At 71.9% G+C, this 114102-nt stretch carries 99 protein-coding genes (1 of these 99 only partly in view); 48 read left to right on the top strand and 51 right to left on the bottom strand.

Annotated features, from left to right (window positions below; all coding sequences use genetic code 11):
- Both MQN93_RS08735 and MQN93_RS08730 read left to right on the top strand, forming a co-directional pair.
- Positions 1 to 228, top strand: the 3' portion of a protein-coding gene (locus MQN93_RS08735; protein ID WP_242709005.1) for an oligopeptide/dipeptide ABC transporter ATP-binding protein. 792 nt of this gene lie to the left of the window's left edge; only the last 228 of its 1020 coding nucleotides appear in the window; its start codon lies off the left edge, out of view; the stop codon is at positions 226 to 228.
- The gene (locus MQN93_RS08730) at positions 225 to 1151 is read left to right on the top strand and encodes a dihydrodipicolinate synthase family protein (RefSeq protein ID WP_242709004.1); all 927 of its coding nucleotides are present in this window, start codon (positions 225 to 227) and stop codon (positions 1149 to 1151) included. The genes MQN93_RS08735 and MQN93_RS08730 overlap by 4 nt, the downstream gene beginning before the upstream one ends.
- A 29-nt stretch (positions 1152 to 1180) precedes the next feature.
- On the opposite strand, the gene MQN93_RS08725 is transcribed toward MQN93_RS08730, so the two are convergent.
- From MQN93_RS08725 to leuA, 6 genes are all read right to left on the bottom strand, one after another.
- Positions 1181 to 2365, bottom strand: a complete 1185-nt coding sequence (locus tag MQN93_RS08725; protein ID WP_242709003.1) for a sialidase family protein — start codon at positions 2363 to 2365, stop codon at positions 1181 to 1183.
- Positions 2366 to 2367: 2 nt separating this feature from the next.
- Complete coding sequence (locus MQN93_RS08720; RefSeq protein WP_016435343.1) at positions 2368 to 3030, bottom strand: response regulator; 663 nt, start codon at positions 3028 to 3030, stop codon at positions 2368 to 2370.
- Positions 3027 to 4262 (bottom strand): sensor histidine kinase, encoded by a 1236-nt coding sequence (locus tag MQN93_RS08715; RefSeq protein ID WP_242709002.1) that lies wholly within the window; start codon positions 4260 to 4262, stop codon positions 3027 to 3029. Before MQN93_RS08715 ends, MQN93_RS08720 begins: the two co-directional genes overlap by 4 nt.
- A gap of 10 nt (positions 4263 to 4272) precedes the next feature.
- On the bottom strand, positions 4273 to 6354 hold the full coding sequence (locus MQN93_RS08710) for an MMPL family transporter (RefSeq protein ID WP_242709001.1): 2082 nt from the start codon (positions 6352 to 6354) through the stop codon (positions 4273 to 4275).
- 955 nt (positions 6355 to 7309) lie between these two features.
- The gene (locus MQN93_RS08705; protein WP_016435340.1) at positions 7310 to 8008 is read right to left on the bottom strand and encodes a TerB family tellurite resistance protein; all 699 of its coding nucleotides are present in this window, start codon (positions 8006 to 8008) and stop codon (positions 7310 to 7312) included.
- 182 nt (positions 8009 to 8190) lie between these two features.
- Positions 8191 to 9912 (bottom strand): 2-isopropylmalate synthase, encoded by a 1722-nt coding sequence (gene leuA / locus MQN93_RS08700; protein ID WP_242709000.1) that lies wholly within the window; start codon positions 9910 to 9912, stop codon positions 8191 to 8193.
- Positions 9913 to 10234: 322 nt separating this feature from the next.
- Between leuA and MQN93_RS08695 the strand changes: the two genes are divergently transcribed.
- From MQN93_RS08695 to MQN93_RS08680, 4 genes are all read left to right on the top strand, one after another.
- Positions 10235 to 11305: a M4 family metallopeptidase gene (locus tag MQN93_RS08695; protein ID WP_242709396.1), complete on the top strand. Its 1071-nt coding sequence runs from the start codon at positions 10235 to 10237 to the stop codon at positions 11303 to 11305.
- Positions 11306 to 11326: 21 nt separating this feature from the next.
- Positions 11327 to 11593 carry a protealysin inhibitor emfourin gene (locus MQN93_RS08690; RefSeq protein ID WP_016435337.1) on the top strand — a complete coding sequence of 89 codons (267 nt, stop codon included), beginning with the start codon at positions 11327 to 11329 and terminating at the stop codon, positions 11591 to 11593.
- 74 nt (positions 11594 to 11667) lie between these two features.
- A complete protein-coding gene (locus MQN93_RS08685; RefSeq protein WP_242708999.1) occupies positions 11668 to 12990 on the top strand; it encodes a GH1 family beta-glucosidase in 1323 nt (440 codons plus the stop codon).
- Entirely contained in the window at positions 12987 to 14225 is a 1239-nt protein-coding gene (locus tag MQN93_RS08680) for an MFS transporter (RefSeq protein ID WP_242708998.1), read from the top strand. Before MQN93_RS08685 ends, MQN93_RS08680 begins: the two co-directional genes overlap by 4 nt.
- Before the next feature lie 27 nt (positions 14226 to 14252).
- Here the strand turns inward: MQN93_RS08680 and MQN93_RS08675 are convergent, their stop codons facing one another.
- Positions 14253 to 15107 carry an NAD-dependent epimerase/dehydratase family protein gene (locus tag MQN93_RS08675; protein ID WP_016435334.1) on the bottom strand — a complete coding sequence of 285 codons (855 nt, stop codon included), beginning with the start codon at positions 15105 to 15107 and terminating at the stop codon, positions 14253 to 14255.
- Positions 15108 to 15258: 151 nt separating this feature from the next.
- Here MQN93_RS08675 and MQN93_RS08670 point away from each other — a divergent pair, with 151 nt between their 5' ends.
- Positions 15259 to 16131 carry a helix-turn-helix transcriptional regulator gene (locus MQN93_RS08670; protein WP_242708997.1) on the top strand — a complete coding sequence of 291 codons (873 nt, stop codon included), beginning with the start codon at positions 15259 to 15261 and terminating at the stop codon, positions 16129 to 16131.
- On the opposite strand, the gene era is transcribed toward MQN93_RS08670, so the two are convergent.
- Positions 16111 to 17070 carry a GTPase Era gene (gene era, locus MQN93_RS08665; protein WP_242708996.1) on the bottom strand — a complete coding sequence of 320 codons (960 nt, stop codon included), beginning with the start codon at positions 17068 to 17070 and terminating at the stop codon, positions 16111 to 16113. The two genes, MQN93_RS08670 and era, sit on opposite strands and share 21 nt — an antisense overlap.
- 177 nt (positions 17071 to 17247) lie before the next feature.
- Here era and MQN93_RS08660 point away from each other — a divergent pair, with 177 nt between their 5' ends.
- Positions 17248 to 18570 (top strand): ammonium transporter, encoded by a 1323-nt coding sequence (locus MQN93_RS08660; RefSeq protein ID WP_242708995.1) that lies wholly within the window; start codon positions 17248 to 17250, stop codon positions 18568 to 18570.
- Positions 18567 to 18905 (top strand): P-II family nitrogen regulator, encoded by a 339-nt coding sequence (locus MQN93_RS08655; protein WP_016435330.1) that lies wholly within the window; start codon positions 18567 to 18569, stop codon positions 18903 to 18905. The genes MQN93_RS08660 and MQN93_RS08655 overlap by 4 nt, the downstream gene beginning before the upstream one ends.
- Here MQN93_RS08655 and MQN93_RS08650 read toward each other — a convergent pair.
- The 5 genes from MQN93_RS08650 to MQN93_RS08630 form a co-directional block, all read right to left on the bottom strand.
- Positions 18799 to 19809, bottom strand: a complete 1011-nt coding sequence (locus MQN93_RS08650; protein WP_242708994.1) for a WxL protein peptidoglycan domain-containing protein — start codon at positions 19807 to 19809, stop codon at positions 18799 to 18801. The two genes, MQN93_RS08655 and MQN93_RS08650, sit on opposite strands and share 107 nt — an antisense overlap.
- Positions 19810 to 19865: 56 nt before the next feature.
- Positions 19866 to 21182: a WxL domain-containing protein gene (locus tag MQN93_RS08645; protein ID WP_242708993.1), complete on the bottom strand. Its 1317-nt coding sequence runs from the start codon at positions 21180 to 21182 to the stop codon at positions 19866 to 19868.
- A gap of 160 nt (positions 21183 to 21342) precedes the next feature.
- Positions 21343 to 21819: a hypothetical protein gene (locus MQN93_RS08640; RefSeq protein ID WP_016435327.1), complete on the bottom strand. Its 477-nt coding sequence runs from the start codon at positions 21817 to 21819 to the stop codon at positions 21343 to 21345.
- 214 nt (positions 21820 to 22033) lie between these two features.
- A complete protein-coding gene (locus MQN93_RS08635) occupies positions 22034 to 22387 on the bottom strand; it encodes a cytidine deaminase-like protein (RefSeq protein ID WP_016435326.1) in 354 nt (117 codons plus the stop codon).
- A gap of 28 nt (positions 22388 to 22415) precedes the next feature.
- Positions 22416 to 23237 carry a helix-turn-helix transcriptional regulator gene (locus MQN93_RS08630; protein ID WP_078516685.1) on the bottom strand — a complete coding sequence of 274 codons (822 nt, stop codon included), beginning with the start codon at positions 23235 to 23237 and terminating at the stop codon, positions 22416 to 22418.
- A gap of 160 nt (positions 23238 to 23397) precedes the next feature.
- Here MQN93_RS08630 and MQN93_RS08625 point away from each other — a divergent pair, with 160 nt between their 5' ends.
- Positions 23398 to 24834: an MFS transporter gene (locus tag MQN93_RS08625; RefSeq protein ID WP_242708992.1), complete on the top strand. Its 1437-nt coding sequence runs from the start codon at positions 23398 to 23400 to the stop codon at positions 24832 to 24834.
- Here MQN93_RS08625 and MQN93_RS08620 read toward each other — a convergent pair.
- From MQN93_RS08620 to MQN93_RS08585, 8 genes are all read right to left on the bottom strand, one after another.
- Complete coding sequence (locus tag MQN93_RS08620; RefSeq protein ID WP_242708991.1) at positions 24796 to 25155, bottom strand: MmcQ/YjbR family DNA-binding protein; 360 nt, start codon at positions 25153 to 25155, stop codon at positions 24796 to 24798. The genes MQN93_RS08625 and MQN93_RS08620 overlap by 39 nt on opposite strands.
- Complete coding sequence (locus MQN93_RS08615) at positions 25152 to 26459, bottom strand: hemolysin family protein (RefSeq protein WP_242708990.1); 1308 nt, start codon at positions 26457 to 26459, stop codon at positions 25152 to 25154. The genes MQN93_RS08620 and MQN93_RS08615 overlap by 4 nt, the downstream gene beginning before the upstream one ends.
- Positions 26456 to 26953 (bottom strand): rRNA maturation RNase YbeY, encoded by a 498-nt coding sequence (gene ybeY, locus MQN93_RS08610; protein WP_016435321.1) that lies wholly within the window; start codon positions 26951 to 26953, stop codon positions 26456 to 26458. The genes MQN93_RS08615 and ybeY overlap by 4 nt, the downstream gene beginning before the upstream one ends.
- Before the next feature lie 13 nt (positions 26954 to 26966).
- Positions 26967 to 29096, bottom strand: a complete 2130-nt coding sequence (locus MQN93_RS08605; RefSeq protein ID WP_242708989.1) for a PhoH family protein — start codon at positions 29094 to 29096, stop codon at positions 26967 to 26969.
- A 151-nt stretch (positions 29097 to 29247) separates the two neighbouring features.
- Positions 29248 to 30393: a carbohydrate kinase family protein gene (locus tag MQN93_RS08600; RefSeq protein ID WP_242708988.1), complete on the bottom strand. Its 1146-nt coding sequence runs from the start codon at positions 30391 to 30393 to the stop codon at positions 29248 to 29250.
- Between the two features lie 62 nt (positions 30394 to 30455).
- On the bottom strand, positions 30456 to 31877 hold the full coding sequence (locus tag MQN93_RS08595; RefSeq protein WP_242708987.1) for an MFS transporter: 1422 nt from the start codon (positions 31875 to 31877) through the stop codon (positions 30456 to 30458).
- Between the two features lie 97 nt (positions 31878 to 31974).
- A complete protein-coding gene (locus MQN93_RS08590) occupies positions 31975 to 33264 on the bottom strand; it encodes a glucarate dehydratase family protein (RefSeq protein WP_016435317.1) in 1290 nt (429 codons plus the stop codon).
- A complete protein-coding gene (locus MQN93_RS08585) occupies positions 33261 to 34208 on the bottom strand; it encodes a 5-dehydro-4-deoxyglucarate dehydratase (RefSeq protein ID WP_242708986.1) in 948 nt (315 codons plus the stop codon). The genes MQN93_RS08590 and MQN93_RS08585 overlap by 4 nt, the downstream gene beginning before the upstream one ends.
- A 95-nt stretch (positions 34209 to 34303) precedes the next feature.
- On the opposite strand from MQN93_RS08585, the gene MQN93_RS08580 reads away from it, so the two are divergent.
- Positions 34304 to 35089, top strand: coding sequence for an IclR family transcriptional regulator (locus MQN93_RS08580; protein ID WP_242708985.1), 786 nt, complete (start codon positions 34304 to 34306; stop codon positions 35087 to 35089).
- A 219-nt stretch (positions 35090 to 35308) separates the two neighbouring features.
- Positions 35309 to 36499 (top strand): MFS transporter, encoded by a 1191-nt coding sequence (locus MQN93_RS08575; RefSeq protein ID WP_016435314.1) that lies wholly within the window; start codon positions 35309 to 35311, stop codon positions 36497 to 36499.
- A gap of 30 nt (positions 36500 to 36529) precedes the next feature.
- Here the strand turns inward: MQN93_RS08575 and MQN93_RS08570 are convergent, their stop codons facing one another.
- The 10 genes from MQN93_RS08570 to hrcA all read right to left on the bottom strand — a co-directional run bounded on the left by MQN93_RS08570 (position 36530) and on the right by hrcA (position 47356).
- Complete coding sequence (locus MQN93_RS08570) at positions 36530 to 37519, bottom strand: adenosine deaminase (protein WP_016435313.1); 990 nt, start codon at positions 37517 to 37519, stop codon at positions 36530 to 36532.
- 20 nt (positions 37520 to 37539) lie between these two features.
- A complete protein-coding gene (locus MQN93_RS08565; protein ID WP_037782440.1) occupies positions 37540 to 38445 on the bottom strand; it encodes a ribonuclease Z in 906 nt (301 codons plus the stop codon).
- A 6-nt stretch (positions 38446 to 38451) separates the two neighbouring features.
- A complete protein-coding gene (locus MQN93_RS08560; RefSeq protein ID WP_016435311.1) occupies positions 38452 to 38805 on the bottom strand; it encodes a histidine triad nucleotide-binding protein in 354 nt (117 codons plus the stop codon).
- A 64-nt stretch (positions 38806 to 38869) separates the two neighbouring features.
- Positions 38870 to 42085: a S41 family peptidase gene (locus tag MQN93_RS08555; protein ID WP_242708984.1), complete on the bottom strand. Its 3216-nt coding sequence runs from the start codon at positions 42083 to 42085 to the stop codon at positions 38870 to 38872.
- A 58-nt stretch (positions 42086 to 42143) separates the two neighbouring features.
- On the bottom strand, positions 42144 to 42695 hold the full coding sequence (locus MQN93_RS08550; RefSeq protein WP_242708983.1) for a hypothetical protein: 552 nt from the start codon (positions 42693 to 42695) through the stop codon (positions 42144 to 42146).
- Between the two features lie 65 nt (positions 42696 to 42760).
- Positions 42761 to 43153 carry a VOC family protein gene (locus MQN93_RS08545; RefSeq protein ID WP_016435308.1) on the bottom strand — a complete coding sequence of 131 codons (393 nt, stop codon included), beginning with the start codon at positions 43151 to 43153 and terminating at the stop codon, positions 42761 to 42763.
- A gap of 20 nt (positions 43154 to 43173) precedes the next feature.
- A complete protein-coding gene (locus MQN93_RS08540) occupies positions 43174 to 43926 on the bottom strand; it encodes a 16S rRNA (uracil(1498)-N(3))-methyltransferase (protein WP_242708982.1) in 753 nt (250 codons plus the stop codon).
- On the bottom strand, positions 43923 to 44999 hold the full coding sequence (locus MQN93_RS08535; protein WP_016435306.1) for a nitronate monooxygenase: 1077 nt from the start codon (positions 44997 to 44999) through the stop codon (positions 43923 to 43925). Before MQN93_RS08535 ends, MQN93_RS08540 begins: the two co-directional genes overlap by 4 nt.
- Positions 45000 to 45202: 203 nt before the next feature.
- The gene (gene dnaJ / locus MQN93_RS08530) at positions 45203 to 46339 is read right to left on the bottom strand and encodes a molecular chaperone DnaJ (protein WP_016435305.1); all 1137 of its coding nucleotides are present in this window, start codon (positions 46337 to 46339) and stop codon (positions 45203 to 45205) included.
- Positions 46340 to 47356, bottom strand: a complete 1017-nt coding sequence (gene hrcA / locus MQN93_RS08525; RefSeq protein WP_242708981.1) for a heat-inducible transcriptional repressor HrcA — start codon at positions 47354 to 47356, stop codon at positions 46340 to 46342.
- 154 nt (positions 47357 to 47510) lie between these two features.
- Between hrcA and MQN93_RS08520 the strand changes: the two genes are divergently transcribed.
- Positions 47511 to 48239, top strand: coding sequence for an MBL fold metallo-hydrolase (locus MQN93_RS08520; RefSeq protein WP_242708980.1), 729 nt, complete (start codon positions 47511 to 47513; stop codon positions 48237 to 48239).
- Positions 48240 to 48273: 34 nt separating this feature from the next.
- Positions 48274 to 49089 (top strand): DUF3097 domain-containing protein, encoded by an 816-nt coding sequence (locus MQN93_RS08515; RefSeq protein WP_242708979.1) that lies wholly within the window; start codon positions 48274 to 48276, stop codon positions 49087 to 49089.
- On the opposite strand, the gene MQN93_RS08510 is transcribed toward MQN93_RS08515, so the two are convergent.
- The 3 genes from MQN93_RS08510 to MQN93_RS08500 all read right to left on the bottom strand — a co-directional run bounded on the left by MQN93_RS08510 (position 49067) and on the right by MQN93_RS08500 (position 52928).
- A complete protein-coding gene (locus MQN93_RS08510) occupies positions 49067 to 49645 on the bottom strand; it encodes a Uma2 family endonuclease (protein ID WP_016435301.1) in 579 nt (192 codons plus the stop codon). The genes MQN93_RS08515 and MQN93_RS08510 overlap by 23 nt on opposite strands.
- A 99-nt stretch (positions 49646 to 49744) precedes the next feature.
- Complete coding sequence (hemW, locus tag MQN93_RS08505; RefSeq protein WP_242708978.1) at positions 49745 to 50977, bottom strand: radical SAM family heme chaperone HemW; 1233 nt, start codon at positions 50975 to 50977, stop codon at positions 49745 to 49747.
- 31 nt (positions 50978 to 51008) lie between these two features.
- Positions 51009 to 52928, bottom strand: coding sequence for an ATP-binding SpoIIE family protein phosphatase (locus MQN93_RS08500; RefSeq protein WP_242708977.1), 1920 nt, complete (start codon positions 52926 to 52928; stop codon positions 51009 to 51011).
- Between the two features lie 102 nt (positions 52929 to 53030).
- Between MQN93_RS08500 and MQN93_RS08495 the strand changes: the two genes are divergently transcribed.
- Both MQN93_RS08495 and MQN93_RS08490 read left to right on the top strand, forming a co-directional pair.
- The gene (locus MQN93_RS08495; protein WP_372504318.1) at positions 53031 to 57182 is read left to right on the top strand and encodes a HAMP domain-containing protein; all 4152 of its coding nucleotides are present in this window, start codon (positions 53031 to 53033) and stop codon (positions 57180 to 57182) included.
- A gap of 15 nt (positions 57183 to 57197) precedes the next feature.
- Positions 57198 to 57776, top strand: a complete 579-nt coding sequence (locus tag MQN93_RS08490) for a response regulator (protein ID WP_016435296.1) — start codon at positions 57198 to 57200, stop codon at positions 57774 to 57776.
- Between the two features lie 13 nt (positions 57777 to 57789).
- Here MQN93_RS08490 and MQN93_RS08485 read toward each other — a convergent pair whose 3' ends face one another.
- Together MQN93_RS08485 and lepA are read right to left on the bottom strand one after the other, a co-directional pair.
- Positions 57790 to 59664, bottom strand: coding sequence for an AMP-dependent synthetase/ligase (locus tag MQN93_RS08485; RefSeq protein WP_016435295.1), 1875 nt, complete (start codon positions 59662 to 59664; stop codon positions 57790 to 57792).
- Between the two features lie 251 nt (positions 59665 to 59915).
- Positions 59916 to 61790 (bottom strand): translation elongation factor 4, encoded by a 1875-nt coding sequence (lepA, locus tag MQN93_RS08480; protein WP_016435294.1) that lies wholly within the window; start codon positions 61788 to 61790, stop codon positions 59916 to 59918.
- Positions 61791 to 62012: 222 nt separating this feature from the next.
- On the opposite strand from lepA, the gene rpsT reads away from it, so the two are divergent.
- Positions 62013 to 62279, top strand: coding sequence for a 30S ribosomal protein S20 (rpsT, locus tag MQN93_RS08475; RefSeq protein ID WP_016435293.1), 267 nt, complete (start codon positions 62013 to 62015; stop codon positions 62277 to 62279).
- A 204-nt stretch (positions 62280 to 62483) separates the two neighbouring features.
- Here the strand turns inward: rpsT and MQN93_RS08470 are convergent, their stop codons facing one another.
- The 4 genes from MQN93_RS08470 to MQN93_RS08455 all read right to left on the bottom strand — a co-directional run bounded on the left by MQN93_RS08470 (position 62484) and on the right by MQN93_RS08455 (position 67432).
- A complete protein-coding gene (locus MQN93_RS08470; RefSeq protein ID WP_242708976.1) occupies positions 62484 to 63311 on the bottom strand; it encodes a 4'-phosphopantetheinyl transferase family protein in 828 nt (275 codons plus the stop codon).
- Positions 63308 to 65329, bottom strand: coding sequence for an acyl-CoA dehydrogenase family protein (locus tag MQN93_RS08465; RefSeq protein ID WP_242708975.1), 2022 nt, complete (start codon positions 65327 to 65329; stop codon positions 63308 to 63310). Before MQN93_RS08465 ends, MQN93_RS08470 begins: the two co-directional genes overlap by 4 nt.
- Positions 65326 to 67050 carry a fatty acyl-AMP ligase gene (locus MQN93_RS08460; RefSeq protein WP_242708974.1) on the bottom strand — a complete coding sequence of 575 codons (1725 nt, stop codon included), beginning with the start codon at positions 67048 to 67050 and terminating at the stop codon, positions 65326 to 65328. Before MQN93_RS08460 ends, MQN93_RS08465 begins: the two co-directional genes overlap by 4 nt.
- 88 nt (positions 67051 to 67138) lie before the next feature.
- A complete protein-coding gene (locus tag MQN93_RS08455) occupies positions 67139 to 67432 on the bottom strand; it encodes a DUF6059 family protein (RefSeq protein WP_037782436.1) in 294 nt (97 codons plus the stop codon).
- A gap of 242 nt (positions 67433 to 67674) precedes the next feature.
- Between MQN93_RS08455 and MQN93_RS08450 the strand changes: the two genes are divergently transcribed.
- The gene (locus MQN93_RS08450; protein WP_016435288.1) at positions 67675 to 68286 is read left to right on the top strand and encodes a response regulator transcription factor; all 612 of its coding nucleotides are present in this window, start codon (positions 67675 to 67677) and stop codon (positions 68284 to 68286) included.
- A 68-nt stretch (positions 68287 to 68354) separates the two neighbouring features.
- On the opposite strand, the gene MQN93_RS08445 is transcribed toward MQN93_RS08450, so the two are convergent.
- The 4 genes from MQN93_RS08445 to MQN93_RS08430 are packed head-to-tail and all read right to left on the bottom strand — an operon-like array spanning position 68355 to position 73967.
- The gene (locus tag MQN93_RS08445) at positions 68355 to 70727 is read right to left on the bottom strand and encodes a sensor histidine kinase (protein WP_242708973.1); all 2373 of its coding nucleotides are present in this window, start codon (positions 70725 to 70727) and stop codon (positions 68355 to 68357) included.
- 52 nt (positions 70728 to 70779) lie between these two features.
- Complete coding sequence (locus MQN93_RS08440; protein WP_242708972.1) at positions 70780 to 71457, bottom strand: hypothetical protein; 678 nt, start codon at positions 71455 to 71457, stop codon at positions 70780 to 70782.
- A 42-nt stretch (positions 71458 to 71499) separates the two neighbouring features.
- Positions 71500 to 73800 (bottom strand): TOMM precursor leader peptide-binding protein, encoded by a 2301-nt coding sequence (locus MQN93_RS08435; RefSeq protein WP_242708971.1) that lies wholly within the window; start codon positions 73798 to 73800, stop codon positions 71500 to 71502.
- On the bottom strand, positions 73800 to 73967 hold the full coding sequence (locus MQN93_RS08430) for a hypothetical protein (protein ID WP_242708970.1): 168 nt from the start codon (positions 73965 to 73967) through the stop codon (positions 73800 to 73802). The genes MQN93_RS08435 and MQN93_RS08430 overlap by 1 nt, the downstream gene beginning before the upstream one ends.
- Positions 73968 to 74236: 269 nt before the next feature.
- Between MQN93_RS08430 and MQN93_RS08425 the strand changes: the two genes are divergently transcribed.
- The 6 genes from MQN93_RS08425 to MQN93_RS08400 all read left to right on the top strand — a co-directional run bounded on the left by MQN93_RS08425 (position 74237) and on the right by MQN93_RS08400 (position 79801).
- Complete coding sequence (locus tag MQN93_RS08425; RefSeq protein ID WP_016435283.1) at positions 74237 to 75055, top strand: AfsR/SARP family transcriptional regulator; 819 nt, start codon at positions 74237 to 74239, stop codon at positions 75053 to 75055.
- 200 nt (positions 75056 to 75255) lie between these two features.
- On the top strand, positions 75256 to 76026 hold the full coding sequence (locus tag MQN93_RS08420; protein WP_242708969.1) for a cyclase family protein: 771 nt from the start codon (positions 75256 to 75258) through the stop codon (positions 76024 to 76026).
- Positions 76023 to 76850 carry a thioesterase II family protein gene (locus MQN93_RS08415; protein ID WP_016435281.1) on the top strand — a complete coding sequence of 276 codons (828 nt, stop codon included), beginning with the start codon at positions 76023 to 76025 and terminating at the stop codon, positions 76848 to 76850. Before MQN93_RS08420 ends, MQN93_RS08415 begins: the two co-directional genes overlap by 4 nt.
- 60 nt (positions 76851 to 76910) lie before the next feature.
- Complete coding sequence (locus tag MQN93_RS08410) at positions 76911 to 78185, top strand: beta-ketoacyl-[acyl-carrier-protein] synthase family protein (protein WP_016435280.1); 1275 nt, start codon at positions 76911 to 76913, stop codon at positions 78183 to 78185.
- Positions 78182 to 79417, top strand: coding sequence for a ketosynthase chain-length factor (locus tag MQN93_RS08405; protein WP_242708968.1), 1236 nt, complete (start codon positions 78182 to 78184; stop codon positions 79415 to 79417). Before MQN93_RS08410 ends, MQN93_RS08405 begins: the two co-directional genes overlap by 4 nt.
- 120 nt (positions 79418 to 79537) lie before the next feature.
- On the top strand, positions 79538 to 79801 hold the full coding sequence (locus tag MQN93_RS08400; RefSeq protein WP_016435278.1) for an acyl carrier protein: 264 nt from the start codon (positions 79538 to 79540) through the stop codon (positions 79799 to 79801).
- Between the two features lie 190 nt (positions 79802 to 79991).
- Here MQN93_RS08400 and MQN93_RS08395 read toward each other — a convergent pair whose 3' ends face one another.
- Entirely contained in the window at positions 79992 to 80432 is a 441-nt protein-coding gene (locus tag MQN93_RS08395) for a nuclear transport factor 2 family protein (protein WP_016435277.1), read from the bottom strand.
- A 203-nt stretch (positions 80433 to 80635) separates the two neighbouring features.
- Here MQN93_RS08395 and fabG point away from each other — a divergent pair, with 203 nt between their 5' ends.
- From fabG to MQN93_RS08360, 7 genes are all read left to right on the top strand, one after another.
- Positions 80636 to 81427, top strand: coding sequence for a 3-oxoacyl-ACP reductase FabG (gene fabG / locus MQN93_RS08390; protein WP_016435276.1), 792 nt, complete (start codon positions 80636 to 80638; stop codon positions 81425 to 81427).
- Positions 81428 to 81493: 66 nt separating this feature from the next.
- Entirely contained in the window at positions 81494 to 82441 is a 948-nt protein-coding gene (locus MQN93_RS08385) for an aromatase/cyclase (protein WP_242708967.1), read from the top strand.
- Positions 82434 to 83948: a class I adenylate-forming enzyme family protein gene (locus tag MQN93_RS08380; RefSeq protein WP_242708966.1), complete on the top strand. Its 1515-nt coding sequence runs from the start codon at positions 82434 to 82436 to the stop codon at positions 83946 to 83948. The genes MQN93_RS08385 and MQN93_RS08380 overlap by 8 nt, the downstream gene beginning before the upstream one ends.
- A gap of 33 nt (positions 83949 to 83981) precedes the next feature.
- Positions 83982 to 84542, top strand: a complete 561-nt coding sequence (locus MQN93_RS08375) for an antibiotic biosynthesis monooxygenase family protein (protein ID WP_242708965.1) — start codon at positions 83982 to 83984, stop codon at positions 84540 to 84542.
- Between the two features lie 13 nt (positions 84543 to 84555).
- Entirely contained in the window at positions 84556 to 85578 is a 1023-nt protein-coding gene (locus tag MQN93_RS08370) for an aldo/keto reductase (RefSeq protein ID WP_242708964.1), read from the top strand.
- A 123-nt stretch (positions 85579 to 85701) separates the two neighbouring features.
- Positions 85702 to 86529, top strand: coding sequence for an SRPBCC family protein (locus MQN93_RS08365; protein ID WP_242708963.1), 828 nt, complete (start codon positions 85702 to 85704; stop codon positions 86527 to 86529).
- Positions 86526 to 87770, top strand: a complete 1245-nt coding sequence (locus MQN93_RS08360) for an FAD-dependent oxidoreductase (RefSeq protein WP_242708962.1) — start codon at positions 86526 to 86528, stop codon at positions 87768 to 87770. The genes MQN93_RS08365 and MQN93_RS08360 overlap by 4 nt, the downstream gene beginning before the upstream one ends.
- A 61-nt stretch (positions 87771 to 87831) precedes the next feature.
- Here the strand turns inward: MQN93_RS08360 and MQN93_RS08355 are convergent, their stop codons facing one another.
- The 3 genes from MQN93_RS08355 to MQN93_RS08345 are packed head-to-tail and all read right to left on the bottom strand — an operon-like array spanning position 87832 to position 90412.
- Positions 87832 to 88503 (bottom strand): antibiotic biosynthesis monooxygenase family protein, encoded by a 672-nt coding sequence (locus tag MQN93_RS08355; RefSeq protein WP_242708961.1) that lies wholly within the window; start codon positions 88501 to 88503, stop codon positions 87832 to 87834.
- Between the two features lie 54 nt (positions 88504 to 88557).
- On the bottom strand, positions 88558 to 89313 hold the full coding sequence (locus MQN93_RS08350; RefSeq protein ID WP_242708960.1) for an NAD-dependent epimerase/dehydratase family protein: 756 nt from the start codon (positions 89311 to 89313) through the stop codon (positions 88558 to 88560).
- A 34-nt stretch (positions 89314 to 89347) separates the two neighbouring features.
- Positions 89348 to 90412, bottom strand: coding sequence for a ketoacyl-ACP synthase III family protein (locus tag MQN93_RS08345; RefSeq protein WP_016435267.1), 1065 nt, complete (start codon positions 90410 to 90412; stop codon positions 89348 to 89350).
- 357 nt (positions 90413 to 90769) lie between these two features.
- Here MQN93_RS08345 and MQN93_RS08340 point away from each other — a divergent pair, with 357 nt between their 5' ends.
- The 8 genes from MQN93_RS08340 (at position 90770) to MQN93_RS08300 (ending at position 100255) form a co-directional block, all read left to right on the top strand.
- A complete protein-coding gene (locus MQN93_RS08340) occupies positions 90770 to 91942 on the top strand; it encodes a nucleotide disphospho-sugar-binding domain-containing protein (RefSeq protein WP_242708959.1) in 1173 nt (390 codons plus the stop codon).
- 43 nt (positions 91943 to 91985) lie between these two features.
- A complete protein-coding gene (locus MQN93_RS08335) occupies positions 91986 to 92918 on the top strand; it encodes an ABC transporter ATP-binding protein (RefSeq protein WP_037782433.1) in 933 nt (310 codons plus the stop codon).
- Positions 92915 to 93628, top strand: coding sequence for an ABC transporter permease (locus MQN93_RS08330; RefSeq protein ID WP_242708958.1), 714 nt, complete (start codon positions 92915 to 92917; stop codon positions 93626 to 93628). The genes MQN93_RS08335 and MQN93_RS08330 overlap by 4 nt, the downstream gene beginning before the upstream one ends.
- Before the next feature lie 259 nt (positions 93629 to 93887).
- Positions 93888 to 95126, top strand: a complete 1239-nt coding sequence (locus tag MQN93_RS43865; RefSeq protein WP_278190550.1) for a nucleotide disphospho-sugar-binding domain-containing protein — start codon at positions 93888 to 93890, stop codon at positions 95124 to 95126.
- On the top strand, positions 95126 to 96292 hold the full coding sequence (locus tag MQN93_RS08315) for a nucleotide disphospho-sugar-binding domain-containing protein (protein ID WP_242708957.1): 1167 nt from the start codon (positions 95126 to 95128) through the stop codon (positions 96290 to 96292). Before MQN93_RS43865 ends, MQN93_RS08315 begins: the two co-directional genes overlap by 1 nt.
- Positions 96280 to 97449 carry a nucleotide disphospho-sugar-binding domain-containing protein gene (locus MQN93_RS08310; protein WP_242708956.1) on the top strand — a complete coding sequence of 390 codons (1170 nt, stop codon included), beginning with the start codon at positions 96280 to 96282 and terminating at the stop codon, positions 97447 to 97449. Before MQN93_RS08315 ends, MQN93_RS08310 begins: the two co-directional genes overlap by 13 nt.
- A complete protein-coding gene (locus tag MQN93_RS08305) occupies positions 97446 to 99095 on the top strand; it encodes an MFS transporter (RefSeq protein WP_242708955.1) in 1650 nt (549 codons plus the stop codon). The genes MQN93_RS08310 and MQN93_RS08305 overlap by 4 nt, the downstream gene beginning before the upstream one ends.
- Positions 99092 to 100255, top strand: coding sequence for a nucleotide disphospho-sugar-binding domain-containing protein (locus MQN93_RS08300; protein ID WP_242708954.1), 1164 nt, complete (start codon positions 99092 to 99094; stop codon positions 100253 to 100255). The genes MQN93_RS08305 and MQN93_RS08300 overlap by 4 nt, the downstream gene beginning before the upstream one ends.
- A 281-nt stretch (positions 100256 to 100536) precedes the next feature.
- Here the strand turns inward: MQN93_RS08300 and MQN93_RS08295 are convergent, their stop codons facing one another.
- Together MQN93_RS08295 and MQN93_RS08290 are read right to left on the bottom strand one after the other, a co-directional pair.
- On the bottom strand, positions 100537 to 100803 hold the full coding sequence (locus tag MQN93_RS08295; protein WP_242708953.1) for a phosphopantetheine-binding protein: 267 nt from the start codon (positions 100801 to 100803) through the stop codon (positions 100537 to 100539).
- 12 nt (positions 100804 to 100815) lie between these two features.
- Positions 100816 to 102342 (bottom strand): class I adenylate-forming enzyme family protein, encoded by a 1527-nt coding sequence (locus MQN93_RS08290; protein WP_242708952.1) that lies wholly within the window; start codon positions 102340 to 102342, stop codon positions 100816 to 100818.
- A 422-nt stretch (positions 102343 to 102764) separates the two neighbouring features.
- Between MQN93_RS08290 and MQN93_RS08285 the strand changes: the two genes are divergently transcribed.
- The 5 genes from MQN93_RS08285 to MQN93_RS08265 all read left to right on the top strand — a co-directional run bounded on the left by MQN93_RS08285 (position 102765) and on the right by MQN93_RS08265 (position 108122).
- Positions 102765 to 103901, top strand: a complete 1137-nt coding sequence (locus MQN93_RS08285; RefSeq protein WP_242708951.1) for a MupA/Atu3671 family FMN-dependent luciferase-like monooxygenase — start codon at positions 102765 to 102767, stop codon at positions 103899 to 103901.
- Between the two features lie 16 nt (positions 103902 to 103917).
- Positions 103918 to 104463, top strand: a complete 546-nt coding sequence (gene ssuE, locus MQN93_RS08280) for an NADPH-dependent FMN reductase (protein ID WP_242708950.1) — start codon at positions 103918 to 103920, stop codon at positions 104461 to 104463.
- Between the two features lie 64 nt (positions 104464 to 104527).
- A complete protein-coding gene (locus MQN93_RS08275) occupies positions 104528 to 105595 on the top strand; it encodes a glucose-1-phosphate thymidylyltransferase (RefSeq protein WP_242709394.1) in 1068 nt (355 codons plus the stop codon).
- The gene (rfbB, locus tag MQN93_RS08270; RefSeq protein WP_242708949.1) at positions 105592 to 106584 is read left to right on the top strand and encodes a dTDP-glucose 4,6-dehydratase; all 993 of its coding nucleotides are present in this window, start codon (positions 105592 to 105594) and stop codon (positions 106582 to 106584) included. The genes MQN93_RS08275 and rfbB overlap by 4 nt, the downstream gene beginning before the upstream one ends.
- The gene (locus MQN93_RS08265) at positions 106581 to 108122 is read left to right on the top strand and encodes an FAD-dependent oxidoreductase (RefSeq protein ID WP_242708948.1); all 1542 of its coding nucleotides are present in this window, start codon (positions 106581 to 106583) and stop codon (positions 108120 to 108122) included. The genes rfbB and MQN93_RS08265 overlap by 4 nt, the downstream gene beginning before the upstream one ends.
- Positions 108123 to 108199: 77 nt before the next feature.
- Here the strand turns inward: MQN93_RS08265 and MQN93_RS08260 are convergent, their stop codons facing one another.
- The gene (locus tag MQN93_RS08260; protein WP_016435250.1) at positions 108200 to 108814 is read right to left on the bottom strand and encodes a dTDP-4-dehydrorhamnose 3,5-epimerase family protein; all 615 of its coding nucleotides are present in this window, start codon (positions 108812 to 108814) and stop codon (positions 108200 to 108202) included.
- 144 nt (positions 108815 to 108958) lie between these two features.
- Between MQN93_RS08260 and MQN93_RS08255 the strand changes: the two genes are divergently transcribed.
- The 4 genes from MQN93_RS08255 to MQN93_RS08240 all read left to right on the top strand — a co-directional run bounded on the left by MQN93_RS08255 (position 108959) and on the right by MQN93_RS08240 (position 113960).
- The gene (locus tag MQN93_RS08255) at positions 108959 to 109987 is read left to right on the top strand and encodes an NAD-dependent epimerase/dehydratase family protein (RefSeq protein ID WP_242708947.1); all 1029 of its coding nucleotides are present in this window, start codon (positions 108959 to 108961) and stop codon (positions 109985 to 109987) included.
- Positions 109980 to 111281, top strand: a complete 1302-nt coding sequence (gene rfbH / locus MQN93_RS08250) for a lipopolysaccharide biosynthesis protein RfbH (RefSeq protein ID WP_242708946.1) — start codon at positions 109980 to 109982, stop codon at positions 111279 to 111281. Before MQN93_RS08255 ends, rfbH begins: the two co-directional genes overlap by 8 nt.
- A 227-nt stretch (positions 111282 to 111508) precedes the next feature.
- Entirely contained in the window at positions 111509 to 112990 is a 1482-nt protein-coding gene (locus MQN93_RS08245; protein WP_016435247.1) for an NDP-hexose 2,3-dehydratase family protein, read from the top strand.
- The gene (locus MQN93_RS08240) at positions 112983 to 113960 is read left to right on the top strand and encodes a Gfo/Idh/MocA family protein (protein WP_242708945.1); all 978 of its coding nucleotides are present in this window, start codon (positions 112983 to 112985) and stop codon (positions 113958 to 113960) included. The genes MQN93_RS08245 and MQN93_RS08240 overlap by 8 nt, the downstream gene beginning before the upstream one ends.
- The last annotated feature ends 142 nt before the right edge of the window (positions 113961 to 114102 follow it).

Here is a 114102-nt window from a genome sequence, read left to right as displayed (position 1 = left end):
ATCGACCCGATCCCGCTGACCGGCCCGGTGCCGTCGGCGACCCGTCCGCCCAGCGGCTGCCCGTTCCGCACCCGCTGCTGGAAGGCGGACGAGCGGTGCGCGGCGGACATGCCGGACTTCTCGGTCGCGTCGAGCGCCGACCACCGTTTCCGCTGTCACCATCCTGTGCAGGAGGACGAGTCGACCCGCGACCTCGTGCGCCAGAGCCATCCCACGGAGCCCTCATGACCTTTCCCGCCCCGCTGACCGGTGTCGTCCCGCCCGTCTGCACACCCCTGACACCGGACCGCGAGGTGGACGTCCCCTCCCTGCTCAGGCTGGTCGACCATCTGCTGGACGGCGGGGTGGACGCACTGTTCGTGCTGGGGTCCTCGTCCGAGGCGGCGTATCTGCGCGACGTGCAGCGGCGGCTCGTGGTGGAGGCGGTGACCGGCCATGTGGGCGGTCAGGTGCCGGTGCTGGCCGGGGCGATCGACATGGCGACGCCGAGGGTGCTGGACCATGTGGCGGCGGTGACGGCGGCGGGGGCGGACGCGGTGGTGGTCACGGCGCCCTTCTACGCCCGCACCCACCCCGCCGAGATCGCCCGCCACTTCCAACTGGTCGCGGCCGCCTCGACGGTGCCGGTGATCGCGTACGACATCCCGGTCGCCGTGCACACCAAGCTCCCGGTGGACGTCGTGCTCGACCTGGCGGCCGACGAAGTGCTGGCCGGTCTGAAGGACTCCAGCGGCGACCTGGCCGCCTTCCGCGCGGTCGTCACCGGTGCGCGCGGAATCCCCGGCTTCAGCGTCCTGACCGGCTCGGAGCTGCTCGTCGACGCGGCGCTCGCGCTGGGCGCCGACGGCTCGGTGCCCGGCCTCGCCAACGTCGACCCGCACGGCTACGTCCGCCTGGACCGGCTGTGCCGCGCCGGTGACTGGGAGCGGGCCCGCGACGAACAGGACCGGCTGTGCGCCCTGTTCGGACTGGTCGGTGTCGGCGACCCGGCCCGCATGGGCGGCGGCTCCTCGGCCCTCGGCGCCTTCAAGGCGGCCCTGCACCTGCGTGGCGTCATCGACTGCCCGGCGACAGCGGAGCCCCAGGTGCCGCTGTCGCCGGAGGAGGTGGAGCAGGTCGGCAAGTTCCTCGCCGGGGCGGGGCTGCTCTAGCGGTCGTCCAGAGGTTGCCCAGAGGCCGCCTAGAGGTCGTCGACCGCGAGTCGGCGGAACTCGATCGTGTCGTACGTCCCGGTCGTGCCCGTCTCGTACAGGATCCCGGCCGTGCGGTGGTCGACCTGCACCAGGTCCGAGTAGGCGGCGGGCTGCTCGGAGAGCGTCAGGGCCTTGGTGAAGGTCCGGCCGCCGTCCGTGCTGTGCCAGATCGCCATCGCCCGGCGGGCGGTCGGCACGGACGGGCCGGAGAACAGCAACGGCGCGTCCATGCCCCGCAGTTGGAGGACGCTGCCCTCGACCACCGGGACGTCGTCGAGCGTGGGCTGCACCGCGTAGGGGCGGTCGAGGCTCCCGCCGCCGTCACCGGAGTAGGAGTCGAGACGGTTGCCGACGCTGCTGCCGTTCTGGTCGCGGGAGCTGAAGTAGAGGCGCCCGTCGGGCAGTTGGGCCGCCGTGGACTCGTTGGAGTTGTTCACCCCGTCGTAGGAGTCGTCGACGAAGCCCAGCTGCCAGGTGCGGCCGCCGTCGTCGCTGTACAGGGCGTGCGCGCCGTAGTACTTGGCCTCCTGGCCGGTGTCGGAGGAACCGGCCGGCGGGGCCGCGGAGTGGTTGGCGGGAACGACCAGCCGACCCGCGTGCCGTCCGCGGGTCAGCGCGACCGCGTGGCCAGGACCCGTCGCGTACCACCGCCAATCGGTCGGCTTCACCTGGTCCGTGATGTCCCGCACGGGCGTGAAGTGCCGCCCGTCGTCCGTGCTGCGCTGCACGAAGACCCGTCTGCTCTCCTCGCGCGTGACCTCGCCGCGCATGATCTGCGCCTCGGTGACGGCACCGCTGTTGTAGGAGGTGACGAGGACCACGGCGCCGGTGCGCGGGTCGACGAGGGGCGCCGGGTTGCCCCGTGTGTTCCCGTCGCCCGCGGCCACCACCTGCAGCGGGTCCCAGGTGCAGCCGCCGTCGTGGGAGCGGCGCAGCACGACGTCGATGTCGCCGGTGTCACCGGCGCTGTTGTGACGGCCCTCGGCGAAGGCGAGGACCGTGCCCCGGCCGGTGGTGACCGCCGCGGGGATGCGGAAGGTGTCGTAGCCGTCCTGTCCCGCCGTGTACGGCAGTGACGAGGAGCAGCCGGTGGCGGCGGAGGCCGGCGTGAGGGCTGTGAGCGGTGTGAGGAGCACGATGGCGGCGAGGAAGGTGCGGCTCAGAAAGGTCACCGTCAGATCGTTCCCGGAGTCACCAGTCCCGACTCGTAGGCGAGGATGACGAGCTGGGCCCGGTCCCGGGCGCCCACCTTCCCCATGATCCGGCTGACATGGGTCTTCGCGGTCAGCGGGCTCAGCCCCAACGCCTCGCCGATCTCGGTGTTGTTGAGCCCGCGCGCCAGCAGGGTCAGCACCTCGCGCTCACGGTCGGACAGGCATTCGGGGCCGCCGGTCGCGGGCGCCGACGGGGTGCGCAGGAACCGCTCGATCAGCCGTCCCGTGGGCCCCGGCGAGAGCAGCGCCTCCCCGGCGGCCACCGTGCGGATGGCGTCGAGGAGTTCGGCCGGACGGGTGTCCTTGACCAGGAACCCGGAGGCGCCCGCGCGCAGCGCCTCCACGATGTTCTCGTCGGTGTCGTAGGTGGTCAGGACCAGAACGCGGACGCCCGCGAGATCCTCGTCGGCGGCGATCAGCCGGGTCGCCTCGATGCCGTCCAGGTCGGGCATGCGGATGTCCATCACCACCAGGTCGGCGCGCTCGCTGCGGGCCAGCGCGACGGCCTCGCGGCCGGAGGCCGCCTGCCCCACGACCTCCATGTCCCGCGCCGACTCGACGAGCATGGCGAACGCGGCCCGCACCAGGGTCTGGTCGTCGGCGAGCAGTACGCGGATCGTCATCGCGTCCCTTCCCCAGCGGTCGTCAGCGGCAGTACGGCGCTCACCGCGAACCCGCCGTCGGGGCGCGGCCCGGCGTCGAGTGTGCCACCCACACTGCGGGCCCTCTCCCTCATCCCCACGAGCCCGAAGCCGGGGGTGCCGCCCGGGGTGGGTCCGGTGCCGTCGTCGGTGACGGACAGGCGCAGCAGGCCCTTGTCCTCGTACAGCTCGATCCGTACGCACGGCTCGGGCCCCGCGTGCCGTACCGCATTGGTCAGCGCCTCCTGCACGATCCGGTAGGCGGCGGCACCGACGGCGGGCGGCGCCTGCTCCACCCGGACCACCGGCTCGACCCGTGCGCCCGCCAGCCGGGCCGCCTCCACCAGGTCGGGCAGCCCGTCGAGGCCGGGCAGGGGGCCGCGGCCCTCGCCGGGGGCGGCGGCGCGCAGCACCTCCAGGGTGGTGCGCAGTTCGCCGCGTGCGGTGCGGCAGGTCTCCGCGATCTCGTCCAGCGCCTTGGCGATCGTCTCCCGGTCCAGGCGCTCGGGGTCGGCGGCCAGGACGTGCGCGGCGACGGACGTGCGGACACCGACGAGGGTGATGGTGTGGGCGAGCAGGTCGTGCAGGTCCCGGACGATACGCAGCCGCTCCTCGGCGACCCTGCGGCGGGCCTCCTCCTCGCGGGTGCGCTCGGCGCGTTCCGCGCGCTCGACGATCGAGGTGACGTACTCGCGGTAGTAGCGGACGTCGACGCCGAGGAAGAGCACGGCGATGATCCAGCCGGAGATCCGCAGGAGCTCCACGGCCTGATGGGTGTTCACCGTCAGCATCACACTCATGGCGACGGTGAGGACGGTGAGGCCGGTCAGGATGGTGCGCAGCGGGCGGCCGGTGACGGCGACCGTGTAGAGCGCGACCATGGTGGCCGGGGTCGACGCACCGTGGTTGTTGTCCATCGCGTGGTACGGCATCAGACAGGCCACGCCGGCGGCGAGCACCAGCAGCGGACGGCGCCGCCGCCACACCAGGGGGACGTGGGCCGCGAGCAGCAGCGTCCAGCCGAGTGCGTCGGGGCGGCGGTCCCCGTCGGTGAACAGCGCCACGCACACGGCCGCCGCGGCGAGGACCGCCGCGAGGACCGCGTCGTTGCGAGTGCCGTGGGGGGCGGTCCGCGGATCGCGGTTGAGCACCGCCATGACGCGTTCGCCGCGCCGGGGCCGCCCCACTGTCGTCGTCTGCTGCACAGGGTTCATCTTCGCTGTCTCACACCGGCTCCGGCTGCCGCTCGGACCGTACCGGCTGCGGTTCACGTGCGAGGCGTCCGGGCCACCACACCCTGCGCCGCAGCAGCACGCTCGCCGTCGTCACCAGGTAGGTGCGCACCAGGAAGGTGTCGAGCAGCACGCCCACCGCGATCACGAAGCCGAGTTCGACCAGGCCCACCAGCGGCAGCGTGGTCAGCACGGCGAACGTCGCGGCCAGGACGACGCCCGCGGAGGCGATGACCCCGCCGGTGGTGCGCAGCGCGGTGAGTGCGGCCGTCTGCGGTGCGGCGCCCGCGAGAGACTCCTCGCGCATGCGGTGCATGAGGAAGATGCCGTAGTCGACGCCGAGTGCCACCAGGAAGACGAAGGACAGCAGGCCGAGGCCCGGGTCGGTGCCCTCGAAGCCGAGCACCGGACCGAAGACCAGCCCGCCGATCCCGAGCGCGGCTCCCCACACCGCGACCACGGCGACGAGCAGCATCAGCGGGGCCACGAGGCTGCGCAGCAGTCCTACGAGGATCACGAACACGGCGGCGAGGACGAGCGGCACGACGACGGTGCGGTCCCGGGACTGGCTGTCGGCCAGATCGAGCTGCTGGGCGCTGGGGCCGCCGACGTAGGTGCCGTAGGTGTCGTCGAGCCCGGCGCGCAGGGCCTCGATGGTGCGGGTCTCGCCCTTCGACTCGGGTGCGGAGGTGGCGTAGACGGAGATCTCCGTCCAGCCGGAGCCGCTGCGGCCGGTGGTGGCCTGTGCGACGCCGTCGGTGCTACGGGCCCTGGTCAGCACCGCGTCGGCCCTGTCCACGGGGGCGATGACGGTGATGGGCTGGCTGCTGCGGCCGGGGAAGGCGTGGGCCAGGGTCTGGCTCGCGGAGATCGACTCGGGTTTCTCGGTGAAGGAGTCCTCCTGCTTGAGCGTGCCGGGCAGATTGAGCGCGCCCAGCGCGAGCGCGCCGAGCAGGACGGCGCCGCCGACGAGCACGGCGACCGGCCTGCGCGTGGCCGAGCTGCCCATCGCTGCGAACAGGGAGCGCCGCGTTTTCGGTTCGCTGCCGAACGCCGGGATCAGCGGCCAGAAGACGCGGCGGCCGAGCAGGACCAGCAGGGCGGGCAGCAGGGTGAGCATCGCGAGGAGTGCGGCGAGCACGCCCACCATGCCGACCGGGCCCATGCCGCTGCTGCTGTTGAGGTCGGCGGCGAGCAGGCACAGCAGGCCGGCGGCGACCGTGCCGGAGGAGGCGAGGACCGCCGGGCCGCAGCCCCTGAGGGCGGCGCGCATGGCGTCGTACGGGCGCTCGTGGCGGCGTAGCTCCTCGCGGTAGCGGGAGACGATCAGCAGGGCGTAGTCGGTGCCCGCGCCGAGCACGAGGACCGTCATCACGCCGCCGCTCTGGCCGGTGATCGTGACGTCGAACAGCTCGTGCAGGCCGTATCCGGCGGCCATCGCCATGCCCGCGGCGACGCCGGCGACGGCGAGTGGTACCAGCCAGAGGAAGGGGCTGCGGTAGATGAGGATCAGCAGGGCGGTGACGACGCCGAGGGTGGCGTAGAGCAGGGTGCCGTCGATGCTGCCGAAGACCTTGCTCATGTCGGTCTGCAGGCCGCCGGGGCCGCCGACCTCGGCGCTGAGCCCCGCGCCGCCGTCCGCGATGTCGCGGACCCCGTCGACGAAGGCGTCGCGGGCCTCGTCGTCCTGGCCGGGCTGGTTGCTGGAGACCGGGTACATGAGGGTGGTGCCGTCGCGTGAGGGGACGGCCTTCGGGGTGCCGGTCAGCCGGTACCGCTCCCCGATCTCGGCGACCTGCGCACCCGCCTTCTGCCTGTCGGCCGCGGTGAGGCCGCCGTCGCGGTGGTAGACGAGCACCAGATCGGTGGCCTCGCCGCCCGGCAACTCGTCCTGGACGCGGGCCACTTGGGTGGAGTCGGCACTGTCGGGCAGATAGTCCACGGACCGGTTCTGCTGAATGTCGCCGAACTTCCCGGCGAACGGCCCCACCAGCACGAGCGCGGCCACCCACAGCCCGAGCACCACCCACGGCACGGCCCGCCGCCCCCCTGCACGCATCCTTACGGCCCCCATGAACGGGCCTCCCCTCCGGTCGCAATGTCTGGTCGCTTCCAGACTCCCGGGGTGAAGGGGTTCGTTCGTCGGGCATGGGGGCGAGTTGCGGCTTACTGCCCCGGGAGGCCTCGCACCGGGCTTACTCCCACGGGAGTACGCGCCCGCTCAGAACGGCGTACGGGACACGTCATCCGCAGCGCCACACCCCCGGCCACCCACGAGGGAAACGGCCCGCCCTGCAGCCGGACGCCGGGCCACGGCGGCGTACGGCGAGATCGCCGACGGCGGGCGGCAGGGCGCGGGCGCAGCTGCGCCGCCGCGGACGTCCGCGGGAGCAACCCGTCGGCCGGCACCGCCGGCACCGCACAGCCGGGGCCACCGCGCGGCGGAACAACGTCCGTACGGATCGCCGTCCTCGGCGTGCCCGTGCTGCCGCACGGCAAGCGTCCGCGGACCGGCGGATCAACCTCCGGCCGCAGCCAGGCGCCCGCTCAGGACGGAGCCCGTATCGCCGCGGACGTCCGGGGGAGCAACCCGTCGGCCGGCATCGTTGGCGCCGCCCGCTGGGGCTGCCGCGCAGCGAGCGTCCGCGGATCGGCCGATCAACCTCCGGCCGCAGCCAAGCGCCCGCTCAGGACGAAGTCCGCACCGCCGCGGATGCCCGCGGGAGCAACCCGTCGGCCGGCATCGCCGGCACCGCACAGCCGGGGCCGCCGCGCGGCGGAACAGCGTCTGTGCGGATCGCCGTCCTCGGCGTGCCCCTGCCGCCCCGCGGCGAGCGTCCGCGCGATCGGCGGATCACCCTCCGGCCGCAGCCAGCTGCCCGCTCAGGACGGCGTCCGCGCCGCTGCGTATGTCCGCGGGATCAACTCCCCGGCGGCATCGTTGGCGCCGCCAGCTGGGGCCGCTGCGCGACGGATGCCCGCGCGATCGGCGGATCAACCTCCGATCCCGATCGCAGTCAGCTGCCCGCTCAGGACGGAGTCCGCGCCGCCGCCGCCAGCAACCTGCTCACATCGTCCGAGCAGATCGTCAGAGCTGCCCCCACGGTGCTCAGGACGTCGCGTTCTGCGGGGGTGTAGGGGCCGTCGGCGAGGGCGATGCGGGCGCCCTGGAGGAGGATGGACTCGCGGCCGACGGGGGCCAAGTGGGCGGCGAGGGGGTCCAGGGCCTCGTGCAGTTCTATGGCGAGCCCGGGCCCGCAGGACTGGTCGTAGGAGCGGCCGGTGTCGGAGGCGAGGGCCTCGACGAGGGCGCCCAGCTGCTCCTCGGTGCAGTCGTCGAAGCCGGCCGCGCGGACCGTGCCGGCGGCGGACTCCAGGGCGCTGCGCGAACAGCTGCCGCCCGCGGTGAGCACCGCCAGGGCGACGGTGTGCACGGCGTCGCGGAGCATCGCCGAGAAGCGGGTGGTGGTCGGATGGTCGAGGGCCTCGGTGCCGAAGTGGCGGCTGCAGGCGGCGCATTCGACGACCGGTGCGGTCTCGCCGCGCGGCAGCACGGGCACGCCGAGGACGACGAACCGCCGGTGCCCGGTCAGCCGCTGGTAGTTGCGGTCCCCTCCGCAGCCGGGGCAGAAGAACTCACCGTCTCCGACGGGTGTCCACGCGGTTCGGGTGCCCAGGATGCGCGCAGGCCTGCCGGCTCGGCCGTTTCGTCCCCGTACTGGCAGCACGTCGCACCTCCTCACCCTGCGGCCCCATCGCCGCTGGCGTGATGTTAGCCACATCCCTCTGGCAGAGTCAGTACCCCGGACGAGACCTTTCCGTGACCTCCACGAACCAATGGCCGATAAACGACGGCGCCCCGACCGCCGTACACAGGCGGTCGGGGCGCGAAAAGGCCCGGTCGGAGCCGTCAGCGGGCGGCTCGGTTGACGGCGGAGACGACCGCCTTGAGCGACGCACGCGTCGTGTTCGCGTCGATCCCGATCCCCCACAGAACCTTGCCGTCGATCGCGCACTCGATATAGGAGGCGGCCTGCGCGGAGGCGCCCTCGCTCATCGTGTGCTCCTGGTAGTCCAGCAGCCGTACGTCGATGCCGATGGACTCCAGGGCGTTGAAGAAGGCCGAGATCGGACCGTTGCCGGAGCCGGTCAGGACGGTGTCGGCGCCGTCGACGGTGGCCTCCACCGTCAGGGTGTCCACGCCGTCCGTGTCGGTGGTCGACTGCCCGTTTTTGACCTGGATCCGACCCCACGGGTTGCCGGGGTTCGGCAGGTACTCGTCCTGGAAGACCGCCCAGATGTCGGAGCCGGTGACCTCGCCGCCCTCGGCGTCCGTCTTGGCCTGGATGAGCTTGGAGAACTCGATCTGCATCCGGCGCGGCAGGTCCAGCTTGTGGTCGTTCTTCAGGACGTAGGCGATACCGCCCTTGCCGGACTGCGAGTTGACGCGGATGACTGCCTCGTAGGAGCGGCCGACGTCCTTGGGGTCGATGGGCAGGTACGGGACCGCCCACTCGATGTCGTCGACGGTGACGCCCTTGGCGGCCGCGTCGGCCTTCATGGCGTCGAAGCCCTTCTTGATGGCGTCCTGGTGGGAGCCGGAGAAGGACGTGTAGACCAGGTCGCCCACGTACGGGTGGCGCGGGTGGACCTCCATCTGGTTGCAGTACTCCCACACGCGGCGGATCTCGTCGATGTCGGAGAAGTCGATCTGCGGGTCGACGCCCTGCGAGAACAGGTTCATGCCGAGGGTGACCAGGTCGACGTTGCCGGTGCGCTCGCCCTGTCCGAACAGGCAGCCCTCGATGCGGTCGGCGCCGGCCATGAGGGCCAGCTCGGCGGCGGCGACGGCCGTGCCGCGGTCGTTGTGCGGGTGGACGGACAGGCAGACGTACTCGCGGCGGGAGAGGTTGCGGTGCATCCACTCGAAGCGGTCCGCGTGCGTCGACGGGGTCGAACGCTCCACCGTGGCGGGCAGGTTGAGGATGATCTCGCGGCCCGGGCCGGGCTGCCAGACGTCCATGACGGCCTCGCAGACCTCCAGTGCGAAGTCCAGCTCGGTGTCGGTGAAGATCTCGGGGCTGTACTGGTAGCCGAACTCGGTCTCGGGGCCCAGCAGCTTCTCGGCGTACTCCACGACCAGGCGGGTGCCGTCCACGGCGATCTGCTTGATGTCGTCCTTGGAGCCGCGGAAGACCACGCGGCGGAAGACCGGGGCCGTGGCGTTGTAGAGGTGCACGTTGGCGCGGTGCGCGCCCTTCAGCGACTCCACGGTCCGCTCGATCAGGTCCTCGCGGGCCTGGGTCAGCACGGAGATGGTGACGTCGTCCGGGATGGCGTCCGGGTCCTCGATGATCGAGCGTACGAAGTCGAAGTCCGTCTGGCCCGACGCCGGGAAGCCGACCTCGATCTCCTTGTAGCCCATCCTGACCAGCTGGTCGAACATCCGGCGCTTGCGCTCGGGCGACATCGGGTCGATCAGGGCCTGGTTGCCGTCACGCAGGTCGGTGGAGAGCCAGCGGGGGGCGGCGGTGATCCGCTGGTTCGGCCAGGTGCGGTCGGGGATGTCCACCTGCTCGTAGCGGCCGTACTTGTGGATCGGCATGGTGCTGGGCTGCTGGCGGTTCGCCATGATTGCGGGGCTCCTCAGGATGTCCGGCAGGACGGCCGACGACGCAACGCGAAGCTCCGCGGGGAGGGAGTCGACCTGGACTACAGGCCCTCGCCGCGGCAGCTAAGAAGAAGCAGCCCGAAACGCATGATGCTCCGCATGCTAGCCGAGCCCCTTCGGATGCGGGGCGCCGTATCAGTATGCGGGACCGGAAAGACAAGTGGGGCAAAACGTGCGCCATACCACTTCGTCACTCAGCGTGCGGACCGCTGTCCCCATATTTCACCAATCATGGTTGCGGGTAGTGACACGCACATAACTCAGTGCAATGGTTCCGGGCATGATGAAGACCAACGGGGGCTTCGAGCCCGTCTTCTGCACCGTCGTACCGCCCCACATCCTCGACAGGCTGTCCCAGCACGAGGACACCGCACTCGCCGCCGCCGCGCGCAAAACCCTCGAGCGCGACGCCTTCGAGCGCACCCGTCGCCGGCTGACCACGGTCATCGGCGCCCCGACCGTCGCGGCGCCCGCGGGGGCTGCCGCCGACCAGCCGCACCGCACCATCTACGACGCCCGCCACCACACCGAGCTGCCCGGCAGGAAGGTCCGCGCCGAGGGCTCGGAGCCCGGCAAGGACGCCACCGTCAACCGCGCCTACGCGGGCCTCGGCGCCACCTTCGAGCTCTATCTGAAGGCCTACGAGCGCTACTCCATCGACGGCAACGGCCTGCCGCTGGACGCGACCGTCCACTACGACAACGACTACAACAACGCCTTCTGGAACGGCGAGCAGATGGTGTTCGGCGACGGTGACGGCGAGATCTTCCTCGACTTCACCATCCCGATCGACGTCATCGGCCACGAACTCACCCACGGCGTCACCCAGTACACGGCCAACCTCACCTACTTCGGCCAGCCCGGCGCCCTGAACGAGTCGCTGTCCGACGTCTTCGGCTCGCTGATCAAGCAGTACACGCTCGGCCAGACCGCCGCCGAGGCCGACTGGCTGATCGGCGCCGGGCTGCTCGCCCCGCGCGTCACCGGCAAGGCGCTGCGCTCCATGAAGGAGCCGGGCACGGCCTACGACGACGACGTCCTCGGCAAGGACCCGCAGCCCGCGACCATGGACGACTTCGTGCGCACCGGCCGCGACAACGGCGGGGTCCACATCAACTCCGGCATCCCCAACCACGCCTTCTACCTGGCCGCAACCGCCCTCGGCGGCCACGCCTGGGAGAAGGCGGGACAGGTCTGGTACGACGTCCTGACCGGCGGCGAGCTGAAGAAGGACGCCCTGTTCGCGGACTTCGCGAAGCTCACGGTCGCGGCGGCCAGGGCCCGCTTCAGCGAGGGCGAGGAACTGCAGGCCGTCCTGAAGGCCTGGGAACAGGTCGGGGTGCGGACGGCGTAGTTCCGTACTAGACACGGACCCATGCGTATTCGAGTACGGCGCACGGGTGGCTTCGCGGGCATCGAGCGGCACGCCGAGGTGGACACCTCGGGACGGCCCGACGCGAGCGAATGGCACGCCCTGGCCGAGCAGGCCGTGGCCGGCGGGCACAGCACGCCGCCCGTCGGCGTCCCGGACGGGTTCAGCTACGAGATCACCGTGGACGGCCGGACGTTCTACGCCGCGGATCCCCGGCTCACGGAGGAGCAGCGGATGCTGGTCTCCAGGGTGCTGAAGGAAGGAGCCTGAGCCCGCCACAGGTCGAACAGGTCGTTCATGCGCGGGCGTTGACTTCCCTCACCGGAGGTACGGATGATCCGCGCATGGCGACTGATCCGATCACCGCGGCGACGGCGATGCCCCGCTTCCCGGCCGGTTTCCTGTGGGGCGTGTCGACGTCGGCGCACCAGATCGAGGGCGCGGCCGACCGGCGCGAGCCGTCCGTGTGGGACGCGTTCACGGTGGAGCCGGGCCACGTCAAGGACGGCTCCGACGCGTCGGTGGCCTGCGACCACTACCACCGCTACCGCGAGGACGTGGCCCTGCTCGCCGGTCTCGGCGTCGACGCGTACCGCTTCTCGATCTCTTGGCCGCGGGTGCGCTCCGAGGGTGGCCTGGACTTCTACGACCAGCTCGTGGACGAGCTGTGCGCGGCGGGCGTACGCCCCGTGCCGACCCTGTTCCACTGGGACCTGCCGGTCGCGCTGGACTGGCTGGAGCGGGACACCGCGGCACGGTTCGCGGAGTACGTGTCACAGGTCGCCGAGCGGCTGGGCGACCGCGTGCACAAGTGGATCACCCTCAACGAGCCCGCGGAACACACCCTGCTGGGGCACGCGCTGGGCGCGCACGCGCCCGGCCGGCAGCTGATGTTCGACGCGCTCCCCGTCGCCCACCACCAGCTGCTCGCCCACGGACTCGCGGTACGGGCGCTGCGCGCGGCCGGCGCCACGGACATCGGGATCGCCAACTCGCACGGACCCACCTGGCCGGCCTCGCAGGAGCAGGCGGACGTCGAGGCGGCCGGCTTCTACGACCTGCTGCTCAACCGGCTGTTCGCCGACCCGCTGCTGCTGGGCCAGTACCCGGACGGGCTCGGCGAGTTGATGCCCGGCGACGTCGAGTCCGATCTCAAGGTCATCGCCGAGCCGCTCGACTGGTACGGCGTCAACTACTACGCGCCGACCCGGGTGGGCGCCCCCGACGGCACGGACATCGACTTCGGCGGGCTGACGATCCCGGCCGAACTCCCCTTCACCGTCCGGCAGATCGAGGACGTCCCGGTGACGGACTTCGGCTGGCCGGTCGTGCCGCAGGGCCTGACGGAACTGCTCACCGGCTTCCGCGAGCGCTACGGCGACCGCCTTCCGCCGGTCGTCATCACCGAGAACGGCTGCTCCTACGAGGGCCTCGACGACCAGGACCGCATCGCCTACCTGGACGGCCATGTCCGGGCCCTGCACGACGCGTTGACGGCCGGTGTCGACGTGCGCGGCTACTTCGTGTGGTCACTGCTCGACAACTTCGAGTGGGCGGAGGGGTACCAGCGCCGCTTCGGGCTGGTGCACGTGGACTACGAGACACAGACGCGCACGCCGAAGGCGTCGTACGCCTGGTACCGGGAGCTGCTCCGGGCCCAGAGATGACGACGGCTCTCGAGGAGCCGGCCGAACCCGTCCGTGCGGGCTGGACCTCGGCGCTGTCCCTGGCCAACGTGGCGATCTGGGTGGGCTGGTACGGGCCCCTGCAGATCCTGCTGGCCCGCCAGGCGGAGGACTTCGCGCCCGGTACCGGGATGTCGAAGGAGACGCTGCTGGCCTGGGTGACCGGCGCGGGTGCGGTGGTGTCCCTGGCGGCGAACCCGTTCTTCGGGGCGCTGTCGGACCGTACGACCGCCCGCTGGGGCCGCCGTACGCCGTGGATCGTGGCCGGGTCCGCGGGTGGCGCGCTGTCCCTGCTGCTGCTCGCGGGCGCGGGAGCGCTGTGGGTGATGACGCTCGGCTGGTGTCTGGTGCAGCTGACCCTGAACGCGTCCTTCGCGGCCGTCACGGCGGCGGTGCCGGACCGGGTGCCGCGGCTCCAACGGGGCCTGGTGGGCGGCTGGTTGGGGGCCGCGCAGATCCTTGGCGCGGTCACCGGCACGGGTCTTGCGACGGTGGCCGGCGGGATCGCGGCCGGGTATGCGGCGTGCGCGGTGTTCACCCTGGCGGGCGTGCTGCCGTATGTGCTGCGGTACCGCGATCTCACCCTGGCGGCCGCGGACCGGCCGGTGTGGTCCGCGCGGGCGTTCCTGCGGGGCTTCTGGCTGAGCCCGCGCCGGTACCCGGACTTCGGCTGGGCCTGGCTGACCCGCTTCCTGATCAACCTCAGCAACGCGCTGGTCATCCTCTATCTGCTCTACTACCTGCGCGACCGCCTGCATCACCACGACCCCGAGCAGGGCGTGCTGATCCTGACCGCGGTGAACAGCGTGACGCTGCTGGCCACGGTTGTGGTGGGCGGTGCGTGGTCGGACCGGGTGGGCCGCCGCAAGCCGTTCGTGCAGTGGTCCGGGGTGCTGATGGCGGCGGCCACGGCCCTGCTGTCGGTCTGGCAGACCTGGCCGAGCGCGATCGTCGCCGCGGCCGTGCTCGGTGTGGGGCTCGGGGTGTTCATGTCGGTCGACTTCGCGCTGATGACCGACGTCCTGCCCAAGGCCATGGACCGGGGCAAGGACCTGGGCGTGATCAACGTGGCCAACGCGCTGCCCCAGGTCGCGGCGCCCGCCCTCGCCGCGCCGATCGTGACCCACCTGGGCGGCTACCGCGTCCTGTACCTGGTCGCGGCCGTGATCGGCTTGGCGGGGGCGGTGCTGGTGCGGCGGGTCAGGGGCGTGGCGTGACGCCCCGGGCCGCTACGGGGCGCCGGCCTACAGGGCTCCGGCATCCAGGGCCGTCCACACGCTCGGGTAGATGGGCCGGAAGCCGAGTTCGCGGCGGATGCGCTGGTTGGACAGGATGCCGAACCACGGGTCGGGGTCCGCGATCTCGTACTGCTCGGCGGGCACCTCCTGGCCGTTGAGCCGGAACAGCTCGAGCGTCGTGACGGGGGCGTCGTCGGCGATGTTGTAGATCCGGCCCGCGATGCCCGGCGCGTACAGCAGCCGCATCAACCCCTGGGCGACATCCGCGTGGTGGGCCATCTGCAGGCGCTGGTGCGGGGCCCAGTGCACCGCCCAGTGCATGACGTTGGTCAGGTGCGGGTCGCCCTCGCCGTAGACGAAGGGGAGCCGTCCGATGCGGACGTCCAGGCCCTCCATCGCGAGCAGTGCGCGCTCCGCCTCGATCTTGGACTCGGGGTAGGCGCCCCACATCTCGCCGCCGGGCCGGCTCTCGTCGTCCTCGGTCAGCGGGCGGCCCCGCCCGGTGCCGTACACGTTGCCCGTGCTGACCTGCACGAACCGCTGCACGCCGGAGGCCTGCGCGGCCCGGCCCAGCGCGAGGGCCGCGTCCCGGTTGACGGCCCACGCCTCCTCGTCGGGCACGCCGCGGAAAGCGGCGGCGATGTTCACGACCGCGTCCACCCCGGCGAGCGCCTTGCCGAGCGTCTCCTCGTCCCGCATGTCTCCGACGGCGACCTGGGCGCCCAGCTCGGCGAAGCGCTCGCCGCGGGCCTCGTCGCGCACCAGGACCCGGACCTGCTCGCCGGGCTGCCGCTGCGCCAGCAGGCGCGGCACGAAACGCCGTCCGACCTGTCCCGTCGTACCGGTCACCAAAGTCAGCATGATGTGCTCCTCACACGCTCTGCGTCACGTCCGTACGTCGTCCGTTCCGTGCGACCAGCCTCGGACGGCTCGGCAGCGGGCGGGAGAGACCTCCTCATCAGGGGATCGGCAGTCCCTGGATAAGCCGGGCGCACGCGCGCACCCTGGAGGGGTGAACCGAGCCGAACTCGCCGACTTCCTGCGCCGCGGACGCGCCCGCCTGGACCCCTCCGACGTGGGCCTCACGGCCGGTGCCCGGCGCCGTACGCCGGGGCTGCGCCGCGAGGAGGTGGCCCAGCTGGCCGGGATGTCCGTGGACTACTACACGCGCCTGGAGCAGTCCCGGGGCCCGCGCCCCTCCCGCCAGATGCTCACCGCGCTGGCCCGCGCGCTGCGCCTGACCGAGGACGAGCGCGACCATCTCTTCCTGCTGACCGGCGAGGAGCCGCCGCGCCGGGAGGCGACCAGTACGCATGTGCGTCCGGGCCTGCTGCTGGTGCTGGACCGGCTGCACGACACCCCGGCGCTGGTGGTGACGGACTGCGGCGAGGTGCTCGCCCAGAACGCGATGTCGCGGGCGCTGAGCGGGGACGTGCTCGCCCGTCCGCCCCGTGAGCGCAATATGATCCGGCGCTTCTTCCTGGACCCCGCGGCCCAGGACCTGTTCCCGCCCGAGGACCGCCCGGAGCGCGCCCGTGAGCAGGTGGCGGGGCTGCGCGCGGTGTCGGCGGCCCGTCCCACGGACCCCGAACCCGCCGCCCTGGTCGCCGAACTGCGCGCCGCCAGCGAGGAGTTCGCCCGGCTGTGGGCCGAGCACGAGGTGGCCGTGCGCCGCGCCTCGACGAAGCGCTTCCGGCACCCGGTGGTGGGCGTCCTGGAGCTGGACTGCGAGGTCCTCGTCAACTCCGACCACAACCAGCAGCTGGTCGTCCACACGGCCCGCCCCGGCACGGACTCCTACGAGCGGCTGCAGCTGCTGCGGGTGGTGGGCCTGCAGGACATGACCCCATCAGAGGGCCGGACCTCAGAAGCCCAGACGCCGTAGCTGCTTCGGGTCCCGCTGCCAGTCCTTGGCCACCTTGACGTGCAGGTCGAGGAAGACGGGGGTGCCCAGGAGCGCCTCGATCTGCTTGCGGCTCTTGATGCCGACCTCTTTGAGGCGCTTGCCCTGGGGGCCGATGACGATGCCCTTCTGGCTGGGCCGCTCGATGTAGAGGTAGGCGTGGATGTCGAGCAGGGGCTTGTCGGCGGGCCGGTCCTCGCGCGGCAGCATCTCCTCGACCACGACCGCGATGGAGTGCGGCAGCTCGTCGCGCACGCCCTCCAGCGCCGCCTCGCGGATCAGCTCGGCGACCATGACCTGCTCGGGCTCGTCGGTCAGGTCGCCCTCGGGGTAGAGCGGCGGGCCCTCGGGCAGCAGCGGGATCAGCAGGTCGGCGAGGAGGTCCACCTGCTTGCCCGCGGTCGCCGAGACCGGGACGATCTCCGCCCACTCGATGCCCAGCTCCTTGCCCAGCTGGTCGATGGCGATGAGCTGCTCGGCCAGGGTCTTGGAGTCGACGAGGTCGGTCTTGGTGACGATCGCGACCTTCGGCGACTTCCTGATCCCCGCCAGTTCCTTGGCGATGAACCGGTCGCCGGGGCCGATCTTCTCGTTCGCCGGCAGGCAGAAGCCGATCACGTCGACCTCGGCCCAGGTGGTGCGCACCACGTCGTTCAGCCGCTCGCCGAGCAGCGTGCGCGGCTTGTGCAGCCCCGGGGTGTCGACCAGGATCAGCTGGGCGTCCTCCCGGTGCACGATTCCGCGCACGGTGTGCCGGGTCGTCTGCGGCTGGTTCGCGGTGATGGCGACCTTCTGCCCGACCAGAGCGTTCGTGAGGGTGGACTTGCCCGCGTTGGGGCGGCCGACGAAACAGGCGAAGCCCGACCGGTGGGCGGCCTCCTGCGGCTGCGACGGCCCGGATGACTGACTGCGAACGCTCATGCGCCCCATTCTCCCTGATCCACAGAGCCCCGCCGCACCGACGGGTGAGCACCGTCCGGCCCGCGACCGTCCACCCTGTGAGATCCGGGAAACCTCCACGCAACGAAACACCGCGGAAACACACCCGTGCGCAACCGGAAACGCGGGCCGGTGACGCTCTGACGAGCCCCCACCCCGATGGAGACGCCCGTGACCTTCGCCGCCCCGCATGCAGACACCGGTGACACCGCCTGGCTGCTCGCCGCCACCGCCCTGGTCCTGCTGATGACACCGGGCCTGGCCCTCTTCTACGGCGGCATGGTCCGCACGAAGAGCGTCCTCAACATGCTGATGATGAGCTTCGTGTCGATCGCCCTGGTCACCGTGGTGTGGCTGGCCGCCGGCTACTCGCTCGCCTTCGGCGACGACGTCGGCGGCGGGCTGATCGGCGGCCTGAAGCAGGCCGGGATGGCCGGTCTCGGCCCGGACAGCCTGCACGGCACCGTGCCCACCCTGCTCTTCGCCACCTTCCAGCTGACCTTCGCGATCATCACGGCGGCCCTGGTCAGCGGGGCGATCGCGGACCGGGCGAAGTTCGCCGCCTGGCTGGTCTTCGTGCCGGTCTGGGCGCTGCTCGTATACGTTCCCGTCGCGCACTGGGTGTGGGGCCCGGGCGGCTGGATCATGGCCCACCTCGGCGCCCTCGACTTCGCCGGCGGCCTGCCCGTCGAGATCACCTCCGGCGCCTCCGGACTGGCGCTCTGCCTGGTGCTCGGCCCGCGGCTCGGCTTCAAGAAGGACGCGATGCGCCCGCACAACCTGCCGATGGTGGTGCTGGGCGCCGGTCTGCTCTGGTTCGGCTGGTTCGGCTTCAACGCGGGCTCGGCCCTGGGCGCGAACGGTCTCGCCGCGGCCGCCTTCCTCAACACCCTCGCCGCCGGCTGCACCGGCCTGCTGGGCTGGCTCTTCGTCGAGCAGAAGCGCGACGGCCACCCCACCACCCTGGGCGCGGCCTCCGGCGCGGTCGCGGGCCTGGTCGCCATCACCCCGTCCTGCGGGACGGTCTCCCTGCTCGGCGCCCTGGTCGTGGGGCTCGCCGCCGGTGTCGTCTGCTCGTACGCCGTGGGCTGGAAGTTCAAGCTCAATTACGACGACTCGCTCGACGTCGTCGGTGTCCACCTGGTCGGCGGCGTCATCGGCACGCTGCTGATCGGCGTGTTCGCGGAGAAGGCGATGACGGGCTCCGCGGAGGGCCTCCTCTACGGCGGCGGGCTCGCGCAGCTCGGCAAGCAGCTGGTCGCCGTGGTGGCCGTGGCCGCGTACGCCTTCCTCGTCACGTTCGGCCTCGCCAAGCTGATCGACAAGGTGATGGGCTTCCGGGCCGACGAGGAGCACGAGCACACCGGCCTGGACCTTACGGTGCACGCCGAGACGGCATACGATCACGGCGTCCTGGGCCATGGTGCTCCGGTCTCGTCCTCCGTCCTCTCCTCCACCCAGAAGGTCCAGAGCCAGGCATGAAGCTCATCACCGCGATCGTCAAGCCCTACCGCCTCGACGAGGTGAAGACCGCCCTCCAGGAACTCGGTGTGCAGGGCCTGACCGTGACCGAGGCCAGCGGGTACGGCCGCCAGCGCGGCCACACCGAGGTGTACCGCGGCGCCGAGTACCAGGTCGACCTGGTCCCGAAGGTCCGCATCGAGGTGGTCGTCGGGGACGAGGTGGCGGAGGCCGTGATCGACGCGATCGTCAAGGCCGCGCAGACGGGGAAGATCGGGGACGGGAAGGTGTGGGCACTGCCGGTCGAGACGGTCGTACGGGTACGGACGGGCGAGCGCGGTCCCGACGCGCTCTGAGGTGGAGCGCGACGCCCACGACCACCACCACGAGCAGTACCAGCGCCACCACCCACGGCAGCGAGAAGAACGACGCGCTCGCCGACTCGCGGGTGTGCTGCGCGCTCGCCGTCAACGTCACGTCTCCCCAGTCGAGTTGGGGCGCCCCCCGCCAGGGCTCGGTGAGTTTCACGCGCTGTCCGGGCAGCAGTTCGGCGGGGATGCGGGTGAGGTCGCGGGCGAGCAGCGTACGGCCGAACAGGCCCTCGGCGCGCAGCTCCACCTTCGGGTTGAGGGTGACGTTGCCGGTGTTGTGCAGGGTGTAGGAGATCGTCGCCGTGCTGTCGCCGAGGCCGGGGACGAGGGGCTGGTGATGGGCGACATGCACGTTCTCGACGGCGATCGCGGGCAGGGTCGGGCCGCCGACGCGGAGGTAGAGGCGGGCTGCGACGGCCCGCTGGACACCCAGTGCGAGTGAGCCGTCGCCCTGGTCGATGTGTTCGTCGAGCGCCACCAGGGCGCCCGGGTGGTCGCCCGGTTCGGCCCCCTCGGGGACCTTCAACGTGAAGGGCACGGTGACTTTGCCGTGCGGGGGGACCGTCACGCGCGTCTTCGCGGGCTTCGCCCAGGCGCCGACGCCGCGCTGCTTCTCGTGCACGGTCTTCACGGCGAATCCGCCGTCCCGCACGGTGTTGTAGGCGTCCGCGGCGTACAGCCGGAAGGTCAGCGGGGCGCCGGTCTTGTTGGCGACGACCACCTTGTCCCGGACGGTCGTTCCGGGGTCGGCGGAGAGGTAGAAGTAGGGGCGCGCGGCGATCTGGGTCGCGGCCGGGTAGACGGACCAGCTGCCGTTGTCGGCGGCGTGCGCGGGTGCGGCGAGGGCGGCGAGCAGCAGGCCCAGGACGAGGACGTACAGCTTGCGCATGGGTGCGGACCCCCCACGGCGAGAGGTTGGACGGGCGGGTGCGGGCGCCCGCGCGGTCAGGACAGCGTGAGGGTGAGGACGCCGGAGTACGCGCCCGGAGGCGTGAACGCCGGTACGTCCAGGGAGAGGCCTGCGTCCGCGGTGAACTCACCGCCGGCGAGCGTGCCGTTGGGGGTGGACGCCAGGGTCGCGCCCGAACTGCCCACGGTGCCCGCGGAACCGGCCTGGCAGGTGCTCGGGCTGCCCGCCTTGGTGGCGCAGGCGGGGCTCCAGCTCAGTTTCCCGGCGTCGATTTTGGCGCCGGGACCGGTGAAGTCGGTGACCTTGCCGGTGAGGGACCAGCCCGCGGGTCCGCCGCGGAAGTCCTTGACGGTGACGGAGTTCAGGGCGCCGGTCGAGGCCCCGCCCTTGCCGAAGTCGACCGCCGACAGGGCGACGGAGTCACCGGCCTGGGACATGGACAGCGTGCCGGCCTTCACCGTGGTCGTCAGCTTCTGGCTGCCGTCCGGGACGGGCGTGGTGTCGTTGACGACGTAGGCGGCGGGACCCGCCCCCTTGTCGGCGCTCCACGTACTGCCCTCGTAGGCCACCACACCAGTTGTCGTGGTGTCGTTGACGACGAGCGTGCCGCTGAAGGAGCCGTCGGCGGCCGCGGTGACGGTCGCGGTGTCCGCGGTCTGGGTGTCCCCTGCGCGTCCGGCGAGGGTGACGGTCGCGCCCGCGGTGAAGTTGCTGCCGCTGACGGTGACGGGGTCGCCCGCGTTCCCGGAGGCCGAACTCAGCGAGATGGCCCGGTTGTTGGCGGGGTTGGAGTCGGTCGCGGTGACGGTCTCGGAGACCGGTGCGGGCGGATTCGTCACCGTGCACGGGGTGTCGAGTTCGAGGATGTAGCTGGTGTGGATGTTGTAGTCGCCGGGCGAGAGGGTGATCGCGCCGGGCGAGGTGACCGTGAAGGTGCCGGTCATGGAGAAGGACGGGAAGGCGCCGTTGCCCGGTACCGGGTCGTTCTTCCTGGGTCCGGCGACCGTGACGTCACCGGTCTGGGCACCGCCGAGGGTGACCTTGCCGGTGGGCGTCATGATGTCGGCCGGCAGGGCGATGGCGGTGGGGTTGTTGGCGGCGGGCTTGACGACGGTGTAGGTGACGGTGACCGTGTCACCGACCTTCGGACTGTGGTTGTCCACCGCGACGTTGGCGGTGGTGGTGCCGTCGATCGGCGGGATGCCGGCGACGGCGGGCGGGATGCAGTGCGTGGGGAAGTCCACGTCGGTGGCGGCGCCGGCCGGACAGGCCAGTGCGGCACCCGCGGAGACCGCGAGCGCGGTCGCGCCGAGCAGCGAGGCCAAGCGGCGTCTTCGGGTTGTCGTACCCATGGGTGTGCCCCCTCTCTTGTGCGCTCACTGGGGGCATTGATGTGGGGATCGCGTGAGAAGTCAATGGAGACGACGCAACTGACATGACGGACCGTCAGCTCCACGGGCTCGGGAACTGACGGTCCACGCAAGGCGGTTCAGTGCCGGTTCGGCGGCCGGCTCAGTCGAACACGAACGGTCCGGGCGACTGAGGGCCGGTCGCCGTACAGGTGATGGTGATGCCGAAGACGGTCATCTTCAGCGAGCCGCCGAAGGCTTCCAGGCTGTCGCCGGAGGCCACGGTGCCGCTGAGCGGACCGACGGTGACGGGGTCACCGGCCGCCATCGCCGGGTTCTTGGTACCGGTGAAGTCGGTGGTGCCACCGCTCGCCTTGACCAAGGTCAGCGTGGAGGCGATCGAGTCCTCCGACAGGGCGATCGGAGCGGTGACCGCCGACGACGTGAGGGTCATGGTGGCCGACGTGCCGTCCTGGGTGGCCGTGAGCGTGGCGTCTCCGCCACCGAAGCTGCCGCAGTCGGCGGTGAGCGTCGCCGACTGCGGGGTGACCGCGAGCGCACTGGGGGCGAACGCGAGCGAGGCGGCCGCGAGGGCCCCCAACGCCATGGCCGCACCTGAGGTGATACGTGTGGCTCTCATGAGGATCCGGCTCCCTTCCCGAAGCTGGGAACTGCCATGTGGGGATGGTGGGGAGAGATCCGTACGGGCCGTCTGCCGGGCGTGGTGCGGTACGCCGGGTGGGGGGGGTGGACGGGCGGATCTGACGGACCGTCGGAACTACCGGTTCCATTGATGCCCGTGTGATGAAGAAACGGCAAGGACGAATTCCGGACGACTCTGAAGCGGCCGGTTTTCAACCCGCGGTCACGGTGCTCCTGACCGTCCCGTCGGGCCCGGCCACCAGCACAGGGGTCCCCGGTCCGCCCAGGTCCGCCACCGCGGCACGGTCCTGCTCCGAGGCCGACCCGGCCTCGGTCACCACGGCCGCCGCCTCCAGCGACGTCGCTCCGGAGGCCACCGCCATGGCCACCGCCGTCTGCAGCGCGCTCAGCTTCAGTGACGGAAGACCGACGGTCGCGGCGACATACGTACGCCCGGTGTCGTCCCGTACGGCCGCACCCTCGGGCACGCCGTTGCGGGCCCGCGCCGAACGGGCCAGGGTGACGATCTTGCGGTCCTCGGGGTCGAGCGCGCTGCTGTCGGTCATGATCCGAGCATACGTACCGGCACGGCCGTCATCCGGCCACGGGGTACATCGCCCCGCGCCGGCCCTCCGGGGACGCCAGCCACTCCAGCTTCGCCGCCGTGTTCGCCTCGTCCAGCGGGGTGTGCAGCACGACCGTCAGATCGGGCCGCGCGGGCACCCGCATCGCCGTGGACTCCACGACCAGCAGCCCGACCAGCGGATGCTCCAGCTCTTTGCGGATCTGCCCCGCGTCCTCGATGTCCCGCTCCGCCCACATCGCCGCGAACTCCGGGCTCGCCTCGGTCAGTTGGGCCAGCAGCGCCTGGAAGCCCTCGTCGTCGGGGCGCGCCGAACTCGCCGCCCGGAACTGCGCGACGACCGTGCGCGCGTTGCGCTCCCAGCTCTTGGACCGTGAGCGGTACAGGGGGTCGGTGAAGAAGTCGACCACGCAGTTCTGCGTGATGTCCGGCCGCATGCCCAGCACCGCCGCGGCGGCGTCGTTGTAGAGCACGCAGTTGTAGTACGCGTCCATGATGTGCGCCGGATACGGCATCCAGGTGTCGATCAGCCGCCGCAGCCCCTCGTACATGTCCTGCCGGTCGGGCTCGGCCTCCGGCGGGGGCGGGTTCAGGCCCGCCAGCAGATACAGATGCCGCCGCTCGGCACCGCTCAGTTTCAGCACCCTCGCCACCGAGTCGAGCACCTGCGGGGAGACCGAGATGTCACGCCCCTGCTCCAGCCACTGGTACCAGGACGCACCCACGCCCGCGAGAACGGCGACCTCCTCGCGCCGCAGCCCGGGCGTGCGCCGCCGGGCCCCGCCGTCCGGCAGACCCGCCTCGGCCGGGGACACCCGGGCCCGCCGGCTCATCAGGAACTCGCGCAGCTCCTTCAGCCGGTGCGCCTTGCCCGCCGCTGTCTCGACGACCTCCGCCACGTGCCCCACTCCCCCATCGCCGTGCCTGGTGGTGCCACCACCAGCACAACCTGCCGCTCCCCACCGCTATTCCGGCGCCCGCAGGCTCGTGCCCATGGCGATCGACACCACCCGACACGACACCACCGGACCGCTCGACACCCCCCGGCTGTCGACGCGCGACAAGCTCGTCCTCTTCGTCCTGTGCGCGGCCCAGTTCATGGTCGCCCTGGACTTCTCCGTCCTGAACGTCGCCCTGCCCGACCTCGGCGCCGACCTCGGCATGAACCGGTCCGCGCTGCAGTGGGGGGTCACCGCGTTCGCGCTGCCCTCCGGCGGCTTCCTGCTGCTGTTCGGCAGGATCGGCGACCTCTACGGCCGCCGCAGACTGTTCCTGACCGGGCTCGCACTGTTCGGCGCGGCCTCGCTGCTGGCGACCATCGCCTGGGACCCGGCGTCGTTCCTGACCGGACGCGCCCTGCAGGGCCTCGGCGCGGCGGCGATCGTCCCGACCGGCATGTCCCTGCTGACCACGACGTTCCCGGAGGGCCCGGCCCGCGACCGCGCCCTCGGCATCTCCGGCACCCTGCTCTCGCTCGGCTTCACGGTCGGCATGGTGGCGGGCGGCGTCCTCACCGACGCCTTCGGCTGGCGCTCCACGATGGCCCTGCTGACGCTCTTCGCACTGCTCGTACTGCCACTGGCGCCCACCCTGCTGCCGGAGTCCCGCACGCCGGAGCGCCCGCGCCTGGACGTCCCCGGCGCGGTCACCGTCACCGCGGGCCTGCTCTGCCTCATCTACGCCCTGTCGACGGCCGCCGACCACGGCTTCGACCGCCCGGACGTCGTCACCGCCCTCGTGGCGGGCGTCGTCCTCCTCGCCGCCTTCGCCACCGTCGAGTCCCGTACGGCCGCCCCGCTGGTCTCGCTGCCGATGCTGCGCCGCCGCACGGTGGCGTGGGGCAACCTCGGCGGCCTGGTCACCTTCTCGATGATGTCGACGGTCGTCTTCGTGCTGACCCTGTATCTGCAGGAGGTCCTTGATCTGTCGGCCTTCGAGACGGGCCTGGTCTTCGGCGTGCAGGGCGTGCTGTCGGCGGTCGCCGGGGCGTACGCCCCGAAGGTCATCGGCCGCCTGGGGGCCCGCCGCACCCTCGTCGCCTCGCTCGCAGGCCAGGGCGCCCTGATCGCCGCCCTGCTCGGCCTGAACGCCCACACCTGGTCGGTCTGGCTCGCCGTGAGCGCCGTCTCCCTGTCCAGCATGTGCCACCTGGGCGCGATCATCTCCTACGGCCTGACCGTCACCTCCGGCGTCCCGGACGAGGAACAGGGCCTGGCCACCGGCCTGGTCACCTCGACCCAGCAGGTCGGCCTCACCGTCGGCATCCCGCTCCTCGGCGTCCTGGCCACGACCTCGGACGACCTGCTGACCGGCGTCCACACGGCGCTGGCGGTCGACGCGGCGGTCGTGCTGGCCGCGGCCGCCCTGGTCGCCGTGGGACTGCGGGTGCGCTCAGGGGCGGTCGAGGCGGAGCCGCTCGGCGCGCGGTAGACCGGCCACCACCAGGTCGTACGAGTCCTCGACGAGCTCCCGGACCAGCCGGTCCGGGAGTGCGCCGTCGACCGTGACGGTGTTCCAGTGCCGCTTGTTCATGTGGTAGCCGGGGATGATCAGGCCGGGGTGGTCGGCGCGCAGCCGGACCGCGTCCTCCGGGTCGCACTTGAGGTTGACGGTCAGGGGCCGCGCGCCGAGGTTGGTCAGCGCGAAGAGCTTGCCCAGCACCTTGAAGACGGAGGTGTCGGGGTTGAACGGGAAGTCCTCCACCGCGGCGTTGAAGGACAGGCAGAACGCGCGCAGTTCCTGCGGGGTCACTCGTCCTTCGCCTCCTCCGCGGGCGGGTCCACCGGCTCGATCGGCTCCACGAGCACGGTGACGATCTTGTTGCGGCGGCCGGCCGCGGCCTCGGCGGTCAGGCGCAATTCGCGGCCGTCGGGGAGCTCGACGACGGAGGAGGCCTCGGCGATGGGCACGCGGCCGAGGGCCTTGGCGAGCAGTCCGCCGACGGTCTCCACGTCCTCGTCGTCGAACTCGTCGAGGCCGTACAGCTCGCCGAGGTCGGTGATGTCGAGGCGGGCGGTGACGCGGTAGCGGTCGTCGCCCAGGTCCTCCACGGGCGGCAGTTCGCGGTCGTACTCGTCGGTGATCTCGCCGACGATCTCCTCGAGGATGTCCTCGATGGTGACGATGCCGGCCGTGCCGCCGTACTCGTCGATGACGACGGCGACGTGGTTGCGCTCCTGCTGCATCTCGCGCAGCAGGTCGCCGGCGTTCTTGGTGTCGGGCACGAACGCGGCCGGGCGCATGGCGGTGGAGACGAGTTCGGACTCGGCGTCGCGGCTGATGTGCGTCTTGCGGGCCAGGTCCTTCAGATACACGATCCCGACGATGTCGTCCTCGCTCTCACCGGTGACCGGTATGCGCGAGAAGCCCGAGCGCAGCGCGAGGGTGAGGGCCTGACGGATCGTCTTGTAGCGCTCGATGACGACCAGGTCGGTGCGCGGGACCATGACCTCCCGCACGAGGGTGTCGCCCAGTTCGAAGACGGAGTGCACCATGCGGCGCTCCTCGTCCTCGATCAGGGACTCCTTCTCCGCGAGGTCCACCAGCGCGCGCAGCTCCGCCTCGGACGCGAACGGGCCGCGGCGGAAGCCCTTGCCGGGGGTGAGCGCGTTGCCGATCAGGATCAGCAGGTTGGGGATCGGGCCCATGATCCTGGCCAGCGGCAGCAGGACGTAGGCCGCGGCGGTCGCCGTGTTCAGCGGGTGCTGGCGGCCGATGGTCCGCGGGGAGACACCGACGGCGACGTACGACACCAGGACCATGACGCCGATCGCGACCAGCAGGGCGCGGGTGGTGCCCGGGAACTCCTGCAGACAGGCGTACGTCACCAGGGCCGCTGCCGCCATCTCGCAGGCGACGCGGACCAGCAGCGCGACGTTCAGATAGCGGGTCGGGTCGGCCGCGACCTGGGCGAGCTTGGCGCTGCCACGCCGCCCGGAGCGCACCGACTCCTCGGCCCGGAAGCTGGAGACGCGTGCGAGGCCCGCCTCCGCGCAGGCGGCGAGCCAGGCGACGACGACCAGCGCGATCGCGCCGGCGACGATCTGCGCACTCATGAGACGGTCGGGGCCGGGGACGGGCCGGTCAGGCCCTTCTCCGCGCGCCAGCCGTCCACGATGGCCGCCTGCAGACCGAACATCTCGGCCTTCTCGTCGGGCTCCTCGTGGTCGTATCCGAGGAGATGCAGCACCCCGTGGACGGTCAGGAGCTGGAGCTCCTCGTCCATGGAGTGCTGCGTCGGCGCCTCTTCGCCCTGCTTCTTGGCGACCTCGGGGCACAGCACGATGTCACCGAGGAGGCCCTGCGGCGGCTCCTCCTCGTCCTTCGACGGCGGACGCAGCTCGTCCATCGGGAAGGACATGACGTCCGTCGGCCCCGGCAGGTCCATCCACTGCACATGCAGCTGCTCCATGGCATCGGCGTCCACGACGATCACCGAGAGCTCGGAGAGCGGGTGGATGCGCATCCGCGCGAGGGCGTAGCGGGCGATGTCGAGGATCGCCTGCTCGTCGACCTCGGTTCCGGACTCGTTGTTGACGTCGATCGACATGGTGCTGGGGTGTCTACTTCCGTTTGGTGCGGCCGCCCTTGTGGGTGCCGTTCTCCGTACCGTGCTGGCTGTCGTACTTCTCGTACGCGTCGACGATACGGCCGACCAGCTTGTGCCGGACGACATCCTGCGACGACAACCGGGAGAAGTGGACGTCGTCCAGTCCCTCCAGGATGTCCTGCACCTGCCGCAGACCCGACTTGGTGCCGCTGGGCAGGTCGACCTGCGTCACGTCACCGGTGATCACTATCTTCGAGTCGAAGCCGAGCCGGGTCAGGAACATCTTCATCTGCTCGGGACTCGTGTTCTGGGCCTCGTCGAGGATGATGAAGGCGTCGTTGAGGGTGTTGTGCGTCAGCAGGTAGTCCTGCGTGACGTACAGCGAGTCCTCGGCCGCCACCTGGATGCAGACGGTCTCCTCCCGGCCCGCCGGCTCGATCGAGTCGATGAACCGCATCGGGCGTCCGCCGCCCCCGGCCGCGTGGTACTTGTCTCGCTTGCGGGCGAGGCGGAACGGCTCGATGCCCTCGGGCAGGCGGATGTCGACGACATGGCTGTCGTAGCGGTGAGCCGCCAAAGCCGTCCCCTGCTTGCGGCCCTCGGCAGGACGGCGGCGCGTGTAGGCGACGCCACCGAGCGACCGGACCAGCGCGATGACGTCGTCACGCAGCAGGATCGACGCGGTCGAGAACTGGACCCGGCAGGTGCGGTCCCGCTGCGTGACCGGTCCGCCGTCGGAGTCGAGCAGACCCTGGAGGACGGCCAGCCGTACCTCCGCGGAGTTGTACAGGTAGTCGTCCGGGACGAACTTGGAGTGCGAGCGGGTACGCAGCAGATCCAGCTCACGCAGTACCCGCGTGACGGGATTCTCCAGAGTGATCACATCGCCGGGGGACTTGACCCGGTTGAGTACGTAGTCCGGTCCGCCCTTGTGCCGCACCACGACACCGGGCAGAGCCGCCTCCAGCGCCTCGGCCAGCTCCGGATCCTCCGTCGCGAAGCTCGGCGTGGTGGAGCCCGTGAGGCAGCCGTCGCCCAGCAGCAACCCCAGCGCGTACGCGTCCATGGGTACGTCACGCTCGGGGAAGCACACCGGCGACGTCAGCATCGGCAACTCATAGCGGCGGGCATGCGCCGCCCGCAGGTTGCCGATCATCTCCTGGGTCTCCAGCACCCGCCACGGCTTGTCACGGCGCTTGTCGTCGCGCGTCCTGACGGTCCACAGGTGCTCGCCGCAGGCCAGGGTCCAGGAACCGTCCTGGGCGGTGACGCGGTAGATGTCCTTCTCGCCCTGTGGATACACGCCGAGGACCGGCGTCGGCTCACCATTCGAACCGATGACAAGGTCGCCGACCACTAGATCACCGATGGGGCGCCAGCCCTCCGGCGTCAGAACGTTGGTGAAGACCGGTTGCGCGCGACCACGCATGTACGCCAGCGGCGCCACCTCGATCGTCCCCGCCGCCATCAGGCGCGGGATCGAGTCCGGGTCGAGCATGTCGTGCAGGGCGTCGTAGAGCGGGCGCAGGTAGGGGTCGATCTTTTCGTAGAGGGTGCCGGGGAGGAAGCCGAGGCGTTCTCCGGCCTCTACCGCCGGGCGGGTCAGGATGATGCGGTTGACCTGCTTGGACTGCAGGGCCTGTACCGCCTTGGCCATGGCGAGGTAGGTCTTGCCGGTGCCGGCGGGGCCGATGCCGAAGACGACCGTGTGCTTGTCGATCGCGTCGACGTACCGCTTCTGGTTGAGGGTCTTGGGGCGGATCGTGCGGCCGCGGGAGGACAGGATGTTCTGCGTCAGTACCTCGGCCGGGGTCTCCTGGCCGTCGCTCGTCCCGTTCTCGCTCGCCTTCAGCATGGCGATCGAGCGTTCCACTGCGTCCTCCGTCATCGGCTGCCCGGTGCGGAGCACCAGCATCATCTCGTCGAACACGCGCGAAATGAGGGCGACGTCCTTCGGGTCGCCGACCGCGCTGATCTCATTGCCCCGGACGTGGATGTCGGCCGCCGGGAAGGCCTTCTCGATCACGCGCAGAAGGGAGTCGCCGGACCCCAGAACGGTGACCATGGGGTGCTGGGCGGGGACGGTGAACTCTGCTCTCGCCTTCCCCTGCGCGGGGGTGTGAGCTGTGGGTGTCTGAGTCATGGGCCGGCTCGTAGGCCTTGCTCGTCCTCCTCGTTACGGCACGCTCGCCGCTCGGGCTGCCTGGCGATTTCCAGGGTACGCCGGGGCAGTGACAACGCCGTAGGGCTTTTCGGTGCCCTGTGTTTCACAGCGCCGCGTCCGGTCCGCGCCCTCACGCGGACCGGAAACCGATCGTCGGCACCGCCCGCCGCAGCGGCCAGGGGCGGGCCTCCTCCTCGGGCACCAGCGCCTGGAGGAAGGCGTACCGGCGCAGGGCGGCCGGGTCCTGGCCGCGCACCGACTGCACCTCGCGCCACCAGGCGCCGATCTCGGACCAGCCAGGGGCGGAGAGGGAGCCGCCGAACTCCTGCACCGACAGGGCGGCCGTGAGGCCCGCGAAGGCGAGGCGGTCGGCGAGCGGCCAGCCCGCGAGGGTGCCGGTGACGAAGCCGGCCACGAAGACGTCCCCGGCGCCGGTCGGGTCCAGGGCCTCCACGGCGATGGCGGGGACCTCGGCGGTCTCGCCGGTGCGGCGGTCCACCGCGTACGCCCCCTCGGCGCCGAGGGTGACGACCGCGAGCGGGACGTGTTCGGTCAGGGCGTGGGCGGCGGCGCGGGGGCAGGTGGCGCCGGTGTAGCGCATCGCCTCCTCCGCGTTCGGCAGGAAGGCCTCGCAGTGCTGGAGGTCGGGCAGGCCCGCGAGGTCCCAGGTGTCGGTGTCGTCCCAGCCGACGTCGGCGAAGACGCGGGTGCCGCGCTCTGCCGCCCGGGCGATCCAGGGGGCGGATCTGCCGGGCGTGAGGGAGGCGACGGCGGCACGGGCGCGGGGGGTGCCGCCGGGGGTGCCGGAGGGGTCGAGGACGACCTCGACGGGCGGTTCGTGGCCGTGGGAGACCATCGTGCGCTCGCCCTCGTAGGCCATGGAGACGGTGACCGGGGAGTGCCAGCCGGGGACGGTGCGGGAGGTGGAGAGGTCGATGTGCTCGCCCTGCTCCAGCGCGTCCCAGCAGTACTCGCCGTAGTGGTCGTCGCCGAAGGCGGCCGCCAGGGACGTCTTCAGGCCGAGGCGGGCCAGGGCCGTGGCCATGTTGGCGACGCCGCCGGGGCTCGACCCCATCCCGCGCGCCCAGGACTCGGTCCCGCGCACCGGGGCGGAGTCGAGCCCGGTGAAGATGATGTCGAGGAAGACGGTGCCGGTCAGATACACGTCCCAGGGCGGGTCGTCGGGAGCGCGCAGCACGGCCAGGGGGTCGACCTCGGCCTGGCACTGCGGTCCTTCGGTGATGGGCGACGGTCCCTTCCCGGTGGGCGTGATCACGGTGCGCTCCCTGACATGGTGCGGATCAGGCCAGTGTGCACCACGTCACTGACACCGGGGCGTCACGCGGTCGCGGCTCCGGGATGTGCCGTGGGAGCCGTACGGGTACTGCGGGCCGCGCCCGGTGCCGGCTTGCGGGGTGCGGCGGCCGGGGCGGGGGCCGGGCGGGTGCGGATCCGGTCGTTGCGGCCGCCGCCGCGGACCAGGAGCACGCTGAGTGCGGCGAGGAAGCCGACGACGGTCAGGCCCACCAGGCCGGCCTTCGTGGAGCCCGTGGTGTCCTCGATGATCCCGAACGCCGTGGGGGCGACGAAGCCGCCCAGGTTGCCGATGGAGTTGATCAGGGCGATGCCCGGTGCGGCGGCCCTCGCGTCCAGGTAGCTCTGCGGGATCGTCCAGAAGATCGGCGAGGCCGGCTTGAAGCCCATGGCGGCCAGGCACAGGGCGCCGAGGCTCACCCAGGGCGAGACGAACACCGCGAGCAGGGTGCCGCAGCCGCCGAGGACGAGCAGGGCGACAAGGACCGGGCGGCGCTTGCCGATGCGGTCCGAGATCCGCCCGGCGACGTACACCGCGAGGATCGCGCACAGCCACGGGACCGCCGTCAGCAGGCCGACCTGGAAGTCGCTCAGCCCGCCGATGTCGTCCACGATCGACGGCAGCCAGAACGTCACCGCGTACAGGGCGACGTTGATCGCGAAGTAGATCCACAGGAAGAGCAGCATCTGCGGGTCGGCGAGCAATTTCCAGCGGGAGACGTGCGTGCCGGTGCCGCGCTGCTCGTCGCGGACCGTCTGCTCGGCGTCGATGACCGCGACCAGTTCCCGCTTCTCCTCGTCGGTCAGCCAGCGCGCCTCCTGGACACCCGAGTCGAGGAAGCGGAAGACGACGAACCCGAGGACGACCGAGACGACGCCCTCGACGAAGAACATCCACTGCCAGCCCGAGTGGCCCCAGACGCCGTGCATTTCGAGCAGGGCGCCGGAGATCGGGCCCACGATCACCGTCGCCGTGCCGGACCCCATGAGGAAGATGGAGGTGGCCCGGCCGCGGTGGGAGTCGGGCAGCCAGCGCGAGAAGTAGTAGATGACGGCCGGGAAGAAGCCCGCCTCCGCTACGCCGAGCAGGAAGCGCAGGGTGTAGAACATGCCGGGGCTGTTCACGAAGGCCATCGCCGTCGCCACCACACCCCAGCTGATCATGATCCGGGTGAGCCAGACCTTGGGCCCGAAGCGCTCCATCAGCATGTTGGAGGGGACTTCGAAGAGGGCGTACGCGATGAAGAAGATGCCTGCGCCGAGTCCGAACGCGGCGGCGGACAGGCCCACGTCGGCGCGGAGTTCGTCCTGCGCGAAGCCGAGGTTGACGCGGTCCATGTAGTTCGCGACGAACATCACGAAGAACAGCGGGACCACACGGCGGAAGATCTTGCGGATGGCGGACTCGACCGCCGGCGGGTGGAGTTCGGGGACTGCTGCTGACACGAGCGGCTCCGATCGTGGGCAGGGGAAGGGGAGTTGACGGCCTGCGTCACCAGGCCGGAATCACCAGGCCGGAATCACTGGCGAGGGACAACCGACGTCACCAGCGAGGGACGGCCGGGGTGACCCACGAGGGGTCCGCGACGCGCATCGCCGCCGCGTCGTCGCGTTCGCGCAGCGTGCCGTCGTCGTCGAGCCACCGCTGGTGCAGCAACCGCACCTTGTCGCGGTCGAGTTCGACGCCGAGGCCCGGCGCGTCGGAGACGGTGACCTTGCCGCCTACGAAGGTCAGGCGGTCGCTCAGCACGTCCTCCGACTGCCACGGGTAATGGGAGTCGCAGGCGTGATGCAGGTTCGGGACGGTGGACGCGACATGGGTCATCGCGGCGAGGCTGATCCCCAGATGGGTGTTGGAGTGCATGGACACCCCGACGCCGAAGGTGCGGCAGACGGCGGCGAGCTGCTGGGTGTTGCGCAGGCCGCCCCAGTAGTGGTGGTCGGACAGGACGACCTGGACGGCGCCCTTGGTGAACGCCTCCTCGATCTCGGCGAAGGTCGTCACGCACATGTTGGTGGCGAGCGGTACGCCCGTGGCGGCGGCCACCTCGGCCATCGCGGGGGTGCCGAGCGCCGGGTCCTCCAGGTATTCGAGGACGTCGCCCAGTTCGCGGGCCACCTTCAGCGAAGTGGCGACGGACCAGGCGCCGTTGGGGTCGAGGCGCAGCGGATGTCCGGGGAACGCCTCGGCCAGTGCGCGGACCGCGGCGATCTCCTCGTCGGGCGGGAAGACTCCGCCCTTGAGCTTGAACGAGGTGAAGCCGTACCGCTCGGTGAACAGCCGGGCCTGCTCGACGACCCCGGCCGGGTCGACGGCGGCGCCCCAGTCGTCCTTCTCGCAGGCCACGCCCTCGGGGTGGTCCGCCCACTTGTAGAACAGGTAGGCGCTGTACTCGACGGCGTCGCGCAGCTTGCCGCCGAGCAGCGCGTGCACGGGCAGGCCGAGCGCCTTGCCGAGGGCGTCGAGGCAGGCGACCTCGAAGCCGGAGACGACGGACAGCCGCAGCTTGTCGGCGGTCTGGACGCCGCGCAGTCCGCCGACGTCGACCTGTCCGGAGACCCGGGCGTCGTCCACGGCGACCTCGTCGGCCACGGTGAACAGGCCGTTCAGGTCGCTGACCTGACGACCGATCAGCTTGCTTGCGAACGGCCGTGCCAGTTCCAGGTACTTGGTGTCGCCGTAGGTCTCGCCCACACCGGTGATCCCGTCGGCGGTCACCACCTCCACGATCAGCCGCGGGGTGTACGGCTGGTGCACGCCCTGGGTGTTGAGCAGCGGCGGGTCGGCGACCAGGATCGGCGTCAGCCGTACGTCGGTGATGGTGAGGTTCACAGGGAGGCTCCCACGAGGTCGAGTCCGGTGGTCAGGAGGGTCTTGAGGTCGGCCAGGTCGGCGGCCGAGGGGTCGGTGAGCGGGGCGCGCACGGGGCCGACGGGGCGGCCGCGCAGCCGGGCCGCCGCCTTCACCAGCGACACGGCGTATCCCGGTACGCGGTCGCGGAGTTCGACGAGCGGGACGTAGAAGTCGCGCAGCAGTGTCTCGATCGTGGCCGCGTCCTCCTTGTGCAGTGCCGTGAAGAAGGCGTCGGCGATCTCGGGGGCGAAGGCGTGGACGGCGGAGGAGTAGGCGGGGACGCCGACGGTGCCGTAGGCGCGGGCCTGGATCTCGGCGGTGGAGGCGCCGTTGAAGAACAGGAAGCCGTCGGGGGCGGCGAGGGTCAGGCGCTGGAGGCGGTCGAGGTCGCTGTGGCCGTCCTTGAGGCCGATGACGTTCGGGATGGCGGCGATGCGCCGCAACGACTGGGTGGTGTAGGCGACTTGGCCGCGCTGGTAGGCGATGAGCGGCAGCCGGGTGCGGGCGGCGATCTGCTCCAGCTGGGCGACCAGGCCGTCCTGCGGGGCGGCGGTCAGATAGTGCGGCAGGACGAGGAGCGCGTCGGCGCCGGCCTCCTCGGCGATGTGCGCGAACCGTGCGGCCTGTGCCCAGCCGTAGCCGGTGCCGGCGACGACGGGCACGCGCCCGCCCGCTTCTTCGACGGCGATGGTGACGACCTGCCGGTACTCGTCCTCGTCGAGCGAGAAGAACTCGCCGGTGCCGCAGGCGGGGAAGAGGGCGCCGGGCGCGGTGGCGAGCTGGGCCGCGACATGGGCGCGGAAGCCCTCCGGGTCGAGCGAGCCGTCGTCGTGGAAGCTCGTGAGCGGGAACGACAGCACGCCCTTCGCCATGCCGTCCCGCAGCCGCCGGACCGTGCCGGTGTGGAGGCTCACCCTCGCCATCTCCCTATGTAGACGTCATCCACGTATGAAGATGGAGGTTAGATACACGAACCGTGGGCGTCAATGGGGCGGGGCGTCACGATTACGATCGGGCCATGTCGGAGACAGAAGGCGGCGTCCGCGAGGTGAAGTCGGCCGCACGGACGGTCGAACTGCTGGAACTGCTCGCGGCGCGCGGCGACCGGCCGGCGCGGCTGCAGGAGCTGGCGGACGAGCTGGGTGTGCCGCGCAGCTCGATGTACGCGCTGCTGCAGACGCTGATCAGCCGGGGCTGGGTGCGCACGGACATCACCGGTTCGCTGTACGGCATCGGCATCCACGCCCTGCTCACCGGCACCAGCTATCTGGACTCCGACCCGCGCGTGCGCATCGCGCGGCCGTATCTCGACGAGGCCTCCGACGCGCTGGGCGAGACGATCCACCTGGGGCGGCTGGACGGCCGGGACGTGGCGTATCTGGCGACCCGGGAGTCGCACGAGTATCTGCGGACGATCAGCCGGGTGGGGCGGCGGCTGCCGGCCCATGTCGGGGCGCTGGGCAAGGCGTTGCTGGCCGAGCGGGCCGACACGGAGCTGCCCGAGGGGCCGTACGAGGCGATGACCCCTCACACGCACACCAGCAGGGAGTCCCTCTGCGCGGACCTCGCCGAGATCCGCGCGCGCGGCTACTCCGTCGACCGCGAGGAGGGCGTCCTCGGCATCGTCGGCTTCGGCTTCGCCCTGCGCTACGAGACTCCAGCGCAGGACGCGATCAGCTGCTCGGTGCCGGTGGCCCGGCTGACGCCGGAGCACGAGGAGCACATCGTCGCGACCATGCGGGCGATCCGCCTGAAGATCGAGTCGACGGCGCCCGGGGCGGCGGGGTCGGCGCACTGGCGTTAGCGGGCATTTCGTCGCGAGTCGGGCGCCGGTCCACGCGCAGGGGCGGTCTCAGCTACCCCATCTCTCCAGCCCCAAACAGAACGTGTGCCACATCACACCCTGCGGACTTCTTCGGGAAACCGCGTGCTTGATACAACTTGCTCGCGCGTTCCTGTCCGTCGACGGCCTGCGCCCACCCCCTTTCCTGTGCCGGTTCTTTCGCATGCCCTGGGAACGCCCGTGTTCGCCCCTCGCACCACCCCCTGGCCCCTCGTCGCCCTTTTCGGGGCCGGGTACCTCGCCCCCTATCTGCTGCCCACCACCGTGGGCCGACTGGATTCGGGGCTGCCCCTGACCGCCACCCAGGCGGGTGCCGTCGGCAGTGCGCTGCTGCTGAGTTCCGCGGCGGCCGGCTTTCTGCTGGCCTCGCGGGTCGAACGGTTCGGGGCACGGACCCTGGCCCGCATCGGGCTCACGCTCGCCGCGCTCGGCTACGGCACCGCCGCCCTGACCCACGCCGTCCCGGCCGTCGTCCTCGGCGCGCTGGTCGGCGGATTCGGCTCCGGTACGGCGACGACCGTGGCCGCCACCGGGATCGCGGCCCAGCCCGATCCGCACCGCACGACCACGATCGGCCTGCTCGGCGTCTCCGCGCTCGCGGGCGCCGTCTATCTGACGGTGCCGCACCTCGGGGCGGGCCACGGCCAGCCCCTCGCGGCGATCGCCCTCACCGCGCTCGCCGTCTGGCCGCTCACCGGCCGCCTCCCGCTGCGTACGGCCACCCAGCGGTCCGCACTGGACGGCCCCCGCCTGCCCCACTTCCGCTCCGGACTCGTCCTCGCCCTCGCCCTGCTGTGCTGGTCGCTCGCGCAGAACTCCCTGTGGGGCGTCAGCAGCCGGATCGGGCTGGCCCAGGCGCATCTGTCGGAGGCGACCGTCGGCGCGGTCTTCGCGGTTGCTCTCGGCGCCGGACTGCTGGGTCTGACGGTCGCGGGCGCGGTCGGGCCGCGGTTCGGGCGGGCCGTCCCGGTGGGTGCCGGCACCGGCGTCATCGCCGGCTGCATCGTCCTCAGCGCGTCCGCGACCGACCTCACGTCCTTCGCGACCGGCGAGATCGCCTGGAACCTGCTCTACCCGGTCGTGCTGTCGTACGTGATCGGCCTGGCCGCCTCCCTCGACACCCGCGGCCGCTGGGCGGTACTGGTCGGCTCGGCGTCCTCACTGGGCACGGCAGCGGGCCCCCTCGCCGGCAGCGTACTCGCGGCCCGGACCGGGTTCGCGACCATGGGCACAGTCCTGGCCACCGGCCTCCTCGTGATCGCAATCCCGATGACGGCAGTAGCACTGCGCGTGACCAGAAACCCCCTCCCGGTCGTCGAGATCCCGGTCGAGACACCCGCGGCGAGCCCCTACGACACGACAGCCGCGTAAAAGCCGCAGCCCAGAAGTACAAGCCGCTGCTTAGAACTCGTACGCCTCCACCTCCGCGAGATACCGGGCCCGTCGCTCCTCGTCGTCCTCCAGGAAGGAGGCGACGAAGGAGTTGCGGGCCAGTTCGCGCAGGCGGTCCTCGCTCAGGCCGAGCGTTGAGCGCACCGCGTCGAAGTTGTCCCCGGCGTACCCGCCGAAGTAGGCCGGGTCGTCGGAGTTGATCGTGCAGAGGAGGCCGGCGTCGAGCATGGTGGGGAGGGGGTGGTCGGCGAGGGTGTCGACGGTGCGGAGGCGGACGTTGGACAGGGGGCAGAGGGTCAGCGGGATGCGGTCGCGGACCAGGCGCTCGACCAGGGCCGGGTCCTCCATGCAGCGCAGCCCGTGGTCGACGCGCTCGATGCCGAGGACGTCCAGGGCCTCGGTGATGTACTCCGGCGGCCCCTCCTCCCCGGCGTGCGCCACGCGCCGCAGGCCGAGCGCCGCCGCGGCCTCGTACACCTCGCGGAACTTCGCCGGCGGATGCCCCACCTCGGCCGAGTCGAGACCAACGGCGGTGATCCGGTCCAGATACGGCTTCGCGGCCTCCAGGGTCCTGAGCGCCGACTCGGCGGACTCGTCCCGCAGGAAGCAGAGGATCAGCCGCGTCGAGACGCCGTGGTGCTCCTCGCTGCTGCCCAGCGCCCGCCACAGCCCCTCGACGACCGTGCCCATCGCGACGCCCCGCGCGATGTGTGCCTGCGGGTCGAAGAAGATCTCCGCGTGCCGCACGCCCTGCGCGGCCGCGCGGGCGAGGTAGGCGTTCGCGAGGTCCTCGAAGTCCCGCTCGGTGCGCAGGACGGCCATGAGCTCGTAGTACAGGTTCAGAAAGGACTGCAGGTCCGCGAAGTCGTACGCCTTGCGCAGCTCGTCGGTGTCCGCGTACGGCAGCTCGACGCCGTTGCGCGCGGCCAGCGCGAAGGCCAGCTCCGGCTCCAGGGTGCCTTCGATGTGGAGGTGCAGTTCAGCTTTGGGGAGGGGCATCGAAGTATCGTACGGGTGTTTTACCGGCGTTTCGGAACCGGTACCCGCAGCAGATCGTGCGCCACGGTCAGCTCCCCCTCGAAGCCCGCGGCCCGCGCCTGCCGCTCGAACTCGTCGGGCTCGCCGTACCGCTGGCTGAAGTGCGTGAGCACCAGATGCCGTACGCCCGCCTCGCGCGCGACCGCCGCCGCCTGCCCGGCGGTCAGGTGGCCGTGCTCGGTCGCGAGGTCGGTGTCCTCGTCGAGGAAGGTCGACTCGATGACGAGCAGGTCGCAGCCCTCGGCGAGCGCGTGCACCCCGTCGCACAGCCGGGTGTCCATGACGAACGCGAACCGCTGGCCGCGGCGGACCTCGCTGACGTCCGCGAGCGGGACGCCGTCGAACGACCCCTCCCGCTGCAGCCGCCCCACGTCCGGCCCCTTGATGCCGTGCGCGGCCAGCCGCTCGGGGAGCATACGGCGGCCGTCGGGCTCGATCAGCCGGTAGCCGTAGGACTCGACCGGGTGGGAGAGCCTGCGGGCTTCGAGCGTGTACGAGCCCGTGGCGGCCAGGGTGCCGTCCGTGTCGACCGGCGCCTCGGTGAGCGCGACCGTCTCGCGGTAGGCGGTGGCGTACCGCAGGCGGTCGAAGAAGTGCTGCCCTGAGCGCGGGTAGTGCGCGGTGATCTCGTGCGGCACCCGGTCGAGGTTGATGCGCTGGACGACACCCGCGAGCCCCAGGGAGTGGTCCCCGTGGAAGTGCGTGACGCAGATCCGGTTCAGGTCGTGCGCGGCGACCCCGGCACGCAGCATCTGGCGCTGCGTGCCCTCGCCGGGGTCGAAGAGCAGGCCCTCGCCGTCCCAGCGCAGCAGATAGCCGTTGTGGTTGCGATGCCGGGTCGGGACCTGGCTGGCCGTGCCGAGGACCACCAATTCACGTACGGACACGGCCTGTTACCCGGGGGGCCACTGCAGGCCGCGGCCACCGAGGACGTGCGCGTGGACGTGGAAGACGGTCTGGCCGGCGCCGGGGCCGGTGTTGAAGACGACGCGGTAGCTGTCCAGCTTGTCCTCGTCTGCGACCGCCTTCGCCTCGCGCAGCACGTCCGCCGCGAGGTCCGGCTCGGCCGCGGCGAGCGCCGCGGCGTTCTCGTAGTGCGCCCTGGGGATCACCAGGACGTGCGTGGGTGCCTGGGGGTTGATGTCGCGGAAGGCGACGGTGGTCTCCGTTTCCCGGACGATCGTCGCCGGGACATGACCTTCGACGATCTTGCAGAACAGGCAGTCGTCCTGCGGCTCCCCTGGCATGTGCTCTCCTCAAGCCGGCTGATCGAGTACGGGGGCATCGTATCCAGCGCCTGCCGCGCGGGCCTCAGTCCAGGCCCGGCGGCGTCCTGGCGGGGTTCTCCTCCAGGGCCGCGAGGGCGATCCGGACCGCCTCGTCCAGCTGGACGTCCCGGCCCGCCGCGTGATCCTGGGGGCGCTGGATCACCTCCACGTCCGGATCGACGCCGTGGTTCTCCACGCCCCACTCGTAACCCTCCAGCCAGAACGCGTACTTGGGCTGGGTGATGCCCGTGCCGTCGACCAGCCGGTAGCGGTGGTCGATGCCGATCACCCCGCCCCAGGTCCGGGTGCCGACCACCGGGCCGATGCCCAGGGCCTTGATGGCCGCGTTGACGATGTCGCCGTCGGAGCCGGAGAACTCGTTGGCGACGGCGACGACCGGGCCGCGCGGCGCGTCCTGCGGATAGCTGTAGGGGCGCATCCCGCGGGGCACCGCCCAGCCGACGATGCGGCGGGCCAGCTTCTCCACCACGAGCTGGGAGGTGTGGCCGCCGCGGTTCTCGCGGACGTCGACGACCAGGCCCTCACGGGCCACCTCGACGCGCAGGTCGCGGTGGATCTGGGCCCAGCCGGGGGCCTGCATGTCGGGGACGTGGAGGTAGCCGAGGCGGCCGCCGGAGCGCTCGTGGACGTGGGCGCGCCGGTCGGCGACCCACGCGTGGTAGCGCAGGGGTTCCTCGTCGGCCGTGGGGATCACGACGGCGTGCCGTGCCTCGCCGCCGCCGGCCGGGGAGACGGTCAGCTCGACGGGCTTGCCGGCCGTGCCGACGAGCAGCGGGCCGGGCCCGGTGACCGGGTCCACCGGGACGCCGCCGACGGCCACGATGGCGTCGCCGGCCCGTATGGCGACGCCGGGTGCGGCCAGCGGGGAGCGGGCGGCCGGGTCGGAGGTCTCGGTCGGCAGGATGCGGTCGATGCGCCAACTGCCGTCCGCGTGACGGGAGATGTCGGCGCCCAGCAGCCCCTGCCGGGGCCCGTGGCGGTGCCCGCCGCGCGGGACGACATAGGCGTGGGAGGTGCCGAGCTCGCCCTGTACCTCCCACAGCAGGTCGACGAGGTCGTCGTGGGTGGCGACCCGTTCCAGCACGGGCCGGTAGCGGGTGAGGACGCCCGGCCAGTCGACACCGCTCATGTCGGCCCGCCAGAAGTGGTCCCGCATGATGCGGCCCGTCTCCTCGTACATCTGCCGCCACTCGGCCGACGGGTCGACGGTCTGGCGGATGCGGGAGAGGTCGACGGTGATGTTGCTGTCGCTGTCGTCGTCGTTCGAGGCCCGCCGGTCGCTGGGCACGACCTTCAGCCGGCCGTCCGTCCACAGCAGGCAGCGCTTGCCGTCGCCGCTGACCGCGAAGTGGTCGGCGTCGGCGGCGAGATGCTCCAGACGCTGCTGGGCGAGGTCGTAGCGCTCCAGCTCGGTCCTGGGGTCGGGGTCGTCCGGGGTGGCCCGGGAGGAGCCGAGGACGCCCTGCACCGGATGGCGCAGCCACAGCACGCCGTCCTTGGCCGCGCGCAGGTTGGAGTAGCGGGCGGCCTCCACCGGGAAGGGCACGATCCGGTCGGCGAGGCCCTCCAGGTCGATCCGGGTGACCGGGGTGCCCTCGCTGTCCGGGGTCTCGTCCTTGTCGGGCGCCTCGAAGGGGCGGCCGTGCCGCTGCGGCCCGAACGGCGAGGGCGTCGTCGCGGCCAGCGTGATCAGATGCGGGCGGTCGCCGACCACGAAGGCCAGGTCGAAGACGTGCTCGTCGTAGACCGGGTCGAAGGAGCGGTTGGACAGGAAGACGAGGTGCTTGCCGTCCAGGGTGAAGGCGGGGGCGTAGTCCTGGAAGCGGAGCGGGGTCGCCTCGGTGACGGAGAGGTCGGTGGTGTTGGCGAGGCGGAGCTGGCGCAGCGGGCGGGGGCCCGGGTGGGACCAGGCGAGCCAGGCCGAGTCGGGCGAGAAGACCAGCCCTGAGACGTCGCCGTCGGCACTGCGGTCGACCTCGCGGACCTCGCCGGTCTCCCGCTCGACGAGCAGCACCCGGCCGTCGTGCGCGGCGACCGCGGCACGGCTGCCGTCGGGCGCCATGGCGAGGCCGAGGACCCGGCCGAGCTGTCCGGCCGCGAGCCGGCGCGGGGTGGCGCCGGGGGCGAGACCGGTGGCGGGCGCGAACTCCAGGGCGTCGTCGCCCTCCGCGTCCGTCACCCACACCACCCACTCCTCGCCCTCGGCACGGAAGGTGCGCGGCAGCCGGGCCCGTACGCCGGGGGTGGCGGCGAGCGCGCGGGCAGGGCCCGAGCGGTGGGTGACCCAGTGCACGGCGCCGCGGACGGCGACGGCGCTGCCGCGCGCGGTGTGGTCGGGTGCGGCGGAGCCGAACCAGCGGGAGGCGTCCAGGTGGAAGGTCTGCCGGTCGGCGCGCTGCCCGCCGAGCCGGATGTCGAGGCGGCGCGGCTCGGACCCGTCCAGGTCGTCGAGGAGCCACAGTTCACCGGCGAACGCGTAGACGACCCGGGTGCCGTCCCCGGCGGCGTGCCGGGCGTAGAAGCCGTCGAGCGGAGTGTGCCGGCGCAGGTCGGAGCCGTCGGCGAGCGAGGAGTACACCGCTCCGGTGCCTTCGTGGTCGCTGAGGAAGGCGATGCGCTCCCCCGCCCACACCGGGAACTCGGTGTTCCCGTCCAGGTCCTCGTGCAGCCGTACGAACTCGCCGTCGCCGTCGCGGTCGATCCACAGCTTCCCGGCGGTACCGCCCCGGTACCGCTTCCACCAGGCGGCCTCGCGGCCCATCGGCGCGGACAGCAGCACGGTCGCGGGACCGTACGCGACACCGCCGACGGGCCCGTACGGCAGTTGCGTCGACGGTCCCGCGTCCAGCGGGACGGCGTGCGCCCAGGTGCGGCGCAGACTGGGCTGGCCGTAGGTGGTGATCGCCAGGACCTGCCCGTCGGGGGTCCAGCCGCGGACCTGGGTGCGCAGGCTGCCCCAGTGCGTGAGCCGCCTGGCGGGGCCGCCGTCGACCGGGGCGACGTGCACCTCGGGGGCGCCGTCCCGGGTGGAGGTCCAGGCGACGGTCGTGCCGTCGGGCGAGATGCGGGGCGCGGAGACCGCCACGTTCTCGGCGCTGACCCGCCAGGCCCGGCCGCCGTCGAGGGGTGCGAGCCAGATGTCGTCCTCGGCGGCGAAGGCCACCAACTCGCCGTGCACATGCGGGAAACGGAGATAAGCGGAGGAGGCTGCTGATGCCGTCGAGGCAGGTTCGGTCACCCGGTCACCTTAGGCAAGGGCACAGCCGTCAGCCAGAGCGCCGATCGCTTGCCCTCCCTCACTTGCCCTCCACCGGCCAGCACTGCGGATCGCCCTTGCACCAGATGGTCCTGGTGACCGTCACGGTGGCGGTGCCGCCCGGCTGCCCGCCGTTCGAGGGGTTGTTGACGATGGGCGACGGCGTCGCGTTGCAGTTGCCGAGCCCGGTCACATGGAACCAGGTCTTGCCGCCGACCTTCGCGGTCAGGTCACCGCGCACACAGGAACCGTCGACGGCCCGGGTGACCTTGCCGGTGACGGTGATGTCTTTGCCGTCCTTGGTCTGCCCCTGGCAGTCGACGTTGGCGATGGTGGTCTCGCTCGCCGAGGGCGCCTGGTTCGAGGCCTGGTTGTCGCCGTAGTTGGCGGTGCAGCTGAGCCACTGCACGTCGACGTGCTGCCGCTCCAGTTCCGCGGTCGCGGTCTCGTCGGTCGTGTACGCCACCGACGCGGAGCTGAGCCCGGCCGGATCACAGGCCACGGCTCCGCCGACGGCCACCGCCGCGAACAGGGCCACAGCCGCCACCCGCCGTCCCCGCGGCCGCCGCCAAATGCGCCTCAACGCCCCCATGGACGGCAGCCTGCCACCGAGCGCCGTCCGGCGGTAGAGCGCATACGGTCACGAACGCGCCGGGCTCAGTTGCGCAGCAGCAGCCACTCCTGAAGCTCCACCACATTGCCCTCGGGATCCTTGAGGTGGGCCACCCGCATACGGTCGGTCATGGGCGCCGGGCCGTGCACGAGTTCGGCGCCACGGGCGGCGATCTGCTCGCAGTAGGTGTCGAGGTCGTCGACGCGCAGCACCACGAGGGAGCGGTGGCCGGTCGCGGTGCCGCCCAGTTCGTTCAGGACCTCGGCCATCATCGAGCGGTCCTGCAGGGCGATGCCCGCCGAGCCGGTGGCCGGGCTGAACTTCTCGTACGGGCCCTCGGTCGCGCCCGACTGCGGCTTGAGGCCGAGGACTTCGGCGTAGAAGCGGTAGCAGGCCGGGAAGTCGCTGACGAGCAGTCGGACCTGGGCGAGTTCCACGTGTGTTCCCCCTGGGGCGTTCAGGACCAGCGGCCGGTGCGGCCGAGGAGCAGGGCGGTGGCCGCGGTCCCCGCGGTCGATGTACGCAGCACGCTACGCCCGAGCCGGCAGGCCTTCGCACCCGCCTCGGCGAAGAGCTGCAACTCCTGTTCCGTGACGCCCCCTTCGGGGCCCACGACCAGCACGATCTCGCCCGTGGCGGGCAGTTCGGCGCTCGCGAGCGGCTCGCTCGGGTAGTCGCGGTCCTCGTGCAGGACGGCGGCGAGGTCGGCTTTGGCCAGAAGTGCGGCAACCTGTTTGGTCGTTGCCGCGTCCGCGACCTCGGGGAAGCGCAGCCGGCGGGACTGCTTGCCGGCCTCCCGGGCCGTGGCACGCCACTTGGTGAGTGCCTTCAGGCCCCGCTCGCCCTTCCACTGGGTGATGCAGCGGGCCGCCGACCAGGGGACGATCGCGTCCACGCCGGTCTCGGTCATCGTCTCCACAGCCAGCTCGCCGCGGTCCCCCTTGGGGAGGGCCTGGACGACGGTGATGCGGGGGGCCGGTTCGGGCTCGGACAGGAGCGCGGAGGCCTCGACGAACAGCCGGTCCTTGCCCTCCGTACGCACGACCGCCCCGGCGGCGCCGCGGCCCCGGCCGTCGGTCAGCACCACGTCCTCACCGGGCTGCAGCCGCCGCACGGAGACCGCGTGCCGTCCCTCGGGTCCGTCCAGTTCGACGGTCGCCCCCGCGGCCGCGTCCGCCAGGGAGTCGACGACGAACACCGGGGCGGTCATCGCAGGTCCCCCTTGGCCGACAACGCTGTCCTGGCCGCGTCGAGTTCGGCGGCCAGGACCTCCACCAGCTGCCCGGCCGGGAGTTCGCGCGCCATGCGGTGGCCCTGTCCCGCCCACAACGCCATGCCCTGCGCGTCACCGGACGCGGCGGCCTTCTTGCGCAGGGGCGCGGTGAGGTGGTGGACCTCGGGGTAGGCGGCGGGGGCGTAGGGGCCGTGCTCGCGCAGGAAGCGGTTGACCAGGCCGCGAGCCGGGCGTCCGGTGAACGCGCGGGTCAGCTCCGTGCGGGCGAACAGCGGGTTGGTCAGGGCCTGTTTGTGGACGGCACTGGCGCCGGACTCCGGCGTGACGAGGAAGGCGGTGCCGAGCTGGGCCGCGCTCGCGCCCGCCGCCAGCACCGCGGCGATCTGCCCGCCGCGCATGATGCCGCCGGCGGCGATGATCGGGATGCTCACGGTCTCGCGGACCTGGGCGACCAGGGAGAGCAGGCCGATGCCCGCGCCGCCCCGCTCCGGGACGTCGCGGTGCGTGCCCTGGTGACCGCCGGCCTCCACACCCTGGGCGATCACTCCGTCGGCGCCCGCCCGCTCCACGGCGAGGGCCTCCTCCGCGGTCGTCGCGGCGGCCAGGGTGAAGGTCCCCACGCGGTGCAGGGAGTCGATCACCTCGCGGCTGGGCACGCCGAAGTGGAAGGAGACCACCGGCACGGGGTTGTCGAGCAGCACCGCGAGCTTTACGTCGAAGCCGTCGTCGCGGCCGCTGTCCGGGTCGCCGAGCTCGGTCTCGTACCAGGCGGCCTCGCCCGCGAGTTGGTGGGCGTAGATCTCCACGGCGCCGGGGTCGGCGTACTCGGGCTGCGGCACGAAGAGGTTCACGCCGAACGGGCGGTTGCTCAGTCCCCTGAGCTGCTTGATCTCCTGGTACATGCCGTCGGCCGTCTTGTACCCGGCAGCCAAGAACCCCAGCCCGCCGGCCTCGGACACGGCCTGTGCGAGATGCGGCACGGAAATGCCGCCCGCCATCGGGGCCTGCACGATCGGATGCGGGAAAAGATCGGTCAGCGCGGAGGACATGACGGCATGTTGTCACGTCCTCCGAACAAGTCCGAATCGGGTCGCGCCGTGGCATACGCCACAGGAACGACCCCCGTCGGCCGATACGGGAACGGCTGCGGTCAGCGCCCGTTGAACGCGTCCTTCAGGCGCGAGAACAACCCCTGCTGCCCGGGCTGACTGTGCCCATCCGGGGGACAACCCCCGGACCCCGGCCGCCCACGTCAACGCCCGTTGAAGGCGTCCTTCAGACGCGAGAACAACCCTTGCTGCCCGGGCTGGAACTGCCCCTGTGGGCGCTCCTCTCCGCGCAGTTTGGACAGTTCGCGCAGGAGGCGTTCCTGTTCGGGGTCGAGCTTGGTCGGGGTCTGGACCTCGACGTGGACGACGAGGTCGCCCCGGCCGCCGCCGCGCAGGTGCGTGACGCCCCGGCCGTGCAGCGGGATCGACTGGCCGGACTGGGTGCCGGGCCGGATGTCGACCTCCTCCATGCCGTCCAGCGTCTCCAGCGGGACCTTGGTGCCGAGGGCCGCCGCGGTCATCGGGATGGTGACCGTGCAGTGCAGGTCGTCGCCGCGCCGCTGGAAGGTGGAGTGCGGCAGCTCGTGGATCTCGACGTAGAGGTCGCCGGCGGGGCCGCCGCCGGGGCCGACCTCGCCCTCGCCCGCGAGCTGGATCCGGGTGCCGTTGTCCACACCGGCCGGGATCTTGACCGTGAGGGTGCGGCGGGAGCGGACCCGGCCGTCGCCCGCGCACTCCGGGCAGGGGCTGGGCACCACGGTGCCGAAGCCCTGGCACTGCGGGCAGGGCCGCGAGGTCATGACCTGGCCCAGGAAGGACCGGGTGACCTGCGAGACCTCACCGCGGCCGCGGCACATGTCGCAGGTCTGGGCGGTGGTGCCGGGTGCCGCGCCCTCGCCGTTGCAGGTGGAGCAGACGATCGCCGTGTCGACCTGGATGTCCTTGGTCGTGCCGAAGGCGGCCTCGTCGAGCTCGATCTCCAGCCGGATCATGGCGTCCTGGCCGCGGCGGGTGCGCGAGCGCGGGCCGCGCTGCGACGCCGTACCGAAGAACGCGTCCATGATGTCCGAGAAGTTCCCGAAGCCGCCGGCCCCGAAGCCGCCCGCGCCACCGCCGCCCGACTGCGAGAGCGGGTCGCCGCCGAGGTCGTAGACCTGCTTCTTCTGCGGGTCGGAGAGCACCTCGTAGGCGGCGTTGATCTCCTTGAACCGCTCCTGGGTCTTCGGATCGGGGTTGACGTCCGGATGCAGCTCGCGCGCGAGCCGCCGGAAGGCCTTCTTGATCTCTTCCTGCGACGCGTCGCGGCGCACGCCGAGTACGGCGTAATAGTCGGTGGCCACTTACGACTCCGCCAGGATCTGTCCGACGTACCGTGCCACTGCGCGTACCGCTCCCATCGTTCCCGGGTAGTCCATGCGGGTCGGTCCGACCACGCCGAGCTTGGCGACTGCCTCGCCGCCCGAACCGTAGCCCACCGACACCACAGAAGTGGAGTTGAGTCCCTCATAGGCGTTCTCGTGCCCGATGCGCACCGTCATGCCCGAATCCCCCGCCTCACCAAGCAACTTGAGGAGCACGACCTGCTCCTCCAGGGCCTCCAGCACCGGGCGGATGGTGAGGGGGAAGTCATGTCCGAAGCGGGTCAGATTGGCGGTGCCGCCGATCATCAGCCGCTCCTCGTTCTCCTCGACGAGGGTTTCGAGGAGGGTGGACAGGACCGTCGAGACGGTGCCCCGGTCCTCGACGTCGAAGGCCTCGGGCAGGTCCTCCACCAGCCGGGGCACGTCGGCGAACCGGCGGCCCGTGACGCGGCTGTTGAGCCGCGCCCGCAGATCGGCGAGCGAGGCCTCGCCGAACGGCGCCGGGCAGTCCACCATGCGCTGCTCGACCCGCCCGGTGTCGGTGATCAGCACGAGCATCACGCGCGCGGGGGCGAGCGACAGCAGCTCCACGTGCCGCACCGTCGAGCGGGTCAGCGAGGGGTACTGCACGACCGCGACCTGGCGGGTGAGCTGCGCGAGCAGCCGCACGGTGCGGGCCACGACGTCGTCGAGGTCGACGGCGCCGTCGAGGAAGTTCTGGATGGCGCGCCGCTCGGGCGCGGACATCGGCTTGACGCCGGCGAGCTTGTCGACGAAGAGCCGGTAGCCCTTGTCGGTCGGGATGCGGCCGGCGCTGGTGTGGGGCTGGGCGATGAAGCCCTCGTCCTCCAGGGCCGCCATGTCGTTGCGCACGGTGGCCGGGGAGACGCCGAGGCTGTGCCGCTCGGTCAGGGCCTTGGAGCCCACCGGCTCCTCGGTGCCGACATAGTCCTGGACGATGGCGCGCAGCACTTGGAGCCGTCGTTCACTCAGCATCTCGCGCACACACCTCCCGAAGTCGTCCCCTGGCGCTCGGCCTGGCACTCTGTCCGTCCGAGTGCCAGAGTTCCCCGGCCCAGTGTACGGCGGTGGGGTACGCCCCGGGCAAGGCAGTCCCTGACGGAGCGGCTCGTACCGCTAGCGTCGCCGTATGACGGTGACTTGGGAAGACCTCGGGTGGGAGCGGGTGTCGGCCTCGGTGGGTCGCCTGCGGCTTCCCGGGTGGGACTGCACGGCGGGGCTGGTCGTGGGCGAGGACACCGCGCTCGTGGTCGACGCGGGGTCGAGCCTCGCGGAGGGCGCGCGGTTGCGCACCGAGGCGCAGGAGCTGGCCGGTCACCGTGTGACTCATCTCGCGCTCACGCATCCCCACTTCGACCATGTCCTCGGGGCGGCGGCGTTCGCGGGCGCGGAGGTGTACGGGGCGGTGGGCCTGGACGCGGTGTTCGGGGCCCGGCACGCGCGCGAGGAGCTGCGGGCGGACGCGGTGGGCAACGGATTGCCGGCGCGCGCGGCGGAGGAGGCCGTGGACGCCCTCGTCGCGCCCCGGCATCTCGTCTCCGGCGAGTGGACCCTCGACCTGGGCGGCGGGCGGCAGGTCCTGCTGGCGAACGTGGGGCCCGGGCACACCGCCCACGACCTGGTGGTGCTGGTGCCGGGCCCGCCCGAGGTGGTCTTCTGCGGCGACCTGGTCGAGGAGTCGGGCGAGCCCCAGGCGGGCCCCGACGCCGTACCGTCGCACTGGCCCGCCGCCCTGGACCGGCTGCTCGATCTGGGCGGGGACGACGCGCTGTACGTGCCCGGTCACGGAGCGGTGGTGGACGCGGCCTTCGTACGGGCTCAGCGGGACGAGCTGGCGGCCCGTTTCGGCGTGTCGTGACCATGGCCCGTCCCCTTCTCCTATCGTCATCCGAATGCGCCAGTACTCCGCCGATCTGACCCCGCCGTGGAAGAAGTCCAAGCCCGCCCCGGAGGTCGCGGCCGAGCCCGGGCTGGTGGTGGAGGAGCCCGGCACCGGTTTCTGCGGGGCGGTGATCCGCTGCGAGGCGGGCACGGTGACCCTGGAGGACCGGTTCGGCAAGCACCGGGTGTTCCCGCTGGAGCCGCGGGGGTTCCTGCTGGAGGGCCGGGTGGTGACGCTCGTACGGCCGTCGTCGTCCGCTCCTGTACGTCCCTCCCGTACGGCGTCCGGTTCGGTGGCTGTCCCGGGCGCGCGGGCGCGCGTGGCCCGCGCCGGGCGCATCTACGTCGAGGGGCGCCACGACGCCGAACTCGTCGAGAAGGTGTGGGGCGACGACCTGCGCATCGAGGGTGTGGTCGTGGAGTACCTGGGCGGCGTGGACGACCTGCCGGCGATCGTGGCGGAGTTCGCGCCGGGTCCGGACGCGCGGCTGGGGGTGCTGGTGGACCATCTGGTGCCGGGCTCGAAGGAGTGGCGCATCGCGGAGTCGGTGACGAGCGAGCACGCCCTCGTGGTCGGGCACCCGTACATCGACATCTGGGAGGCCGTGAAGCCGACGTCCCTCGGCATCGACTCCTGGCCGCGCGTCCCGCACGGGCAGGACTGGAAGACGGGGGTGTGCCGGGCGCTGGGGTGGCCGCCGGAGAACACCGGGGCGGTGTGGCAGGCGATCCTGCAGCGGGTGGGGTCCTACAAGGACCTGGAGCCTGAGCTGCTGGGGCGGGTGGAGGAACTGATCGACTTCGTCACGGGTAGCGGTGGGGCCTAGCGTTGGGGAACGTTCCAAACTGGCTGGTGTCCAGTTCGAGTCCCAGTTCCTCCAGCGGCAGCGGCGCTCCGAACTTGGTGATCTGCTGCCGCTGGTAGTCGGCGTGCTCTCCCTCTCCCTTGGGCCTCGTCAGCAGGACGCACTGCGCCATGATCGGATCCACGATGAGGTAGGCGGGCACGTTGCCGGCTGCATAGATCGACCGCTTGACGTCATAGTCCCGCTGGACGCTGGTCTTGGAGACGACCTCGACAACCATCGTGATCAGGCTGCACGGCATAAGGCGGCCCGAGGCGGGCAGGGCATCGCGCGCCACGACCACAAGGTCCGGTACGGGCTCACTGGCCTCGTCCACGATGTCGATGTCCTGGGTTTGAAGGGGATACCAGCGATCCAGTGGGATCTGCCTCTCCGTGAGCAACACGTTGAGGTTGTGCAACAGATCCGGGCTGGCCATCATCACGATTTCCCCCCGCAGAAGCTCCACCTTGAGTCCGTCGGGTGGCTCGAACCCCTCGAAGAACTCTGCGACTCCACGTTCGTCCACAGCGGTCATCTCCGTGGCCTCCACATTCGCCGCATACTGTCAGCGGCAGCCTACGAACCAGGTTAGGGATCGAACCGGCGCTCCGCACCGATTCACTCGCCGGAGTGATCAGTCCACCAGATCCCGCACCACCGCATCCGCCAGCAACCGCCCCCGCAGTGTCAGCACGGCCCTCCCGGCCTCGTACGGGCCGGTTTCCAGGAGTCCCTCCCCCAGCGCTCGCCGCGACGCCGCCAGGCCCGCCTCCCGAAGCAGCGCCAGCGGTACGCCGTCCCGCAGCCGCAGCTCCAGCAGGATGCGTTCCACTCGGCGGTCCTCCTCGGAGAGGAGTTCGCGCCCGGCGCCCGGTGACCGCCCCTGCGCCAGCGCCGCCGCGTACGCGCCCGGGTGCTTCACGTTCCACCAGCGCACCCCGCCGACGTGGGAGTGTGCGCCGGGGCCCGCGCCCCACCAGTCGGCGCCGCGCCAGTACAGCTCGTTGTGCAGGCAGCGGGCCGCCTCGGAGGTGGCCCAGTTGGAGACCTCGTACCAGTCGAAGCCGGCCTTCGACATGATTTCGTCCGCGATGAGGTAGCGGTCCGCGTGCTCGTCGTCGTCCGTCATCGGGATCTCGCCCCGGCGGATGCGGCGGGCGAGCTGGGTGCCCTCCTCGACGATCAGGGCGTAGGCCGAGATGTGGTCGGGTCCGGCGCCGATCGCCGCGTCCAGGGAGGCCCGCCAGTCGTCGTCCGTCTCTCCCGGTGTGCCGTAGATCAGATCCAGGTTGACGTGCTCGAAGCCCGCCGCGCGGGCCTCCGCCACGCACGCCTCGGGGCGGCCCGGGGTGTGCGTGCGGTCCAGGACCTTCAGCACGTGCTGCTTGGCGCTCTGCATGCCGAAGGAGACGCGGTTGAAGCCGCCCTCCCTCAGCGCGGCGAGATACGCGGGGTCCACCGACTCCGGGTTCGCCTCCGTCGTGACCTCCGCGTCCGGTGCGAGGCCGAACTCGTCGCGGATCGCGCCCAGCATCCGTACGAGATCGTCCGCGGCCAGCAGCGTGGGCGTGCCGCCGCCCACGAAGACCGTGCGGACCGAGCGCGGATCGTCGCCCAGGACCTTGCGGGCCAGGCGGATCTCGTCGGTCAGGGTGTCCGCGTAGTTGTCGCGGGAGGCGAGGACGCCGCCGGTGCCGCGCAGCTCGGTGGCGGTGTAGGTGTTGAAGTCGCAGTAGCCGCAGCGGGTCGCGCAGTACGGGACGTGCAGATAGAAGCCGAGGGGGCGGTCGGCTGCGGCGGTGAGCGCGGACGCGGGCAGGGCGCCGTCGGCGGGGACCGGCTCGCCGTCGGGGAGTGCGGAAGGCATGCCTTCCATTGTCCAGCACGCGCGCGAAGCCCTACTCCGCCTGCAGCACCAGCAGCGCCAGGTCGTCCTCCGGCGGCCGCCCGCCGAACTCGTGCACCAGCCTGCGGATGCGCTCCGCGATCAGTTCGGCGCTCAGTCCCGCGCACCCGGCGAGGACCTCCGCGAGCCCGTCGGCGTCGTCGAACATGCGCGAGCCGGAGCGGCGCTCCGTCACCCCGTCCGTGACGCACAGCAGGCTGTCCCCGGGGCCCAGCTCGAAGGTCTCGCTGGTGTACGTCTCGTCCTCGATCACCCCGAGCAGGGTCTGCGGGCGCGCTGCCGTGCGGACCCCGCCGTCGGGGCCGAGCAGCAGCGGGAGCGGATGGCCCGCGGAGGCGAGGGTGCAGCGGACGCCACCGTCGAAGGGGGCCAGCTCGCCGTAGAGGAGGGAGAGGAACCGGGTCTGCGGGCCGTCGCCGGGGGTGGGCTGCCGTACCAGGGCGCGGGCCGCGGCGTCGGCGGCCTCGGTGGCGTCGTCGAGGAGGAGGCGGTTGAGGCGGTCCAGGACGTCGGCGACGCGGTAGCCCTCACGCGCGAGGAGGCGCAGCCAGGGGCGGGCCAGGCCGATCACCACGGCGGCCTCGGGGCCCTTGCCCTGGACGTCGCCGACGGCGAAGCACCAGCGGCCGTCGCCGGCCGGGAAGAGGTCGTAGAAGTCGCCGCTGGGGCCGCCCTTGTCGCACGGTTCGTAGACGAGGGCGCTGCGCACTCCGGGGATCTCGGCGACGGCGGCGGGCAGCAGTCCGCGCTGCAGGACCTGGCTGATGGTGGCCTGGCGGGCGTACTGGCGGGCCGCGCCGATGGCGAGCGCCACCCGGCGGCTGAGGTCCTCGATCAGCCCGGTGACCTCGTCGGGGAAGCGCAGCAGTCCGGCCCGCCCGATGACGAGGGTGCCGAGCGGGCGGCCGCCCGCGATCAGCCGGTAGGAGAGCGCGGTGCCGTGCTCGTCGCGCACGCCGAGCGCCTCGCCCGGCCAGGGGTGCGGCACGGGGCCGGACCGTAACGGGTCGGACGGGTGCGGTGGGTCCTTCTCCAGCGCCTGGCGCAGTTCCTCCATACGGTTCTCGCTGCCGTGCCAGACGCGGGCGAGCCGGGGCCCGGCTCCCGCGGTGCCGTCGGTCCAGCCGCGGCCCATGGCCTCGTCCTCCAGCCACACCGCGCACCAGTCGGCGAGCCGCGGCACGATCAGCTGTCCGGCGAGCGCGGCGACCAGGTTCTCGTCGAGCTGTCCGGCGAGCAGGTCGGAGGCCTCGGCGAGGAAGGACAGCGCACCGCGCTGCAGCCAGTCCCGGTCGCGTTCGGCGCGCTGCGGGTCGGGGGCGAGGATCTCCGCGGCGCGCAGCCCGCGTTCCAGGGCGAGCCGGCCGGCGTACAGGTCCTGGTCGCTGCCGGTCCTGTGCCGCTCGGCGGACAGCCGCGCCCACACCGTCTTGGTGCCTCTGCGGAAGGTGACGCCCCAGGAGTCGGCGAGAGTGGAGACCAGGCGCAGCCCGCGGCCGTGCTCCGGTGTGTCGTACGAGATCTCGGCGCGGGAGTCGTGGGGTGCGCGGGAGGGGTGGTGGTCGGAGACCTCGACGACCAGTTCGCCGGCGGTCTCCTCCAGCCGGCACTCCACGTCGACGTCGGTGCCCGCGTGCACGACGGCGTTGGTGACGAGTTCGCTCACGACGAGTACGGCGTCGTCGGCGACGCGGTCGGTGAGGTGCTCGGTGCCGGGGAGGCCGGCGTCGATCCAGTCGGCGACCGTGGACCGTACGAGTGCGCGGGCGGAACCGGGTGCGAGGGAGCTTCCGGAGAGCGTGGTGCGCTTCTGCGCGCGGGAGTTCGCGCTCCCGTGCGCGGTCGTCTGCTCAGGCGCAGGCGCCCCGCAGGCACAGGAAGCGGTATCCCGTTGCGTCGGAATGGCCCCCATGGACAGCTCCCCGAGCGGTTCGTACGAATACGCCTCAGCCGATGCCGACAGAGTGACAGACTGGCCACGCCCATAAGCATCGAGTTACCGAAGTGGGCCGCCATGAGTGAGAACAGTGCTACACGCGCGCTCGAAGACGGACAAAAAGTGGAACAAATCCGAGCATCGGAGCTGCGCACGCTGCTCGCCGCGATGAAAGCGGCCCGGGACGGCGACTTCAAGAAGGTGCCCGAGACGAGCCACGGGATCGTGGCCGAACTGACCGCTGCTTTCAATCAGATCGTGGACCGCAGTGTGCACTTCAACGGGGAAGTGCAGCGTGTGAAGCGGGAGTTGGTGCGCCACGGGCGGCTCGACGAGCGGGTCTCGGCCAGCCCGGGACAGGGCGCCTGGACGTCCCGGGTCAACGATGTGAACCAGATCCTGGACGCCCTGGTGGCGCCGGCGGCCAATGCGACCCGGGTGCTGGACGCGGTGGCGGGCGGCGATCTGACCCAGCGGGTCGATCTGCACGACGGCAGCCGCCAGTTGAGGGGCGATCTGCGGCGGCTGGGCCGGGCGGTGAACAAGATGGTCGACCAGCTGTCGCTGTTCACCGGCGAGGTGACCCGGGTCGCGCGGGAGGTGGGCACCGAGGGGCGGCTCGGCGGCAGGGCCAAGGTGACCGGTCTTTCGGGTAGTTGGCGGGCCGTCACCGAGGCCGTCAACACGATGGCGTCCCGGCTGACCGCCCAGGTGCGGGACATCGCCCTGGTCACGACGGCGGTGGCGCGCGGCGACCTGACCCGTACGGTCACGGTCGAGGCGACCGGCGAGCTGCTCGAACTGAAGCTGACCGTGAACACGATGGTGGACCAGCTGTCCGCCTTCGCCGACGAGGTCACCCGCGTCGCCCGCGAGGTCGGCACCGAGGGCCAGTTGGGCGGGCGGGCGCAGGTGCGGGGTGTGTCCGGGGTGTGGAAGGACCTCACCGACAACGTCAACTTCATGGCCTCGAACCTCACGTCGCAGGTCCGCAACATCGCCCAGGTGACGACGGCCGTCGCCAACGGCGACCTGAGCCAGAAGATCACCGTCGACGCCCAGGGCGAGATCCTGGAGCTGAAGTCGACGATCAACACGATGGTGGACCAGCTCTCCGCCTTCGCCGACGAGGTGACGAGGGTCGCCCGCGAGGTCGGCACCGAGGGCAACCTCGGCGGGCGGGCCCAGGTACGAGGCGTCTCCGGCGTCTGGAAGGACCTCACCGACAACGTCAACTTCATGGCGGACAACCTCACTTCGCAGGTCCGCAACATCGCGCTGGTCTCCACCGCCGTGGCACAGGGCGACCTCGGCAAGAAGATCACGGTCGAGGCGAAGGGCGAGATCCTGGAGCTGAAGTCCACCATCAACACCATGGTCGACCAGCTCTCCGCCTTCGCCGACGAGGTGACGAGGGTCGCCCGCGAGGTCGGCACCGAAGGCAACCTCGGCGGCCAGGCGCAGGTGCGGGGCGTCTCCGGCGTCTGGAAGGACCTCACCGACAACGTCAACTTCATGGCGCTGAACCTGACGTCGCAGGTCCGCAACATCGCCCAGGTGACGACCGCCGTCGCCAACGGCGACCTGTCCAAGAAGATCACGGTCGACGCCCGCGGCGAGATCCTCGAACTGAAGGACACCGTCAACACGATGGTGCAGCAGCTGCGCGCGTTCGCCGACGAGGTCACCCGCGTCGCCCGCGAGGTCGGCACCGACGGCCGGCTGGGCGGCCGGGCCCAGGTGCTGGGCGTCTCCGGGGTGTGGCGGGATCTGACCGACAACGTCAACTACATGGCGGACAACCTCACTTCGCAGGTCCGCAACATCGCCCAGGTGACCACGGCCGTCGCCAACGGCGACCTGTCCAAGAAGATCGACGTGGACGCCCGCGGCGAGATCCTGGAGCTGAAGACCGCCATCAACACCATGGTCGACACCCTCTCCTCCTTCTCCTCCGAGGTCACCCGGGTGGCCCGCGAGGTCGGTTCCGAGGGCCAACTCGGCGGCCAGGCACGGGTCGAGGGCGTCTACGGCACCTGGAAGCGCCTGACGACGAACGTGAACGAACTGGCGTCGAACCTGACCACCCAGGTCCGCGCCATCGCCGAGGTCGCCTCCGCCGTGGCCCAGGGCGACATGTCCCGCTCGATCACGGTGGAGGCGCGCGGCGAGGTCGCCGAGCTGAAGGACAACATCAACCTGATGGTGGCCAACCTGCGCGAGACGACCCGCGCGAAGGACTGGCTGGAGTCCAACCTGGCCCGGCTCGCCGCCCTGATGCAGGGCCACCGCGACCTGATGGAGGTCGCCGACCTGCTGCTGCGCGAGCTGACCCCGCTGGTGAACGCCCAGTACGGCGCGTTCTTCCTGGCCGACCCGGGCGCGGACAGCACCTCGCTGCGCACCTCCGCGCCCGCGAAGGGGCTCGCGTTCATCGCCGGGTACGGCTCGGCGCAGGGCGCGACGGTGGAGACCGGCGGACTGCCGGTGCACGGTCTGGTGCAGCAGGCGGCCCGGGAGAAGAAGCGGATCCTCGTGGAGGAGGCCCCGCCGGACTACATCAAGATCAACAGCGGGCTCGGGGAGGCGGCACCCACCAGCCTCGTCATCATCCCGATCCTCTTCGAGGACAAGCTCCTCGGCGTGATCGAGCTGGCCTCCTTCTCCCGCTTCTCCGATGTGCATCTGGCGTTCTTCGACCAGTTCGTGAACACCATCGCCGTCGCCATCAACACGATCATCGCCAACTCCCGTACGGAGTCCCTGCTCGGCGAGTCCCAGCGGCTGGCCATGCAGCTGCAGGAGCGCTCGGACGAACTGCAGAAGCAGCAGGCCGAGTTGCGGCGCTCCAACGCCGAACTGGAGGAGAAGGCGGCCCTGCTGGCGACCTCCTCCCAGTACAAGTCGGAGTTCCTGGCCAACATGTCGCACGAGCTGCGCACACCGCTGAACTCCCTGCTGATCCTCGCCCGTCTGCTGTCCGACAACCCGGACGGCCATCTCACCGACCAGGAGGTGCAGTTCGCCACCACCATCCACCGTTCCGGCTCGGATCTGCTCCAGCTGATCAACGACATCCTGGATCTGTCGAAGATCGAGGCCGGCCGGATGGACGTACGCCCGAAGAAGCTGCCGCTGATCAAGCTGCTCGACTACGTCCACGCCACCTTCCGCCCGCTCACCGTCGACCGGGGACTCGCCTTCGAGGTGTCGGTCGGCGAGGACATGCCGCGGGACATGTACTCGGACGAGCAGCGGCTGCAGCAGATCCTGCGCAACCTCCTGTCCAACGCGATCAAGTTCACCGCGTCCGGCCGGGTCGAGCTGCGGGTGAGCCGGGTCAAGGACCCCGAACACCTGCATGTCCGCGAGGGGGAGGAGGTGCTCGCCTTCTCCGTCTCCGACACCGGCATCGGCATCGCTCCCGAGAAGCTCTCGGTGATCTTCGAGGCGTTCCAGCAGGCCGACGGCACCACCAACCGCAAGTACGGCGGCACGGGCCTCGGTCTGTCCATCAGCCGGGAGATCGCGGGTCTGCTGGGCGGCCGTATCGTCGCCGAGAGCGAGCCCGGCAAGGGGTCCACGTTCACGCTGTACGTCCCCGTGGTCAGTCCCGGTCACGCGGCGACCGGACCGGTCGCGGAGGAGCGTCCGCTGCCGGTGCCGCAGCAGCCGGTGTCCGAGCCGTTCGCGGGGTCGCACGACGCGGAGGACGCCTGGCCGGCGCCGACCAGGCTGGAGGAGTGGAAGGCGGGCCGGGCCGGTCAGATCCTGCCCGGGCGGCGGGTGCTGATCGTCGACGACGACATCCGCAACGTCTTCGCCCTCACCCATGTCCTGGGCCGCGTCGGCATGCCGGTCCTGTACGCGGAGAACGGACGCGAGGGCATCGAGACGCTGGAGCGCAATCCCGACGTCGAACTCGTCCTGATGGACATCATGATGCCGGAGATGGACGGCTACGAGACCATCTCCGCCATCCGCCGCACCGCACGCTGGACCGATCTGCCGATCGTCGCGCTGACCGCGAAGGCCATGCCCGGCGACCGCGAGAAGTCCATCGCCCGGGGTGCGAACGACTATGTACCCAAGCCGGTGGACGTCGACCTGTTGCTGACGGTCGTCTGTGCCCTCCTGGACCCCGAGGGCGCCGGTCCGGGCACCACCGACACCGTTGCAGCGGAACCGGCCTCCGGTGCGGAAGCCGCGGTTCCGCCGACGACCGATTAATGAGGCACATTCACCATGAGCGCTGAGGCAACGACCGACGAGCGCGCCAGCATCCTCCTCGTGGACGACATGGAGGACAACCTGATCGCGCTGGAGGCCGTCCTGGGGTCCCTCAACGAGCCGCTGGTACGCGCGCGTTCGGGCGAGGAGGCGATGAAGGCACTGCTGCGCCAGCAGTTCGCCCTCGTCCTGCTCGACGTCCGCATGCCCGGCATGGACGGATTCGAGACGGCCGCGAACATCAAGCGGCTCGACCAGACCAAGGACGTGCCGATCATCTTCCTGACGGGCGCGGACGACGACTCAGGCTACGCGTTCCGCGGCTATGCCACGGGGGCCGCGGACTATCTGACCAAGCCCTTCGACCCCTGGGTTCTCCGGGCGAAGGTCACCGTCTTCCTCGACCTGCACCGCAAGTCCCTCCAACTGGAGCGCCTGCTGGCCCAGGAGCACGCGGACTACGGGGAGGTGGACGCCCGACTGGCCGAGCTGGAACGGCAGCTGGAGGGGGACGAGCCCCCGGACCTGGAGCAGTTGCGCATACGGGTCCGGGAGCTACGGCGGCTGATGGGCAGGGGCGGCCGCCAGGACTGACCCCTGCCGTCGGCTACGCCTCGCGCGTCCCCGCGTACATCTCGTCGATCAGGTGCTTGTACTCCCGCTCGACGACCGGACGCTTCAGCTTCAGGCTCGGCGTGATCTCGCCGTGCTCCACGTCGAGGTCGCGCGGCAGCAGCCGGAACTTCTTGATGGTCTGCCAGCGCTGCAGCCCCTGGTTGAGCTCCGTGACATAACCGTCGATGAGGGCGACCGTCGAGGGGTCGGCGACGACCTCGGCGTACGACTTGCCCCCCAGCCCGTTCTCCTTGGCCCAGTCGAGGATGGACGGCTCGTCCAGCGCGATGAGGGCGGTGCAGAAGTTCCGGTCGGCGCCGTGCACCAGGATGTTGGAGACGTACGGGCACACGGCCTTGAACTGGCCCTCGACCTCGGCCGGCGCGATGTACTTGCCGCCGGAGGTCTTGATGAGGTCCTTCTTGCGGTCGGTGATGCGCAGATAGCCGTCCTGGGAGAGCTCGCCGATGTCGCCGGTGTGGAACCAGCCGTCCGGCTCCAGCACCTCGGCGGTCTTCTCGGGCAGCCCGTGGTAGCCCTCCATGATGCCGGGGCTGCGCAGCAGGATCTCGCCGTCGTCGGCGATGCGCACCTCGGTGCCGGGCAGCGGCTTGCCGACCGTACCGGTGCGGTAGGCCTCACCGGGGTTCACGAAGGAGGCGGCCGAGGACTCCGTGAGGCCGTAGCCCTCCAGGATGTGGATGCCGGCGCCGGCGAAGAAGTAGCCGATCTCCGGGGCGAGCGCGGCGGAGCCGGAGACGCAGGCGCGCAGGTTGCCGCCGAACGCCTCGCGGATCTTGGCGAAGACGAGCGCGTCGGCGACCTTGTGCTTGGCGCCGAGCCCGAACGGGACGGACGCCGTGCCCGTGCGCCGGAAGTTGTCCTGGGAGACCTTGGCGTACTCGCGGGCGACCTCGGCGGCCCACTGGAAGATCTTGTACTTGGCGCCGCCGCCGGCCTTCGCCTTGGCCGCGACCCCGTTGTAGACCTTCTCGAAGATGCGCGGGACGGCCGCCATGTACGTCGGCTGCACGACCGGCAGATTCTCGATGATCTTGTCGACGCGGCCGTCGACGGCGGTGACGTGGCCGACCTCGATCTGGCCGGAGGTGAGCACCTTGCCGAAGACGTGCGCGAGCGGCAGCCAGAGGTACTGCACGTCCTCCGGGCCGACCAGCCCGGTCGCGGCGATCGCCTTGGCCATGTACGACCAGTTGTCGTGCGGCAGGCGCACGCCCTTGGGGCGGCCGGTGGTGCCGGAGGTGTAGATGAGGGTGGCGAGCTGGTCCTTGGTGATCGCGCCGACCCGCTCCCGGATCAGCTCGGGGTCCTTCTCCAGGCGGGCGGCGCCCCGCGCCTCCAGCTCGGTCAGGGTCAGCACCCAGTCGCTGGTCTCGACACCGGCCGGGTCGATCACGACGACATGGGTGAGGGCGGGCAGCTCGGCGCGCCGGTCGACCGCCTTGGCGAGCTGGGCCGCGTCCTCCGCGATCAGCACCCGGCTCTCGGAGTCGGCGAGGATGAACGCCGACTCGTCGGCGTTGGTCTGCGGGTAGACCGTGGTCGTGGCGGCGCCGGCGCACATGATGCCGAGGTCCGCGAGCAGCCACTCGACCCGGGTCGCGGAGGCGAGCGCGACGCGCTGCTCGGGCTGCACGCCCAGCTCGATCAGACCGGCCGCGATCGAGTGGACCCGCTCGGCGGCCTGCGCCCAGCTCAGCGACTTCCACTCGTCGGGGCCCGCACCGGAAGCGGGGGCCACCGGGTAGCGATAGGCCTCGGCGTCCGGTGTGGCGGCAACGCGTTCCAGGAAGAGAGTCGCCACGCTCGGCGGACGGTTCTCGATCAGTGTCTGTGTGTCGCTCACGACATCCTCCGGGGCCCGCGGCAGTGCGGCTGGCTCAAGTGCGGCTGATTTTCACTCGCGGCGGTTGTTTAACTCGCGAGTAACTATGGAGCAGAGATCAGAGTAGAGCCCGACCGGCCGGTGCGTAAGGGGCGGCGGCCTGTCGCTTTCTACAGAGGGCAACGCTACGCACGCGTAGGGGCCCGCCGTGGTTTCGTACGACGAGCCCCTGTTGTGTCCGGTTTGACGGCGCAACCAGTCGTTACCGCTGGTTACTTCTTGCCCTTGCCCGACCCCGCGCTGTCATCGCTGGAGAGCACGGCGATGAAGGCCTCCTGCGGAACCTCCACGGAACCCACCATCTTCATCCGCTTCTTGCCCTCCTTCTGCTTCTCCAGGAGCTTGCGCTTGCGGGAGATGTCACCGCCGTAGCACTTGGCCAGGACGTCCTTGCGGATGGCGCGGATGGTCTCGCGGGCGATGACGCGCGAGCCGATGGCGGCCTGGACCGGCACCTCGAAGGCCTGCCTCGGGATGAGCTCCTTCAGCTTGGCCACCAGCCGCACGCCGTACGCGTACGCCTGGTCGCGGTGGGTGATCGCGGAGAAGGCGTCCACCTTGTCGCCGTGCAGCAGGATGTCGACCTTGACCAGGCTGGAGGTCTGCTCGCCGGTGGGCTCGTAGTCCAGGGACGCGTAGCCGCGCGTCTTGGACTTCAGCTGGTCGAAGAAGTCGAAGACGATCTCCGCGAGGGGCAGCGTGTAGCGGATCTCCACGCGGTCCTCGGAGAGGTAGTCCATGCCGAGCAGCGTGCCGCGCCGGGTCTGGCACAGCTCCATGATCGAGCCGATGAACTCCGACGGCGCGAGGATCGTGGCGCGCACGACCGGCTCGTACACCTCGTTGATCTTGCCCTCGGGGAACTCGCTGGGGTTGGTGACCGTGTGCTCGCTGCCGTCCTCCATGACCACCCGGTAGACCACGTTGGGCGCGGTCGCGATCAGGTCGAGGCCGAACTCGCGCTCCAGGCGCTCACGGATCACGTCGAGGTGCAGCAGGCCGAGGAAGCCGACGCGGAAGCCGAAGCCGAGGGCCGCGGAGGTCTCCGGCTCGTAGACCAGCGCGGCGTCGTTGAGCTGGAGCTTGTCCAGGGCCTCGCGCAGCTCGGGGTAGTCGGAGCCGTCCAGCGGATACAGGCCGGAGAAGACCATCGGCTTCGGGTCCTTGTAGCCGCCGAGCGGCTCCGTGGCCCCCTTCTGCTGGCTGGTGACGGTGTCACCGACCTTGGACTGGCGCACGTCCTTCACACCGGTGATCAGATAGCCCACCTCACCGACGCCGAGGCCGTCGGCGGAGAGCATCTCGGGCGAGTTGGTGCCGATCTCCAGCAGCTCGTGGGTGGCGCTCGTCGACATCATCCTGATGCGCTCGCGCTTGTTGAGCTGGCCGTCGATGACACGGACGTACGTCACGACGCCGCGGTAGGAGTCGTAGACGGAGTCGAAGATCATCGCGCGGGCCGGGGCGTCCGCGTCGCCGACCGGCGCGGGGATCTCCCTGACCACCTTGTCGAGCAGTGCGTCGACGCCGACGCCGGTCTTGGCGGAGACCCTGAGCACGTCGTCGGGGTCGCAGCCGACCAGGTTGGCGAGCTCCTCGGCGAACTTCTCGGGCTGTGCGGCCGGCAGGTCGATCTTGTTCAGTACGGGGATGATCGTGAGGTCGTTCTCCATCGCCAGGTAGAGGTTGGCGAGAGTCTGGGCCTCGATGCCCTGGGCGGCGTCGACGAGGAGGATGGTCCCCTCGCAGGCGGCGAGCGACCGTGAGACCTCGTAGGTGAAGTCGACGTGCCCCGGGGTGTCGATCATGTTGAGGATGTGCGTGCTGCCCTGGTCCGGGCCCTCGGTGGGGGCCCAGGGCAGACGCACCGCCTGGGACTTGATCGTGATGCCGCGCTCACGCTCGATGTCCATGCGGTCGAGGTACTGGGCACGCATCTGCCGCTGCTCGACGACGCCGGTCAGCTGGAGCATCCGGTCGGCGAGCGTGGACTTGCCGTGGTCGATGTGCGCGATGATGCAGAAATTGCGGATCAGAGCCGGGTCGGTACGGCTCGGCTCGGGCACATTGTTAGGGGTCGCGGGCACGCAGGGTCCTGTCTCTTGAGGCGCCTTATGCCTCGGGTCGGATCGTTACGTAGGCTCCATGGTCCCACGGGCGGGGACCTGGGACCGTTTTGGGCCGTCGGCCGGGCCACTGGTAGCCTGGGTGGCTGTGCCTCATGCCCTCTCAGCGCGAGGCACACCTCAAGAAATCACCTGGTGCGGATCCCGTGCGGTTCCGTGCCTGAACCTGAAAAGGCTCAATCAGTGGCGAACATCAAGTCCCAGATCAAGCGGATCAAGACCAACGAGAAGGCCCGGCAGCGCAACAAGGCCGTCAAGTCCTCTCTGAAGACCGCGATCCGCAAGGCCCGTGAGGCCGCTGCCGCGGGTGACCGCGAGAAGGCCGTCGAGTACCAGCGCGCTGCCGCGCGTCAGCTCGACAAGGCCGTCTCCAAGGGCGTCATCCACAAGAACCAGGCCGCCAACAAGAAGTCGGCGCTTGCTCACAAGGTCGCGTCCATCGAGGGCTGACATCTCTTCGATCTGACCGCCGGAAGTCCCAGAGCGGGCCCTCTCTCATCCGCTCCCGACCGGCACCTCCGGAGCACGCGCGGCCTGCGTTCGCCACGCGGGCGTGCTCCACCGAGCATGATCCGAAGGCCCCGCCTCTCGTCCCCTTCCCCAGGGGGCGGGGCGGGGCCTTCGTCGTACGAACGGTGCACTCGGGCATTGTTCTCAGCGGGCGGCGCGGCCCACCAGGTCGACGACCTCGCCGAGGAAGCCCTCGTCGAGCATGGTGGAGACCGCCGTGTCGCCCTCGTCGCCGTAGCCCGCGTCGTGGCAGGCGACGCCGACGAGGTGACCGCCGGACAGCTCGAAGGTGGCGAAGGACCACTCGCCGTGCGAGGCGGGGGCGCCCTGCGGGGTGAGCAGGGTGGAGTGGCCGGCGTCGAAGCCGAACTGGGTGAAGCCCATCCGCATGCCCTGCCCGAGCGCCTTGGTGTACGCCTCCTTCAGCACCCAGGTGTGCACGAGGTCGTGCTGCAGCTCCTTCGGGGACAGGGCGGCGAGGCGGCGGCGCTCGTCCGGGGTGCACAGATGGCGCTCGACCGCCGAGTACTGGATACGGCGGTCGGCCCGCTCGGTGTCGACGCCGATCCGGCCGCGCCGGTTCAGGCCCACCACGAGCAGGTCGCCGGTGTGGCTGAGGCTGACCTCGATCTGGTCGCAGCCGCGCAGATACGGCCGCCCGCCTGCCTTGGAGGCGAGTTCCACGGCGTCCGGCGGGGTCTGCAGGGCGGCCCCCGCCGTGTACTTCAGCAGCAGCCGGGAGGCCGCGAAGCGGTCCCGGGCCTGCGGGTCGGTCAGGGCGTGCAGCCGCTGCCAGTCGCGGGGGCCGAGCAGCGGACGCAGCGTGGGGTCGGCCAGCGTCGCCGGCAGCCAGTCGCGCCATTCCGCGTGCACGACGACATGCCCGTGCCAGGCCATGGACTGCCGCACCCGACTCCAGGGACTGCCCGGCCCGGGCATGAGCAGCGGGGGTGCTACGGCGGGACTGTTCATGGGGTACCTGCTTCCGCCAGGGGTGCGTTGGTCAGGTCGAAGCTGTGGCCGGTGGTGAAGCGGGTCAGTAGTTCGTCCGTGACGTGGTCGACGCAGGGGGTGGGGAGGGAGGGGAGGGTGAGGCCGAGGCGGCGGCCCAGGCGGTGCAGGGCCAGGGCCAGCCAGGCGGGGTCGGCGAGGAAGCCGTCGGAGTGCTGTTCCCAGGTGGCGAGGGCGGCGCCGGCCACGCTGAGGACGGCGTGGCGGTCGGCGAGGGCGGGCATGACGGGGCTGGTGAGTGCCGCTCGGTCGCCTGGTTCGACGGCGCGGCAGCTGTCTCGTAGGTCGAGCAGGGCGTTGCGGAAGGCGGTGGCCAGGGTGCGCAGGATGTCGCCGTACGGGCCCGGTGTGCCGTTCTCGGTGAGGCGGGTGGTGGCGGCGTCGAGCGCGGCGGCCAGGAAGTCGCCGCCGCCGGCCACTTGCAGGGCCGCCAGGTCCAGTGCGGGGACGCGCGCGTCGGGGGCGAACAGCGCGGGCGGGGGCTCGGGTTCCGTGGTCCAGGAAGCGCGGGCCAGCAGCGGGAGTTGGGGGATGACGACGGCCTGGCAGGAGGCGGTGCCGGCATGGCCGAGGCCTGCGGCGGGCAGGTCGCGCAGCAGCTTGGAGAGCATGCCCTGGTCGGTGTCGCGGCGGTAGCCGCCCGCGCCGAGAACGGTGGCGAGCTCCTCCAGGTCGTCGCGGAGCAGGTCCGGTACGAGGTACTTGAGCCCCGCGGCGGCCAGATGGGCGCTGTGCGGCAGCAGGGACAGGGCGCGCAGTACGGCGGTGGCGCAGCTGTCACCGGCGAGCAGATCGGCGAACACGCCCGCCAGGACGCCGCGTTGACGCTTCTTGAGGGTGCCGGCGGCGAGCGCGGTGCGTACGGCGGAGCGCAGCACGGTGTCGACGGAGGCGATCACCGCGCCGGTGATGAGGGTCCGGTTGAGCTGGAAGGTGCGCAGGGCCAGGCGCACACCGCTGCCCTCCGCGCCGACCAGGGCGTCGCTCGGCACCCGGCAGTCCTCGAACTCGTACCCGGCGAAACGGCAGCCGCGCATGCCGGTGGTGGGGCGCCGGGGCAGCAGCCGCAGCCCGTTGTCGCGCAGCCGGTCCGGGTCGAGCAGGAGCACGGAGTGGGCGGCGGGGCCGGGTGCCGGGTCGGTGCGGACGTGGGCGACGACCGCGCCCGCCCGCTCGGCGTTGATGACGACATCCTTTCGGCCGCGCAGCAGATAGTCCTCCCCGTGCGGCATCGCGTCGACCTCGCCGCGGAGCATGGCGGTGCCGTGGGCGAGGGAGCGGTGCACGATGGCGGCCCGGCCGCCGGAGGCGAGCAGCCGGGCGACCGAGGCGCGCTGTTCCTCGGACCCGGCGGCGAAGACGGGGGCCGCGGCGAACAGGGACGTGATGCCGTAGCCGAACCCGAGCGCGATGTCACGCCGGAAGACCGGCCGCAGCATCCGCACCAGCCCGTCGGCGTCATGCAGACGCCCGCCGAGAAAAACGGGCACCAGCTCCGCCCCGAACCCCTCCCCCTCCAGCAACTCCTCGGCCTGCGCCAGGAGTTCACCATCCGAATCGGCACCCAACAGTGCCCGAAAGCCGACCGGATTCACAGGATCCCCGGGATCCCCGAACAGCCGCTCCAGGCGTGCGGCCCGGACGCGGACGTCGGGGTGGGCGGCGGGAGCAGCCTCCCGGCGGGTGGTCTCGGTGACGGTCGCGGCGTGGGCGGACGGGGGCTCGGACGTGTTCGCGGGGTGACCAGGGTCTCCGAACCGTTGCTCCAGTCGTACGGGGCGGCGGCGGGTGTCCGGGTGGGCCGCTGGGGCGAGGGTGCCGGGAGTGGCCACCGGGCGGGCCGCGGGGGTGGGGGTGTCGGGAGCGGCCACCACGCGCGCGGCGCCGCGCCCGGTCGTCGGGTTTGGCGCCGGAGCAGCCTCCCGGTGGGCGGTCGCGGCGTGGGCGGGGGCGGGTCCGGCTGGGGTGTGCGGGGTCATGGGGATTGGCCTTCTTGCGGTGGCTCGGTGTGCAGTGGGCGGAGGTCGCCGCGTAGGTACATTTCGCGCATCAGGGAGCGGCGGACCTTGCCGCTGGTGGTGCGGCGGACGGTGCCGGGGCGGACCAGGAGCACCCGGCCGGTCTCGGCGCCGAACTCGCCGTGCAGGCAGCCGCGCACCCGGTCGGCGAGGTCGGCCAGCTGGCGCGGGCTCCAGCCGGCGCCGTGGACCTCCTGTATGGCGACGATCTCCTCCTGCATGGCGCGTTCGGCGGGCGCGGCCAGCACCACCGCCGAGCCGAACGGCGCACCGGAGCGGGCGAGTTGGCGTTCCGCCTCCTGCGGGTGCAGGGTGCGCCCGTCGACGAGGAGGGCGTCCTTGATCCGGCCGGTGACGTACAACTCCCCCTCCAGCAGGGCGCCGAGGTCCCCGGTGCGCAGGAAGCCGGTCTCGCCGGAGCCGGTGGTGGCGCCGAAGACGGTGGCGGTCTCCCCGGGCCTGCGCCAGTACCCGGCAGCGACGGCAGCGCCGCGGACCCAGATCTCCCCCACCGAACCGTCCGGCAGGACCGCCGAGTTCACCGGGTCGACGATCCGCACGGTGACCGAGGCGGGTCGGCCGCAGCCGACGAGGGTGCGGACCGGTCCGCCCGGCTCCGGTGGGGCGAGCAGGCCGCGCTCCAGTGCGTTCGCGGCGACGGTGGTGGCCGTCGACTCCTCGCCCGGGCGGCCCACGCTGACCAGCAGGGTCGCCTCGGCGAGGCCGTACCCCGTGAGCAGGGCCCCGGGCCGCAGTCCCGCGGCGGCGAAACGGTTGGCGAAGGCGGAACGCGTGACCGCGGAGACGGGTTCGGAGGCGTTGACGGCGACGGCCAGCCGGCCGAGGTCGAGGTCCGCGAGGTCGGCGTCGGTGACGGCGGCCAGGCAGCGGGCGTAGGCGGAGTCCGGTGCGGCGGTGACGGTGACGCCGTGCCGGGACACCTCCCGCAGCCAGCGCAGCGGGTCGGCGGCGTACAGCTCCCCGGGCATCAGGACGGCGGTGGCGCCGAGCCAGAGCGGGTGCAGCAACTGGCCGACCAGGCCCAGGTCGTGGTGGAGCGGCAGCCAGCCGCCGATGCGTGCGGTGCGGTCGGTGCCCAGGGCCCGTCTGAGGGCCTCCATCGTGGCGAGCAGATTGGCATGCGTGACCCGCACACCGCGTGGGCCGGCGGTGCTGCCCGAGGTGTACTGGATCAGCGCGGTGTCGTCCGCCTGCACGCGGGGCGGCGCCCAACTCCCCTCCGCCTCAGGCAGGTTGTCGACGGCGAGGCACACCACCGCCCCCCGGCCCGCCTCCGAGAGTCTGCGGGAGAACTCGGGTGCGTGCGCGGAGTGCGTGAGCAGCAGCGGGGCGTCGGTCTCCGCGGCGATGGCGGCGGTGCGCTCGGCGGCGGCCCGTGAGGTGTCCGGCGGGGGGACGGGCACGGCGACGGCACCGGCGTACAGACAGCCGAGCAGGGCCGCCACCGTGTCCACCCCGCCGCCGGTGGCGACCAGCACCGGGGCGCCCGCGGCGCCGCGGGCGTCCAGTGCGGCGGCCACGGTGCGGGCGCGGGCGTCCAGTTCGGCGTAGCGGTGGCCGGTGGTCCGGCCCGCCGGGTCCGGGCAGAGCAGAGCGGTGTCCCCGGCGCTCCTGGCGAACCGTTCCGCCAGAGCGTGTGTGAAGCTCCTCGCTGGTGTCATCCCTCTGCTCCCCTGGCTCGGCACGGATGTCCGTCCACCCCACTCTCCGCGCCGGCACTACACGGGCGCTCGAAGATCAACTGTGCTGTCACCTCCGGAATCCGGGCGTCCCGTCCAGCAACTCCTGCAACAGGACCTGCTCCTGCGGGCTGAGCGGGATGTCGGGGCGCAGACGTTCCGGATGACCGGGCGGCGGACCGTCGGCGTCCGTCGAGACCATCAGCCGGAAGCCGTCGTCCAGCCCGCAGAGCCGGGCACGGGTGCCGTCGGCCGCCCTCAGGTACAGATCCACTCCCCCGTGCACCATGAGCGCCTCCGCGACGGGCCGCAGCAGGCGGCCGAGCCGACGGCGCCACTGGCCGGGATGTTTCCGCCGCGCCATGTCAGAGCGCACCTTTCGAGCCGCGCTGTCCATTCATCTCGGGTCGCCTCTCTCTCCACCCCGGGCCCCTTGGCGACCGGGCGGCTGGGAGGATGAGAGGGCAGGCTGGAGAAGTGCTGGAGCTTGCATGGAGAGACCGGGAAGACGGGTGTCGCGACGGGTCGGGATCAAGCCATCAGCTTTGGCCACGACTTACGGCATACTTGGCCGAGACTCATCAACCGAGGCGCCGGGGGGCCTAAGTGGTACGAGTTCTGATCGCCGAAGACATGCATATGCTGCGCAAGGCGCTGGTCTCGCTGATCCAGTTGGAGGCGGGCCTGGAGATCGTCGCGGAGCTGTCCTCCGGCTCGGACATCGTGCCGACGGCGCTCGCGATACGGCCGGATGTCGCCGTCCTGGACATCGACCTGCCCGGCACCGACGGCATCACCGCCGCGGCCGCCCTGCACACCGCCGTCCCGGACTGCCGGACGCTGATCCTGACCAGTCTCGGCAGACCCGGGAACCTGCGACGGGCGCTCGCCGCCCATGTCTCCGGCTTCCTGCCGAAGGACTCCGACCCGGACGCGCTGTGCGCCGCGATCCGCAAGGTCGCCTCCGGTGAGCGGGTCATCGACCCCGAACTGGCCCTCGCCACGCTGGACTCGGGGCCCTCGCCGCTGACCGACCGGGAGCAGGAGGTGCTGCAGCTGGCCGCTGAGGGGCATGAGCCGGCGCATATCGCCGGGCGCCTTCATCTGTCCTCGGGGACCGTGCGGAACTATCTGACGTCGGCGGTCACGAAGTTGAACGCGCGCAATCGGGTTGATGCGATTCGTATCGCGCGCGAGGCGGGGTGGTTGAACGCGTAGGGGTCGTTGTCGTCCGCGGGTTGGCTGTGGCTGGTCGCGCAGTTCCCCGCGCCCCCAGGGCACTCCCCTCACCCGGTGGTCTTCAGTTGCACCTCTGCTGTCAGTTCGAACCAGCCCTCGCGGCAGCGTTGGGCCGTCAGGCGGCCGCCGACCGCCTGGATGCGGGTGGAGAGGTTGCCGATGCCGCTGCCTCCGCCGTGGGAGTCGAGGACGGCTTTTCCGGTGCCGTCCGCTCCGTCGTTGACCAGTGAGAGGCGTACGGCGTCCGCCGTGCGCTCGGCGGTGATGCGGCACTGGCCGGCCTGGCTGTGGCGCAGGACGTTGGTCAGGCCCTCGCGGAGCAGGGTCGCGAGGACCGTGTCGACGTCGGCGGGCAACTCACCGCAGTCCAGCCGGACTTGGGCGCTGATGCCGACGCCGGCCAGCATGGCGGTGGCGTTCTCGGCCTCGGTGGTCAGGCTCATGCGGTGGGTGCCGCCCGCCACCACCCGTACGTCGGCCAGTGCTTGGCGGGCGATCTGCAGCACCTCGGTCAGTTCGGCCTGGGCTCGCACCGGCTTCACCGGCGCGAGCCTGCGCACCAGTTCGCACTTGAGGGTGATGGCGGAGAGGCTGAAGCCCAGCAGGTCGTGCAGGTCGCGGGCGAAGCGCAGCCGTTCGGTGATCACGGCGAGACGGGCGATCTCGGCCCGGGACCAGTGCAGTTCGGTCGCGAGCTGGGCCATGCGGGACAGCCCGAAGACGACGAGGGCGCAGATCACGTCGTACGCGGTCTCGTAGATGACGTCCTGGACGCCGTTGCCCACCGCGTACAGCGCGACATTGCAGCCGGCGATCGCGACGGCGGCGGCCGGCCAGGCGGCGGCCGCGGGCAGGGCGAGCAGGGCGGAGCCGGCGAGCAGGCCGGGGATGCCCACCCAGTGCCTGCCGAACAGCAGGTAGGGCACCAGCTGGAAGAGGGCCAGCAGGCCCAGCGCGACGTAGCGCGGCGTTCCGGCCCAGCGGGAGGCCCATGACATCCGCCAGTGGAACGATTCGGCGAGGTGGAGCACGACGATCATCAGCAGGCAGAACACGGCGCCGATGAGCCGGCCCGCCGGAAGGCCGTAGGAGGCCGTCACGACGCCGTAGGCCAGGAAGTAACCGGCCAGCACGGCCAGGGTGATCAGAGCGGCGGCGCGCGGCACCAGGTCGGCGTGGCCCACCTCGGGCGTGGGCGCGGGCGGGGACGCGGCGTCCGGTGTGCCGCGGTGTGCGGGCCGCGCGGCGGGCTCCGGGCCGGCCGGTTCGGTCAGCGGCACCGCCGCCTCGAGACGGAACCAGCCGTCGTCGCCCGCGGCGTGCGCGAGGGTGCCGCCGAGCGCCGCGAGCCGGCGTTCGAGGACGGTGAGCCCGCCGTCGGAGACCGTGCGCGCGACCCGGGCGGCCCGGCCCACTCCGTCGTTGGCGAGGGTGAGCCGCACGGTGCCGTCGTGCACCCCGGCGCCGATCACACAGCGCTCGGCCTTGCTGTGCCGCAGCATGTTGGTCAGGCCCTCGCGCAGCGCGGCGGCCAGGGCGGTGTCCACGGGCCCGGGCAGCGAGCCGCAGTCGAACTGCAGCTGGGTGCGGATGCCGGCGCCGGCGAGCATCGAGACGGCGGCGTCGGCCTCGCCGGACAGCGACATCTCGCGGTAGCCCCGGCTGACCGAGCGCACGTCGGCGAGGGCCTTGCGGGAGGTGCCGAGGATCTCGGCGAGTTCCTCCTGGGCCTTGGCGGGTGCGTCGGCGAGCAGGCGGTAGGCCAGTTCGCACTTGAGCGAGATCGCCGAGAGGCTGAAGCCGACGACGTCGTGCAGATCGCGGGCGAAGCGCAGCCGTTCGGCGGCGACGGCGAGCCGGGACAGTTCCTCGCGCGAACGGTGCAGCTGCCCGATCATGCCCGACATCCGGGACAGACCGATCACGATCAGCGGGATCAGCACCGACTCGACCCCGGCGTAGACGGCGTCGGCCCAGCGCGGCGCGTAGTGGTGGAAGACCGCGGTCTCCGCGGCCGCGCACAGCACGAACAGCGGCCAGCCGAGGGCGGCCGGGAACACCAGGACCGCGGAGGCCGTGAGGAAGACGATCATGCCTCCCCAGGCCACCCCGAACACCGCGATCGGGATGCAGGCGAGCAGGGCCTGGAGCACCCAGGTCGCGTACCGGTAGCGGGTCAGGAAGGGGAAGAGGCGGGGAAAGGAGTGGCTCAGCTGCAGCACCAGCATTCCGGCGAACCCGGAGAGGGAGGCGGCGAGTTCCCAGGCCGGCGGGTGCTCGGCCCAGACGTAGGAGCCGTCGATGACGAAGAAGCCGACCAGGACGGCCGCCGTGATGGCTATCGCCTTGCGCGGTGGAAGTTCCTGACTGCCGGCCGGGACGGATTCCCCGTCCTCGCGGCCGGCTGCGTTTGTGCTCAAAATTCCCCCATGGTCCACGGTGCGCGGTCACTGCAACGTTCCCGGCCCGGAATCATAAAGAATCTTCGTCCCTGATCAGTAGCACTTGTCCGGCCCTCACAGATCCGCCACCGGGTGCCGCACCCTCGGTGAGCAGTCCGGCGGCGGCCGCGTAGCAGCGTGCGGCGCGGGTGACGGCGGGTGGCGGGTGCGCCGGGGCTCCGCTGTCGCGGCCGCACAGCCGTTCCAGCAGCCGGTCCGCCTCGGGGCCGTGCAACTCGACGCGGTGCCGCAGCCGGTGGGCGTGCAGGACCGTCGTGCGCCCCTCGCGTCGTATCTCCACGTCGGCCGCGAGGCGTGCCCGGGGGGCCGGTTCGTCGGCCGTCGGGCGAAAGCGGGTCTCGGGGGCCATGGGCACCACGCTGAGGCACAGCGCGGCACCCGTGGCGAGATGGCGCACCACCACGTCCTGGAGGTCGTCGAGTACGGCGAGCAGATCCCGGGAGGCGTCGTCCCAGTGCTGCTCGGGCATCTCGTAGCCGGGGAAGCCGGGGATCACATTGGCCAGCGAGACCGGGCCGAGAAGCATGCGGCGCAGCGCCTCGCGGACGGCGGGGGCGGGCCGCGGGACGAACCGGCGGCCCCACGGCGTGCGCAGCGTGGCGCCGTCGCCGTCGAACCGGACGGTGACGTCCTCGCGCAGCGACCACAGCTCCGAGAGTTCTGGCGCCGCGAGCCGGTCGATGCGCATGTGGGTCCTTCCGATGGGTTGGGCAGGTGGTCCGGACGCGTTCTAGAGGAACAGCGGTATGGGGTTGAGGTCCTCGTAGCGGATCGGTGTGCTGCGTCTGCCCAGCCGCACCGGCACGTCGAACAGGCGCCCCGGGGCGAACCGGGCCCAGTGGGGGCGCAGTCCGGGCACCACGACCCGCACCACCGGCAGACCGACGTCGGGTCGGGTCTGGTCCAGGACGAGGAGTTCCATGCCGTGCGTGCGCAGGAGCTCCACGGCCGACTCGATGTCGTCGCGCAGGTCTTCGCGGTGGGTGTACGGGTGGGTGTCGGGCCCGGTGGGGGTCGAGCCGTCGGACAGCAGATAGGGGTGGGCGGCCACGGTGGCGGTGCGCAGCCAGTGGCCCACGTCCGGGTCGTCGGCGGCGCTGCCGGGTGCGGCGACGCCCTCGACGACGTGCGGCATCATCTGGTTGAGCTCGGTCAGGGCGCGGCGCAGCGCGATCCGTACGTCGAAGTGGGCGCCGAAGCCGAACATGATCTCCTCGCTCTCGCCGCGGGCCCGGTCGGTGCGCCGGGAGACCGCCGCCAGAACCGGGACTCCGAGGTCGGCGGTGAGGTCGAGGACCCAGACCTCGCGGTTCAACGCGGCGTGGGTGCGGCGCAGTTCGGTGATCCAGGGATCGTCGAAGGCGTCCAGGTCGACGGCGGGGTGGCGGGTGCGGTTGTACCACCACAGGGCCAGCGCGTCACGTTCGACCAGCTCCAGGAAGCCCTGCAGCACGGCGTCCTCCGAAGTGCCGCCCGCGGCGGTGCCGTTGGAGTTGGCCAGGCAGTACACCCGGCCCGGGGCCTGCGGGACGCCGTAGTAGAGCAGCGAGGTGGGCAGCAGCCTCTGCCGGCCCTCGGTCAGCGACCACAGCGGCGTCCAGCCGATCTCGGCGCTCTCGTCGAAGGGGTCGCACACGTACTGGAAGGGGCTGTGGCAGGCGTTCCAGTCCGTACGTCCGGTGTGCTGGCGCGGGTCGTAGAGCTGGACGGTGTCGGGGTGGACGGCGGCCGGGGCGAGGTCGCGGTAGCTGCCGGTGACGACGGCCTCGCCGCCCTCGAAGTGGCCGCAGTGGCGCTCCAGTGCCTCCGCGAAGGCGCCGACCTCGGCCTGCAGCGCGGTGGTGCCCTTGCCGCCGCAGCTGCTGCGCAGACCGGCCCTGAGACCGCCGAGGCCCTGTCCCGCGGCCGGGTTGGTGCCGGCGACGTAGGAGTGGAAGGACTCCGGGCCGCGTGGGTCGCGGCGTATTTCGCGCACCAGTCCGGTCACCGGATCGATGTGGTGGCCGTAGCGCTCCAGCAACTGCCGTGGGGTGAGGCTGCGGTGGCCGCCGCCGTCGGTGTCGTGCTTGATGCGGGAGCGCAGCACCACGGGGGCCTGCACCTGGACGGCCGTCATACCGGGTTCGCCGCAGGTGGGGCACTGGGGGCGGCGCCGTACCGGGTGGAGCGAGGCGCCGAGGCCCAGGCCGTCCAGGGTGCGCAGCGCGAGCTGGCTCGGGTGGCGGAAGCCGGAGAACCACTTGGCGGCCTCCAGCGCGGCGATCTGCAGGGCGGCGAGGCGGGCGGCGGGCAGCGCGCAGGAGGGGCGGGGCACCGGGCCCGAACGGCCCAGCATCCGCTGGACGTGCGCCTCCACCGGGCGGGTGCGCCACAGGCGTTCGGCCAGACAGGCCCAGCACGGCCCGTCCGGATCTCCGAAGAACGGTCCGATCCACTGCTCGGTGCCCTCGGTCCGCACGGGCAGCCAGCGCCGCCCGGCGGCCCGGTGCTCGGCGTCCACGACGGCGAGCGCGGGATCGAGGTAGTCGTCGCAGGCGACGACGGTCAGCGCGTCGGGCCCCGCCGCGCCGTGCGTCGTCGCCGCCGGGTCCGGGACCGTCAGGCCCGCCGCCCCCAGCGCGGCCGTCAGGTCCCGGACATCGGTGCTGCCGACCGAGACCGCCCGTACCAGACCGGTTCCGCGGCCCTCCGCCGCCGCGGAACCGTCCAGTCCGGCTGCTTCCCAGTACGCCTGCTCGGCGAGCTCCCCGGGGGCCGGGGCGTGGTCGCGGGCGACCAGCAGCCCCGCGCCGTCCAGGCGGCGCACGATCCGGGCGGCCTGTCCTTCGGGCAGGTCGTCCCCTGCGTCACGGGCGATCCCGTCCAGCGGGCGGGTGCCGTCGAGCAGGGGGGCGAGCCGGGCTATCTGCGCCCCGTGCAGGGCCGTCACCCGCTGGTCGGAGATCAGGTACACCGCTTCACCGGGCACCTGCTCGACCCGCAGGTGCGGCTTGAACCCCAGCAGCGGGGCGGCGGTCTCGGACGTGCCCATCAGGCCTGGTGCTGAGCGGCGTCGACGGCGGCGGGCAGCTGCGTGACACCGCAGAGGTGGGTCATCAGCGGTGCCTGGTGGGCGATGGCGCCCCGGCCGAACTCCTCGATGACCAGGTCGTCGTGGGCGGCGGTGATGACAAGCGTGTTCCCCTGCATGGTGTCCATCCCTCGGTGTGTGAGTGGGCTGAGTGGTTCCGGCCGGATCCGGCTGGGTCCTGCCGACACCGAGAACACTGCCGCCGGAATCCGCCCCTCCCCAGTGCCACGATCACCGGATGGGCATGAAACTTTCACATGCCGCCCAGGTACAGCCGCATGCCGGGTTCAGGAGTCCGGCACTGGCCCTGAGCTGGGGCCGATGAGAGCTTCGGTAGATGTTGAAGCCGGGCCCGAGACGGGGAGGTCCGGCGGATCGAATCCCGGAGGAACCCACGATGGAGATCAAGGTGCTCGGCCCACTCATGGCCGAAACAGGTGGTACATCGATCGTCCCCAGCGCCGGCAAGCCCCGGCAGATCCTGGCCCTGCTGTCCGTGTACGCGAACCAGGTCGTGCCCGTGCCGACGCTGATGGAGGAGATCTGGGGCGGCGACATGCCCCGCAGCGCGCTCACCACCCTGCAGACCTACATCCTGCAGCTGCGCCGGCTGATCGGTAAGGCGCTCGGGCCGGGCAGCCCCTACGGCGCCCGGGAGGTGCTGGCCACCCGGCACGGCGGCTATCTGCTGGAGGTGCAGCCGGGCGCGGTGGACGTGCACGAGTACGACCGGCTGGTGGCGACGGCGCGCGCCGAGGCCGACCGCGGCGACGACGAGACGGCCGCCGCCGTCTACCGGGACGCGCTCGCCATCTGGCGCGGTCCGGCACTGGTCGACGTACGCCTCGGCCCGCTGCTGGAGATCGAGCTGGTGCGCCTGGAGGAGAGCCGGCTCGAAGTGCTGGAGCAGCGCATCGAATGCGATCTGCGGCTCGGCCGGCACATGCAACTCCTGGCGGAACTGACCTCTTTGACGGCCCGTCACCCGCTGCACGAGGGGCTGCACGCCCAGTGCATGGTGGCGCTGTACCGGTCGGGCCGGCAGTGGCAGGCGCTGGACGTGTACCAGAACCTGCGCCGCGGCCTCGCCGACGAGCTGGGCCTGGACCCTTCCACCCGGCTCCAGCAGCTGCACCGCGCGGTGCTGGCGGGGGATCCCTCGCTGGACGCGGTGGCGGGGCAGCGTCGGCGGACGCTGGACCTGTTCGCCGCCTGAGCGCTGCGTCGGTTCAGCCGCTCTTCGGCCGCGGCTCCGCCGTGGCCGGTCGCGCGGTTCCCCGCGCCCCTTCAGGGCGCCACCGGGCCCCGCCCCTCACCAGGGGGCGGGGTTTCGCGCGTTCAGGGCTCCACCGCATCTCCAGTGGGCGGTCGCACGGTGCGCACGCGTAACTCCTCTACCGAACCTGGGGGTTCACCTTGCGAGTCATCGACCTCTCGTCCGCCGTGGACGCGTCCGGGTGGGAGCCGGACCCGATCGTCCACGAGATCATGACGCCCGCCGAAGGGGCCCGGCACATGGCGGCGGAGATGAAGGAGCACTTCGGGCTGGACTTCGACCCGGCCGATCTGCCGGGCGGTGAGCTGCTGTCGCTGGACACGCTCACCCTGACCAGCCACACCGGCACCCATGTCGACGCGCCCTCCCACTACGGGTCGGTGGGCGACTACGGCCGCCCCCGCAACATCGACGAGATGCCGCTCGACTGGTTCCTGCGCCCGGCGGCGGTGCTGGACGTCTCCGACGTCGGCATCGGTGTCATCGGGGTCGAGCGGATCGAGAAGGCGATCGCGGACGCCGGGTACGTCCCGCAGCCGCTCGACATCGTGCTGCTGCACACCGGCGCCTCCCAACACGCCGGTACACCGCGGTACTTCACCGACTTCGCGGGCCTCGACGGGCCCGCCACCGACCATCTGCTCGACCTCGGCGTCCGGGTCATCGGCACCGACGCCTGGAGCCTGGACGCGCCGTTCGGCCATATGATCCGCACCTTCCAGGAGACCGGTGACCGTGCGGCGCTGTGGCCCGCGCACTTCGCCGGCCGGCGCCGCGAGTACTGCCAGGTGGAGCGGCTGGCCCAGCTCGACACCCTGCCCGCCCACGGGTTCACGGTGTCCTGCTTCCCCGTCAAGATCGCGAGGGCGGGAGCGGGCTGGACCCGGGCCGTGGCCCTGATCGACGCATGAGACTGCGCACCAGCTCGGAGATGGCGGCGCCCTGGCTGTTCTGCTTCCACCACGCCGGCGCCGGCGTCTCCTCGTTCGCCCGCTGGCAGCGGGACCTCGGCGACGCGGCCGAGGTGGTGCCGGTGCTGCTGCCGGGGCGCGGCCCCCGCGCGCGCGAGGCCCGGATCACCGATGCCGCCGAACTCATGGGCGAGCTGCGGGAGTTGATCAAACCACTGCTGGACCGCCCGTATCTGCTGTACGGGCACAGCCTGGGCGGGCTCGTCGCGCACGCGCTGACGCTGGCCCTGGAGGAGGACGGGCTGCATCCGCCGGCCCGGCTGGTCGTGGGCGCCGTACCGCCGCCGCATCTGCGCAATCTGCTGCTGCGCAGCTCACGCCTGTCCGACCAGGAGCTGTTGGAGCTGCTGGTCGACCTGGACGCCGTACCGGCCGAGGCGGCGGGCCGTGACGCTGCGCTGTGGCAGCGGATGGTGGTGCCCGCGCTCCGCGACGACCTGCGCCTCGGCGAATCGCTGTGTCTGGCCGCGGCGGGCACCCGGCTGCGGACCCCGCTGTTCGCGCTGGCCGGACGGGACGACCCGGTCTCCCCGCTGGCGGACGTGGCCCAGTGGGCCGACTACACCGAGGCCGAGTTCCGTCTCCAGACGCTGCCCGGCGGCCACTTCTTCGTACGGGAGCGGTCGGTGCCCCGGCTGCTGCGGCAGGTCGCCGAGGAGCTGCGCGCCCCGCGCCGGGCCCGGCGGACGTTCCAAGGCGAGTCGAGCGACCGTCAAGACGCCGCCACCACACTCGTCGCAACAGTCGACCGATCAGAGAGGTGACGCAGCCGTGCTGCATTCTCCCGGGGCGACCCCCCGCGATCCACAAGCCGAGGAGGCCAGGTGAGCCGACGCGTCGTCATTACCGGAATCGGTGTGGTCGCCCCCGGCGGCGTCGGCACCAAGCAGTACTGGAGCCTGCTGACCGAGGGACGCACCGCGACCCGCGCCATCTCGCTCTTCGACGCCTCGGCGTTCCGCTCCCGCATCGCCGCCGAGGTCGACTTCGACCCGGTCGCCGAGGGACTCGACCAGGAGCAGGCCGAACGGCTCGACCGGGCCGCGCAGTTCGCGCTGGTCGCCGCGCGCGAGGCGGTCGCGGACAGCGGGCTCGACCTGGCGGGCACGGACCCCTTCCGCACCGGTGTCACCATCGGCAGCGCGGTCGGCGCCACCACGGGCCTGGACTACGAGTACGCGGCCGTCAGCGGCAACGGCGCCGAGTGGCTGGTCGACCACGAGCGGGCCGTACCGCATCTGTACGACTACTTCGTGCCCAGCTCCTTCGCGGCCGAGGTGGCCTGGGAGTTCGGCGCCCAGGGCCCGACCGCCGTGGTCTCCACCGGCTGCACCTCCGGCCTCGACTCCGTCGGGCACGCCGTGGAGCTGATCCGCGAGGGCAGCGCCGACGTGATGATCACCGGCGCGACCGAGGCGCCCATCTCGCCGATCTCGGTGGCCTGCTTCGACGCCATCAAGGCCACCTCCAACCGCAACGACGAGCCGGAGACCGCCTCCCGCCCGTTCGACAAGTCCCGCAACGGCTTCGTCCTCGGCGAGGGCAGCGCCGTGTTCGTGCTGGAGGAGTACGAGCAGGCGCGGGCCCGCGGCGCGCACATCTACGCCGAGGTCGCCGGGTTCGCCTCGCGCTCCAACGCCTACCACATGACCGGACTTCGGGCCGACGGCGCCGAGATGGCCGAGGCCATCACGGTCGCACTCGCCGAGGCCGGCCTCCCCGGCACCGACGTCGACTACATCAACGCGCACGGCTCGGGCACCCTGCAGAACGACCGGCACGAGACGGCCGCGTTCAAGCGCAGCCTGGGCGAGCACGCGTACAACACGCCCGTCTCCTCGATCAAGTCGATGATCGGGCACTCGCTGGGCGCCATCGGCTCCCTGGAGATCGCCGCGTCCGCGCTGGCCATCGAGCACGACGTGGTGCCGCCCACCGCCAACCTGCACGAGGCCGACCCCAAGTGCGACCTCGACTACACGCCGATCACGGCGCGCGAGAAGAAGGTCGACACCGTGCTCAGCGTGGGCAGCGGGTTCGGCGGCTTCCAGAGCGCGATCGTGCTCACCACGCCCGAGCGGAGGAGCAGCGCCGCATGACCACCGACCTCCAGACGCGCACGGCCACCGCCGTCTTCACCGGCATCGGTGTCACCGCGCCCAACGGCCTCGGTACCGAGGCCTGGTGGCGGGCCACCCTCGCCGGTGAGAGCGGCATCCGCCCGGTCTCCCGCTTCGACGCGAGCGGCTATCCGGCCAGGCTGGCCGGCGAGGTGCCGGGCTTCGAGGCCGCCGACCACATCCCGAGCCGGCTGCTGCCGGCAACCGACCACATGACCCGGCTCGCGCTGACCGCGGCCAAGGAGGCCGTCGAGGACAGCGGCGCCGACCCGGCCGAACTGCCGCCGCACTCGGCCGGTGTGGTCACCGCCGCCTCGGCGGGCGGCTTCGAGTACGGACAGCGCGAACTGCAGGCGCTGTGGGGCAAGGGCGGGCAGTACGTCAGCGCGTACCAGTCCTACGCCTGGTTCTACGCCGTCAACACCGGCCAGATCTCCATTCGGCACGGTCTGAAGGGGCCGAGCGGGGTGCTCGTCACCGAGCAGGCCGGCGGTCTGGACGCGGTCGCGCAGGCACGGCGGCAGCTGCGCAAGGGCAGCAAGCTCATCGTCACCGGCGGGGTGGACGGCGCGATCTGCCCCTGGGGCTGGACCGCGCAGCTCGCGGGCGGCCGGATGACCTCGGTCGAGGACCCGGCGCGCGCCTATCTGCCCTTCGCCGCCGAGGCCTCGGGCCATGTCGCCGGCGAGGGCGGCGCCATCCTGGTCCTGGAGGACGCCGAGGCGGCGCGGGCCCGCGGGGCCCGGGTGTACGGACGGCTCGCCGGGTACGCGGCGACCTTCGACCCCGCGCCGGGCCGCGGCGGCGAGCCGGGTCTGCGCCGCGCCGCCGAACTCGCCCTGGACGAGGCGTCGTTGGCGCCCTCCGCGGTCGACGTGGTGTTCGCCGACGCGGCGGGGGTGCCGGAGCTGGACCGCCAGGAGGCCGACGCCCTCACCGCGCTGTTCGGTCCGCGCGGGGTGCCGGTGACCGCCCCGAAGACCATGACCGGCCGGCTCAACGCCGGTGCCGCCTCCCTCGACCTGGCGGCCGCGCTGCTGTCGGTGCGGGACGCGGTGATCCCGCCGACCGTCAACGTCACGGCCCCCGCCGAGGGGTACGCCCTCGACCTGGTCACCGAGGCCCGACGCGGTCCCGTGCGCACGGCACTCGTACTCGCCCGCGGGCGGGGCGGGTTCAACGCTGCCGCTGTGGTGACGGCGGACGATTAGCGCTGCGCTGCACGGGCGGTACCGGGCCGTTGTTCGTCCGCGGGCCGTCGTGGGCTGGTCGCGCAGTTCCCCGCGCCCCTTCGGGGCGCACTCAACTCCCCTCCAAGAAAGGCTGCTTACGTGAACCTCAAAGAACTGACCACGCTCCTGCGTGACTGCGCCGGTGTCGACGAGGGTGTCGACCTGGACGGTGACGTCCTCGACGTCCCCTTCGACGAGCTCGGCTACGACTCGCTGGCCGTGCTCCAGGTGACCGGTGTCATCGAGCGCGACTACAAGATCCAGCTGTCCGACGACACGGTGGCCGAGGCGACGACGCCGCGCCTGCTGCTGGAGTTCATCAACGAGCAGCTGGGCGCCGCGCCGGTGGCGAACGCCGCCTGAGCCCACCGCCGCGCCGAAGGCCGCCCACTCCCCCGCGGGGTGCGGCGGCCTTCGGCGTACCCGCGTCCCCGCTTCTCCGCGTCCTGTCGTACGACTGCCCGCGGGCATACGACAGTGCCCGCACGCCGGGGGATTCGCGTACGGGCACTGTCTGGGGGTGGCCGGCAGGGGGGCCGGCCCGGAGGGGTGGTCAGATGAGGTCGTCGCGGGTGATCTGGCGGTCCTGGATGCGCCAGGTGCCGCCGCTGCGCACGATGCGGTCCTCGCACAGGGTGCTGGCCTTGATCTCGGGGCGGCCGCCGCGCGGGGTCTCGATGACCAGGGCGTAGCAGCGGGCCGTCACCGCCTCGGGGGTGGCGGACTCCACGGAGACCATGCCGAGCCAGTGGCGGCGCTGGACGCCGGCCGCGGCGTACGCCTCGGTGGCCTTGGCGGCGGCCTCGGTGATGGCGGCGCGGCCGACAGCCGGCACCGGCTGGGCGTTGGCGGCGAAGACGCCGTCCTCGGTGAAGGTGTCGGCCCACTCCCCGACCCGGCCGTCGTCGAGCAGGTGCATCTGCTGGGCGTAGAACTGCTGGATCTCCTGGTACAGCCCGGCCGTGGGGCTCTGCGGCAGCTCGGTGACGCTCATGCGGGTCCTCTCGGATGAGTCCTTGTGTCCCCTCCACGCTGGCCGGTCGGGCTCGAAGTGCGGTCGCGAGGTTCTGGAGCCCCGAGGCGCCGGATTGTGGGTCCCACGACGTTCCCGGCCGTCCAGTCGTGCTCGACACGGTTTCGAGTGGGGCTCGGCACGGTGGGCCGCGTCCACACCGTCTGGCCGAGGAGAGACACCCCATGGGACAGCAGTCCGGCGACCGCAAGGCCGCCCTGATCACCGGCGCCACCAGCGGCATCGGCCTGGCGGCCGCCCGCACCCTGGCCGGGGCCGGATACGCCGTGTTCGTCTGCGCGCGCGGCGCCGAGTCCGTGGAGCTGACCGTCAAGCAGCTGCGCGAGGAGGGGTACGAGGCCGCCGGCACCGTCGCCGACGTGCGCGACCCCGGCTCCGTCACGGCTCTGGTCGCCGCCGCCGTCGAGGCGTTCGGGCGGGTCGACGTGCTGGTCAACAACGCGGGCCGCAGCGGGGGCGGGGTCACCGCCGACATCGACGACGAGCTGTGGCACGACGTCATCGCCACCAACCTCACCTCGGTGTTCCTGCTCACCCGCGAGGTCCTGAACAAGGGCGGCATGCGCGAGCGCGGCTGGGGCCGCGTCATCAACGTCGCCTCCACCGCGGGCAAGCAGGGCGTCGTCCTGGGCGCCCCGTACTCCGCCTCCAAGCACGGCGTGGTCGGCTTCACCAAGGCGCTGGGCAACGAGCTGGCGCCGACCGGGATCACCGTCAACGCCGTCTGCCCCGGCTATGTCGAGACGCCCATGGCGCAGCGCGTGCGGGCCGGTTACGCCGCCGCGTACGACACCTCCGAGGACGCCATCCTGCAGAAGTTCCAGGCGAAGATCCCGCTCGGCCGCTACTCCACGCCCGAGGAGGTGGCCGGACTGATCGGCTATCTGGCCTCCGACACCGCCGCCTCGATCACCTCGCAGGCCCTCAACGTCTGCGGCGGCCTCGGCAACTTCTGATCCCGCGAACTCCTGTCACAGGAACGCCTCTTACCGGCACGCCTCTCACAGCAAAGGACGTCACCCGTGTCCGTGACCACACCGCACCGCACCCTGCACAGCGTCGCCGTCGCCGCGCCCGCCGAGGTCGTCTACGGCATCGTCGCCGACGTCACGATGTGGCCGCAGTACTTCGCCCCCAATGTGCACGTCGAGCACCTGGAGCAGGACGAGACCAGCGAGCGCATCCAGATCTGGGCCTTCGCCAACGGCGAGGTGAAGACGTGGGTTTCGCGCCGCACCCTGGACGCGGCCGCCCTGCGCGTCGAGTTCCGCCAGGAGGTCTCCACACCGCCGGTCGCCGCGATGGGCGGCACCTGGGTGGTCTCCCCCGTCGACGAGAACTCCTCGCTCCTCGAACTCCACCACGACTTCGCCGCCGTCGACGACGACCCGGACGGCGTCGCCTGGATCACCGCGGCCGTCGACCGCAACAGCGCCGCCGAGCTGAACAACATCAAGGAACTCGCCGAGCAGCACCGCGAGTTGGACCAGCTGGTGTTCACCTTCGACGACACCGTGGAGATGGCCGCCGACGGCGCCGACGTCTTCGACTTCCTGAACCGCGCCGACCTGTGGCCCGAGCGGCTGCCGCACGTGGCGCGCCTGGACCTCACCGAGGACGAGCCGGGCGTGCAGATCATGGCGATGGACACCCGCACCCGCGACGGCTCCACGCACACCACCGAGTCGGTGCGCGTCGTCTTCGGTTCGGACCGCATCGTCTACAAGCAGACCACCGTGCCCGGCCTGATGACCGCGCACACCGGCCGCTGGACGATCCGGCCCGTCGAGGGCGGCGTCGCCGTCACCTCCCGGCACACGGTCACCCTCAAGCCGTCCGCGGTCGAGCCGATCCTCGGCGCGGGCAGGACGGTCGCCGACGCGCGGGCGTACGTGCACAAGGCGCTCAGCACCAACAGCACCTCGACCCTGAAGCTGGCGAAGGCCCACGCGGAGGCGCTCCGTGGCTGACCTGCCTCTCTCCATAGCGGAGTTGCCCTTTTCCGTGCCCGACCGGATCGATCAGCTGCTGTCCCGGGCCGCCGCCGCGCACCCCGGGCGGCGGGCGGTCGTCGCCGACACGCTGGAGCTGGACTACGCCGCCCTCGACACGCGGGTCACCTCGGTGGCGGCCGCCCTGCAGGGCCTGACCGGCGCCGGCGAGGTGGTGGCGGTGGCGTCCGTGCTGCATCCGGACTTCGCCGTCGCCTACTACGCCGTCGCGCGCGCGGGCCGTACGGCCGCCGTCGTCAACCCGCTGCTGCGCGAGGAGGACCTGCTGCATGTGCTGTCCCTGAGCGGGGCCACCGTCGCGGTCGTGGACGCGGCTCTTGAGGAGCGGCTCGCGCACGTACGGGACCGGCTGCCGGCGCTGCGTACGGTGCTGCGGATCGGCGCGCTGCCCGAGGGGGACGGCGCCCCGGCCGACCCGGCCACCGGGCCCGGCGACACCGCCGTGCTGCAGTTCACCAGCGGAACCACCGGCCGGCCGAAGGCGGTGCGGCTCAGTCACCGCAATGTCGTCGTCAACGCGGCCCAGATCACCGACGCCCACCGCCTCGACGGGGACACCGTCGCCCTGAACCACCTGCCGACGTACCACCCGATGCACCTCAACTCGGCGATCGCGGCGGGCGCCACGCAGGTGCTGTGCGCCGCGCCGGAGCCGTACGCGGCACTGATGACCGCCAACCGGCACGGCGCGACGATCCTCTACAGCCTGCCGGTCAGGCTGGCCCGGCTCGCCGCCGACCCGGACCTGGACAGCATCTCGGTACGCACCCTGCGGCGCATCGCGTCCGGCGGTTCGGGGCTGCCGGTGGCGGCGGCCCGCAGGCTCTCGAAGAGGTTCTCCCTTCCCGTCTTCCAGGGCTACGGACTTGCCGAGACCTCTCCCCTGACGCACAGCGACGACCCCGAGCGGCCGGTGCACGGCTCGGTCGGGAAGCCGGTCGCCGGGACCGAGTGCCGCATCGTGGACATCGACAGCCGTGCCGTGCTGCCCGCCGGTTCGGTGGGCGAGGTGCAGCTGCGCGGACCGCAGGTCATGCAGGGCTATCTCGGCGGGCCCGACGGCACCGGTCTTGAGCCGGACGGCTGGCTGAGCACCGGGGACGCGGGCCGGATCGACGAGGACGGGCGGCTGTTCCTGGTGGACCGGCTCAAGGACGTCTTCAAGTGCGACAACTTCCTGGTCGCGCCCTCGGACGTGGAGCGGGTGCTGCTGCGCCGGCCGGGCGTCAGGGACGCGGTCGTGGTCGAGCTGCCCGACGCCGAGCATGGTGCGGTCGCGGGAGCACTGGTCGTGCTGGAGGACCCCTCGACCCTGCGGGACGTGATCGCCGCCGTCAACGACGAACTGCCCTACTACCAGCACATCCGGGACGCGGTGACGCTCGACGCCATCCCGCGCTCCGGCAACGGAAAGGTCCAACGGCGGCTGCTGGCCCAGCAGTTGACCAGCCGACAGCCCGTCTGAGCACCGGCCCGCCCAAGAACCGAGGAGAACCTCATGCGCTTCACCGTCATCAACACCTTCACCCTCAAGAACCCGGCCGACGCGCGGGACTTCGAGGAGCGCTTCCTGACCCATGTGCAGTGGATGCGCAGCCGCCCCGGGTTCGTCGCCCACCAGGCGGTGCGCGCCACCGAACAGCCCGAGGTCTACGTCAACTTCGGCTGGTGGGAGAAGCCCGAGGACTTCCAGGCGGTGCTCGCGAGCGACACCTTCAAGGAGCACGCCGAGGAGTTCCACAAGATCGTCGACGTGGTCGCCGACCCGTCGATGGGCGTGCTGCGCCTGGACTCCGCTGCCGCGCGGGAGGGCGATCACCTGGTCGTGGAGTTCTTCACCGACAACGACCCGGGCGCCTACCGGCGTTACGCCGAGGCCGACGGTTTCGTCGCCGCCGACGTCGCCAAGTCGCTGTTCGCCCGCCCCGGCGGGTTCACCGCGCTGACCCGCTGGCGCTCCGCCGAGCAGGCCGCCGCGGCCCGCGCCGCGCTCGTGGAGCGCGCCGTACCGGCCCGGCCGATCGCGGGCAACCGGGCCGAGCTCACCCCCGCCGGCTGAACAGGAGGACCGCATGCAGTACCGCCGACTCGGCGCGAACGGGCCGGTGGTCAGCCGTGTCGCGTTCGGGAACTCGCTGACCGCGGGCAACCAGCTCGCCGACGACGCCGCGCTCGCCTGTGTGCGCGCCGCCCTGGACGCCGGGATCACCACCTTCGACACCGCGGACGCCTATGCGGAGGGCCGGGCCGAGGAACTGCTCGGCCGGGCCCTCGCCGGCGTGGACCGGGACTCCGTCGTCGTCTGCACCAAGGTGGGCAGGGGCGGCGGGCCCGGCCCCGGCGCGCTGTCCCGCGAGCGGATCGCCGCGAGCCTGGACGCGTCGCTGCGCCGGCTCGGCACCGGCCACATCGACCTCTACCAGGCACATCTCTACGACGACTCCACCCCGCTGGAGGAGACCATGCGGGCCTTCGCCGACGCCGTGCGCGCCGGGAAGGTCCGCTGCGTCGGCGTCTCCGAGTGGGCCGCGGACGAGATCGAGCGGGCCGCCGTGCTCGCCCGCGAGCTGGGGGTGCCGCTGGTCTCCAACCAGCCGCAGTACAACCTGCTGTGGCGGGTGATCGAGGCCGAGGTGCTGCCCGCGTGCGCCGCGCTCGGCATCGGGCAGATGGTGTGGTCCCCGCTGGCCGGGGGCGTGCTCACCGGCAAGTACCGGCCGGGGCAGCGCCCGCCGGCCGGTTCGCGCGCGGTGGCCGCGCGCGGGGGCGACGTCTCCATCCAGCGCTGGAACTTCCTCTCGGACGAGGTGCTGAGCGCCGTAGCCCGCGCCGGAGACCTGGCCACCGAGGCGGGCCTCACGCTGCCACAACTCGCCCTCGCCTGGACCCTGCGCGACGAACCGGTCACCACCGCCGTCATCGGGGCCTCGACCCCCACCCAGATCACCCGCAACCTGACGGCCCTGACCACCCCCGTCGACCCCGCCCTCCTGCACCAGGTGGACGAGGCCCTGACCCCGGTGACGGTCCACGACCCGGCCCTGACCCTGAGCCGCATGCTCCGAGCGAAGTCCCGCAACCCGACGCTCACTTGAGCCGCAGAGCACCCCCGCCGGGGGACCGCCACCACCCGACACGCAGCGCCCACCCGCACACCCGGCAAGGACGCCACCCCCTCACGCACAACCCCCTAACCCACCCCACTCGAGAGGAACCCCATGACCACCGCACCCGACCGGCAGGTCCACCGCACGAGCGCCGCCGTTGATGTCGACGCCCCCGCCGACGTCGTCTACCGGGCGTTGACCGATGTGGTGGGCTGGCCGGTGTTGTATCCGTGGATCGCGCACACCGAGGTCGTTGCCCGGGACGGGGCCGATGACGAGGTGAAGTTCTGGGCCGTGCGGCCCGGGCCGGAGGGGGGTCTGCGGATCTGGACGTCGAAGCGCACCCTGGACCCGGTGGCCCGCCGGATGGTGTTCGAGCAGCAGGGCTCGGTCGGGCCGATCGAGCGGTTGGGCGGGACCTGGGACTTCGTGTCGCGTGAGGACGGGGGGTGCCGGGTGGAGTCGGGGCACTGGTTCACCACGGACGCCGACCCGGCCGTCACCGCGGGCGAGCTCGACCGGCACGGTGCGCTGCAGATGCGGACGCTGAAGGCGCAGACGGAGAGTGCTACCGCCCTCACCTCGGACGTCGTCCGCGCCGAGGCGTCCAACACCGCGCAGGGCTCGTTCGCCGACGTACGGGCGCGGCTGCTCGCGGCGCTGCCCGCCGGGGACGGGAACGGGGACGCCTGGTTCGGCGAGACGGAGGCCGGGCCCACGGTGCAGATCGTGCACGGCGACGGCGTCGTCGTACAGAAGCTGCTGTCCCCGCCCGAGCCGGCCGAACTGCTGCGCACCCGCTGGCGGCTGGCCGAGGAGGCGGACGGAGTGCGGGTGACGGCCGATGTCCTGGCGGTCGCGACGCACGGGCACGAGCAGGTGCGGGCGCTCGCCGAGGCCGGCGTGCGGGACGCGCTGGCGCGGGCGGGTGCCCGATGACCGCGGACGTGCACGAGGGCGCCGTCGAGGAGGAGCAGACCGACGTCTGTGTGGTGGGCGCCGGTCCGGCCGGGCTCACGCTCGCGCTGCTGCTGCTCAGGTCGGGCCTGCGGGTGACGGTCGTGGAGAAGTCGCGCTCGCACCAGCGGGAGTTCCGCGGGGAGATCCTGCAGCCCGGAGCGATGCGCATCCTGGACCGGCTGGGGGTGCTCGAAGGGGCGCGGGAGCGCGGCTGCCACGAGCACCGCCGGTTCCGGCTCATGGAACAGGACCGGGTCCTGCTCGACATCGACTACCGCTCACTGCCCGCGCCCTACAACCACCTGCTGTCCATCCCGCAGTCCCACCTCCTCACCCAACTCCTGCTGAGCTGCGCCGAGTTCACCACGTTCCGGTACGTCGACGGCTGCCGGGTCACCGACCTCCTGCGCGACGACCGCGGACGGGTCACCGGGATCGCCGGCGACGGCTACACCTGCCGTGCCGCGGTCGTGGTCGGCGCCGACGGGCGGTTCTCCAAGGTGCGGCGGCTGGCCGGGATCGCGGCGGGCCGCACCGAGGCGTTCGACCAGGACGTCCTCTGGTTCAAGCTGCGCGGCGACCGGGCCGCCGACGGGCACGACATACGGGTCTTCCGCGGCTCCGGCAGCAGCCCGGTGCTGGTGTACGGCTCGTGGCCGGACCGGGTGCAGATCGGCTGGACGCTGCCCCACAAGGGCTACCAGGCCGTGGTGCGGGGCGGCCTCGGACACGTCAAGCAGCAGCTGGCGAAGGCCGTTCCGGCGTACGCGGAGCTGATCGACGACCAGATCACCTCGCTGCGCGACCTCAGTCTGCTCGACGTGTTCTCCGGGCGCGCCGAACGCTGGGCCACCGACGGCCTGGTGCTCATCGGTGACGCCGCGCACACCCACAGCCCGATCGGCGCGCAGGGCATCAACCTGGCCGTGCAGGACGCGGTCGTGCTCCATCCGATCCTGGTGGAGGCGGTGCGCCTGTGCGACACGAGCGCCGCGTTCCTCTCCCGCTTCGAGGAGACCCGGGCGCCGGACATCGAGGCGATGATGCGGCTGCAGGGCATGCAGTCCAAGGCGATGCTGTCCACGGGCGCGTTCGCCACGAAGGTGCGGCCGCGGCTGGCCGCGGTGGTCCGGCACACACCGCTGTACCGCAGGATCCTGCGGACCATCGCCTACGGCAACCCGTCGATCCGGGTGGCGGAGGAGCTCTTCGTCGCCTGAGCGGGCGGACACGAACGAGGGGGCCGGGTCCCGACGGACCCGGCCCCCTTCGGGTGGTGGTTCAGCCGGCCAGGGCGTCCACCCGGGCCGAGTCCACGACCACCCGGAACAGACCGCCCTCGACCTCGGCGTGCTCCGCCATGCGCCGCGCGTCGGCGGCCATCTCCGGGCTCTGGACGACGGGGGCGTAGGCCTGCGGCCCGGTCCACCAGCCGATGTTGACGTAGGAGCCGGTCTCCCGGTCGGAGTGCACCAACTGGTGGGCGAGGAAGCCCTCGTGGCCCTTGACGAAGGAGACGTGGCCGAGGAAGGCCGCCTCGAACGCCTGCTGCTCGGCGCCCTCGCGCAGGGTGAAGGAGGTCAGCGCGACCGCCGCGTCGGCGGCCGGGACCGGGTCGCCGCCGAGCCCGTCCGCGTCCTTGCGGCCGGCGAGCACCGGACCGTGCACGCTGGTGATGGCGGCCAGGGCGACGAACCGGCTGCTGACGGCGGTGAAGAACTCCCAGTCGCCGACGACGGTGCGGTGCGCCTCGGCGTCCCGCCACCAGGTCAGGATGACGAAGGTGTCCGGGGCGGAGATGCCGCGCAGCAGTGCGGTGCGCAGCAGGCCGTCGCGCCGGGAGACGGCCTCCTTGTACGTCTGGTACGCCGCCTCGAACTCGGCGCCCTTGTCCTTGTGCTTGTCCTTGAGCACGAACCGGGCGACGGCGACGACAGGAGCGTGGTCGGTCATGGGTGTGGGTGCCTTTCGATGAGGACTGCGGTGATCACTGGTGGGGAGTGAAGGTCAGACGGGCTGCTGCACATAGGCGTGCACGTACTTGTCGAGCACGGCCCGGTAGTAGTCGGGGCCGAAGCCGAGCCCGTACACGGTCGGTACGAGCCGGCAGAGCTTGGCGATGGAGACCGGCTGGGCGCCGGACGCCTGGACGTAGGTCTTCTCGGCGCTGGTGCCCAGCAGGTGCTCCATGTGGTCGACGACGTCCTCGATGCCGGGGGCGTACCCGGAGGCCACGTTGACGACGTCGCGGGTACGGCCGTCCACGAGCAGCGTGTGCACGATCTTGACGACGTCCTCGACGTCGACGAGGTCGCGCCGCGCGCCGCGGTACACCGTGAGGCGACCGCTGCTCAACTGCCGTACCAGGGAGGGGAGGAGCTGGTGGGGCGGCTGGTGGAAGCCGACCACGTGGGACAGCCTGAGGATCAGGTACTCCACGTCGGAGGACTTGACCACCGCCTCCAGGGAGAGCTTGTGCCGGCCGTAGGGGGTCGCCGGGTAGACGGGCCCGTCCTCGCGGCCGGGCGAGCCGTCGGGCACGGAGTACATGCCGGCGGACGCGGTGGAGAAGAAGACCAGGCGCTTGCCGTGCCGCTCGCAGTACCGCAGCGTCTCGTACAGCCGTACGGACTCGCGGGTGTACTGCTCGGGCCCGATGTCACCGGCGGCCGAGACGCCGGCGGCGAGCACCACCGTGTCCGGGTGGTGGTCCGCGAGGGCCGCCAGATGCCCAGCCAGGAATCCCCTGCCGACTATCTCCATGGGGTGTGCCAACTCCTCGTGGTCGTAAGGGGGTTCATGCCGCGGCGGATGCGGCCCAGTCGGGCACCGCGAGGATCTCCAGGACGGCCGTGGTGATCGTGTAGCCGGCGCCGCCGCCGTAGAGCATCACGTGGTCGCCGGGGTTCAACGCGCCGGTGAGCAGCAGGTGTTCGAGGCCCGCGGCCCAGTCGCCGGCGCCGATGTGGCCGGTGCGGCGGGCGAAGTCCCAGGTGGTGACCGACTCGTCGACGCCGATCAGGTGGTGGATCTGGAAGGGGCCCTTGATCCGGCCGGTGGAGGGGATCACCACCCGGGTGATGTCGCCGATGTCGAGGCCGGCCTCGTCGAGGACGGCCTGCTTGGCCTCGCCCATCACCTTGCCGAACCGGATGTTCGTCAACGTCTCGTCGCTGTGGGCCAGTTGAGCCTCGCCGCGTGCGGTCAGGTCGATCTGCCGCTCGGCGGCCCGGGAGACCGGACCGAGCGGCTCGTCGCCGCGGGCCATGGGCTCCAGGCCGTTGTCGGCGACGGTGGCGGTGGCGACCAGGCGGGCGAAGCCGCCCTCGCCGGACAGTACGGTCGCGGTGGCGCCGTCGGCGTAGGCGTTGCCGTGCCTGAGGTGCCAGCGGTCGGCGCCGGGGCCGCCGAAGCGGTCGGCGGTGGTGACCATGACCGCGCTGCCCGTGCCGTGGCCCACGCTCAGGTGGGCGGCGGCCAGTTCCAGGGAGCTGATGCCGATGTTGCAGCGCTGCTGCACGTCGAGGGCGGGCACCGTCCTGCCGACGGCGCGGCCCGCGATGTAGGAGGCGGCGGGCCAGATGTCCAGGCCCTGGTACCAGGTGCTGCCGTGCAGCAGCAGTGCGTACGCCGACTTGGCGAGCCCGGACCGCTCGTGCGCGACCCGGGCCGCGGCGACCGCCATGTCCGGCGGCGCCGTCCACGTCTCGCCCGCGGCCTCCCGCGCGATCACCACGGACTCGTAGCCGAAGTCGTCGATCCACTCCTGCCCGCACTCCCCGGCCGCGACGGCCTCGGCGACCGGCACGGGGTCGGGCAGCCAGCTGCCGACACCGGCGACATAGATCTCTCTCCAGCGCATCCGCTACTCCTCCGGTTCGGCGGTCGGGGTCGTCAGGACTTCCGGCATGCGCCCAAGGTCGCGACCGGCTCTCGAAAGGCGCTGGAGTCCGGCAGGGGAACGGGCGGAGGGGACCGGCTCCAGTGGCGCTCCAGCGGGATGCGAGGGGCGCGCGAGCCGTGGTCGTCAGGCTGGACGCACAGCCCGAGGGCGGACCCTGCCCGCCGACCCCCCACCGAACATCCGGAGATCCGCCGTGCGCATCCCGCCGACCGCCCGCACGGGCGTGCCCCGACCCCGGCCGCCGATTCCCCCGTACACCGCACCCCGAGTCCCGCCCCTGCGCAGCGCGCGGGGGCTTCGCAGCGAGGAGGCGCCGTGCGTGTCCTGATGACGGCCCTGGTGCCCAGCCATCTGATGCCGATGGTCCCGCTGACCTGGGCGCTGCGCGCGGCCGGGCACGAGGTGCTGGTCGCCGGCGACACCGACGTGGTGCGCAGCGCGCGGGCCGCGGGCCTGGACGGCCGGCTGATCGGCGGCTCGGGGACCACCCGGCAGCAGCAGACCCGGCCCGGTGCCGTCACGATGGTCGGCCGGGGCGCGCTGGAGCAGCGCGCGGAGTCGGAGTGGGCGGCGGTCGGGGCACGCTGGCGCCACCGGCTCGGCGGCTACCTCGACGACTTCGTGGCGCTCGGCCGTGCCTGGCAGCCGGACCTGGTGGTCACCGACCCGGTGGAGTTCGGCGGGCTGATCGTGGCCGGCGCGCTCGGTGTGCCCGGTGTGGTCCACCGCTACGGCCCGGACGACATCACCGGCCCGCTGCTGCGCCAGGCCGTGGTCCAACTCCGCGATCTGGCACGGGAGTACGGCTCCGCGGACGGCTTTCCCGCACCGGCGCTGCTGGTCGACCCGAGCCCCCCGTCCCTGCTGCCCGAGGGCGAGGACGACCCGTCCCTGCTCACCCGCTACATCCCCTACAGCGGCACGGCCGAACTGCCCGCCTGGGCCATCGAGCCCCCCGAACGGCCCCGGGTGCTGGTCTGCCTGGGCATGTGGCACGGGCGGCACATCGCCGAGACCGGCACGCTGCCGCCGGGCTTCCGGCATGTCCTGGACGCCTGCGCCCAACTGGGCGCGGAGGCGGTGCTGCCGATCGACGCCGAGTACCACCCGCTGCTCGGTGAACTGCCCGCCACGGTACGGGTGGTGGACCGCTTCCCGATCGGCCCGCTGCTGCGGCACACCGCGGTCACCGTGCACCACGGCGGCAGCGGCACCACCATGACGTCCTTCGTCGCGGGTGTGCCCCAGCTGGTGCTGCCCGGCGACAAGCCGTTCCTGCAGACCACGGCCCGCCTCGTCGAGCGGTCCGGCGGCGGGATCAGCCTCGCCGGCGAGGAGCAGCAGCACGACCCGCGCCTCGTCCGTCAGGCCCTGGCCGACCTGCTGGGCGAGGAGCACCACCGCAAGGCCGCCCGTGCCGTCGGCGCGGAGATCGCCGGCCTGCCCGGCCCCACCGAACTGGTCCGCACCTTGGAAGGGCTGATCTGACATGCCTCCGCTCGTACAGGAAAGGGAACACGTGCCCTCCCCCATGGCACAGTCCGCCGGCCCGCCCGCCGTGGCCTTCCGCGGCGTCGTCAAGCAGTACGGCAGCGTCCGCGCCGTCGACGGCATCGATCTGACCATCGCACGCGGCGAGTCGGTGGCCCTGCTCGGCCCCAACGGCGCCGGCAAGTCCACCACCATCGGCATCCTGCTCGGTCTGGTCCCGCCGGACGAGGGCACGGTCGAGGTGTTCGGCAAGCGGCCCGAACAGGCCATGCGCGCGGGCCATTTGGGCGCCATGCTGCAGGAGGGGAAGATGATCCCCCGGGTCACCGTGCGCGAACTGGTCGGCTTCGTACGGCAGACCTACCGCGACCCGCTGCCGCTGGCCGAGGTGCTCGACCTCGCGCAGCTCACCGGGATCGCGGGACAGCGCGTGGACCGGCTCTCTGGCGGCCAGGCACAGCGGGTGCGGTTCGCGCTGGCGCTGGCCGGCAACCCCGATCTCGTGGTGCTCGACGAGCCGACGGCCGCCCTCGACGTGGAGTCGCGGCGCGAGCTGTGGGCGGCGATGCAGCGCTACGCCGAGCGCGGCAACACCGTGCTGTTCTCCACGCACTACCTGGAGGAGGCCGACACCAGCGCGGACCGTGTGGTGGTGATCGCCGCCGGCAAGGTCGTCGCCGACGACACACCGGCTCGCATCAAGAACATGATCGAGGGCCGCACCGTCTCCTTCGTGCCGCGCGGCGCGCAGGAGGGCTATGAGCTGCTGCCCGGGGTGACCGGGGTGCAGTTCCACGGCGGGCGGGTGCATCTGCGCACCACCGAGTCGGACCGGACCGTGCACGCCCTGGCGCGCGCCGACGCCTTCGACGACCTGGAGGTCTCCGGCGTCGGCCTGGAGGAGGCGTTCATCGCGCTCACCCACGGGGCGCGTCACCGTGAGACCGCGAACGCGGAGGGACAGGACCGATGATCGGCTACATCCGCCTGGAGATCCTGCGGCTGATCCGCAACGGCGGCTATCTGATGATGAGCCTCGTGATGCCGGTCGGCCTGTATCTGACGGTGGCCGGAGGCGGGCCCGACCAGGAGTCGCTGGCCCGCTCGATGGTCGGCGCGGCCGCCTTCGGCGCGCTCGGCGTGGTCATCACCAACGGCACCGGGATCGCCGAGGACCGTGCGCTCGGCTGGCTGCGCCAGCTGCGGCTGACCCCGCTGTCGCCGGCGCAGGTCGTGGTGGCGCGGGGGGCCGTGGCCACGTGCCTGGGGATCATGCCGATCGTGGTGATCGGTCTGGTCGGCGCGCTGTACAAGGGGGTTCACCTCTCGGCGGGGACCTGGCTCGAGGTGTTCGTGCTGCTGTGGGTGGGGATCGCTCCGCTGGCCATGCTGGGGATCGGGATCGGGTATCTGTTCCCGGCGCAACTGGCGCAGATCGCGGGGACGTTGTCGTATCTGTCGCTGACGCTGCTGGGTGGGTTGATGCTGCCGGTCGCCAGTTTGCCCTCGTGGGCGCAGCCGTTGTCCAAGGAGACGCCGGTGTTCCGGTATGCGGAGCTGTCGTGGGACGCCGCCAAGGGGTCTGCGTTTTCGGCGAGTGGGGTTGCGGTGCTGGGTGTGTGGACGGTGCTGTTGGCTGCGTTCGCCGCGTATGCCTATCGGCGGGGTGGGCGTCGGGCCTGAGCCCTCTCTTTTCGTTCGCGGTGCCGCGGCAGGTCGTTGAGCGACTGCCGCGGCATCGTGGCTTGTCGCGCAGTTCCCCGCGCCCCTGAAAGATGCGCCGCCCCGCCCCCTCAGAGATCCCCCCGCAGCCCCCGACGCCCAAGAACAAACACACGGCGCCGGCCGCCAAGTCGTTCCTACGTGGCGCGAGTCGGGTTCGAGTCGGTGCGCTCACTCTTGGGCTGGCACTGTCCGGAATTCGATGGAGTGAGGCATCTGGATGCGCGTGTTGTTCGTGGGGCACGGCCCGGCCCATGTTCCCTGGATCATCCCGCTCGCCTGGGCCGCCCGGTTGGCGGGGCACGAGGTGCGGGTGGCGGTGCGGCCGCAGTGTGTGGCGCCGGTGACCCGGGCCGGCCTGGTGGCCGTGCCGATCGGCGACGAGGAGGCCGCGGGAGCGGCGGCGGCGCGGCAACTGGGCCTCGGGCCCGGGCGGTTGAAGTCCCGTGGCGAGAGTGTCGCCGCCCTTGACCCGGACCTCGGTGACGCCCTGATCGAGAAGATGATCGCCGTCGCCGACACCCTCACCGACGACCTGGTCGCCTTCGCCCGCTTCTGGCGCCCCGACCTCGTGGTGCACGACACGGCCGCGGCGGCGGGCCAGGTGGCCGCGGCCGTCCTCAAGGTCCCGGCCGTGGGCCACACCTGGGGCGTGTCGCTGGGCGTGCACTGCGAGAGCGAGGCCGAGCTGCGGCCGTCGTACGCGCGGCTCTTCGAGCGCTTCGGCGTCGACCCGCTGATCGGCCCCTCCGTGTGGATCGACCCGTGCCCGCCCGGCCTGCGCCCGCCGCACCCGGTGCGCCGTGCCGACATGCGCTACGTCCCCTACAGCGGCCCCGCCGTCCTGCCGGACTGGCTGCGCGCGGCACGGGAATCGGAGCGGCCCCTGGTGTGCGTGACCGGCGGAGTCACCACGAGCGCGCTGGACCGGGTCCGCGACCAGGTGGTGGCGAGCCTGCGCGAGCTGGGCGCGGACGTGGTGCTGGCCGTCACCGGTGCCCAGGCCGCAGAGGTCGAACGCCAACTCCCGCACGACGTACGCCTCGTGGCGGACTTTCCGCTGGACGTGCTGCTCGCGCACTGCGACGCGCTGGTGCACCACGGCGGCGTCGGCAGCGGACTGCTCGCCGTCACGCACCGGCTGCCGCAGCTGCTGCTGCCGCAGAACGCCTTCCAGGAGCACTGGGCCCATCTGGTGCGCGCCTCCGGCGCCGGTGACGCGCTGGCGGCGGAGCCGGCCGGCGGCGACACCGGCGCGGACGTGTTCGACGCCGTACGGGATCTGCTCACCCGCCCCGGCTACCGCTGCCGCGCCGCCGCGCTCAAGGACGAGATCGACCGGATGCCGGCCCCCGCACGGCTCGTGGAGTTCCTGGAGGAGTGCGTGCGCGCCGGCCACACCGAGGTCCCCACGGCGGTCCGGCCCGCCGCCCCCCTTTCCGAAGACGAGGAACCCTGATGCGCGTACTCATCCTGAGCTCTCCCGAGTCCACCCACTTCACCTGCATGGTGCCGCTGGCCTGGGCGCTGCGCGGCGCCGGGCACGAGGTGCTGGTCGCCGGGCAGCCCGACATCGTCCCCATGGCCCGCTCCGCGGGACTGTCCACGGTCACGGTGGGCCGCCAGTTCTTCTGCAAGGACCTGCTGACCCCGCCGCTCCCGCCGGGCAAGCGGCCGCTGGAGGTGGTCGGCCCGCTCACCCCGCAGATGACCGTCATCGGCTCCCGGGTGTGGGTGCTGCACTCCCGCTATCTCGCCCCGCGCTACCTGGAGTTGGCCCGCCACTGGAAGCCCGACCTGGTGATCTCGGAGATCTTCGACTGGTCGGCGCTGATCGTCGGCGGCGCGCTCGGCATCCCGGTGGTCTCGCACCGCTGGGGCGTCGACCCGATGAGCCATCTGATGCGCGGCACCGCCGAGGACCTGCTGGCCGGTACCTGTGAACGCCTCGGCATCGAGGGCGGGTTGCCGCAGCCGGACCTGGTCCTCGACCCGGCGCCGCCGCAGCTGCTGTGCCCGGGGACCCCGCCGGGCACCCCGATCCGGCACATCCCCTTCAACGGCACCGGCGAGGTGCCCGAGTGGCTGCGCCGGCGCGGGAAGCGCCCGCGGGTCTGCGTGACAATGGGCCGCCAGACCATCGCGCTCGGCGGCCTGTCGATGTTCCGCGGCATCATCCAGGCCTTCGGCGACCTCCCGGAGGCCGAGGCGGTGATGACGGTGCAGGAGGAGTTCCTGGACCAGCTCGGCACCGTACCGCCCAATGTGCGGCTGATCCCGCCGACGCCGCTGGCCGGCTTCCTCGACAGGACCGACGCCGTGGTCACCCACGGCGGCGCCAACACCCTGCTGACGGTGGCCAGTTTCGGCGTACGGCAGCTGATCCTGCCGCAGCTGGTGGACCAGTTCCAGGGCGGCGACCTGCTGACCGCCGCCGACGCCGGACTCACCCTCGGCACCGCCGAGGAGCAGAACGACCCGGCGTCCGTCGCCCGCGCGGTGCGCACCCTGCTCAGCGAGGACCGGCTCGCCAAGGGCGCCGCCGAACTGGGCCGGACCATCGCCGACATGCCCAGCCCCGCCGCCGTCGTCCGTGACCTGGAGAACCTGCGATGCGCGTACTGATCATCAGCTCCCCCGTCGACACGCACTTCCTGCCGATGCTCCCGCTCGCCGAGGCGCTGCTCGACGCCGGCCACGACGTGCTGGTCACCGGGCAGCCCGACGTCACCGGGCCCGCCCGGGACGCGGGCCTGCGCGCGGTGACGTACGGGGACCACTTCCACTACGAGGACCTGCTCGGCGGCCGGGGCCCCGGCGGGCCGCGACCCATCGAGACGGCCGGCCGCCCGCCGGCCCAGAAGATCCAGGCCGCGGCGCAGCTGTTCCGCAACCACACCGGCTATGTCCTGCCCGACTACCTGGATCTGGCGCGCGCGTGGGAGGCCGACCTGGTGGTCTCCGACCACATGGACTTCACCGCGCCGATCGTCGGCGAGGTGCTGGGCATCCCGAGCGTGCAGCACCGCTGGGGCGTCAACCCGACCGGCGAGCACATGCTGAAGCTGACGCTGATGTGGCTGGGCCCCATGTGCGAGCGGCTCGGCCTGAACTCCGTGCCCCGGCCCACCCTGATCCTCGACCCGGCGCCGCCCGCGCTGCGCAGCGCCGAGGCGCCCGAGGGCCGTCCCGTGCGGCCCGTCCCGCACACCGGAGGCACCACCCCGCGGCCGTTCGCCGCGCCGCCCGGCCGCCGGGTGGCCCTCACCCTCGGCGGGCTCACCCTGGAGCTGGGCGGACTGCCGCTGCTGCGCCGCGTCGTCGACGCGCTGGGGCGGACCGGCGGCGTCGAGGCGGTGGTGAGCGTCCCCGACCGCTTCCGTGCGGATCTGGGCACGGAACCGGAGGGCGTCACGTTCGTCGCCGAGAGCGCGCCCGGCGTGCTCTTCCCGGGCAGCGACCTGGCGATCCATCACGGCGGCGCGGTCCCGCTGCTGGGCGCGGCCGCCCTGGGCGTGCCGCAGCTGGTGCTGCCGCAGGTCGGCGACGAGTTCGTCGCGGGCGACAAGGTCGCGGGCGCGGGCGCCGCGCTGAGCCTGGACGCGGCCGAGGAGCAGAACAGCGACGCCCGGCTGGAGAAGTCGATCGGCCGGCTGCTGGCCGAGCCGGAGTTCCGTACGGCCGCGGCAGGACTGAAGGCGCAGATCGACGCCATGCCCGAGCCGGCCGAAGTCGTCGGCCTGCTGCAGGAGTTGGCGTCCCGTCAGGAGGTGTCGGCGTGAGCGTGCCCACCACCGAGGACCCGTCGGCCGACGACACCGTCGAAGCCGCTTCCGAGCAGGACGGCAAGCAGAACCCGTACGGCATGAGCGACATGCGGATCCTCGTCTTCATGGTGTGCGCCATGACGACGATGGTCCTGTCGCTGCTGGACGAGTCGATCGTCGCCTCGGCCGTACTGCCGATCGTGCGCGACCTGGACCCGGCCCACGGCATCGACCGCTTCCCCTGGCTGATCACCGCGTATCTGCTGACCGCCACCGCGGCCCAGCCGCTGTACGGCAGGCTCAGCGACAGCTTCGGTCCGCGCCGGGTCTATCTGACCTCGCTCGCCACCTTCCTGGCCGGCTCGGCGCTCTGCGCGACCGCGGGCTCCCTGACCCAGCTGATCGTCTTCCGCGCCGTGCAGGGCCTGGGCGGCGGCGGTCTGATGAGCATGACCCTCATCGTCATCGCCACGCTGTACCCGCCGAAGACCCGGGCCGGACGGTCGAACGCGGGCGGCGCCCTCGTCGCCGCCGGCATGATCGCGGGCCCGATGATCGGCGGCCCGCTCAGCCAGGAGGTGTCCTGGCGGTGGATCTTCCTGGTGAACGTGCCGGTGGCCGCCCTGGCCCTGGCCGGTGTCACCTGGGCGCTCAAGCTGCCGCCCAAGCACACCCGGCAGAACGTGGACGTACTGGGTTCGGCGCTGCTCGCGGGCGCCACCTGCTCCCTGCTGCTGGCCGTCAAGGCCTACGACCACGGCGGGTACGGGCCGTGGATCGGCTGGGCGTACACCGCCCTGGCGATGACCGCCTCCTTCGTCGTACGGCAGAAGAAGGCCGCCGACCCGCTGATCCCGGTGGCCCTCTTCCGTGACCGGGTGTTCCGGCCGGCCGCGGCCCTGCAGTTCATCGCCGGTTTCGCGCTGCTGGCGCTGCCGGTGTTCCTGATCAACTACCTGAACATCGTCCGGGGCGTCGACCTCGACACGGTCGGCCTGCATCTGATCCCGATGGCCCTCGGCGTGGTCGCGGTCTTCTTCGGCTGGGGCAACTGGATCTCCCGCACCGGCCGGTGCAAGCCGGTCCTGACGGTCACCACGGCGACGGCCGTCGTCGCCACCGCCGGGCTCGGTCTGTCCATCTCCGACCTGCCCATGTGGGAACTGGACGTGCTGCTGGTGCTGTTGGGCATCGGCCTCGGCGGCATCAGCCAGATCGCCCTGTTCATGAACCAGTCGGCGGCGGCGCCGGAACAGCTCGGCGTGGTCACCACCACCTCACGGTTCGCCACGATGCTGGGCACCACGATCGGCGGCGGCCTGCTCGGCGTGGTCCTCAGCGCCCGGTTCGCCTCCGCCGCCGACGGCCTGGGCGTCAGCAACCCGGACGCCGCCGCGTCCCGTATCGCCGCCCTGCCCGCGGCCGGCCGGCACCGCGTCATGGACGCCTACGCCCAGGCGACCGGCGCGGTCCTGCTGACCGCGGCGGGCCTGCTGCTGCTCGCCCTGATCACCGCGCTGCTGATGCCCGACGTCGACCTGGAGCACGCGGACGCGGCCCACCGGGACGGGACGGAAGCCTCGCAGGCCGGGGAGGCCGACGAGGTCGGCGGGCGAAACGAGCGGAACGAGCCGAACGAGCGAGCCGAGGAGGCCGCGTGAGAGTCCTGATGCTGAGCACGCCCTTCCCCACCCACTTCACCCCGATGGTGCCGCTGGCGTGGGCGCTGAAGGGGGCGGGCCACGAGGTGACGGTGGCCGCGCAGCCCGATGTCACGGACGCGGCCCGCGCGGCGGGCATCGGGGCCGTCGACATCGGCGAGCGCTTCCACGGACTGGACGTCCTGCAGCGCCATCTGCCGCCCGGCGTACGGCCGTTGGAGCTGATGGGGCCGACACCGCCGGAGAAGATGGCCGGCGCGACCAAGCTGTGGGAGACCCACGCGCGCTATCTGCTGGGCTCCTACCTGGAGTTCGCCCGCGACTGGTGCCCCGACCTGGTGGTGTCCGAGCAGATGGAACTCACCGGTTCCGTCATCGCCGGGGTGCTCGGAGTCCCTTCCGTCCAGCACCGCTGGGGCGTCGACCCGCTCAGCGGCCCCTCCCGCGCCTCCGCCCGTGACTTCCTGCACGGCGCCGTGACCCGGCTGGGCCTGGACGGGCTGCCCGACCCCGGTCTGCTGCTCGACCCGTGCCCGCCGGCGCTGCGCCACCCGAGCGCGGCGCCGGGCGTGCCCATCGGCTACGTCCCCTTCAACGGCGTCGGCACGGTGCCCGAGTGGCTGCTGCGGCCCGCGCCCGAGGGCACCCGCCGCGTGGTCGTGTGCCTGGGCGGACAGACGCTGCAGCTCAACGGCACCGGGCTGTTCCGCAGCATCATCGCGGCCTTCGAGGGGCTCGGCGACGTACAGGCCGTGGTCACCGCGGCGCCGGAGTTCCACGACGGGTTCGGCCCGCTGCCCGCGAGCGTGCGGGTGGTGGCGCCGTCGCCGCTCAACCTCTTCCTGCGCGACTGCGACGCGGTCGTGCACCACGGCGGCGCCAACACCACCATGACCGCCTGCTCGTTCGGGCTGCCGCAGGTCGTCCTGCCGCAGCTGGTGGACCAGTTCGCCTCCGCGGAGCTGCTGTGCGCGGCCGGGGCGGCGCTCTCGCTCACCGAGGCCGAGCCGCAGAACGACCCGCAGCGCGTACGGGCGGTCCTGACCGAGGTGCTGGACGACGACCGGTACCGCAAGGCCGCGCGGACCCTCGCCGACGACATGGCGCGGATGCCCTCTCCGGCCCGGGTCGTCGAGGACCTGGAGCTGCTCGCCGCATGACCTGACGCGGCGGCGGGCAAAGGGCTGGGCCCCGACCGGAACTTCCGGTCGGGGCCCAGTGCCGTGGCGGGCGGTTCGGCGGGGATTCAGCGGCGGTTCCTGAGGGCGGCGCCGCCGAACTTGGCGATGAGGCAGGCGATGACGGTGACGCCGAGGCCGATGCAGAGGTGGGCGATGTTCATGGCGTTTCTCCTTGGGGGGTTGGATTGGGGGGCTGGATTGGGGGGCTGGATTGGGGCGTTGGATTGGGGCGTTGGGTCGACCGGTGCGTGAGGGTGGGGTCAGCGGGCGGCGGCGCGCTGGGCGCTCAGGACGTTCCACAGGGCCGCCGGGGTGGCGAAGGTCGCCGCGGTGAGGGTCTCCTCGGGGAACTCCACCTCGTAGGTGTCCTCCAGGCGGACCAGCAGCTCGATGGTGGCCATCGAGTCCAGGCCGGCTTCTTTGAGGTCGAGGGCGGGGTCGAGCGGGGCCGAGCCGGCCAGCCGGGGCAGCACGCCGACCAGCAGCTGCTCGAAGTCCGGGTCCGGGCGGGTCGTGGCGGTGGTCATGTTCCGTACTCCTCAGTCGGGCCGGACCGGGCCGGCGTTCTGCTCGCGGCGCAGCCGCTGCTTGTCGGTCTTGCCGTTGGGGGTGAGCGGCAACGCGTCCAGCACATGGCAGGCGGCGGGGACCTTGGCGGCCTCCAGACGCTCGGCCAGCTGGGCGAGGACCGCGTCGGGGGTCAGGTCGGTGACGGCGTGGAGCGTGAGGTCGTGGCCGTCGGCCGGGGCGAGCGCGGCGGCGGCCGCGACGCCGGGGATGTCCAGGGCGGCCGTCTCGATCTCCAGGGTGCCCATGCGCACCCCCTTGCGCTTGAACAGGTCGTCGCGGCGGCCCTCGAAGTAGAGGTGGCCGTCGGCGTCCAGATGCCCGTAGTCGCCGGTGTGCAGGGTGACTTCGCCGGTGGCCGGGTCGGGGCGGAAGCGCAGGGCGGTCTGTTCGGGGGCGCGCCAGTAGCCGCGCATCAGGTGCGGGCCGCGCACGGCGATCTCACCGACCGTGCCGGGCGGCAGCGGGCGGCCCTCGTCGTCGAGGACGAGCACCTCGGTGCCGTCCAGGGCGCGGCCGACCGAGCCGGGCCTTTCGAGGTCGCCGTCCGGTTCCAGGACGGTGATGCGCTTGCACTCGGTGGTGCCGAACATGGGCGACACCTGCGCCTTGGGGAAGGACTCCCGCAGCCGCGCGATGACGGGGGCGGTCAGGGCGGCGCCGGTGTTGGTGAACAGCCGTACCGGCGGCGGTTCGCGGCGGTCGCGGCGGGCCAGCGTCAGCAGCATCTCGCCGAGCGAGGGCACCAGCGGGACGACGGTCACGCCGTACTCGTGCAGAGCACCCAACAGCCGTACGTGGCGGTCGGGTTCGGTCAGCACCAGCTGGGCGCCGGCGATCACCGACAGGAAGATCTGGTAGAGGCCGTAGTCGAAGGAGAGCGGCACGGCGGCGAGCACGACGTCGTCCTCGCGGTACTGCAGCCGGGCCTGGATGGCGCGCGCCGCGAACACGATCGGCGCGTGCGGGCTCGCGACGGCCTTGGGGGCGGAGGTGGAGCCCGAGGTGTAGATCAGCAGGCCGAGGTCGTCGGGGGCGACGGAGATGTCCTCGTGCACCCCACCCCCGAACTGCTGCTCGGCACCGGCCCGCGCATGGGCGAGCGGCACGACGGGCCGGTCCGTCAGTTCTCGTAGCAGATCGACGTCCTCGTCGCCCTGCGCGATCAGCATCACGGGGTCGCAGTCGGGCACCACGGTGCTGAGGTGGAACCGCTTCATCGCCGGGTTGACCGGCACGAAGACGATGCCCCGGCGCAGCGCGCCGAAGAGCAGTGCGGTGAACTCGCGCACATTGCCCACCCGGGCCAGCACGCGGTCACCGCGGCCCACCCCCCGAGCGGTGAACCAGTCGGCGTACGCCCGTGACCAGGCGTCGAGTTCGGCATACGTCCAGCTGCCCGCGGCATCCCGCACCGCCGGCGCATCGGGCCGCGCGGCAACCGCCGCGGCAAGCAGGCCGTCGACGGTGTCGGCGGCCACCAGTGTCTGAGTCGTCATTCAGCAACCTCGTGGTGCGATCGGGTCCGTCGAAGCGGAAACAGTTCCCCCCACCGTGCCGCCGCCCACTAGAACCCCACTGGAGCCACAACCGCACACGACAAACCTGTAGCCGCCGACGGCGAGAACCCCCGCGGAAGCCACCCGCGGCCGCCGACGAACCCACACGACCCGCCCCCGCCACCGGCGAAAAACCCCGCGGCACCACCCGCACCCGCCAACGGCGAAAGGCCCCCACAGGGGCCACCCGCACCCGACGACGAAACCGTCACGGGTGGTGCGGGTGGGAGCACAACCCGCCGAAGGCGAAGCCGAGGCGGACACCCCCAACCTGCCCGCACTCAAGCCCCGTACGAGCACACCCCCCGATGGTGACCGCGAGCAGCACTCCGCACCCCGCACCCTCAAGGAGGCAGCACAGGATGAACACGACCGCGGACGCGGCCCCCCGCCAATCCGACAGCCCACCCCCCGGAGGGCCTGACTTCGGCATCTTCTTCTTCGCCGCGGTCGGCGACCGCTCCGAGGAGACGTACCACCTCATGCTCAGCGCGGCCCGCCGCGCCGACACCCTCGGCTTCGGCTTCGTCTCCACCCCCGAACGCCACTTCCACCGCTTCGGCGGCGCCTTCCCCAACCCGGCCGTCACCTCGGCGGCCATCGCCGCGGTCACCCGCCGCATCCAGATCCGCGCCGGCAGCGTGGTCACCCCCCTGCACCCGGCGTCCCGCATCGTCGAGGACTTCGCCGTCGTGGACGGCATCTCCGGCGGCCGAGCGGCGATCTCGGTGGGCTCCGGCTGGAACGTCAACGACTTCGTGATCGCCCCGGGCAAGTACGAGAGCCGCCGGGAGCAGATGACCCGCGACGTGGCGGACATCCGCGAGGCCTGGCGCACCGGCCGCTGGACCGGCCCCACCCCGCTCGGCACCGAGGCCACGCTGCCGCTGTACCCCCGCCCGGTGCAGCCCGAGCTGCCGGTGTGGGTGACCGCCTCCCGCAGCGAGGGCACGTTCGTCGAGGCGGGCCGCCTGGGCTGCAACATCCTCACGCATCTGGAGAACCAGGACATCGACTCGCTCGCGGGCAAGGTCGCGCTGTACCGCGCCGCCCGCGCCGAGGCCGGGCAGGAGGGCCCCGGCACGGTCACCGTGATGATGCACACCTACGTCGCCGAGGACCCGGAGTCCGCCCGCACCGTCGGCGGCGGCGCCCTGCGCGACTACCTGCTGTCCGCCATCGACCTGGAGGCCGGCGCCGTACAGGCCGGCGGCCGGATGAGCGGCAACAAGGAGGGCCGGGACGTCCTGTCCGCGGCCCGCGCCCAGCAGAAGCTGGCCGACCTCGGCGTCAACCGCTATCTGTCCGGCAACTCCCTGATCGGCTCGGTCGAGGAGTGCGCACGCACGGCCCGCCGGGTGCGCGCCGCCGGGGTCGACGAGATCGCGTGCCTGGTCGACTTCGTCCGCGATCCCGCGCAGGTGCTCGCCTCCCTCGAACTGCTCGATGCCGTACGCCGTGACGCCGCGCGGGCCGACGAGCCCGTGGCGGCCCGCTGACCCAGGAGGTCGCCCCATGCCGACGATCCTCGCCGTCTCCGGCAGCCCGTCGCCGGTCTCGCTCACCCACCGGGTGCTCACCCGCGCCGCCGAACGGCTCGGCGGGCGCGGCCACTTGGTCGACGTCCTGGCCGTACGCGCCCTGCCGCCCGGCCCGCTGCTCGCGGCGGACACCGCGCACGCCGAAATCGACTCCGCCGTACGGCAGTTCACCCAGGCCGACGCGGTGGTGCTGGCGACCCCGGTCTACAAGGCGGGCTGTTCGGGCCTGTTGAAGGCCTTCCTGGACCTGCTCCCGCAGTTCGCCCTCGACGGCAAGGTCGTCCTGCCGCTGGCCACCGGCGGCTCCCTGGCCCATGTGCTCGCCCTCGACTACGGACTGCGCCCGGTGCTGATGTCGATGAAGCCGGCCGCGGTCGCCGAGAGCTTCTTCGTGCACGCGGAACAGGCCGAAGCCGTCGCCGCGAGAGCCCAACTCGACGTCGCCACCGACCGGTTCGCCGATCTGGTGGAGGCCCTGCACCGGCCCACGCGCCGCCATCTGGCACCGGCGGCCGCCTGACCCGACCCGAAACATCACCCACCGCCCCATGACTGTCACACCGAACTCCCCGGAAGAGGCCCCCATGAAGGCTCTAGTGCTGGCCGGCGGGACGGGATCGCGGCTGCGCCCGTTCAGCTACTCCATGCCCAAGCAGCTCATCCCGATCGCCAACAAGCCGGTCCTGGAACACGTCCTCGACAACATCCGGGACATCGGCGTCACCGAGATCGGCATCATCGTCGGCAACCACGCGACCGAGATCGCGGACGCCCTCGGCGACGGCTCCCACCTCGGCGTCGCCATCACCTACATCCCGCAGGAGCGCCCGGCCGGCCTCGCCCAGACCGTGCAGCTGGCCCGCGGCTTCCTCGGCGACGACGACTTCGTGATGTACCTCGGCGACAACATGCTGCCGGAGGGCATCCGGGAGGCCGCCGCCGAGTTCCGCGCCCTGCAGCCCGCCGCGCAGGTGCTGGTCGCGCAGGTCGCGGACCCGCGGGCGTTCGGGGTCGCCGAGGTGGACGCGCACGGCGTGGTGGAGCGGCTGGTGGAGAAGCCGCCGGTGCCGCGCTCCAACCTGGCCCTGATCGGCGTGTACTTCTTCACCCCGGCGATCCACGAGGCCGTCGACGCGATCGAGCCGAGCGCCCGCGGCGAACTGGAGATCACCGACGCCATCCAGTGGCTGGTCACCGACGGGCGGACGGTACGGGCCCAGGAGTACGCCGGGTACTGGAAGGACACCGGCAAGGTCGAGGACGTCCTGGAGTGCAACCGGATGCTGCTGGACGCCGTGGCGCGCAGCGTCGAGGGCGAGGTCGACGAGGACTCGGTGCTGATCGGCCCGGTCGTCGTCGAGCCCGGTGCCCGTATCGTCAACTCCTTCGTGGTGGGACCGGTGGTGATCGGCGCGGGCACCGTCCTGCACGACAGCCACGTCGGCCCGTACACCTCGATCGGCCGGGACTGCGTCCTGACCGACGCCCATCTGGACCGCTCCATCGCCCTGGACGGGTCGACCGTCTCCGGAGTGCGCGGCCTGCGCGGCTCGCTGCTCGGCCGGTCCGCCGCCGTCACGGGCGCACGGCTCGAAGAGCGCCACCACCGTCTGGTGGTCGGCGACCACACCCGCGTGGAGGTCGCGGCATGAGCAAGAAGATCCTGGTCACCGGCGGCGCGGGCTTCATCGGCTCGCACTACGTCCGCACGCTGCTTCAGGGCGGGTACGAGGGCTACGAGGACGCCGAGGTCACCGTCCTGGACAAGCTCACCTACGCCGGCAACCGCGACAACCTGCCGGCCGAGCATCCCCGGCTCACCTTCGTGCGCGGGGACATAGGCGACCTGCCGCTGCTCCTGGAGCTCTTCCCGGGCCACGACGCGGTGGTGCACTTCGCCGCCGAGTCGCACGTGGACCGCTCCCTGGAGTCGGCCGCGGAGTTCGTGACGACCAACGTCGGCGGCACCCAGAACGTGATGGAGGCCGCCCTGCGCACGGGCGTCGAGCGGGTCGTGCACATCTCCACCGACGAGGTCTACGGCACCATCGACGAGGGCTCCTGGACGGAGGAGTGGCCGCTGCTGCCCAACTCCCCCTACGCCGCCTCGAAGGCGGGCTCGGACCTGATCGCCCGCGCCTACTGGCGCACCCATGGCCTGAACGTCTCCATCACCCGCTGCTCCAACAACTACGGCCCCTACCAGCACCCCGAGAAACTCATCCCGCGCTTCGTCACCAACCTGCTCGAGGGCGAGACGGTCCCGCTGTACGGCGAGGGCGCCAACATCCGCGAGTGGCTGCACGTCGACGACCACTGCCGGGCCATCCAGCTGGTGCTCACCCGCGGCCGGGCCGGCGAGGTCTACAACGTCGGCGGCGGCAACGAGCAGACCAACCGCCAGATCACCGAGCGGCTGCTCGAACTGACCGGCAACGACTGGTCGAAGGTGGTCCGGGTCGCCGACCGCAAGGGCCACGACCTGCGCTACTCGCTCGACGAGTCCAAGATCCGGCGGGAGTTGGGCTACGCACCGCGCACCTCCTTCGAGGAGGGGCTCGCCGCAACCGTCGCCTGGTACCGCGACAACCCGGGCTGGTGGAAGCCGGTCAAGCACGGCACCGAGGAGGAGGGCAAGTGACCACGTCCGCCCCCCAGGTCCTGGTCGTGGGCGCCGGGCCCGTCGGGCTCAGCGCCGCCCACGAGCTGGCCCGGCACGGTGTCCGGGTCAGGCTGGTGGACGCGGCGGACGGCCCTGCCACCACCAGCAGGGCGCTGGCCACGCACGCGCGCACCCTGGAGACGTACGACCAGATGGGCGTGCTGGACGAGCTGCTGCCGCGCGGCCAGCGCGTCGAGCACTTCACGCTGCACCAGAACGGCCGCCGGCTGATCCGCTTCGACACCGACTACAGCAGGCTGCCCACCCGCTTCCCCTTCACCCTCATGGTCGACCAGGTGATCACCGAGGAGGTGCTGCGCGACGCCACGGCCCGGCTCGGCGTGACCGTCGAGTGGGGCGTACGGCTCGACGGCTTCGAGGACCTCGGCGAGGACGGCGTACGCGCGCGTCTGACCGGACCCGGCGGCCGCACCGAGACAGTCGCCGCCGACTGGCTGGTCGGCGCCGACGGCGGGCACAGCACCATCCGCAAGCAGCTCGGTCTGAAGCTGGCGGGCGAGTCCAGCGAGACCTGGCTGATCGCGGACGCGGTCGTCGACTGCGACCTGCCCAAGGACAGCATCCACTGGATGCGCACCCCGCGCGGCACGGTGATGATGGTGCCGTTCCCCGACGAGGGCAAGTGGCGTCTGCTGGACACCGCGGAGACCTCCTACGGCGGCGACGACCGCATGGTCGCCGAGCGTTTCGCCGCGAAGATCACGGCGGGCACCGGCAAGCCCGCGAAGGTCGAACTCCCCTCCTGGGTCTCGGTGTTCACCATTCAGCAGCGCATGATCCCCAGCATGCGCCAGGGCCGGGTGCTGCTCGCGGGCGACGCCGCCCATGTGCACAGCCCGGCGTCCGGACAGGGCATGAACACCGGTGTCCAGGACGCGGTCAACCTGTCCTGGAAGCTGGCGGCCGTGCTGCGCGGCGAGGCGGACGACACGCTCCTGGACTCCTACAGCGCCGAACGGGTCCCGGTCGGGGCCGAGTTGCTGCGCACCACCAAGGTGGCCACGCTCCTGGTGCAGCTGCGCAGCCGCAAGGCGGCGGCGTTCCTGCGCACCACGTTCACGGTGCTGCGCAATCTGCCGCCCCTCAAGGGCCGTATCCAGCGCAAGATCATGGGCGGCATGTCGGCGCTCGGCCTCGGCTACGGCGACAGCCCGCTCACCGTCGCCGCCTCCGCACCGGGCATCCGCCCCGGCGAACGCCTCGCCCGGGTCGACGCCGCCGGCGCCGCCGCCTCGCCGCAGTGGCGGACGGTGCTGGACGAACTGCGCCGCCCCGACTGGCTGTTGCTCAGCAACGGCGCCTCGCACGCCGGCTCGCTGCGCACCGTCCGCCTCACCGACGCCTCGGTCTCCGCCGACCTCGGGCTGCGCCCCGGCGACTGGCTGCTGGTCCGCCCGGACGGCTATGTCGCCGCCCGCGGCGACGCCGGCCGGTCACCGCTCGCGGCCCTGAAGTCGCTCGGCATCCGTGTCAGGGAGACGGCCGAACTGGCCTGATCCGAGCGGGACATGAGCAGGAGGCCCGTACCGGTTCCCCGAAGGGACCCGGTACGGGCCTTTGCCGTCGTGCCCGTTCAGGCGGGCGTGCGCACTGCGGCGGCGTAGAACTCCAGGCACTGCTCGTAGGACGGCAGCATGCCCCGCTCGGTGGCCTCGGCCACCGTGATCGCGTGCGCGTCCTTCTCGGACAGCAGCGGGTCCCCGGTCAGCCACTTGGACCAGGGCAGCCCCAGATCCGGGTCGAAGGCACGCAGATCGAGCTGGGTGCCGGGGACGTACTCGGTGGAGCAGAGATAGCTGATGCAGGTGTCGTCGGTGAGCGCGACGAAGCCGTGCGCGAGCCCCTCGGCGACGTACACGCCGCGTCCGCTGCGCGCGTCCAGCACCGTGCAGTCGTGCCGCCCGAACGTGGGCGAGCCGACGCGCACGTCCACCACGACGTCCAGCACCACCCCGCGCACACAACTGACCAGCTTCGCCTGCCCCGGAGGGATCGACACCCCGTGCAGTCCGCGGACGGTGTTGCGGGAGGAGACCGAGTAGTTGACCTGGCGGGGCAGGAACGAATGACCCGTCTCGGCCGCGAGAACGTCGTATCTGTACGACTCGTGGAAACTGCCGCGCTCGTCCGGCAGCAGCCTCGGGGTGATCCGGTACGCGTCCGGTACGGCCGTCTCTTCGATCCTCATGCCTCGGGACCGTAGGGGGGAGAACTCGATTCCCGGTAGCGCGGAAACATCCCCGGTGGCGTGAGCGAACGCCTGGTCCAGCCGCACCCTAGCGACAGCCGTCACAGTGCCTGACACACCGAACGAGTTGAGGGGCGAGATACGTTGGCGGCGATCGGACGAAGAGCTGAGGGCGGGCGCGCGGTACTCGTACTGGGCGCGTCGGGCTTCGTGGGCGGCCATGTCTGCCGCGCCTTCGCGGCGGCCGGGTGGCGGGTGGCGGGGGTGGCCCGGAGCACGCCGGACACCCCCGCGGCGTACGACATCCATGGACTCGACCTGGCGCGGGCCGACCCGGAACAGATCGTGGCGCTGGTGCGCGGCCACGGCGCGGACGTGGTGGTGAACGCGGCCGGTGCGGTGTGGGGCGCCACCGAGGCCGAGATGGACCTGAGCAACCGGGACCTGGTGCGGCGGCTGGTCGCGGCGCGGCCGCCCCGGCTGATCCAGCTGGGCTCGGTGCACGAGTACGGGCCCGTCCCGCGGGCCGGCATCACCGAGGCCGGCCCGACCGCCCCCGTCACCCCGTACGGACGGTCCAAACTGGCGGGCGCCCGGGCCCTGTTGGACTCCGGCACCGAGGGCCTGGTGCTGCGCGTGTCGAACGTGTCGGGCCCCGGCACCTCCCCGCTGAGCCTGCTCGGCATGGTCGCCGCCCATCTCGCGAAGAACTCCGGCGAGCCGCTGCGCCTCGCCCCGCTGCTCGCCCACCGCGACTTCGTCGACGTACGCGACGTGGCGGACGCGGTGCTGGCCGCGGCCTCCTCGAAGGCGACCGGACGGGCCGTCAACATCGGTGGGGGACAAGCCACTTCGGTACGGGAGGTGGTGACCCGGCTGGTCGCCCTGGCGGGCCGGGACACCCGGATCGTGGAGACCCCGGTGGCGGGCGCGGGGGCGGGTGCGCGTCCGCCGGAGGCCGAGTGGCAGCGCCTCGACATCACCCTGGCCGACCGGCTGCTCGGCTGGCGTCCGCGCATCTCGCTGGACGAGTCGCTGCGCGACCTGCTGGCCGAGGCGCACTGCCATCCGGTGTCCAGTGCCGTTCGAGCGCCTGCGCCGACGATGTCGGCGACGGGTCATCACCAGCGGCCGCGGGCCGGACTCACCCATGGAGGCAGGAAGTATGAGTGACACCAAGTCACAGATCCTGGAGCAGGTTCGCGACTACCACCTGGAGAAGGAGCCGTCGCGCGCGTTCGTCCCCGGCGTCGACGAGATCTGGCCCTCGGGCGCCGTCCTCGGGCCCGAGGACCGGGTGGCGCTGGTCGAGGCGGCCCTCGACATGAGGATCGCGGCGGGCAGCCACACCCGCCGCTTCGAGTCGAAGTTCGCCCGCTACATGAAGCGCCGCAAGGCCCACCTGGTGAACTCCGGTTCGTCGGCGAACCTGCTCGCCCTGTCCGCGCTCACCTCCCCGCACCTGGAGGACCGCAGGCTCCGGCCCGGCGACGAGGTCGTCACGGTCGCCGCCGGCTTCCCCACCACCGTCAACCCGATCATCCAGAACGGCCTGGTCCCGGTCTTCGTCGACGTCGAGCTGAAGACGTACAACACCACCGCGGAGCGCATCAAGGCCGCGATCGGCCCCAAGACCCGCGCCATCATGGTCGCCCACGCGCTCGGCAACCCCTTCGAGGTCGGCGAGGTGGCGCAGATCGCCGAGGAGAACGACCTCTTCCTGATCGAGGACAACTGCGACGCGGTCGGCTCCCGCTACGACGGTCGACTGACCGGCACCTTCGGGGACTTGACGACCGTGAGCTTCTACCCGGCCCACCACCTCACGATGGGTGAGGGCGGCTGTGTGCTCACCGCGAACCTCGCGCTCGCCCGGATCGTGGAGTCGATGCGGGACTGGGGCCGCGACTGCTGGTGCGAGCCGGGCGAGAACAACCGCTGCTTCAAGCGGTTCGAGTACCAGCTGGGCACCCTGCCCCAGGGCTACGACCACAAGTACATCTTCTCGCACGTCGGTTACAACCTGAAGGCCACCGATCTGCAGGCCGCGCTCGGCCTGTCCCAGCTGGACAAGATCGACGCGTTCACCGCGGCCCGCCGGCACAACTGGTCCCGGCTGCGCGAGGGCCTGGACGGGGCGCCGCACCTGATCCTGCCGGAGGCGACGCTGGGCAGCGAGCCCAGCTGGTTCGGTTTCGTGCTCACAGTCGCGCCCGGTGCCCCGTTCTCCCGCAAGGAGCTGGTGGACCACCTGGAGAAGCACAAGATCGGCACCCGCAACCTGTTCGCCGGCAACCTGACCCGCCAGCCGGCCTACCAGGACGTGCCGCACCGCATCGTCGGCGACCTCACCAACTCGGACGTCATCACCGAGCAGACCTTCTGGATCGGCGTCTACCCCGGCCTGACCGACGAGATGACCGACTACATGGTCACCACGATCCGCGAGTTCGTCGCGGGCCGGTGACACCCCCGGCCGGGCCGTCCGCGCGAGTCCCCGATTCCCCTGAATCCCGACTCCACCCGAGTCCCCGATTCCCCTGAGTCCCCGGCTCCCCCGAGTCCCCGACTCCCCTGAGACCCCGACTCCCTTGAGTTCCCGGCCCCCTGAGTCCCCGACTCCCCCGAGTCCCCGACTCCCTTGAGCTCCCGGCCCCCCTGAGCCCCCACGCCCCTGACAAGGAGAGACCGCACATGTCGTCGACACTCACGGAGTTGACGCTTCCGCAGCCCACGGTCCAGCCCCGCGAACCGGACTCCGTGGCCGACCGGATCGCGGCGTCCGCCGCGGCCACCGCCGGACGGATGACCACCGACGCGTTCCACGACTGGTTCGCCGCACGCGGCAGAGCGGGACGGTTCAGCGTCGAACGCATCCCGTTCTCGCAGCTGCGCGGCTGGTCCTTCGAGCCCGGCACCGGCAATCTGGTGCACGCCAGCGGCCGCTTCTTCAGCGTGGAGGGCCTGCACGTCACCACCGACCAGGGCCCGCACCGGGAGTGGTTCCAGCCCATCATCAAGCAGCCCGAGGTGGGCATCCTCGGCATCCTGGTCAAGGAGTTCGACGGCGTGCTGCACTTCCTGATGCAGGCCAAGATGGAGCCCGGCAACCGCAATCTGCTCCAGCTCTCCCCCACCGTCCAGGCCACCCGCAGCAACTACACCAAGGTCCACAAGGGCACGGACGTCAAGTACATCCAGTACTTCAACGGTCCGGACCGCGGCCGGATCCTCGCCGACGTACTGCAGTCCGAGCACGGTTCGTGGTTCTTCCACAAGAGCAACCGCAACATGATCGTCGAGGTGACCGGGGACGTCCCGCTCGACGAGGACTTCTGCTGGCTCACCCTCGGCCAGATCAACGAACTCATGCACCGGGACAACCTGGTCAACATGGACTCACGCACGGTCCTGGCCTGCCTTCCGGCGCACCGCCCCCAACTCCCCGCGCCCGACGCGTTCCTGAGCGCCCTCGCCCGCTCCCGCGACCCGGAGACCGGCGCGCTGCTGACCGACGTGGACCTGCTGTCCTGGTTCACCGCCGAACGCTCCCGGCACGACGTGCGCGCCGAGCGCATCCCGCTGTCCGAGGTGCCCGGCTGGACCCGCGACGAGACCCGCATCGGCAGCGACGACGACCGCTGGTTCGACGTCGTCGCGGTCGAGGTGCAGGCCGGCAACCGCGAGGTCACCGGCTGGACCCAGCCGCTGATCGAGCCGCGCAGCCGCGGCGTCGCCGCCTTCCTCGTGCGCTCCTTCGGCGGCGTACTGCATGTGCTGGCCAACGCCAAGGTCGAGGGCGGCTTCCTGGACACCGTGGAGCTCGCGCCGACCGTGCAGGCCTCGCCCGACAACTTCGCCGGCCTGTCCGTCGACCCGCCCTTCCTGGACGAGGTGCTGTCCGCCGGCCCCGACCGCGTCCGCTACGACGCCATCCACTCCGAGGAGGGCGGCCGCTTCCTGCACGCCGAGAACCGCTATCTGATCGTCGAGGCCGACGAGGCCGAGGCCCCGCTGCTGCCCCCGGCCGGTTTCCAGTGGGTGACGGTCAGCCAGCTCTCGGAGCTGGTCAAGCACGGCCACTACGTGAATGTGCAGGCCCGCACCCTGCTGGCGTGCCTCAACGCCATGAGCGCCTCCACCTACGACTTCATGGGAACCCGAGCACATGACTGAACGTCCGCTGCGCGTCGCCGTCCTCGGCACCGCGGACATCGCCCGCCGCCGCGTCCTGCCCGCCATGGCCGAGGACCCGGACGTCGAGCTGACCGCGGTGGCCAGCCGGAGCGGCGCACGCGCACGGCAACTGGCGGAGCGTTACGACTGCGCGGCCGTCGAGTCGTACGACGCCGTACTCGACCGGGACGACGTGGACGCGGTGTACGTCCCGCTGCCCGTCTCCCTGCACGCCGAGTGGGCCCGCCGCGCGCTGGCGGCCGGCAAGCACGTCCTCGCGGAGAAGCCGCTGACCGCGCATGCCCACACCACCGCCGAACTCCTGGACCTGGCCCGCTCCTCGGGCCTGGCCCTGATGGAGAACGTGATGTTCGTCCATCATCCGCAGCACTCGGTGGTACGGGAGCTGGTGGCGGGCGGCGCGATCGGTGAACTGCGCTCCTTCACCGCGGTGTTCGCCGTCCCGCCGCTGCCCGCGGACAACATCCGCCACCGCCCCGAGCTGGGCGGCGGCGCCCTGCTCGACATCGGCTACTACCCGGTGCGGGCCGCGCTGTACTTCCTCGGCACCGGCCTCAACGTGGTCGGCGCGGCCCTGGAGCACTCGGGCGGCTCGGCGGTGGAGACATCGGGCGCGGTGCTCGTGCGGTCCCCGGACGGCGTGCTCGGGCAGCTCGCCTTCGGGATGGAGCACGCCTACCGCTCGGCGTACGAACTGTGGGGCAGCGAGGGCCGGATCCGCGTCGAGTCCGCGTTCACCCCGCCCGCCGACCACAAGCCGACGGTGTGGGTCGCCGACGCGGGCGGCCCCCGCGAACTGACCCTCGCACCGCACGACCAGGTCGCCGCCACCGTGCGGGCCTTCGTACGGGCGGCCCGCTCCGGCGGCACCGACCCGCACACCGCCGCCGAGTGCCGGGAACAGGCCCGGCTGCTGGACGCCGTACGGGCCCGGGGGGCGGGCCGATGATCCGGGGAGGGACGACAGAGGGATGACTACGACTGTGACCACCGCAGGCCGGGTCGCCGAGTTGCATGAGATCCGGGCTCGGGCGCTGGCCGGGCCGAGTGAGAAGGCGACCGAGGCGCAGCACGCCAAGGGCAAGCTGACG

The sequence above is a fragment of the Streptomyces spinosisporus genome (assembly GCF_022698145.1).
GTDB classification, from domain to species: domain Bacteria; phylum Actinomycetota; class Actinomycetes; order Streptomycetales; family Streptomycetaceae; genus Streptomyces; species Streptomyces spinosisporus.
The sequence above is the reverse complement of the archived record's forward strand: the minus strand, read 5'-3'. Positions and strand labels throughout refer to the sequence as shown.

Coding starts and splice junctions, on each gene's coding strand:
- MQN93_RS08585 (WP_242708986.1), bottom strand. CDS start 34,208: ATGGCGAGGGTGAGCCTCCACACCGGCACGGTCCGGCGGCTGCGGGAC.
- MQN93_RS08350 (WP_242708960.1), bottom strand. CDS start 89,313: ATGGAGATAGTCGGCAGGGGATTCCTGGCTGGGCATCTGGCGGCCCTC.
- MQN93_RS08405 (WP_242708968.1), top strand. CDS start 78,182: ATGACCACCGACCTCCAGACGCGCACGGCCACCGCCGTCTTCACCGGC.
- MQN93_RS08245 (WP_016435247.1), top strand. CDS start 111,509: ATGTCGTCGACACTCACGGAGTTGACGCTTCCGCAGCCCACGGTCCAG.
- hemW (WP_242708978.1), bottom strand. CDS start 50,977: ATGCCTTCCGCACTCCCCGACGGCGAGCCGGTCCCCGCCGACGGCGCC.
- MQN93_RS08465 (WP_242708975.1), bottom strand. CDS start 65,329: ATGACCCCGCACACCCCAGCCGGACCCGCCCCCGCCCACGCCGCGACC.
- MQN93_RS08370 (WP_242708964.1), top strand. CDS start 84,556: ATGCAGTACCGCCGACTCGGCGCGAACGGGCCGGTGGTCAGCCGTGTC.
- MQN93_RS08395 (WP_016435277.1), bottom strand. CDS start 80,432: ATGAGCGTCACCGAGCTGCCGCAGAGCCCCACGGCCGGGCTGTACCAG.
- MQN93_RS08260 (WP_016435250.1), bottom strand. CDS start 108,814: ATGAGGATCGAAGAGACGGCCGTACCGGACGCGTACCGGATCACCCCG.
- MQN93_RS08455 (WP_037782436.1), bottom strand. CDS start 67,432: ATGGCGCGGCGGAAACATCCCGGCCAGTGGCGCCGTCGGCTCGGCCGC.
- MQN93_RS08605 (WP_242708989.1), bottom strand. CDS start 29,096: ATGACTCAGACACCCACAGCTCACACCCCCGCGCAGGGGAAGGCGAGA.
- MQN93_RS08375 (WP_242708965.1), top strand. CDS start 83,982: ATGCGCTTCACCGTCATCAACACCTTCACCCTCAAGAACCCGGCCGAC.
- MQN93_RS08650 (WP_242708994.1), bottom strand. CDS start 19,809: ATGCGCAAGCTGTACGTCCTCGTCCTGGGCCTGCTGCTCGCCGCCCTC.
- MQN93_RS08290 (WP_242708952.1), bottom strand. CDS start 102,342: ATGACGACTCAGACACTGGTGGCCGCCGACACCGTCGACGGCCTGCTT.
- ybeY (WP_016435321.1), bottom strand. CDS start 26,953: ATGTCGATCGACGTCAACAACGAGTCCGGAACCGAGGTCGACGAGCAG.
- fabG (WP_016435276.1), top strand. CDS start 80,636: ATGGGACAGCAGTCCGGCGACCGCAAGGCCGCCCTGATCACCGGCGCC.
- MQN93_RS08535 (WP_016435306.1), bottom strand. CDS start 44,999: ATGTCCTCCGCGCTGACCGATCTTTTCCCGCATCCGATCGTGCAGGCC.
- leuA (WP_242709000.1), bottom strand. CDS start 9,912: ATGGCGAACCGCCAGCAGCCCAGCACCATGCCGATCCACAAGTACGGC.
- MQN93_RS08490 (WP_016435296.1), top strand. CDS start 57,198: ATGAGCGCTGAGGCAACGACCGACGAGCGCGCCAGCATCCTCCTCGTG.
- MQN93_RS08630 (WP_078516685.1), bottom strand. CDS start 23,237: ATGAGCCGGCGGGCCCGGGTGTCCCCGGCCGAGGCGGGTCTGCCGGAC.
- MQN93_RS08345 (WP_016435267.1), bottom strand. CDS start 90,412: ATGCGCTGGAGAGAGATCTATGTCGCCGGTGTCGGCAGCTGGCTGCCC.
- MQN93_RS08355 (WP_242708961.1), bottom strand. CDS start 88,503: ATGACCGACCACGCTCCTGTCGTCGCCGTCGCCCGGTTCGTGCTCAAG.
- MQN93_RS08680 (WP_242708998.1), top strand. CDS start 12,987: ATGACGACGGCTCTCGAGGAGCCGGCCGAACCCGTCCGTGCGGGCTGG.
- MQN93_RS08315 (WP_242708957.1), top strand. CDS start 95,126: ATGCGCGTACTCATCCTGAGCTCTCCCGAGTCCACCCACTTCACCTGC.
- MQN93_RS08615 (WP_242708990.1), bottom strand. CDS start 26,459: ATGAGTGCGCAGATCGTCGCCGGCGCGATCGCGCTGGTCGTCGTCGCC.
- MQN93_RS08660 (WP_242708995.1), top strand. CDS start 17,248: ATGGAGACGCCCGTGACCTTCGCCGCCCCGCATGCAGACACCGGTGAC.
- MQN93_RS43865 (WP_278190550.1), top strand. CDS start 93,888: ATGCGCGTGTTGTTCGTGGGGCACGGCCCGGCCCATGTTCCCTGGATC.
- ssuE (WP_242708950.1), top strand. CDS start 103,918: ATGCCGACGATCCTCGCCGTCTCCGGCAGCCCGTCGCCGGTCTCGCTC.
- MQN93_RS08330 (WP_242708958.1), top strand. CDS start 92,915: ATGATCGGCTACATCCGCCTGGAGATCCTGCGGCTGATCCGCAACGGC.
- MQN93_RS08500 (WP_242708977.1), bottom strand. CDS start 52,928: ATGGGGGCCATTCCGACGCAACGGGATACCGCTTCCTGTGCCTGCGGG.
- hrcA (WP_242708981.1), bottom strand. CDS start 47,356: ATGCTGAGTGAACGACGGCTCCAAGTGCTGCGCGCCATCGTCCAGGAC.
- MQN93_RS08635 (WP_016435326.1), bottom strand. CDS start 22,387: ATGACCGACAGCAGCGCGCTCGACCCCGAGGACCGCAAGATCGTCACC.
- rfbB (WP_242708949.1), top strand. CDS start 105,592: ATGAGCAAGAAGATCCTGGTCACCGGCGGCGCGGGCTTCATCGGCTCG.
- MQN93_RS08415 (WP_016435281.1), top strand. CDS start 76,023: ATGAGACTGCGCACCAGCTCGGAGATGGCGGCGCCCTGGCTGTTCTGC.
- MQN93_RS08645 (WP_242708993.1), bottom strand. CDS start 21,182: ATGGGTACGACAACCCGAAGACGCCGCTTGGCCTCGCTGCTCGGCGCG.
- MQN93_RS08710 (WP_242709001.1), bottom strand. CDS start 6,354: ATGGGGGCCGTAAGGATGCGTGCAGGGGGGCGGCGGGCCGTGCCGTGG.
- rfbH (WP_242708946.1), top strand. CDS start 109,980: ATGAGTGACACCAAGTCACAGATCCTGGAGCAGGTTCGCGACTACCAC.
- MQN93_RS08335 (WP_037782433.1), top strand. CDS start 91,986: ATGGCACAGTCCGCCGGCCCGCCCGCCGTGGCCTTCCGCGGCGTCGTC.
- MQN93_RS08470 (WP_242708976.1), bottom strand. CDS start 63,311: ATGAACAGTCCCGCCGTAGCACCCCCGCTGCTCATGCCCGGGCCGGGC.
- MQN93_RS08690 (WP_016435337.1), top strand. CDS start 11,327: ATGCGTATTCGAGTACGGCGCACGGGTGGCTTCGCGGGCATCGAGCGG.
- era (WP_242708996.1), bottom strand. CDS start 17,070: ATGAGCGTTCGCAGTCAGTCATCCGGGCCGTCGCAGCCGCAGGAGGCC.
- MQN93_RS08460 (WP_242708974.1), bottom strand. CDS start 67,050: ATGACACCAGCGAGGAGCTTCACACACGCTCTGGCGGAACGGTTCGCC.
- MQN93_RS08550 (WP_242708983.1), bottom strand. CDS start 42,695: ATGGGGGCGTTGAGGCGCATTTGGCGGCGGCCGCGGGGACGGCGGGTG.
- MQN93_RS08425 (WP_016435283.1), top strand. CDS start 74,237: ATGGAGATCAAGGTGCTCGGCCCACTCATGGCCGAAACAGGTGGTACA.
- MQN93_RS08360 (WP_242708962.1), top strand. CDS start 86,526: ATGACCGCGGACGTGCACGAGGGCGCCGTCGAGGAGGAGCAGACCGAC.
- MQN93_RS08560 (WP_016435311.1), bottom strand. CDS start 38,805: ATGCCAGGGGAGCCGCAGGACGACTGCCTGTTCTGCAAGATCGTCGAA.
- MQN93_RS08730 (WP_242709004.1), top strand. CDS start 225: ATGACCTTTCCCGCCCCGCTGACCGGTGTCGTCCCGCCCGTCTGCACA.
- MQN93_RS08720 (WP_016435343.1), bottom strand. CDS start 3,030: ATGACGATCCGCGTACTGCTCGCCGACGACCAGACCCTGGTGCGGGCC.
- MQN93_RS08365 (WP_242708963.1), top strand. CDS start 85,702: ATGACCACCGCACCCGACCGGCAGGTCCACCGCACGAGCGCCGCCGTT.
- MQN93_RS08430 (WP_242708970.1), bottom strand. CDS start 73,967: ATGGACACCATGCAGGGGAACACGCTTGTCATCACCGCCGCCCACGAC.
- MQN93_RS08685 (WP_242708999.1), top strand. CDS start 11,668: ATGGCGACTGATCCGATCACCGCGGCGACGGCGATGCCCCGCTTCCCG.
- MQN93_RS08520 (WP_242708980.1), top strand. CDS start 47,511: ATGACGGTGACTTGGGAAGACCTCGGGTGGGAGCGGGTGTCGGCCTCG.
- MQN93_RS08715 (WP_242709002.1), bottom strand. CDS start 4,262: ATGAACCCTGTGCAGCAGACGACGACAGTGGGGCGGCCCCGGCGCGGC.
- MQN93_RS08310 (WP_242708956.1), top strand. CDS start 96,280: ATGCGCGTACTGATCATCAGCTCCCCCGTCGACACGCACTTCCTGCCG.
- MQN93_RS08695 (WP_242709396.1), top strand. CDS start 10,235: ATGAAGACCAACGGGGGCTTCGAGCCCGTCTTCTGCACCGTCGTACCG.
- MQN93_RS08275 (WP_242709394.1), top strand. CDS start 104,528: ATGAAGGCTCTAGTGCTGGCCGGCGGGACGGGATCGCGGCTGCGCCCG.
- MQN93_RS08240 (WP_242708945.1), top strand. CDS start 112,983: ATGACTGAACGTCCGCTGCGCGTCGCCGTCCTCGGCACCGCGGACATC.
- MQN93_RS08515 (WP_242708979.1), top strand. CDS start 48,274: ATGCGCCAGTACTCCGCCGATCTGACCCCGCCGTGGAAGAAGTCCAAG.
- MQN93_RS08580 (WP_242708985.1), top strand. CDS start 34,304: ATGTCGGAGACAGAAGGCGGCGTCCGCGAGGTGAAGTCGGCCGCACGG.
- MQN93_RS08440 (WP_242708972.1), bottom strand. CDS start 71,457: ATGCGCATCGACCGGCTCGCGGCGCCAGAACTCTCGGAGCTGTGGTCG.
- MQN93_RS08640 (WP_016435327.1), bottom strand. CDS start 21,819: ATGAGAGCCACACGTATCACCTCAGGTGCGGCCATGGCGTTGGGGGCC.
- MQN93_RS08675 (WP_016435334.1), bottom strand. CDS start 15,107: ATGCTGACTTTGGTGACCGGTACGACGGGACAGGTCGGACGGCGTTTC.
- MQN93_RS08540 (WP_242708982.1), bottom strand. CDS start 43,926: ATGACCGCCCCGGTGTTCGTCGTCGACTCCCTGGCGGACGCGGCCGCG.
- MQN93_RS08285 (WP_242708951.1), top strand. CDS start 102,765: ATGAACACGACCGCGGACGCGGCCCCCCGCCAATCCGACAGCCCACCC.
- MQN93_RS08625 (WP_242708992.1), top strand. CDS start 23,398: ATGGCGATCGACACCACCCGACACGACACCACCGGACCGCTCGACACC.
- MQN93_RS08435 (WP_242708971.1), bottom strand. CDS start 73,800: ATGGGCACGTCCGAGACCGCCGCCCCGCTGCTGGGGTTCAAGCCGCAC.
- MQN93_RS08655 (WP_016435330.1), top strand. CDS start 18,567: ATGAAGCTCATCACCGCGATCGTCAAGCCCTACCGCCTCGACGAGGTG.
- MQN93_RS08495 (WP_372504318.1), top strand. CDS start 53,031: ATGAGTGAGAACAGTGCTACACGCGCGCTCGAAGACGGACAAAAAGTG.
- MQN93_RS08295 (WP_242708953.1), bottom strand. CDS start 100,803: ATGACCACCGCCACGACCCGCCCGGACCCGGACTTCGAGCAGCTGCTG.
- MQN93_RS08510 (WP_016435301.1), bottom strand. CDS start 49,645: ATGACCGCTGTGGACGAACGTGGAGTCGCAGAGTTCTTCGAGGGGTTC.
- MQN93_RS08570 (WP_016435313.1), bottom strand. CDS start 37,519: ATGCCCCTCCCCAAAGCTGAACTGCACCTCCACATCGAAGGCACCCTG.